Raw genomic sequence first — 94,046 nt, forward strand, 5'->3', positions numbered from 1 at the left:
GTGCTGGCCACCGGCGAGGGCGTCGAGCCCGCCCTGGCCGGCACCCGGGTCGCCGCGCTGGTCAAGGTCGGCGGCTGGGCCAGCCACGTGCTCGTCGACGCCGCGGACGTGGTGCCGGTCCCCGACGGGATCGGCGCGGCGGAGGCGGAGACCCTCGTCGTCAACGGCATCACCGCCTGGCAGATGCTGCACCGCAAGGCCCGCGTCCGCGCCGGGCAGACCATCCTGGTGCACGGCGCGGGCGGCGGCGTCGGCTCGGTCCTGGTCCAACTCGCCCACGCCGCGGGCGTCAAGGTCATCGGCACGGCCTCCGCCCGCCACCACGACGCCCTGCGGGACCAGGACGTCACCCCCATCGACTACCGCACCGGCCACATCGCCGCACGGGTCCGCGAGCTCGCCCCCGGCGGGGTGGACGCCGTCTTCGACCACGTCGGCGGCCCCGGCATCGTCGATTCCTGGCGCCTCCTGGCCCCCGGCGGCACGCTCGTCTCCTACGGCACCGCCTCCACCCGCGACGACGAGGGGTCCAAGCAGTGGCCCGTACTCAAACTACTCGGCCGGGTCTGGCTGTGGCACGCCCTGCCCAACCGGCGACGCGCCTACTTCTTCAACATCTGGGCCGGACGAGCCCTGGCCAAGAACCGGTTCCGGGCCCGGCTGCGTACCGACCTCACCCAGGTCTTCGCCGCCCTCCGGCGTGGGGACATCACCGTCCGGATCGCCGCCCGGCTGCCCCTCACCCGCGCCGCCGACGCCCTGCGGCTGGCCGAATCCGGCACCGTCACCGGAAAGGTCGTGCTGATCCCGTAACGCACGGCGCCACCCACAGCAGCGCCACCCATCCCGAACACCCATCCGGGGCGCCCGAGCGTCCGTTCCCGGCCCCCCAGAACGAAAGCGAGCACCATGTCCGGCAACGGTCCGTCGATCCCACCGGTCAGCGATCCCAGAGCCGCCGCACGCACACCCGAGCCATCCGCCCCCGGACCCGCGCTCGCCTCACCACGCTCACGATCGCGCTCGCCGTCGCCGGCGTCCTCGCGGGCAACATCCCGGCCGCGCAGGCCGCGCCCCGGCCGACCCACGGTGGTCAGCCCCAGTGCCACGGTGAAGGCGTCGACACCACCGCTCGCATCCGCTACCGGTCCGACATCGTGATCAAGGCGCCGCTGAGCGCCATCTTCACCCTGCAGACCGACGTGGAACGCTGGCCGGCCTGGCAGTCCCCCGTCCTCACCGTGAACCGCCTCGACCCCGGCCCCCTCCGCAAGGGCTCGCGGTTCCGGTGGACCACCCCGGCGCCTCCCACTCCCTCGACCCCCGCCACCACCATGAACATCACTTCAACCGTCCGGCAGCTCCAGCGGGACACCTGCATCCTGTGGAGCGGACCCGCGATCGGTGAAGGGGTGCGCATCGACCAGGGCGTACACCTGTGGACCTTCACCAAGGTCAAGGGCGGCGTGCGCGTGCACACCGAGGAAACCTGGACCGGCGCCCAGGCCGAAGCGGACGTTCCCGGCGCCACCAAGATCCTCGGCGAGGGCCTCGAAGCGTGGCTACGCGCTCTGAAGGCCACCGCCGAAGCCCGCACCGGCGACCAGCCGTACGCCCCCTGAGCCCCGGCCGGTGGGACACGAAGACCTCCGTGTGTGGTGGGGAACCTGGCCCCCTCCACCACACCGGAGGTCCTCCTGTTGATCAAGCGGAACTGTCAACAGCGCTCGTGGTCAGTACACCTAGGGACGTCCGTCTTTGACCACGGTGGCGAACCGGGAGGCCACCTCACTCCAGGTGGCCCGCGAGAGCGGGTCGTCGGTCACGGCGGCGGCGTACAGCTCGTCGAGATCGAGACCTTGCCGGCGAATGTTCTCGACGTCCCACTGCTGGATGCGTTCGGGCCTCGCCTCAGGGTGGAACTGCACACCCCAGGCACGGTCGCCCAGCCGGAAGGCCTGGTAGGGGCAACGTTCGGTCTCGGCCAGCCAGACCGCGCCCGGCGGCAGGGCCGTGATGGCGTCGATGTGGTTCTCGATCGCCGGGACAGCGGCGGGCAGCCCGCCGAAGACCACGTCGCCCGCCGTCTCGGCCCTCATGGTGATGGACGTGCTGCCGCGCTCGGGCGCCCCGGCGTCGCCCTGGACCTTCCCGCCGCCGACCGCGGCCAGCATCTGCCCGCCGAGGCAGATGCCGAAGAACGGCACCGACCGGGCGAGGGCCTGATCGACGAGGGCGCGGGTGGCCGGCAGCCAGGGCGCCTTCTCGTCGTCGTCCGGCAGGTATCCGCCGCCGAGCACGATCAGGCCGTCGTGCTCCAGCCGCGACGGGAGGGCGGACCCGTCGAAGGCGGTGACCACGTCGACGGCGACCCCGGCGGCGTCCAGCCATTCCCCGAACCGCCCGGGGCCCCCGTCCGGATCGTTCTGTACAACAAGCACACGCGGCATTTCTGGCATGAGGCCCGACTCTATCGCTCCCGCCCGATCTTCCCCGACGACCGCGACGCCCCTCCACGTCGACTCCGCGCCCGATGCCGCAGGACTTCCATCTGCCGATACCTCCACCTCTGCGGGGGAACAGGCAGGACATGGGCACCGCGTTGCGAGAGGTCCGGCGGCTCGCGGAACAGACGCCGCCGTCGCGGGAGCGGTTCATCGACCTGCTGCGAGCCGTGTCGATCGTCGCCGTGGTCCTCGGGCACTGGCTGGCGACGGTCGTCGGCTACGACGAGCACGGCGAGCTGACCGGCAGGTCGGCGCTGCCGGACCTGCCGTGGGCGCAGCCGCTCACCTGGCTGGTCCAGGTGATGCCCGTGTTCTTCTTCGTGGGCGGGTACGCGAACGCCGTCTCCCTGGCCGCGGAGCGACGCCGCGGAGGGAAGGCCGCCGAGTGGCTGATCAAGCGGAGCGGCCGGCTGCTCCCGCCGACCACGGCCCTGGTGCTGGTGCTGGGGGGCGGCGCGTTGGCAGCCCGCCTGTTCGACGCCGACCCCGCCCGGGTTCGCACGGTGGTCTGGCTCGCCTCGATCCCGTTGTGGTTCCTCGTGGTCTACCTGATCGTGGTCGCGCTCACCCCGCCGATGTACGCCCTCCACCGCCGGTACGGACTCGCCGTCCCACTGGTGCTGGTGGGGCTCGTCGCCGTCGGCGATGTGGCCCGGCTCCTCGGCCATGACTTCTGGGGCGACGGCAACTTCCTGTTCGGCTGGCTGGCGGTCCACCAGATGGGCTTCGCCTGGCGGGACGGGCTGTTGCCGGCCCGCCCTCGCGTCGCCGTGCCGCTGCTGCTCGCCGGGATCGGCACGCTGCTCCTGCTCACCCTCGTCGGCCCCTACCCGATCAGCATGATCAACGTGCCCGGCGAGCGGCTGCACAACATGTCCCCACCCAGCCTGGCTCTGCTGGCGGTCGCCACCGCCCAGCTCGGGGTGGCGCTGCTGCTGCGGGATCGGGCCGAACGATGGTTGCGGCACACCCGGCGGTGGATGGCCGTGGTCGCCGTCAACTCGGTGATCATGACGATCTTCCTCTGGCACATCTCCGCCGCGATCCTGCTCACCGCCGCGCTGGACGTGGCGGGCGTGCTCCCGACTCCGGAGGCCGGATCGGCCGCGTGGCTGGCCTGGAGGATCCCGTTGCTGGTCATGTGCAGCGTCGTCCTCACGCTGCTCGTCGCGATCTTCGGCCCGATCGAGGTACGCGGCGCCCGACGGCCCCGCCGGCTCTCGCTCTCACTCCGGACGCCGGCCAACCTGGCCCGCCTGGCGTCCTGTCCGGCTTTCCGGTTGTGGCTGGCCATGGCGGGGTTCGCCGGAGCCGCCGTCGCCCTGCTCTCCAACAGCCTGTGGCCGAGCACCGCTCCGACCGCGTCCGGAATGCCGGCAGTCACGCTGATCACCTACCTCGTCTGCGCGGCGGTCCTGCGACTGCTGCGTTCAACGCCTCCTGCCACGGAGGCCGAATCGCGCCCCGCCCCGCACGCGAGTCCTCCGTCCCGTCTGGTCTGACCGCGCGAACGCGGGACCTGGGCAGCCCCCGTCATCAAGCGCGCGGAGGTCGTCGAGGCGAAGAGTTCACCATCGCTTTGGCGGCCTTCGTCGTTATTAATACGAGGTGAGCGGTGATCCTGATGGTTGTCGGCCCGTGTCGCATCTCCCGTAAGGAGGCTTCGTGCACACTCCCCAGCGCCGCCGACCTTCCTGGCCGGTCCGGCTCACCATCGTGCTCGCCGCCATCGCGTCCCTGACCGGCGCGGTGGGCATCTCCCCCGCCAACGCGTCGGTCTACGGCTCCTGCACCATCTCCCGATGCTCCGACGCACGTTCGGCCAGCTCGATCTGGGCCGCCAAGGGGTACCCCACCAGCGGCGGGTGGTACTCCTGGCCGGACGGCAAGTACAACTACACTGGCGGGCGCTTCTACAACCGCGAGGGCCAACTCCCCAGCGGCGCCACCTACTACGAGTACGACGTGTACTCCCGGGCGCAGGGCGCCGCGCGCGACGCGTACCGGATCGTCGTCAACCGCAGCACCGGCGCGGTCTGGTTCTCGCCGAACCACTACACCGACTTCTACAGGCTCTAGGACCTCCCATGACAGGCGCACGTCCGCTGCCGCGTTGGCTGACGGTGACCACCGATCCGGCGCCGGCGATCGTCGACGGGCGAGCGTGCCGGACCCGCGCCGCCTTCTTCGAGGAGGTGGCGCGGGCCCTGCGCTTCCCTGAGTACTTCGGCCGCAACTGGGACGCCCTCACCGACTCCCTGCGGGACGCGACGCGCGCGGGGAAGGTCGCCCTGATCGTGGAGTACGCCGAGGAACTGCTCGCCGTCGAGCCTCCCGAGCAGTTCGCCACCTTGCTGGCCGTCCTGGCCGAGGCCGCCGACGCCGGGCTGACCATGACGCTGTGCACCGACCCCGCCCACGAGGCCCTGCTCCGCCGGCGAATCGCTGCCGCCCTGACATGATCCGATCGTTGCCAGGTGGCCGAGGCCATGGACGGGCGGGAGAGCTGATCACTGCCGGGCTGGCGCGGCCGGCGGTCAATGGTGTGTACATCGCCTGGGCGGTCGCGGTGGCCCGGCATACGGCCTGACCTGGGTGGCGGGTCAGGTACCGAGTCGTTCCTGCCACGGGTGCCGGCCGTGCTCGGTCGCCAACGCCTCGCGCAGCCAGGCCGCCTGCTCCCGGGTCAGATGGGGCAGCACCTGCTCGAAGTCCAGTTCGTCCTTGGGGCGTGTGGCCCTGGCCTTGAACAGCAGTTGGATCTCCGGGGTGAGGCGGAGGAAGCCCTGCGTGGAGATGCCGATCGAGGCGAGCGGGCGGCGGATGCGCGCGTCACGCCGATAGACCCACTCGTCGCCGTCGGCCTCGTCGAGCAGCAGCTGGAATCGCCACGGTCCGCCCGGGTGCTCACGCACCCAGATGTCGTGGACATGGGCCGGCAGCGGTTCGCCGACCGGCCACGGCCGCAGCTCTCCCGGCGGATCGGCCGCGTGCACATCCCAGTCGGCCAGCAACGCGCGTACGGCCACCTGGTCACGGCGCAGGACATTGATGTCCACGTCTCCGTGCTCACGATAAGAGCGGCCGACCGCCAGTTCGATCGCGTACCCGCCGCTCACCCACCACGGGGCAGCGAGGTTCTGAAACAGCGCGACGACCGCATCCAGCGGCGCCGCCTCCCATGGCCCCAACGGTGTCTCGGTGCGCGGCATTGACTCATCATCACCCATGAGCACAAGGCGGGCGAAGCGTTTTTATCCAGCAACTCCTCGAGAATCCGGACACCGTCCTGGAGCTGTCTGAAAGCACTACACCGGCATGCCCCGCCAAGGCAGGATCTTTGCGATACGCGATGACGGGAGTGGACATGCCAGGCATCGAGGCGGCGGTGGCGGGTGCGGGTAAGGCGATCGCCGAGCGGGCCGTCCGCGAATGGCTCACCATCAGGGCGGCTGACCGGGACCGCAAGGCCGACCTCACCGAGCTGATCCGGGTCAGCTTCCGGGACCGGGTCGTCCGACGCAAACTCGAGCATCAGATCACCGGGGTGGCGCTGGCCGTCGAGGACCGGCTCGGCGATCTGCTGGAACGGGAGTTCCGCGGGCTCGACACCGACGCGCGCTCGGCCGTTCTGTTCGAGGTGGTCGACGCGCTCCGCGCGGCGGACCTGACCGACACGGCGCTGCTGGCCACCGACGCGGACCCGGCCGCTCTGACTGAGCGGATCACGGCGGCGATGCCCGCGCCGAAGCTCGGTGCGGCCGAGGACCGGCTGTTCGCGATCCTGCTGGCCGAGTGCGTGGAGTGCCTGGTCGGCATGGTGCGGGAGCTGCCGCAGTTCCTGCCGCGGGCCGCGACCGAAAGCCTGACCCGGCTGAGCGGGCTGGCCGAGTCCATGGAGCGGCTGCTGGCCCGGATGCCGGTGCGTTCCCTGGACGCGCCGGAAGGCAGCCAGGACGACGCTGCCTTCGAACACCGCTACCTCGCGTTCGTCAGCCGGACGCTGGATGAGGTGGAGCTCTTCGGCGTGCGGGTGGAGAACTTCCGGCCGCGTACCTCGCTCAGCGTCGCCTACATCAGCCTCAGCGTCTCCACCGGCGAGCGCAGGCCGAGGGGGCAGTCGGGTCCGCTGGAGTTCGCCTCGCTCAGGGAGCACGCCGAGTCCAGGGAACACGCCGAGTCCAGGGACGGTACGCACCGCATCGAGTCGGCACTCGGCCGCTCGCGCCTGACTCTGGTGCGGGGGGACGCCGGCTCCGGGAAGAGCACCCTGCTGCGCTGGCTGGCGGTGACGGCCGCGCGCGGCGGTTTCGCGGGCGACCTGGCCGACTGGAACGGCTGCGTGCCCTTCGTCATCAAGCTGCGCAGCCATTCCGAGGGCAGGTTCCCGCCGCCGGAGTCCTTCCTGGACGACATGGCCCTGGAGGTCGCGGGCCAGATGCCGCGCAACTGGGTCGAACGGGTGCTGGCATCCGGCCGCGGCCTGCTGTTGGTGGACGGCGTGGACGAACTCCTGGTGAAGCACCGCTCCGCCGTACGGCAGTGGCTGACCCGCCTGCTCCTGCTGTACCCGGCGCTGCGCGTGGTGGTCACCTCCCGGCCTACGGCGGCGGAGGCCACCTGGCTGGCAGATGAGGGATTCTCCTCGGCGCTGCTGGAGCCGATGGCGGCCGAGGACCTCCGTGAGCTGGTACGGCAGTGGCACATGGCCATGCGCGGCTGTCCGAGCCTGCCGTGCGAGGCCGACGAACTGGAGGAGTACGAGGGCTCGTTGCTGGCCCGCCTGGAGAGCAACCCGCACCTGCGCATGCTGGCGTCCACTCCGCTGCTGGCCGCGATGCTGTGCGCGCTCAACCTCGACCGGCGCAGGCACCTGCCCCGCAGCCGGATGGGGCTGTACGAGGCGGTGCTGGCGTTGCTGCTGGAGCGGCGGGACGCCGAGCGCGGCATCGAGGACGAGGTGGCGCTCGATCCCGAGCAGAAGGTCTGGATCCTGCGGGACCTGGCCTGGCGGCTGGTGTCGCTGGGACGTTCGGAACTGTCCAAGGCCACCGCCCGGAAGCGGATCGAACAGAAGCTGCGGGCGATGACGCGGATGCCGTACCCGGCCGAGGCCGTGCTGGAACACCTCCTCAGGAGGAGCGGCGTCCTGCGCGAGCCGATACCGGGGCGCGTGGACTTCGCGCACCGAACGGTGCAGGAATACCTGGCCGCAGGACAGCTTGTGGAGGACGAGGACGTCGAGCTCGCGGTCGAGCGGGCGCACCTGGACCAGTGGCGTGAGGTCGTGGTGATGACCGCCGGCCACGCGACCGGCGGGCTGCGCAGGGAGCTGCTGGCCGGCCTGCTGGATCGGGCCGACCAGGGCGGGCGGTACGCCCGCCGGCTGCGGCTGCTGGTGGCCTCGTGTTTGGAGACCATCCAGGAGATCCCGCTCGATTTGGGAGACCGGGTGGAGGCGTGTCTGGAGTCCGTCATCCCGCCCAGGAACGAGGAGGAGGCCAGGCTGTTGGCCGCTGTGGGCGAGGAGGTGCTGAAGCGGCTGCCCGACGACCTTTCGCACCTTTCGGGCAACCAGGCCGCCATGGTGGTCCGCACCACGTGGCTGATCAACGGGACCGGAGCCCTGGACAAGCTTGCCCGCTATGCCGTGGACCGACGTCCGCCCGTCCAGAAGCAGCTCGTCGCCGGCTGGAAGTACTTCGACGCGGTGCGGTACGCCCGCCACGTCCTGGCCGATGCGCCACTGCCCGAGCGGGTCTACCTCGACAGCCCGCGCCTGCTGCGCGGACTGCCGTACCTGCGGCGGGCACGGCATCTGGCGATCGGCCCGGCCTGCCCGGTCCCCGACCTCGCCTTTCTCCATGGCAAGGCCGAGCTACGCAGTCTGGAGATCTACCACGCCGCGTTCCCCCACCTGACGGAGGTGGGGTCGCTGGACAACCTGGAAGAGCTCTATGTCCGGTTCCACGCACCCAAGCTCCTCGAGGTCGCCCCGTTGAAGCGGCTGCGCGAGCTGAAGACCCTCAGACTGAGTGATGTGCTGTCAGCGGACGGCCTGGACTATCTCGATGAGGTTGCCAGGCTGAGCGAATTGACGTTGAGCTTCTCGGAGTGGCCTGACGAACCCGTGGATCTCGGCCCGCTGACCAGGCAGAACGGCTTGAGAACGCTGACGCTCACGGGTGTGGGCCAGCCGATCGACCCCATGATGCTGCCTTCCCTTGTCCGCTTACTAGTCCTGGTCAACGTTGACAGCGTCGTAGGGGGACTTGCCGCCATCGCCGATCAATTCCCCGATCTTTCAGTCCTGTGCGTCATTGATGTCCCAGGCGCGTTCGATCTGGCTGAGCTATCGCCGGTGACCCTGCACACGCTCCAACTGGAGAACCTGACGGACCTCACCGGCTTCGACGCTCTCGCTCGCCAGCGGGAGCTGCGTTTCCTGCATCTCGGGCGGCTCCCGATCTCGGATCTCACGCCTCTTGCCGAACTGCCGAAGGTACGTATTCTCAGCGTCACTGATTGCCCCCGCGTCACCGACCTGAGCCCGCTGGCACGCATGCCTGCCCTGGAAGACGTACGCCTCCACCACACTGGCGACCGTCTCGACCTGGCCCCTTTCGCGCACCGCCACCGCCTCACCATCCAAGTCGCCGCCGACCAGGAGGTGCTGAACGAGCACCGGCTCCACTCGACAACCCAAGTCCGGCGCTCTCCCGCTTGATGCGATTCCGAAGGTGGGGCGGGACTCCGCGGCCGCCGCGCGCCAGTCCGGCTGTGCCGTGCCGTCAGATCAGCTGGATTCGCACAGCCTCTTGAGCTCGGCCATGTCCGTGTTGATATCCGCAATCACCTGGTTGGGATCGTTGAGGACCATGCCAGTCAGCCGGAAGTTCAGCTCCTGGAATTCGGCGGCCATCCGACTGATCGTCGCCTGCACCACTCCTTGCGCGTCGAGGACCGCGCCCATCAGGTCGCTGTATGTCTGGCGAGCCGCGGCCGCCTGGCTGCTGCGGGTGGTCCCGGCGTTCCGGCGGAATGCGGCCAGCGCCGTCGCCGTCTCGTCGCAGCCGCCGGGCCGGCCCGCCAGCAGCAGCGGGGAGGAATCCGCGACCACTCGCGGGGGGCTGGGCACCGGCGGCTCGGGCGTGCTGGATTCAGGCGTGCTCGACTCAGGCGTGGTGGCCTCGGGCGACGGGCTCGGGTCCGGCGGTGGGGACCAGGTGGTGACCGGATCCGGTTCCGGTGACGACGGCTGCCGGGCCGGCGTGGCGGCTGCCGGGTCGGACTGGGTCTGCGGAGGCGGATCCGGCGGCGCCAGGTAGGCGACCAGCGCGACCACGACGGCCGCCGCACCCGCCAGAGCGCTCACTGCCGCCCAGTTCGGACGCAGGCCGGCTCCTCCACTCGCCGTCGGCCGCCGCGCTGATCCGTTCTCCGTCATGCCCTCATCGTGGCCGAGCTGCCAAGCTCGGTCCAGGATGCCTCCTGATGATCTTCCTGAACGGAACTCGCCTATGAGGGCGGGGGCGGTGAAGCGGACCCGCCCGTTCAGGGCAGGCGGGCGACGAGTGTCTTGGGGGCGATCTGCCGGTAGGCGTCGGTCACGATCTCCCCCACCTCGTCCCAGTCGAGGTCGGGAACGTCCAGATAGACGCCGACCCACCCGCGATGCCCCACATACGGCGGCCGGAAGAACCGCTCGGGGTCTTCTCGCAGAAGCTCCTCCTGCGCGCCGGGAGCGGCCGCGCACCAGAACGCCAGCCGGTCGTCATGGTGATGGTCGGCGAGCATCACGAACATCTTCTTGTCCCTGACGAACCACGTCGGCTCGCCGTGGCTGAGCCGTTCCGTGGTCTCCGGCAGGGCCAGACAGAGCTCGCGCAGCCGTTCCAGCGCTTGCACGGCGGGCCTCCTCATCGGGTGAGCGTGAGCGGGTTGACCAGGTCGGCGTAGACCAGCAGGCCCGTCATGACCATCATCACCAGCGCCATCGCGTACGTCAGCGGCAGCACCTTGGCGATGTCGACGTACTTGGGCTCCGGCCGCCGCATGACCTTGGCGTAGGCCCGCTTGAGCCCCTCCCAGAGCCCGCCCGCGACGTGCCCGCCGTCGAGCGGCAGCAGCGGGATCAGGTTGAACATGCCCATCGCCAGGTTGAAGCCGGCCAGCAGGCTGACGAGGGTGGCGATCTTCTCCTCGTTGGACAAGTCGGAGGCCAGGATCTCGCCGCCCATGCGGCCCGCGCCGACCGCGCCCACCGGGCCCTCGGGATCGCGTTCCTCGCCGGAGAAGGCCGCGTGCCAGACGCCGACCATCTTCTCCGGCAGGTTGAAGATCGAGCCCGCCACCCGGGCCGTCAGCCCGCCCATGTAGCCGATCACCTGGCCGACGCTCTGCTGCTCCATTACCTCGGTGGGCCGCACGCCGAGGAAGCCGACGTTCTTGTCGGTCTTCTCGGGGTCGTCGAGGTTGGGCCGGTCTTGGGCGATGAGCGTGACGTCGAACGTCATCGGTTTGCCGTCGCGAACGATGCCGAGCTTGACCGGGCCCGGGCCGTGGGAGCGGATCAGGCGCTTGGCGTCTTCCCAGGAGCCGATTGTGGCGCCGTCGAAGGAGACCATGTGGTCGCCCGGCTTGAGGCCCGCCTGCGCGGCCGGGGTGGGCTGGTCGCCGGGCTTGCAGGCGGCGCGCTGCTCGGAGACGGGGATCACGCACGTTTCGGTGGTGGGCGCGACGATCGGGGCCTCGGCGGGCAGGCCGATGCCGACAAGCAGGATGGCGGAGAAGACGAACGCGAGCACGAAGTTCATCAGCGGCCCGCCGGACATGATGATGACCTTCTGCCACCACTTCTTGCGGTAGAAGACACGGTCGTCGTCGCCGGGCAGCACGTCTTCCTGCGCGGCGTCGCGGACCGTCTCGATCAGGCCCTGGAACGGTCCGGTGGCGTTGCTCCTGAGCTTGGTGGTGTCGTCACCCGGCCGGGGCGGCAGCATGCCGATCATGCGGACGTAGCCGCCGAACGGGATCCACTTGATGCCGTACTCCGTCTCGCCCTTGCGCCGTGACCAGGCGGTCGGACCGAAGCCGACCATGTACTGGGTCACCCGCACGCCGAAGATCTTCGCGGGCACGAGGTGGCCGATCTCGTGCAGCGCGATGGAGAACATCAACCCCAGGAGGAAGACGACGATCCCCACGACATAGAGCCAGTCCATCGAGGCGCGCTCCAAAGCAGACGAAACGGGGACCGAATGGCCCGGCGGCCCCAGAGTAGTAGAGCTGATCTCCGCGCATGGCTACGAATTCTCCGAAAGCACCGGGATTTCCGTCGGGGGTCAGCGTGGGCGCCGAAGCCTCCGCCAAGGTTCTGCGGACACCCCACCAAGGGATGCGGCGCCCCAGCTCGTTCGGGTCTGTCATGCGACGCGCTCCTTCGCGGTCGCGTCGACACGGGTGCTGTCGCCGACGGCGCGCGGCAGCAGCTGGACGAGCCCGGCGATGGCCAGCGCGACGGCGATCAGGTAGATCAGCCCGTGTTGGAACGCCTGGCCCGCCCCGTCCGGCAGGCTGCCGTAGAACACGATCCCGACGATGCCGACGCCGAGCGCCGACCCGACCTGCTGGGTCGTCGTGAGCACGCCGGCCGCCGACCCGGCGTGGTGCGGCGCGACCCTGGCCAGCACGGTACTCATGATCGGCGCGAGCGCCAGCCCCATGCCGAACCCGTCGACGACCAGCGCCGGCACCAGCCATCCGACCGCCGCTTCCGCGGCCACCATGGCGAGCAGCACCGCCAGGCCGGTGGCCCTGACCAGCCCGCCCAGGGCGATCGCCTGGCGGCCGAACCGCGCGACGAACCTGGGCGCGAGCAGGGAGGCCGCCAGGTAGCCCGCGCCGATCGGCGCGAAGAGCAGGCCGGCCTGCAGCGCGTCCAGCCCGACGCCTCCCTGGACGTACAGGGCGAAGATCAGGAAGTAGGCGGCCATGCCCATGGTGAAGGCCAGTTGGGTGAGCAGGCCGGCGGTGAAGGCCCGCTCGCGGAACAGGGTCAGGTCGATCAGGGGCGACTCGTGCCGTCGCCGGCCGTAGGCGGCGAAGAACGCGACGGCGGCGGCCAGCGACAGCCAGGTCCAGAGCGGCCAGCCCTGCTCGCGCCCCTCGATCAGCGGCAGCAGGATCGCGACCAGGGCCAGCGTGACGAGGGTGGTGCCGCCCAGGTCGAGCCGTGCGGACGTGCCGGAACGGTTCTCGGGGATCAGGCGGCCGGTCAGGGCGAGCGCGGTCACCCCGATCGGCACGTTGATCAGGAAGCATGCCCGCCAGCCGAGCCCGAACAGGTCGGCCTGGATCAGCGCGCCCCCGACGAGCTGACCGAAGACGGCGGCCAGTCCCATGGTCATCGCGTACGCGTTGAGGGCCCGGGCCTGGGCGGGGCCGCTGTAGACGGTTCGCAGGATGGCGAGCACCTGTGGCGTGAGCGCCGCCGCGGCCAGGCCCTGCGCCAGGCGGGCGGCGACCAGCGTGCCGGCGTCAGGGGCCAGGCCGCAGGCGATCGAAGCGAGCGTGAACAGGGCCATTCCGAGGGTGAACATGCGACGTCGGCCGAGGAGGTCGCCGAGCCGTCCGCCGAGGACGAGCCCGGACCCGTAGGCCAGGCCGTACCCGGCGACGACCCACTCGGTCGAGGCGGCGCCGGCGTCCAGATCGGCCTGGATGGCGGGGATGGCGACGTTGACGATGAAGAAATCCAGGATCGTGATGAACACGCCGGTCAGCACGAGAGGCAGGGTGCCCGCCCGGGGCATGGCGACTCCAGTAGATAGAACGATCGGTATATGCGGAGCAATTAGATAGAATGGGTGGTCCACTGTCAACCGCCGGCCAGGATCGGATGTGCGATGAGCAGACCGGGACCCCGCGAACGGCTCCTCGAAGCCGCGAGCGATCTGACCTACGAGCAGGGCGTCCATGTCGGAGTGGACGCGATACTCAAGCGGGCCGACGTCGCCCGGCGTTCGCTCTACCAGCACTTCGGCGGCAAGGATGGGTTGATCGCCCAGACGCTGCGGGAGGCCGGCATCGACGCCCGCTACCGCCGGGTGATGGACGACGCCGGCGACAACCCCCGGGAGCGGATCCTGGCCGTCTTCGACGAGCTGGAGAAGGTCACCACGACACCGTCGTTCCACGGCTGCCGCTACACGGCGGCCGAGCTCGCCCTCACCGACCCTGCTCATCCCGCCCATGCCGAGATCCGCACGTACAAGGATGAGCTGCATCGCATGTTCGCGGCCGAGCTGCGCCGTCATGGTCACCCGGCGCCCGATTTCGGCGCCGACCAACTCCTCGTGCTCGTCGACGGGGTGCTCGCGCACGCCGTCACCCGCCCCGACGCCCATCCGGCGCTGGCCGCGCGGGCCATGGCGGAGCACGTGCTCGATCAGCGAACAGACTGAGCGAACGCGTTTCGGACATATTCAAGGCCCCGCGTCCGCGATATCACCCTGTTCAGGGGCATCACCTCCAATAGCGGCCCATGCATACGACCGGCGTCGGCGGAGGTGACGATGGCCCGGCTGAGCGATTTCCTGCAGCGGTTCCGTCCTGCCGTGGTACCGGGCGCGGCGGCGCCGTCGGCGGTTCCGGCCGACTACGCCGCGGACCAGAGCGCCGAGCTCGACATGGTCTTCTCCGCCCTCGCGGAAGTGCGGTCCGCGTGCGCCGCCGAGCGCTCCCGGGCGGAACGGCGCGCCGAGGAGATCCGGGAACAGGCCCGCGCCCAAGCCGCCGCCGTCATCTCGGCGGCCCGGCGGGCGGCCGAGACCGAGAGAGCACGGGCCTCGGCCGCCGCACTGCGAGAGGCCGACGAGGAGAGCCGGGCCGCCACCCGCGCCGCCGAGCGGGCCGCGGGCGATGTCCGCGCGCGGGCCGCGGCCCGGATACCGGACGAGGTGGCACGAATCGTCGCCCAGGTCAAGACGCTGGCCGGTGATCCGTCATGACCGCCGCCTGGGTCGCCGGATCGACGCGGGCCAGAACCCTGGCCCGCCGGGGGGTGGGCCGGGCCGCCGCCCGCCGAGTCGCGGCCTGCCCCTCGGCCGGCGAGGCGGTTTCCATGCTGGCCGGCACCCCCTACGGGCACGACGTACGGCGCGGCCAGAGCCTGGCCGAGGCCCAGTGGGCGGTGCTCGCCACGCTGCTGTGGCATCTGCGCGTGCTCGCCGGCTGGCTTCCCCGGGAGGGCGGGCAGGCGATCCGCGTCCTGGTCCGGTGGTTCGAGATCGCCAACGTGGACGAGCTCATCTGCCGGCTGTCCGGTGTGCCCGCCGACCCCGAGTTCGTCCTCGGCTCGGCGGGTACGGCGTGGCCGCGCCTGCGGCGGTGCGCCTCGCTCGCCGAACTCCGGACGACGCTGGCCGCCTCCGCGTGGGGGGATCCGGGCGGCGCGGGCCGCCGGGAGATCCAGCTCGGCATGCGCGTCGCCTGGGCCGGGCGGGTCGCCGACGCGGTACCCGCCGCCCGCGCGTGGGTCCTGGGCGCGACGGCGCTGCTGGCCGCCCGCGAGCGGCACGCCGAGGCCCGTGACCTGCCGGTCGGGGTCCGGGAGCGCTGCCGGGCGCTGCTCGGCGCCGGGGCCGTCGAGGCGGTCTCACTCCCGGAGATGGCCGAGCGGCTGGCCCCGACCGCCCGCTGGGCGCTGCGCGACATCGACGACCCCCTGCGCCTGTGGGAGGGCGAGGAACGCTGGTGGACGAGGGTCGAGGAGGACGGCCGCGACCTGCTCGCCGGCTCGGGGTTCTCCATGGGCCCTGTCCTGGGCGCCGCCGCCATGCTCGCCGCGGACGCCCGGCGGGTCCGCGCCGCGCTCGAACTCGCCGCGCGAGGTGGTGACCACGATGCCCTCGTCTGACCTGGCCGCACGGCGGGGTTCGCGGGCGAGGCGGCGATCATGAGCTGGCGCGACGCCCTGCGTCCGATACGCATGGAGCGGGTCGCGATCGCGGCCCCCGTGGACTCCTTGCCCGAAGTGCTCGCCGAGGTGGCGGACGCGGGAGCGGTGGAACTCGCCACACCGCCGGACGCGTCCGCGGAGACCGTGGCGAAGGCGGCCGTGGTCCGCGACGGTGTCGCGGCGCTCGCCGGCTGGATGCCCGCCGAGGCGGTCCCCGAACTGTCGAAGCGGCTGGCCCCCGCCGGTGGCGCCGCCGTCGCGATCGCCCGGCCGAGGGGGGTCGAGGCGCCGTCGCTGCTCCGGTCGCGGGGCGTGCGCGGCTCCCTGTCCCCGCTCGTCGCCACGTACGGGACGGTGCCGTACACCGACATCGATCCCACGCCGCTCGCGGCGAGCGCGTACGTCCTGATGTTCGGCATGATGTTCGGCGACGTCGGGCACGGGCTGCTGGTGCTCTGCGCCGCGGCGGGGCTGTACTTCGGTCGTCCGCGATGGTTGGGCCGCTTCCGCCGGGCCTGGCCGTTCGCCGCCGGAGCCGGCCTGGCGAGCGTGCTCTTCGGCCTGCTCTACGGCGAGTTCTTCGGGCCGACGGGCGTCGTACCGGTGCTCTGGCTGGAGCCGCTCGCGCATCCGGTCCCGCTGCTGCTCGCCGCCGTCGGCGCGGGCGCGCTGCTGCTCGGCGCCGCGTACGTGCTGGGCATCGTGAACCGGTGGCGCGAAGGCGGCGTGCGGGTCGCGCTCTACTCCTCCGCCGGGATCGCGGGGGCGGCGGTTTTCCTCGGGTTCGGGCTGGGGTTCGCGGGCTGGTACTCCGGGTTGGGCGATCTCGTGGTGGCCGGCGGCCTGGTCGCGGCCGTGGGTCTCGCGCTGGCGTTCGCCGGTTTCCTGGCCGAGGCCGGCGGTGGCGCCGGCGGGATTCTCCAGGCCGCCATGCAGATCGTCGACGTGGTCGTGCGGCTGGGCGCGAACGTGGCGTCGTTCGCCCGGCTCGCCGCCTTCGGGCTCACCCACGCGGCCATCGGGGCGATCGTCTGGACCGGCGCCACCGCTCTGTGGCCCGGCCACCCCGTCGGGGCCGCGGCGGTGTTCGTCGTGGGAAACGCGCTCGCCCTCACGATCGAGGGGCTCGTGGTGGGCATCCAGGCCCTGCGCCTGGAGTACTACGAGCTGTTCTCCCGGCTTTTCCAGGTCGAGGGGCGCCCGTTCCGCCCCTGGCGTCTTCCGCCGACATCCGGGGAGGCGATGTCATGTCCATCTGGGTCAGACGAGGCCTGCACGCCGTGAACGCCGCCATCGCGCTCGTCGCGTTCACCCTTCTGGTGTGGGCCCTGACCACCTCGGGCGCGCAGGGCTCCGCGTCCGCCGCGCCGGCGGCGTCCGGCGGTTGGGCGGCGCTGCTCGGCGCGGCCATCGCGGTCGCCGGCTCGGGGATCGGCGCCGGCATCGCCGTCGCCTACACGGGAGGCGCGGCCCTGGCCGCGATGAGCGAGCGGCCGGAACTGTTCGGCCGGGCGATCGTCATCGTCGGCCTGGCCGAGGGCATCGCGATCTACGGGTTGGTCATCGGCATCATCCTCGTCGGGCGGGCGTGACCGGCCGTGGCGGCCATCGCGATCATCGGGGAGGCCGTCCGCGTGGCCGGGTACGGCCTGGCCGGGGCGCTCGTCCTGCCCGCCGAGAACGCCGGCGAGGTCCGTACGGCGTGGCAGGGCCTGGGGCCGGATGTGGCCGTGGTGATCCTCACCCCCGCGGCGGCCGCCTCCCTCGGCGACCCAGGCGGCGGGCCGCTGCGGGTGGTGATGCCGGCGTGACCGGGATCACGGACGCGCTGGCGCCCGTGTCCACGGCCCTGCTGCGGCGGGCACGGCTCGACGCGGACGCGCTGCTCGACGCGGCCGGGGACGACGCCGCGCGGACGTTGGCCGCCGCCCGGCGGACGGCGCAGGACATGATCGACGAGGCCCGCGAGAGCGGGACGGCGGAGGCCCGGGCCCGGGCGGACGCCGTACGGGTCCGGGCCGGGCGGCACGCGCGCGGCATCGAGCTGGCCGCCCGGCGGGAGGTCCTGCTGGAGCTGCGCAGGCGCGCGGTGGCGGCGGTTCTGGCGCTCCGGGACGACCCCTGCTATCCCCGCCTGGTCGAGCGCCTTCGCGAGTTGGCTCGCGAGTCGGGCGGCGCGGACCTGATCGTGCGCGAGCATCCCGACGGCGGCGTCGTGGGGGAAGGGCGGGGCCTCCGCGTCGACTGCTCGCTCGGCGCGCTCGCCGGCCGAGCCGTCGACGCGCTCGGAGCGGAGGCGGAACGGCTGTGGGCACGGTGACGCGGGTCAACGGGCCGCTGGTCGAGGTCGACGGTCTCGCCGGAGCGGCGATGTACGAGCTGGTCGACCTCGGACCCCACCGGCTGCCCGGCGAGGTCGTCTCCCTGCGCGGCGGCCGGGCCACCGTCCAGGCCTACGAGTACACCGGCGGGCTGGCTCCCGGTCACCCCGCCGAACGCCGGGGGGCGCCCCTGTCGGCCCTGCTCGGCCCCCACCTGCTCGGCGGGGTGTTCGACGGCCTGCTCCGCCCTCTCAGCGGCGCTGGCCTGTGGCTGGACCCGGCCGCGCCGCGGCCGGTGGGTGCCGGCCGTTCCCGGCGGTTCACCCCGCTGGTCGAGCAGCGGGCACTGACGGGGAGAGGAACGGCCATCGGCCGCGTCGAGAGCGGCACGTCGCCCCCTTATCTGGTGCTGTCGCCGGGCGGCGAGGTCTCCGCGATCCGGGACGCGGGCCCCTGCCCGGCGCGGGCCCCGGTCGCGGTCGTCGGCGGTGTCGAGGTCACCCTGGAGAGTGAGCGGCCGGTACGGCAGGCGCTGCCGTACTCCGCGCGTCTCGACGAGGTGGTCCCCCTCACGACCGGCCAGCGGGTGATCGATCTGCTCCTGCCGGTCTCCCTCGGCGGCACGGTGGCCGTTCCCGGCGGGTTCGGCACCGGCAAGACCGTGCTCCTCCAGCAGATCGCGAAATGGTGCAACGCGGACGTGGTGGTGTACATCGGCTGCGGGGAACGCGGCAACGAGATGGCCGACGTCGTCGCCGAGCTGGCCCGGCTGTCCGACCCGCGGACCGGAGGGCGGCTCGCGGACCGGACCGTGGTGATCGCCAACACGTCCAACATGCCGATGATGGCCCGGGAGTCCAGCGTGTACACCGGCGTCACGGTCGCCGAGCACTTCCGGGACATGGGCTACGACGCGGTGGTCATCGCGGACTCGACGTCCCGGTGGGCCGAGGCCCGGCGTGAGCTCGGCTCCCGCAGCGGAGCGCTGCCCGCCGAGGAGGGGTATCCCGCCGATCTCGCCTCCGCGCTGGCGGCCTTCTACGAGAGGGCGGGCCGTGTCACCACGCTCGGCGGCGGCACCGGCTCGGTGACGATCATCGGCGCCGTCTCGCCGCCCGGAGGCGACATGACGGAGCCGGTCACCACGCTCACCCAGCGGTTCGTACGGTCCCAGTGGACGCTCGATCGCGACCTCGCCTACGCGCGCCACTATCCCGCGGTGTCCTGGAGCGGCTCCTTCGCCCGTGACGCCGACTCCCTGATGGCCGGGACCCCGGAGGGCGCGGCGCGACGGGCGCGGATGGCGGGGCTGCTGGCCGAGGCGGACCGCCTGTCCACGCTGGCCGAGCTGGTCGGGACCGGGACGCTCCCTCCGCACGAACGCGTGGTCCTGCTCGGCGGCCGGCTGGTCCGCGAGGGCTTCCTCCAGCAGAGCGCGCTCAGTCCCGCCGACGCCTTCTGCCGTCCCGAGCGCACCGCCGCGCTCGCCGACGCGCTTCTCGCGGTCGTCGACGGCTGCCAGGCCCTGGTCGGGCGCGGGGTGCCGGTGGCCTCGATCGAGGTCCGCGACTTCTCCCCCGTGCTGCGGGCGAAGGACGCGCCGGAGGAGGAGATTCCCGCGCGGCGCGACACCGTACTGGGCGAGTTGGAGGAGGCGCGATGACGTCCTGGGCTCCGGTGGAGTACACCGACGTGGCGGAGCTGCGCGGCCCGCTGATCGTGGTCCGGGGCGTGCGCGGCGTCGGCTGGGACGAGTACGCGTCGATCGAGCTGGAGACGGGGCAGCGCAGGCACGGCCTGGTGCTGGAGGCCGACCGCGACCTGGCCGTCGTCCAGGTCTTCGAAGGGACCGCGGGGCTGCGGGCCGAGGGCATCCGGGTGGCCTTCGCCGGGTGCCCGCTCCGGATCCCGGTGGGCGCGGGCTGGCTGGGCAGGGTGTGCGACGGGCGCGGCCGGCCGCTGGACGGCGGGCCTCCCGTCTTCGGCACGGCCGACGCCGCGGTGACCGGCTTCCCGCTCAACCCGACCCGGCGCGAGCCTCCTTCCGAGCCCGTGCTCACGGGTGTGTCCGCCATCGACGCCCTCACCACGCTGGTCCGCGGGCAGAAGATCGCCGTGTTCTCCTCCGGCGGCCTTCCCCATCTGGAGCTCGCCGCGCAGATCGCCGCGCAGGCCCACACCGACGGCACGCCGTTCAGCGTGGTCTTCGCCGCCATCGGGTTGACCCATGCCGACGCGGCGACCGTACGGGACACCTTGGAGGAGCGTTCGGCGGCCGGGGAGCTGACGCTGCTGCTCAATCTCGCCGACGACCCGGTGATCGAGCGGGTGCTCACCCCGCGGCTCGCCCTGACCGTCGCCGAGCATCTCGCCTTCGTTCTGGGACGGCACGTCCTCGTGGTGCTGGCCGACATGACGAGCTACTGCGAGGCCCTGCGGGAGGTGTCCTCCGCGCGTGGTGAGATCCCGGCGCGGCGGGCGTACCCCGGCTATCTGTACAGCGATCTCGCCTCCCTGTACGAGCGGTGCGGGCGGGTGCCGGGCCTGCCCGGCTCGGTGACCGTGCTGCCGGTGCTCACCATGCCCGCGGGGGACATCACGCATCCGGTGCCCGACCTCACCGGATACATCACGGAGGGCCAGATCCTGCTGACCCGGGACGTCCCGGTCTATCCGCACATCGACCCGCTCTCCTCGCTGTCGCGGATGATGCGGGCGGGAGTCGGGCCCGGCCGGACCCGGCCCGAGCACATGGATCTGGCCGCCCAGATCCTCGCCGCGCTGGCCCGGGCCCGGCAGGCGGCGGAGCTCGCCGAGATCGTCGGGGAGGGCGCGCTCGGCGACACCGACCGGCGCTATCTCGCCATGGCGGACGCGTTCACGCGGCGGCTGCTGGGCCAGCGGCGGGACGAGGCGCGTTCCCTCGACGAGACCTTCGCGCGGGCCTGGAAGGTCGTCTCCGTGCTGCCCCGGCGGGAGCTCTCCATGCTGTCGCCGGCGGCGCTCGACGCGGGATACCGGGAGGGGCTCGACGCGGGGCACCGGGAGGAGACGTGACGGTCAAGGTTCCGCCCGGACGCGCCGGTCGTCTGTGGCTCCGGCACCGCCTCGCCGCCCTGCGGCACGGGCTGGCCGTCCTCGACCGCAAGCGGCGCGTCCTGCGGCGGGAGCGGGACCGTCTCGTGCGGCTCGCGGCGCGTACCGGCGCGGAATGGGAGGCGGCGTGCCGGGAGGCCGACACCCGGCTGCTGCGCGCCTCGCTGCTGGGCGGCCGCCGGGCGATCCGGCTCGCCGGTGGCGGCCCGCTCGCCGAGGTGCGGGTGGAGTGGATCGACGCCATGGGGACGAGCTATCCGGGGAGGTCCGCCTTCGGCCCGCCCGCGCCGGTCGCGTCGCCTCCGCTCGCGGTCACGGCGGCGCTCGTCCCGGCCAGGGAGGCCTGCCTCGCCGCCCTGCGCGCCGGGGTCGAGCACGCGGTGGCCGCGGAGGCCGCGCGGATCGTCACCGCGGAGGAGGCGATGACCGGCCGGCGGATCCGGGCGCTGCGCGACGTCCTCCTCCCCCGTCTCGAGGAGGCGCTGGCCGCGGTGGAGCTGGCCCTCGACGAGATGGAGCGAGCCGACGGCGCACGGGTCCGCCGTGCCCTGGCCCGCCGCCGAGACTCGTGATCACTCGGGCCCCGCTCGGCCGCACGGTCCCCGGCAGGCGGTGACCCCCTCCCGGGCCGGCGGACACGCTCGCGCCGCCAAGGTCACGAACGACGGCCGAAAGCCTGCACAAACGAGGACTTTTGGCCATATCCAGGAGCATCAGGCCTGAATGGGGATAAAAAGGGATATAAGTCACACTGTCTGGAGTGTGAGGGGGAACGCCGTGATGGACGTCGTGACGCGGTCGCTGGAGCCGCTCATCGCGGCTCTGCGGGCCGCCGGCTACACCGTCGTCGGCCCCACGGTCAAGGACAGGGCGATCCGGCTCACCGAGATCTCCTCCGCCGCGGAACTGCCCGACGGAACGGGTGATGTCCAGGAGCCCGGAAACTACCGGCTGACGGAGCGGGACGACGGCATGGTGTTCGGCTACGCGGCGAGCCCCGACTCCGCCAAGCGCTTCACCCAGCCGCCCCGCCAGACGCTGATCCGGTCGCGCGGCCAAGTGATCGAGGAGGTGGAGCCGGAGGCGCCCCGGATCGCGCTGCTCGGACTGCGCGCCTGCGACCTTGCCGCGATAGCCGTACAGGATCGGGTGTTCCTCGGCGGCAGGCACCCCGATCCGGCCTACCGCCGGCGGCGGGAGGCGCTCTTCCTGATCGCCGTGAACTGCGCGGTGCCCGGCGGCACCTGCTTCTGCGTCTCCATGGGGACCGGGCCGAAGGCGACCGCCGGGTTCGACCTCGCGCTCACCGAGCTGGCGGCGCCGCACCGGTTCCTGATCGAGACGGGGAGCGAGCGCGGTGCGCGGATCGTGGCGGCGATCCCCCATCAGGCGGCCACCGGCGACGATGTCGCGGCGGCCGATGAGGTCTCCCGTACCGCCGCCGGCCGGATGGGGCGCACGGTCGACACCGAGGGCGTTCAGGAGTGGCTGCCCGCCGCCCACGACCACCCGCGCTGGGACGACGTGGCCTCCCGCTGCCTGGCGTGCACGAACTGCACGATGGCCTGCCCCACCTGCTTCTGCAGCACCGTCGAGGACGTGACCGACCTCTCCGGAGACGTCGCGGAACGGTCCGAGCGGTGGGACTCCTGCTTCACGCTGGACTTCTCCGAGGTCGGCGGCTCGCCGGTGCGCGGCTCCCAGCGGGGCCGGTACCGGCAGTGGCTGACCCACAAGTTCGCCACCTGGTACGACCAGTTCGGCACATCCGGCTGCGTGGGCTGCGGCCGGTGCATCACCTGGTGCCCGACCGGCATCGACGTGACCGAGGAGCTGTCGGCCATCCGCTACGGCACCGAGGGGCCGTCATGCATCCGATGACGCCCGTGCCGTACCGGGTGCGATCACGGCGTCCCGACCGAGCCGACACCGTCACCCTGGCGCTGGAGCCGTTGAGCGGGCCGTGCCCGGGCTTCCTGCCTGGCCAGTTCACGATGATCTACGCCCGCGGCGTCGGCGAGATCCCGATGTCGATCAGCGGCCGGGGCCGCACCGGAACGCTGGTACACACGATCCGAGCCGTGGGCGCGGTCAGCCGGGCCCTGTGCCGTAAGCGGCCCGGCGACCTTGTGGGAGTCCGCGGCCCGTACGGCACCGCCTGGGACGTTCCGGGGGCGGCCGGGCTGGACGTGGTCGTGGTGGCGGGCGGGCTCGGCCTCGCGCCGTTGCGCACAGTCGTCCGTGAGCTGATCGCCCACCGGTCGCGGTTCGGCCGGATCAGTGTGATCGCCGGCACGCGAACCCCGATGACCCTGCTCTATCCGCGGGAGCTGGCCCGCTGGCGGGACGCGCACGACATCGACGTCCAGGTCACCGTGGACCATCCTGACCCGGCGTGGAAGGGCCCGGTGGGCCTGGTCACCCGGCTGATCGACCGGATCGTCTTCGAGCCGCGCCGTACCGCGTCGTTCGTGTGCGGGCCGGAGGCGATGATGCGGGCCGTGGCCGACGACCTGCTCCGGCGCGGCGTCCGGCCGGAGCGGGTGGTGCTCTCCCTCGAACGCAACATGAAGTGCGGGGTCGGCCGGTGCGGCCACTGCCAGCTCGGCCCGCTCCTGCTCTGCCTGGACGGCCCCGTGCTGGGGTACGACCGGGCGGCCGGACTCCTCGCGGTGAAGGAGCTGTGATGGACGCGCGGCAGACAGGACGACGCCCTCGGCTGGCGGTGTGGAAGTTCGCCTCCTGCGACGGCTGCCAGCTCACGCTGCTCGACTGCGAGGACGAACTGCTGTCGATCGCGGCCGAGATGGAGATCGCCTACTTCCTGGAGGCGTCCAGCGCCCCCGGACCGGGCCCGTACGACCTGTCCCTGGTGGAGGGGTCGATCACCACACCGGAGGACGCGGAGCGCATCCGGCACGTGCGCCGGGTCTCCAGACGCCTGGTGACGATCGGGGCCTGCGCGACCGCGGGCGGCATCCAGGCCCTGCGCGACTTCGCCGACGTGCGGGAGTTCACCTCCGTGGTGTACGCGCGGCCGGAGTACATCGCCACGCTGGAGCGGTCGACGCCGATCTCGGCCAACGTGCCGGTGGACTTCGAGCTGCGCGGCTGCCCGATCGACAAACGCCAGCTCCTGGAGGTCATCACGGCGTTCCTCGCCGACCGTCGTCCCGTCGTGCCCGGGCACAGCGTGTGCGTCGAGTGCAAGGCCCGGGGCAACGTCTGCGTCCTGGTGGCCCACGGCACGCCCTGCCTCGGCCCGGTCACCCAGGCGGGCTGCGGCGCGCTGTGCCCGGCGTACAACCGGGGCTGCTACGGCTGCTTCGGCCCCGCCGAGACCACGAACTCGGGGGCGTTGAACGCGAAGCTGCGCGCGCTCGGGATGAGCGACCCCGACCTGGTGCGTGTCTACCGCACGTTCAACGCGACCGAGGAACCTTTCCGGCGGGCGTCCGAGGAGGCCGAAGGTGACGCATAAGACGATCAGACTCGGCGGCCTGTCCCGCGTCGAGGGCGAGGGAGCACTGCTGGTACGCGCCCGCGACGGCGTCGTCACCGATCTCCAGCTCAAGATCTACGAGCCGCCCCGCTTCTTCGAGGCGCTGCTGCGCGGGCGCTCGTACGAGGAGCCGCCCGACATCACCGCGCGCATCTGCGGCATCTGCCCTGTGGCGTACCAGATGAGCGCCTGCCAGGCGATCGAATCGGCCTTCGGCGTGGAGGTGACCGGGCCGCTGCGCGATCTACGGCTGCTGCTCTATTACGGCGAATGGATCGAGTCGCACGCGCTGCACATCTTCCTGCTGCACGCGCCCGACTTCCTCGGCTACGAGAGCGGCGTGGCGATGGCCGCCGACCACCGCGACCACCTGGAACGCGGGCTGGCTCTGAAGAAGGCGGGAAACGAGCTGGTGGCGACCCTCGGAGGCCGCGCCATCCACCCGGTCAACGTACGGGTGGGCGGCTTCTACCGGGTGCCCCGGCCCCGCGAGCTCGCCCCGCTCGCCGAGGGGCTGCGCCGGGCCCGCGAGCACGCGCTCGACACGGTGCGCTGGGTCGCCGGGTTCGACTTCCCCGATATCGAACACGACTACCGCTTCCTGGCCCTGCGGCACCCGGGCGAGTACGCCATACTCTCCGGCTCTCCGGCCGTCAGCGACGGCACCGCCTTCCCGGTCACGGACTGGCCCGCCCACGTGGTGGAGGAACAGGTCCCGCGCTCCACCGCGCTCCACGCCCGGCTGGACGGGACCGGCGGCTATCTGACGGGCGCCCTCGCCCGCTACGCGCTCAACTCCGAACGCCTCTCCCCGCTGGCCCGCTCGGCCGCGCGCGAGGCGGGGCTCGGTCCGATCTGCCGCAACCCGTTCCGCAGCATCGTCGTCCGCGCGGTCGAGGTCGTCCACGCCTGCGACGAAGCGCTGCGGATCATCGAGGGTTACACCGAACCCGACGTGCCGGCCGTCCCGGTCGACCCGGTCGCGGGCGTCGGCCACGGCGCGTCGGAGGCGCCGCGCGGCACGCTGTACCACCGGTACCGCGTCGACGAGGCCGGGCTGATCGCCGAGGCCGACATCGTTCCGCCGACCGCGCAGAACCAGGTCCGCATCGAGATGGACCTGCGCGCGCTCATCGAGCCCCACCTCGACCTTCCCCAGGCGGAACTGGCCGCGCTCTGCGAACGCGCGGTGCGCAACCACGATCCGTGCATCTCCTGCTCCGCCCACTTCCTGGAGCTGCGCCTCGATGCGCGGTAGGACCGTGGTGATCGGCCTGGGCGGCGACGCCCGGGGCGACGACGCGGCGGGCCTGGAGGTCGTCCGATCGCTCCGCGGAACGCTCCCCTCCTCCGTCGTCCTCACCGAGAGCTCCGGAGACCCCATGCAGGTGGTCACGGCATGGAGCGGCGCCGACCTGGCGATCGTGATAGACGCGGCCTCCTCGGGCGCGGCGCCGGGCACCGTTCACCGCGACGCCCGGCCCCGGGCCACCGCATGGCGGCGCAGTTCCCACGCCCTCGGGCTGGCGGACGCGATCGCGCTCGGGAAGGCTCTCGACCGGCTCCCAGGCGAGCTGCTCGTCTTCGGGATCGAGGGCGGCGACTTCGGCCTCGACGCCCCCGTCACCCCGCCCGTCCGGGCGGCGATCCGCGAGACGGCCGACGCCATACGGCAGCGGCTCGGCTGAAAGGGCGCCGGCGTCCAGGTTGAGTCGCCGGTTCTTCACTCGGTTTGTCACCGATGCCGTCAGTGGCACCCCATGTCGCCCGCGACCTTGTTCAGAACGGCGCGTTTGATCGCCGCGTACTCGGCGTCGGAACCTGAGGCGAATACGTGCACGAACCTGGCGGCACCGCCGTCGCCGCACACCAGACGTGTCGCGGCGTCGCGGTCGTAGCGGAGGTCCTCGCGCGTCAGCTCCAAGGGCCGGCCAGGCGACACCCGCACGGTGGCGCGAACGCCGTCCGGCGAGAAGGCGTTCAGAATCGCTTCGTCGTGCAGGACGACAGCCGAGAACAGACCCAGGTCGTGCTCGTCGTCGCCATCGCCGAGGGCTGTACACCGGGCGACAGGGCCCTCGCCGAAGACGCCGAGCTGCGCCAGATCACTGTTCTTCTTCCGCACGGTCGCGGGTAGCTCCACCCCGCAGGGTGATTCGCCCGGGGCGAGGTGCACGGCCTCCATCCCGGACCAGTCGAAGGTTCCGGGATCGGGGAACGGCGTGCCGCCGCACTTGGCGATCCTCGCGTTGCCGACGGCGAGCAGGGTCTTCGCGGCGAAGTCCGCGGCGCCGCGCCGCTCCGACGCCGCGCCGGGGACGTTGACGTTCACAAGTTCGTTCCCGCACGGGGGCAGATAGAGCCAGCCGTCGACGCGGTCGCCGCCGGGCTTGATCATCCCTGGCAGGCCGTGGCCCAGCGGGACGATGCCGCGCGTCCACCACAGATGGGTCTTGAGTGGCGTCTTCATCACGGTGGTGCTGAGCCGCCAGTCGCCGGTCTCGACGGTGCACTCCGCGTCACCCCATTGGTCCTCCCCCTCGGTGACCTCCCAGGACGTGTCGCCGGGTGGTGCCGCTTCCGACAGCAGTGACCGGTCTATGGAGTTCCAGCACGACAGGTCCGGCAGCGCGCCGCTCCACGGCCACGCCCGGCTCACCGTCGCCCAGGCCACCGCGAGTAGCGCCACCGTCCCCAGCGTGACCGCGGTCCACAGAGCTTTGGTACGCCGGGTGCTGCGGTCCATGTCTCCCCATTGATCCGATTTGCGGAGATATGTGAACCTAGCCGAAAACCCTGACGTGTCTACCAACCAGGACAACTCACCCGGGCCCACCAGGCGTTCAAGGAGATTCAGCCTGGTGGGCGATCACGGTTCTCGCGTTCGGCCCAGGCGGGCCACAGCCGCCGGGCCACCTCGGGATCGAGCCGGCCGCCCAGGTGCATCGATCTCCACACGCCCCGATAGCCGGGCAGCACTCCCGAGGCAACGAGCACATGTCCGGCGATCAGCGGGGTGACCACGTAGGTCGCCCACCTGTGTACCCGATCGAGGACGGCGAAGACCGGGCCTCCGTGGAGCAGGACGAGCCCGAGCCCGGTGCCGACCAGCACGGCGAGACCCATGACCATCACGACGTTGAGCAGGCGCTGGCCAGGGTCGAAATGGCCGTCGTGATGGGCGAATCGTCCGGTGAACACGGCCCGCGGCCAGCGGGCGAGCCAGCGCGCGTCGCCGGGCCGCCACCTGAGGGACTCCGCGACGAAGGTCCGCACCCCTTTCCTGCCCAGGACGACGCCGATGAGGACGAGCACGGCCAGCGCCCAGCCGACGCCGCGGTGCAGGGTGGTGTCCGGCGTGCCGAAGAGCGTCGCCAGGGGGCTGGGCGTGCCCTCATTCCCGGCGATCAGCCGCCAGCCGGTCGCCAGCAGGACGAGGACGGTGAGGTAGACGGCAGCGTGGAACCACCGAGTCCGGCGATCGTTCCGTTCCACACTCGGCCGAGAGCGCCCGGCCGGGCGCCGCCGCGTGGCCATCCCGCTCAGTATCCTCCGCCGTAGCCGCTGTAACCACCGTCGCTGCCACCGCTGTCGCCGCCGCTCGGCGCGGTGGCGGCACCCGCGCCGCCGGACGCGGTGACGTTGACGGTGATCTGAGCGGACGCGCCCGCCGGTGAGTGATCGGCGTGCTGCAGGGTCACCCCTACCATGTGCTTGCCCGGCGGCAGGTCCTGGATGGTGAAGCTCGGGGAGGTCACCACCGTGTAGTCGGCGGTGTCCTGGTCCGTGAAGACGTGCACGTGTTCGCGGCCGGAGTCGGGCGGCCCGATCGGCACGCTGGTGGTGAACCGCAGCGTGAACGGCATGGACACGTCGGCTCCGTCGGCCGGCGAGGTGATGGTGACCTTGGGTCCGCCGGCCCCTCCGTCCGCCGCGCCGTCCGCCGTACCGTTCGCGCCGCAGGCCGCGAGCAGCATGCTCAGCGCCAGGGCCCCTGCCACGGACACGGGGCGCGCGATCGAACTTTTCATCATGGTGATCTCCTCGCTCGGAAACTCCCGTACGGCAGTAGTACGCAGGAGAACACCGCAAAAGATTCCTCGAATGAGGATGAAACCAAATATGACTCTTTTCCGTATTACAGGCAGTGGGCGCTTTCTGATGAATCCCTGTTAGCCGGTATGGCGTCGGGCGATACCGAGGCCGCGACGGTATTCGTCCGCCGCTATCAGGCACGGGTCTTCGGTCTCGCCCGCACCATCCTCGAAGAGGACACGACGGCCGAGGAGGTGGCCCAGGAGGCGTTCATTCGCGCCTGGCGACACGCCGGGGTCTATGACGCGCGCAAGGGCAGAGTGGCGACCTGGCTGTTCACCATCACCCGCAACCTCGCCATCGACGCGCTGCGCGTACGGCGTGAGCATCCTGTGGACCCGGGACGGCTGTTGGCGGCGCTGACCACCGCGGAACCGGCGGACGATCCGCCGGAGAACGAGGAACTCGCACGACAGGAACTCCGCAACCTCCCGATCGAACAGGCAAGGGCCGTCACCCTCATGGTCTTCTACGGGATGACCGGCAAGGAGATCGCCAAGCTGGAAGGAATCCCGCTGGGAACCGTCAAGACGCGTATTCGCAGGGGCCTCGCCCGGCTGCGCGAGCGACTGGAGTTGAACGATGACTGACGATCGGGAGTGCGAGCAGACGAGGGAGCTCATCCCGGAACTCGCCGCCGACGTCGCCTCCGGTGACGAGCGTGCCGCGACACTGCGGCACGTGGCGGCCTGCCCCGCGTGCCAGCGGCGGCTGGACGACTCGGCCGCCATGGTGGACCGGCTCGTCGCCCTGGCTCCCCCGCACGAGCCTCCCGTGGGTTTCGAGGCCCGCGTGCTCGCCGAGATCGCTCCGCGGCGACCGCGTACGTCACGCCGGCGCTGGACCGCGGTGCGTGCCGCCATCGCTCTGGCGGTGTCCGCGGTGGTGGCCGCGGCGCTGTCCGCCGGCGTCGTATGGCAGGCGACCGCGGGCGACAGGGGGCTCGCCAGGGACTACCGCAACACTCTGACTGTGGCGGACGGCCGCTATCTCACGGCCGCCGTGCTGTATGCCTCGCATGAGCGGGTGGGGCATGTCTTCGGCTACCAGGGTTCCCCGAGCTGGCTGTTCGTGACCGTCGACTCACGCCTCGAATCGGGCACTTACGACGTCTCGCTCGTGACACGCGACGGCCACCAGGTCCGCGTCGGCTCCATGACGATCACGAACGGCCGTGGATCCTGGGGCGTGACGATCGTTCAGCCCATAGCGCAGGTGGCCCGGGTGATGTTCAAGGGAAACGGCACGGCCGAGATGACGGCGAAGTTGCACTAAGCCGAACTCGGCCCGAGGTAGTGCCCGAGGTAGGCCTCCCCTTCGAGCCACAACCGCGGGCTCAGCCGACGGGAGCGCCGAACCACGTGGGCAGCCGGCTGAGCAGATCCTGCTGATCGTCACCGGCCCACGCCACGTGGCCGTCCGGCCGCAGCAGCACCGCGGGTACGTCCAGTTCCTCGCTGGTGTCGACGACGTGGTCGACCCGATCTGCCCACCCCGCCACCGAGAGCCGGCCGGTCTGGTCGAGCAGCAGCCCGCGGCCTCCGCGCATCAGCTCGTAGAGGCGTCCCCGCTTCAACCCCACGTCCCGCATCCGCCGGCCGAGCAGCTCATGTCCCTCGCCGAAGTCGTAGCGGACTCCGATCGCGGTGATCTTCTCGATCAGGTACCGGTTCACCTCCTCGAAGTCCATCAGTTCCCCCAGCAGCCGGCGCACCGCCTGGGGCCCCGGCTCGAGGGACATCAGCTCGGACTGCGCGCGGGTGCTGTTCAGCACGTCGGCGGCCACCGGGCGCCGTTCGGCGTGGTAGCTGTCCAGCAGCCCCTCCGGCGCCCGGCCGCCGACCTCGGCAGCCAGTTTCCACCCCAGGTTGAACGCGTCCTGGACGCCGAGGTTGAGCCCCTGCCCGCCCATCGGCGGGTGGATGTGCGCCGCGTCGCCGGCCAGCAGCACCCGGCCGACCCGGTAGCGCTCGGCCAGCCGGGTGGCGTCGCCGAACCGGGAGAGCCAGCGCGGTGAGTGCGCGCCGAAGTCGGTGCCGGCGAACACCCGCAGCCGCTTCTTGACCTCCTCCAGGGTCGGCGGGACCGTGCGGTCCTCGGCCACCCCCTCGGCGGGCACGACGGCGCGGTACACCCCGTCCCCGATGGGCCCGACGCCGAACCCACGATGGGTCTTGCGGACTTCCGCGACGATGGCGGCGACCGTCGCCGGGTCCTCGGTCACCTGCATCTCGCCCAGCAGCCACTCGGCACTGGCGGGCTCGCCGGGGAAGCCGACACCGAGCAGCTTGCGCACCGTGCTGCGGCCGCCGTCACAACCGACCAGGTAGCGCGAGCGCAGCCGCGTGCCGTCGGCCAGCTCGGCGGTCACCCCGTGGTCGTCCTGGCTCAGCCCGACCAGCTCGCAGCCGCGCCGGATCTCGGCGCCGAGCTCGGCGGCGTGTTCGGCCAGCAGGCGATCGGTGACGGTCTGCGGGATGCCGAGAATGTACGCATGCGCGGTGTCCAGCCTGGCCGGGCTCGGCTTGGCGATACCGGCGAAGTAACCACCGAGCGCATGCTTTTGGCCGTACGCGAGGAATCGCTCCAGCAGGCCGCGCTGGTCCATCACCTCGATGCTGCGTACGTGCAGGCCGAGCGAACGGGCGATTCTGGTCGGCTCCGCGTCCTTCTCCAGCACGAGCACGTCCACACCGTGCAGCCGCAATTCGCCGGCCAGCATCGAGCCGGTCGGTCCGCCACCGGCAATGATCACGTCGAACACGAGAATCCCCCATTCACCAAGGTTGCGTCTCCGAACGGCTGCTCCGCGTGGTTCGGCGACGCACGGCCCGCGAGCACACGTATGTCGCGGATTTCCGTAGGTTCTGGCTCCAGCCGGAGATTCTGCGGCACGACCGGGGGCTTGCCACAAGCCCCCCAGTGCGGCATAAATTGAAAGTGGCAGGGAGTTCGTGAACTCCTTGCCTTTTCCGTCTGCCATGAACGCGGCGGCCGCCGGTGGCCGTGCGGTCACTGTGCGGTGACTGTGCGATGACCGCGCCGGCGCGGGGCTCACCCGCGATTGATCGGCTCGGCCTCTACGGCATGAACCCGGAGCGCCGGGCGACGATCACGGTCTCCATCCGGCTGTGCGTGCCGAGCTTGCGCATGATGGTGCGCAGGTAGCTCTTGACCGTCTCGGGAAGAATGCCGAGGCGGCGGCCCGTCTCGGCGTTGCCGCACCCCACCGCGACCAGGGCCAGCACGTCCAGCTCCCGCGGCGACAGCGGGTTCTCGCGAAGGGGCCGGCCGTTGGAGCCCGCCAGCCGGTCGCAGGCGTCCTGGAGGCGCAGACGGAGTGCGGGGTCGGCGATCTCCTGCGCGATCGACCGCAGCTGGGCGTGCACCTGGCGGACTTCCTCCCACTCCGGGGCGGTCGGCGCCTCACGCGCCGCGCGGGTGATCGCGGCCGTCTCCAGTTCGACCATCCGGCGCTCGACCTCGCGCCGCACGGTCAGCTCGATGCCCATGCGGAGTGCGACCTGCGTCATGGCGTCCAGCACGCGGGTGCTGAGCGACAGCGACTCGCGGATCCCGCCGTACAGGACCCCGAACACCGAGCCGTCGATCGTGACCGGCACGGCCGCGATCGCCCGCATCCCTTCGGCGATCACGGGCCTGTCGTACTCGTGGCTGATCCGCAGGTCGGTGAGGTAGTCGTCGACGCTGCCGGGGCGCGCGGTGACGAGCACCCGGCCGCCGAGTCCGTTGCCGGCGCCGATGACCAGGCCGCGCAGGGCGCCGGTCAGCGTCCCGGTGAACTCCGTGAGCCGTACGTCCCGCCGCCCGGGTGACACCGCACCGCCGAACGCGACGGGGAGTCCCGTGACCCGGCGCATCCTCGCCAGGGCGGTGTGCAGCACCTCGCGTTCGTGTTCCGGGTTGCTGACCGGTGCGTGTGTTACGGCCATACCACCGGAATGTAATGAGGTTTGCCGGTCGGAGCCATCCCCCGAACGGGGGTAGTGGTCCTCGGCGTCCGCGCCGATGCTGCGTCCATGCGCGACTTACTTCTCTCGTACTCCTCCGGCACTTCGGACGTCTCTCTGCTCGGGGAGACGATCGGGGAGAACCTCGAACGCACCGTGGCGCGCTTCGGTGATCGCGAGGCGCTGGTGGACGTGGCGACCGGGCGCCGCTGGACGTACGCCGAGTTCGACACCGCGGTGAACGAGGTCGCGCTCGGGCTGATGGCCCGCGGCATCGCCAAGGGCGACCGGGTCGGCATCTGGGCGCCCAACTGCGCCGAATGGGTGCTCGTCCAGTACGCCACCGCGAAGATCGGCGCGATCCTCGTCAACGTCAACCCGGCGTACCGCAGCCACGAGCTCGCCTACGTGGTGCGTCAGTCCGGCATGCGGCTGCTGGTCAGCGCGGTCGCGTACCGGAGCAGCGACTACCGGGCGATGATCGCCGAGATCGGGTTCGCGGACGTCGTGTTCATCGGCGAGCGCGGATGGGACGACCTGGTCGAGAGCGGCAGGCGGAGCGACCCGGCCGCCCTGCGGGAACGCGCGACGACGCTGACCTTCGACGACCCGATCAACATCCAGTACACCTCGGGCACCACCGGCTTCCCCAAGGGAGCCACGCTGTCGCACCACAACATCCTGAACAACGGCTACTTCGTGGGCGAGCTGGTCGGCTACACCGAGGCCGACCGGGTCTGCCTGCCGGTCCCGCTGTATCACTGCTTCGGGATGGTCATGGGCAACCTGGGCATCACCTCGCACGGCTCGTGCATCGTGCTTCCCGCGCCCGGCTTCGACCCCGAGCTCACGCTGCGCGCCGTCGAGCAGGAGCGCTGCACCTCGCTGTACGGCGTGCCCACCATGTTCATCGCCGAGCTCGGTCACCCGGACTTCGCCGCCTTCGACCTGTCCAGCCTGCGTACCGGGATCATGGCCGGTTCGCCCTGCCCGGTCGAGGTGATGAAGCGCGTCGTCGCCGAGATGAACATGAGCGAGGTGGCGATCTGCTACGGCATGACGGAGACGTCTCCGGTGTCGACGATGACGCGGCGCGACGACGGGCTGGCCCGCCGTACCGAGACGGTCGGCCGTGCCATGCCGCACATCGAGGTCAAGGTCGTCGACCCTGTGTCGGGGCTGACGCTGCCGCGTGGCGAGACCGGGGAGCTGTGCACCCGGGGGTACTCGGTCATGCTCGGATATTGGGAGCAGCCGGACGCCACGGCCGAGGCGATCGACACCGCCCGCTGGATGCACACCGGCGATCTGGCCGTCATGGACGCCGAGGGGTACGTCAACATCGTGGGCCGGATCAAGGACATGGTGATCCGCGGCGGCGAGAACATCTACCCGCGCGAGATCGAGGAGTTCCTCTACACCCATCCCGACATCGCCGACGTCCAGGTGATCGGCGTGCCGGACGAGAAGTACGGTGAGGAGCTCATGGCCTGGATCGTCATGCGGCCGGGAACCTCGCCGCTCACCGGCGCACAGGTCAAGGAGTTCTGCGGGGGGCGGCTCACCCACTACAAGATCCCGCGCTACATCCATGTCGTGGACGCGTTCCCCATGACGGTCACGGGAAAGATCCGCAAGGTGGAGATGCGCGAGGCCGCCGTCGAGATCCTCGACCTGCACGACGCGGCCCGCATCCGCAACGCGTGATCGCTCCGGACGGCTCGGTCACCCGCCACCCAGGCGTTCGGCCCAGTCGGCGGGTACCCGCCCGGCGGGCCCGGGGACGGGCTGGTCGGCGGGGCGGCTCTCCGGCGGCGCCAACGCGGGCCCGGACTTGTAGAACTTCGAGGAGGTGTAGTCCCAGAACCACTCCTCACCCGGTTCGAAACTGCGGATCACCGGGTGTCCCGTCTCCTTGGCGTGCGCCGTGGCGTGCTTGGACGGCGAGTCGTCGCAGCAGCCGATGTGGCCGCAGAGGGCGCAACGCCGCAGGTGCACCCACCATCCGCCGGCCGCGTCGCACTCGACGCAGCCGGTGCCGCTCGGCGGGACGGCGGGGTCGATCGCTTGCTCGGGGCTCATGGCAACTCCTTGTGGGTGTCCGGATCGGAGGGGGACAGCGGGAGGCGGACCTGGAAGCGGGTGTCGCCGGGCACGGACTCGACCCGCAGGTCGCCGCCGTGCCGGCCGACGACGATGCGCCAGGAGATGTCCAGGCCCAGGCCGGTGCCCTCACCGACGGGTTTGGTCGTGAAGAAGGGGTCGAAGATGCGGTCGCGGATCTCGGGCTGCACACCGGGGCCGGTGTCGCCGATCTCGACCAGCAGGCGGTCGCCGGCCCGTGCGGTCCGGACGGTCAGTGTGCCGTCGGCGTCCGCGCCTCCCATGGCGGAGAGCGCGTTGTCGACGAGGTTGGTCCACACCTGGTTGAGCTCGCCGGGGCACGCCGGAATCTCGGGCAGCGTGCGGTCGTAGTCCTTGACGACACTGACGCGCGCCCCGATCTTCTGCGACAGCATGACCAGCGTGCTGTCCAGCAGGTCGTGTACGTCGGTGTGCCGGTATGGCGCGCGGTCGAGTTGCGCGTAGTGCTTCGCCGCGTCGACCAGGGCGGAGATGCGGGTGGTCGAGTCCTCGATCTCGTCGAGGAGGAGCTCGGTCTCGACGGTGCAGTTCAGCCAGCGCACGGCCGCCTCGAGCACGTCCGGGGGCACGGCCGCGGCGATCCGGTCCAGCCAGGAGGTATCGAGACCGGCCTGCACGAACGTCGGCGCGAGCTGCCATCCGTCGGCGATGCCGTGTTCGTCCAGCCAGTCGGTCAGGACGTCCTCCCGGTCCGAAGCCTCCAGCGGGCTGAGAGCGGGGGCCCGTGCGGCGAGTTCGGCGGTGTCTTCCTGAATCCTGGCCAGCACGTCGACACTGTCCCGCCGGATCGGGTCGGCCGCGATGTCGCCGAGCCCGTGGCGCACCCCGGCCACCCGCTCCCGGAGTTCGGCGGTGGCGCGTACCGCGGCGGCGGCCGGGTTGTTGAGCTCGTGCGTGAGCCCGGCCGTCAGCGACCCGAGGGCCAGCAGGCGCTCGCGCTGGCCGATCGCCTGCTGGGTGTTCTTGGTCCCGAAGAACAGCCCCTCCAGCAGATGGACGGCCATCGGGAACCAGTCCCGCATGATCTCCGCGAAGGTCTCCGCGGGCAGGACGAAGAACCGGGAGGGCTCGGTGGCCCGCATCGAATTGTTGTAGACCTGTGGCACCTGGTCGCCCAGGTACGCCTGGAAGGCGCCGGCGTACACGCCGCGCATGGAGGTGCGGTTGACGTCCACGCCTTCGCCGCCGACGCGGCGGGAGAGCACCACCGTGCCCTCGAAGAGGACGTACAGGTACGCGGCCGGGTCGCCCTCCCGGTAGACCGTGCCCGGGTCGAACCACTCCGCCCGGCCGTCCCGGCACAGCCGGGCGAGCTGGTTGTCGGAGAGCTTCTCGAACAGGAACAAAGCCCGCAGCTCTTCCTCGTCGCAGTGCGTCCCGGGTCGGGTCATGACTGCTCCAGGTAGCGGTGCACGAGCATGACGGCCATGGCCCCTTCGCCGACCGCGGAGGCGACCCGTTTGGCGGACTCGGCCCGCACGTCACCCGCCGCGAACACGCCCGGCACGCTGGTCTCCAGGTGGTATGGCGGCCGGTCCAGCGTCCATCCGGCGGGCGGGCGCCCGTCCGGCGACAGGTCGGGGCCGGTCAGGACGAACCCGTACGAGTCCCTGAGCACCGTGCCGTCCAGCCAGTCGGTCAACGGCGCGGCCCCGATGAACACGAACATCCACTGGGTCTCCACGGTCTCGGTCTCGCCGCTGACCGTGTTGCGCAGCGTCAGCTTCTCCAGGTGATCCGTACCGTGGACGGCCTCCACGACGGTGTCGGTGCGCACCGAGATCACCGGGGACTCCATGACCCGCTGGAGAAGGTAGTGCGACATCGAGGCGGCCGGCGATGACCCGCGTATCACCAGGGTGACGGACTTGGCACCCCGGGCGAGGAACATCGCGGCCTGGCCGGCCGAGTTCGCCCCGCCGACGATGTACACGTCCTGCCCCTGGCACGCGGGAGCCTCGGTCAGGGCCGATCCGTAGTACACGCCCCGCCCGGTCAACTCGGTGACGCCCGGCACATCCAGCTGCCGGTACGACACGCCCGTCGCCAGGATCACGCAGTGCGCGGAGACCTCGGAACCGTCCGAGAACCGGAGTGTGCGTGCCGCGCCACGCACCTCCAGTGCGGTGATCTGGCGCGCCGTCAGCAACTCGGCCCCGAACTTCGTCGCCTGACGCCGCGCCCGGTCGGTGAGCTGTGCCCCGGAGACGCCGTCCGGGAAGCCGAGGTAGTTCTCGATGCGCGAGCTCTGACCTGCCTGGCCGCCGGTCGCCTCACGCTCGACCAGGACCGTCCGCAGCCCTTCGGAGGCCCCATACACGGCTGAGCCCAGGCCGGCCGGTCCGCCGCCGACGATGACGAGGTCGTAGAAGTCGGCCGCCGGAGTCGTCGACAGTCCCACCCGGCCGGCCAGTTCACGCTCCTCTGGCTCCACCAGCGCGGTCCCGTCCGGAGCGACCACCAGCGGCAGCCGAAGCCCGTCCTGGCCCGCGGCGTGGAGCAGGCGCCGGCCTTCCGGTTCGTCGGACGAGTACCAGCGGTAGGGAACCTGGTTGCGGGCCAGGAACTCCCGGATCTGCGAGGAGCGCGCCGACCATCGGTGACCGACCATTTTGGTGGTGGGCGTCTCCTTGCCGCTGGTGACCTGCCAGGACTCCAGCAGGTCGTCCACCACCGGATAGAGCTTCTCCTCCGGCGGGGCCCACGGCTTGAGCAGGTAGTGGTCGAGGTCGACGACGTTGATGGCGTCGATCGCGGCGCCGGTGTCGGCGTAGGCGGTGAGCAGCACGCGCCGGGCACCGGGGAACAGGTCGAGGGCCTGCTCCAGGAACTCGACGCCGTTCATCCGCGGCATGCGGTAGTCGGCCAGGAGCACCGCGACATGGCTGCCCCGCAATTTCAGCTCGCGCAGAGCCTCCAGCGCCGACTCACCGGACTCGGCGCGGACCACGCGGTACCGCTCGCCGTAGCGGCGGCGCAGGTCACGGGCGACGGCGCGGGACACCGCCGGGTCGTCGTCCACGGTCAGGATGACCGTACGCGCTGCGTCGACGGCCTCCGCCATGTTTCACCTCCGGGACTTGTCAGCTCGCGGCACGGCCCGCTGCCGCGGACCAGTGGCCGACCACGTTCGGTTGGTGGAGTGCGACAGCCCGCGAGGCGCTGCCGACCCCGACGACGGTCGTACCCACCCACTTCCGCCGGGCACCGCGATCCACTCCCTCGACGCCACCCGACGGCGTCCGCGACGGCGATTCTCGCCACACTACGGCGTGCCGCGATCACACCGTGCCCGGCAGCGCACGACTGCCGGCCCCTGAGCGCACAACAGACTAAGTGTTGGACGCCTTCCTCGGCGCACGGTCCACTGTGGTCACTGGACGTACTCCTCCTGGAGCACGCCCTGCGCCCATTCACCTACATACGCGCCGTCGTCGTCCCCGCGCCCGGCAGCGCGTGGAATTTCTCTCCCGCCAGAACTGTTCCGCAAGTCGAATGTTTAACATTCAACCAAGTTAGGAGGGTGCCATGCCCGCCATCACCGCCAACACACTGACACTGCCCCGCGTGGTCGTGCCCGACCCCGCCGCGACCGTCCAGCGCCCGGTCCGGTCGGTGACCACCGCGCCCAGCGGCTTCGAGGGGGAGGGCTTCCCCGTACGGCGCGCGTTCGCCGGGGTCTCCTTCGCCGACCTGGACCCGTTCATCCACATGGACCAGATGGGCGAGGTGGAGTACGCGCCCGGCGAGCCCAAGGGCACGGCCTGGCACCCGCACCGCGGCTTCGAGACCGTCACCTACATCATCGACGGGATCTTCGACCACCAGGACTCCAACGGCGGCGGCGGCACGATCACCGACGGCGACACCCAGTGGATGACCGCCGGCTCCGGGCTGCTGCACATCGAGAAGCCGCCGGAGCACCTGGTGGTGTCCGGCGGGCTGTTCCACGGGATCCAGCTGTGGGTCAACCTGCCGCGGGCGCACAAGTTCCACCCGCCGCGCTACCAGGACATCCGCGGCGGCGAGGCCACGCTGCTCGCCTCGGCCGACGGCGGCGCGCTGCTGCGGGTGATCGCCGGCGAGCTGGACGGTCACCCGGGGCCCGGGATCACGTTCACGCCGATCACGATGGTGCACGCCACCGTCAGCCCGGGCGCGACGCTGGACGTGCCGTGGAACCCCGCCTTCAACGCGCTGGCCTACGTACTGGCGGGCCAGGGCTCGGTGGGTGCCGGGCACGCGCCGATCCACAAGGGGCAGCTGGCCGTCTTCGGACCCGGCGGGGCGCTCACGCTGGCCGCGGACCCGCGCCAGCCGCAGGCCGAGCCGAACCTGGAGGTGCTGCTGCTCGGCGGGCAGCCGATCCGCGAGCCCGTCGTGCATTACGGGCCCTTCGTGATGAACACCCGCGCCGAGATCCTGCAGGCGATGGAGGACTACCAGGCCGGCCGCCTGGGCGTCGCCCCCGCCGAGCGGATGCCGCACACCGATGGAGAGGAGCGGCCATGACCGCGACCCTGGCCGAGGAGTTCGCCCGCGGCCGGATGTTCTTCGAACTCAAGGACTACGTCGGCGCCGCCCGCATCCTGGCACCGGTGGTCGCCGCCGAGCCGGGCAACGTGGCGGCCCGCCTGCTGCTGGCCCGCGCCTACTACCACTCCGCCCAGCTGCGTGGGGCCGAGGCGGAACTGCGTGCCGTCATCGAGCGTGCCCCCACAGATGAGTACGCCCACCTGCTGCTGGGCCGTACCCTCCAGCGGGCCAACCGGCACGCGGAGGCGGCGACCTACCTTCGGTTGCACGCCGTCATGACCGGGTGATCGATGGTGCCCCTGGCCGGCGCGGCCGGCCAGGGGCGATCGGCAGCGTGCGCGTGGTCATCCGCTATGACGACGCCCTCCCACGCGGGCCCCGAACCGCACCGGTCGCGATCGTGACGGCGACCAACAGCACACAGACAGCCGCGATCGCCGCGACCAAGGCGGCCACACCGATCCAGGGTGTCGCGAGCGGCAGCGACAAGATGACGACGACGCAGGCCAGGACCGCGATGGGATGGGTGATCGGCGCCGCGACGACAAGCGCGTTCACCGCCCAGAGCAAGGTGAGGAACACACCGACCGGGACGGCGACCGCGTAGCCAAGTGCCAACGACGGTACGTGCACCTCGTGCCCGCTCTGCTCCACCGCCACTTCGAGCCCGGCGCCCAAAGCCGCCAAGGCCGCGAAGATGCCGTAGTGGCCGTATCCCCACAGGTACGACCGATGACGGCGGTCGCTGAGACCTCCCCCGGCCTCCGTGAGGAAGTAGAGCCACCAAAGAGCGAACAGCAGAACGAGGCCGGAGACGGCGATGACGACGAAGGGACCGCTGATCCGGCCCGTTTCGAGCGCTCCCGCGACTCCCCTGCTCGCGGCCAGGACACTCTCACCGAGCAGAATGATCGTGAACAGACCGTAGCGTTCGGCGATGTGGTGCGGGTGCCAGTTCGTCCGCCTGACCCGTTCCGCCCACCGTGGCACCGCCAGTTCCAGGACGACCAGGCAGACGAAGGACGGCAGCCCGAAGGACGTGTGCAGGACACCCGTCTCCTGCAGGACGAGGCGAAGCACCCATCCCACCTGCACGAGGCTGATGCCCGCGGCGTACCGCAGCGCGGTGCGGCGGCTCGCCGGATCTTCCAGACCGGCCCGCAGCCATTGGACCACCAGCGCCATCCTCATGATGAGGTAGCCCAGCGTGACGACACCGTAGTCGGACTGACGGGCCGCGGCGGGCACACCGGCGGCCAGGACCAGCACGCCGGCCATCTGCACCATGGTCAGCAGCCGGTAGGCGACATCGTCGGTGTCGTAGGACGAGGCGAACCACGTGAAGTTCATCCACGCCCACCAGATCGCGAAGAACACCTGGAGGAAGGGGACCAGTCCGGTGAGGCCATGGCCGCCGGCGACGGCGTGCGCGAACTGGGCGGTGGCGCTGGCGACCGCGACCACGAAGGTGAGGTCGAACAGGAGCTCGAGCTGGCTGGAGACGCGGTGTGGCTCGTCGGTGGGGCGAGCGCTCATCCGGACTCGGATCCGGATCGTGGTGCCGGTTGGTGGCAAGGTTTCGCTCCTGTCGCTCCGGGAGTCCGGTCCGCGTGAAAAACAGGACAGCAATCTATGCCAGCGCGGCGCGAAAGCCGCTCCGCCGGTCGGGCGGCCTGATCGGTTCCGTGGGGGCCGCAGCATGGTGCGGATTCACGCGCCGATCAGGCCGCCGCCGCTACCCGAGCCGCTCCACGATCATGGCCATGCCCTGTCCGCCGGCCGTGCACATCGTCTGCAGCCCGACCTGGCCATCGTGGAACTCCAGCGAATTCAGGAGCGTCGCCGTCAATCGTGCGCCGCTCATGCCGAACGGGTGCCCCATGGCGATGGCTCCCCCGTTCACGTTCAACCGGTCGTCGGGGATTTCCAGGTCCCGCTGGCAGGCCAGCACCTGCGCCGCGAACGCCTCGTTGATCTCGACCTGATCGATGTCGGCCATCGTCATCCCGGCTCGGCGGAGCACGATGCGTGTCGCCTCGACCGGACCGAGGCCCATGATCTCGGGCGACAACGCGCTGACGGCGGTCGCCACGATGCGCGCCCGCGGCGTGAGTCCCAGCCCGCGGGCCTTGGCGTCGCTCATCACGACAAGCATCGCCGCGCCGTCGTTCAACGGGCAGCTGTTGCCGGCGGTGACCCGGCCGTCCGGCCGGAACACCGGCGGCAGCCCCGAGACCGCCTCGTACGTGACGCCGCGCCGCGGCCCGTCGTCGACGGCGACCAGCCGCCCGTCCGGCAGGCGTACCGGGCAGGTCTCCCGCGCCCAGAATCCGGTGTCGGCCGCCTGCTCCGCGCGGTGCTGGGAGCGTACGGCGAACCGGTCCATGTCCTCCCGCTCGATCCCCTTCAACCAGGCCACGTTCTCGGCGGTCTGGCCCATCGGGATGTGCGCGTCGGGCAGCAGTCCGAGGTCCCGTGGGTCGTCCCAGCCGCGGACCCGGTCGTCGACGCGTCGTGCGGTGCGCTCACCCGGCACGGCGAAGACCGCGTTCCTCGTGTCGGGCCACCCGTCGGCCGTTCCCCGGGCGAACCGGGAGACCGTCTCGACGCCGGCCGAGATGTACGCCTCGCCCTCACCGGCCTTGATCGCGTGGAAGGCCATGCGGGTGGTCTGCATCGACGAGCCGCAGTACCTGTTGACGGTGGTTCCCGGGAGCCCGTCCAACCCCAACTGGATCGCCACGACGCGGGCCATGTTGAAGCCCGACTCCCCCGCGGGCTGCGCGCAGCCCAGCAGCAGGTCCTCGATGTCCGACGGAGCGACCTCCGGCACCAGTTCGAGGCCGTGCCGGATGACCTGGGCGACCAGGTCGTCCGGCCGCATCGACGCCAGCGAGCCCTTCACCGCGCGGCCGATGGGTGAGCGCACCGCCGCGACAATGACCGCCTCCGGCATCTACGCCCCCCTCCGTCGCGACGCCGCCGGGCTGACCGGACGCGCCGCGCGGCGCCGCGCGGCGCGGGCCGGGTCGAACGGCCGCAGTTCCGGGACGTCCCGGCCGTCGACGAGCCGCGCCAGCAGGTGGGCGGTCGAGGGGGCCATCATCACGCCGAGCATGTTGTGACCGGTCGCCAGGAAGATCCGTGACCGGCCGGGCGCGGCCCCGATGAACGGGAGCCCGTCCGGGGTCATCGGGCGCGGCCCCATCCATTCGGCCGTGCGCCGCGACCACTCGACGCCGGTGAAGTACGGCGCCGCCGCGTTGACGACCTCCCGGATCCGGCCGCGGTTGAACCTGTCGTCCCGGGCGTCGAACTCCATCGTCCCCGCGATGCGCACGCCCGCGCCCAGGGGGACGGCGCCGACGTGGGCCTCCTCCAGCTTCAGCACCCGGGTCAGCGGGGCCGCGGGCGCGATGCCGAAGCTGTATCCCTTGCCCGGACGGATGGGGAGATCGAACCCCAGGTCTCCGGTCAGCTCGGCCGAACCGGCGCCGGCCGCGATGACCACGTGCCCCGCGGCGAAGGTGTCGACCGTCGACTCGACGCGTACCTCGCGTCCCGACGACACGACGCGCGTCACCCGGGCGCCCTCATGGATCACGACCCCGCCCGCGCGCAGGGCGTCGGCGAGCGCGTCCACGAACGCGCCGGGGTCGACCCGCGCCTGGCCGGAGAGCACGAACCCGGACCTCGCGCGCTCGCCCAGGCACGGTTCCAGGGCCCGGAGTTCCGGCCCGTCCAGGATCTCGCCGAGGTCGCGGTCGACCGGATAGTGCTCGCGCAGGCACGCCCGCTTCCGTTCGGCCCGCTCTCGCGAGGGGAAGAGGTACAGGTATTCCCCCTTGGCGACCTCGACGCCGACCCCGCCGTCCGACAGTGCGGCGAACCGCTCGTCCGTGTCGGCTCCCAGCATGGCCAGCGCGCGCACCCCGGCGCGGAAGCGCTCGGCGGTGGCGTTCCGCGCCATCCGCAGGAGGAACGTCCCCATGGTCAGCGCCGCGGCCGGGTGAACGTAGAGGGCGCTGTCCTTGCGGTACATGTTCTTCAGCGTGGTGCCGACGATGCCGGGCTGCGACAGCGGACCGACGATCGACGAGCAGATCTCCCCCGCGTTCCCGCGGGACGCGCCGCTGCCGACGCGGTCCCGTTCGAGGACGACGACCTGGTGGCCCCGCCGGGCGAGTTCCCACGCGACGCAGAGACCGACCACGCCGCCGCCGACGACGACCGTCGGCCCCGAAGCCGTTCCGCCCGTGTCCGCGCGCACGGCCGTCATGCCCGGCTCCGCGCCGCGCGGAGGGCGGCCCGCCGCTCGGCGGTCGCCGGTTCGTCGACCTCGCCGGCGTCGGTGAACACGACGCCGTAGCGGTCCCGCGCGGCCTCGACGCTCACCTTGCGGTCGAGCACGTCGACCCGCACCCGGGCCGGATCCCGGTCCAGCGGGTCGCCGTACCCGCCACCGCCGGGCGTGTACAGGGTGACGGTGTCGTCGCGGTCGAGGCTCATCGTCGGGCCGGTCTGGTGCCGCAGCACCTGCTCGGACTCCCCGCCTTCGTTGACGATCCATCGGCTCGGTGCGCCGCTGTGCCCGCCGAACAGGCCCTTCGGCGGGATGGCGGAGTACTGCGATGTGTGCGAGAACCGCGCGGCCTCGCCCTTCACCTGCCAGCTCAGTCTCAGGCCGAGGCCGCCGCGCCATCGGCCGGCCCCGCCGGAGTCGGTGTACAGGGCCTTCGACCGGTACAGCACGGGCGCTTCCCACTCGGAGCTCTCGATGGAGGGGCTGGCCACGTTGGTGATCCACCCCGGCATCGCGCTCAGGCCGTCCCGGCTCGCCCGGGCGCCGAGGCCGCCGGTGCTGGGGCCGGTGCCCATCCGCCACTCCTGGCGGGCCGAGATGTCGCCGCCGTCCGGATGGGTGGTGGTGTTCACCGCGGACCCGCGACCGTAGATGAGACCGCACGAGTTGGCCACCACCGCGTCCGGCAGCACCTCGGCCATGGCCTCGAAGATCATGTCCACGATCTGGTGCGTCACCGCCATCCGCTGGTAGACGGCCGCGGGCGGGGTCGGGTTCACGATGGAGCCCTCGGGCGCGTCGATCGTCACCAGGTTGGCCGGTCCCTGGTTCTTCGGGATGTCCGGCGGCATCATCGCCAGCAACCCGAACAGGCAGGCCGAGATGGTCGCCGACTTCGGGCAGTTGATCGGCCCGGCGATCTGCTCGTCGGAGCCGGTGAAGTCGAAGGTGATCCGGTCATCGGTGACCTTCATGGCGAGCCGCAGCCGGACCGGACCGCCCATGCTGCCGTCTTCGAGCAGCAGCTTCTCCGCCCGGTAGACGCCGTCCGGGATCCGCCGGATGTACTCCGCGGTGCGCCGTTCGGCGTACTGGATCTGCGCGTCGACCGCCCGCAGCACGACGTCGCGGCCGTACCGGTCCAGGAGGCGGCGGAAGCCGTCGGCGCCCACGTGCGCCCCGGACACCTGGGCCAGCAGATCACCGCGCTGCGCGTAGGGCACGCTGGTGTTCGTCAGGATCAGCTTGAGCAGGTCCTCGTCCAGGACGCCGCCGGAGTACAGCTTGACCGGCGGGATCCGCAGGCCCTCCTCGAAGATGCTCGTGTGCCAGTCGTTCGGGTCCAGACCGCCGGCCCCCGCCAGGTGCGCGAAGATCGTGGAGAAGCCGACCAGCTCGCCGTCCCAGAAGACCGGCTCGTAGACGATGAAGTCGGCCGTGTGGTGGGCGCCGACGCTGCCGTCCACGTACGGATCGTTGGTGAGGATGACGTCGCCGGGGACGAGCGTCTCCGGCGGGAAATGGTGCTTCAGCATGCCCTTGAGGCAGGGGCCGAGCGCGTTGAGATGCACCGGCACGTTGGCCCCTTCGGCGACCAGTCGGCCACTCGCGTCGAAGATCGACGACGAGCAGTCCTTCCCCTCCTTCAGCAGCAGGGAGTAGCTCGTCCGCGTCATCGTCTCGGTCATCTGCTCCGCGAGAGACTCCAGCGCGCTCCGGATGACCTCCACGGTCACCACGTCCGGGCCGCGGCCTTCGGCGACGTCTCGCGTATCCGCTGAGTTCACGAACTTCTCTTTCCTGTCTCGGGTCTCGTTCGGAGGGAGGCGCTCAGCGCGCGGTGAGCACGAGCGTGCCGATCGGGCTCACGGAGAGCTTCTGGTCGGGCCACATCACGGTGGTGCTGCCCGGCTCCTCGATGATCGCGGGCCCCTCGATGACATGGCCCGGCCGCAGCAGCGCACGGTCGTAGACGGGGGTGTCCACCCGCTCGCCGAACACGACCTGGCGGCGTTCCTTGAGCGCCTCGTCGGCGCGGGAGGTGGTGGCGTCCGGCAGGCGCGGGAAGGCGGGCTTGGCCGTCGCGGCGACCGCGGACACCCGCAGGCTCACCAGCTGCACCGGGTCCTTCGGGGAGGCGTGGCCGTAGCGCTGCTCGTGCAGCGCGTGGAAGGACGCGGCCAGGTGGTCGAGCGCCTGGTCGCCGTACCCCTTCTCGAAGGGCACGACGAGTTCGAAGCTCTGGCCCCGGTACCGCATCTCCGCGGTCCGCGCGACGGTGATCCGGTCGATCGGGATGCCTTCGGACAGGAGTTCCTTGGCCGCGTCGGCCTCGAGCTGGTCGAACCACTCGTTCAGCGCGCCGACCTCGACCTCGTCCAGCGGGCAGAGCCGCGAGGCGACCGCGTCGCAGCTCTGGTCGGCGAGCAGCAGGCCCATCGCCGAGACGTTGCCGGGGTTCGGCGGGATGACCACGGTGGGGATGCCGAGCTCGCGGGCCGCGTCGCTGACGATCAGGCCGCCCGCTCCGCCGAAGCCGACGATCGCGAAATCACGCGGGTCAAGCCCGCGGGCGATGGACACCCGCCGGATCGCGCGGACGCTGTCGGCCGCGGCGATGGCGATCGCCCCGGCGGCCCAGCGCTCGGGGTCCCAGTCGTCGGTGTCGTTCCTGGACAGCGCGAGCGCGTCGTGCGCGGCCTGCCGGTCGAGCCGCTGGCGCCCCCCGAGGAAGTAGTCGGGGTTGAGCCGCCCGGTGACCACGGCCGCGTCGGTCAGGGTCGGCCGCGTCCCCCCGGCGCCGTAGCAGACCGGCCCCGGGCTGGCGCCCGCGCTGTCCGGTCCGACCCGCAGCGCGCCTCCCTCGTCGATCCAGACGATCGATCCCCCGCCGGACCCGATGGGGGTGATCTCGATGCTCGACATCTGGATCGGGTGGCCGAGCAGTTCGTCGCGCGGCACGACGATGGGGTCCCCGCCGATCGCCACCGCCAGGTCGGTGCTGGTGCCGCCCATGTCGTACGTGATGACGTTGGCGCATCCGACCTCGGCCGCGAAGTGGGCGCCCGCGATGGCGCCGGCCACCGGCCCCGAGTTGGCGACCCGGATCGGCTTCTCCGCGGCCTGCCGGAGGCTGAACGTGCCGCCGCTCCCCTGCATGGTCAGCAGCGTGGCGCCGAAGCCGGCGGCCTCCGTCTGCTCGGCGAAGTCGACGAAGTGCGCGCTCAGCTTCGGCTTGACGTAGGCGTCGAGCGCGGTCGTGCTCGCGCGGTCGTACTCGGAGATGCGCGGGCTCACGACCGAGGAGAGCGACAGCGGGATGTCCGGCGCCTCCTCGGCCAGGATCTGGGCCACCCGCACCTCGTGGGCCGGCTGGGTGTAGCTGTGCAGCAGGCAGATGGCGACGCTTTCCAGGCCCAGTTCCTTGACGGCCGCGGCGATGCCGCGTACCTGCTCCTCGTCGAGCGGCTCCAGCTCGTGTCCGCGGAAGTCGTGGCGCTGGCGCACCTCGAAGCAGTGGCGGCGTTCGATGACCGGCCGGCTGGGCTCCCACTGGACGTCGTAGATGTTGCCGCTCCGGTAGGAGTTCCCGACCTCCAGGACGTCACCGAACCCGGCGGTCGTGATCAGTCCCGCCGAGATGCGCTCTCCCTGGAGGATCATGTTCACCGCGACGGTCGTCCCGTAGACGACCGTGTGCACGTCTCCGGGCGCGGCGCCCGCCTTGTCGAGGATTCGCGCGGCTCCGGACAGCACGGCGTCGACTATTCGCCGGGGGGTCGAAGGAACTTTTTCGACCCAAATATTTCCGGTCTCTTCATCCAGCAATACGAGGTCTGTATGCGTGCCGCCAGTGTCGATTCCCAGTCGGTACATCCGGTTTCCCTGATTCTCCATAAGAAATTCACGCTCGGGGTCGGGGTCGTCCGCCGACTTTCGTCACTTTATGAGCCGGAGTTGTTCGGTCATATATCCAACTGTCCACAACCGCCGGACGGGCCGTGGCCATTTGGAGGCACGGTTCCGGCTCCTTCCGGGCGGGTGCTCATTCCCATGTCCTGAAGAAGCGCGCGCTCGGCGTCCGACCACGGGGCGGCCTCCTGGTCGGCGTCGGTCAGCAGCCGGGCGATCCTCGTGGTCGACCGGATCACGACCGCGCCGCCGGCCGGGTCGACGCCGCTCGAGGTCAGCTCGACCGCGGCCCGGCCCACGCGGGAGCACCGGGAGTGGAGCAGGATCTCCTGCCCGGCCGCCGCCTGTCCCAGGCAGAACGTGGTCCGGGCCACGACCAGACGACCTCGGATGTTGTGCCGCCAGCCGGACAACGCGTCGTGCCGCGCCTCCTGCAGCAGGTCCGCCGCCGCGACGGGCGAAAGGGATCCGCCGCCCGCCCGGTCGCCGGCGCGTACCGGGACGACCAGCGACCACGGCCATCGGCCGGTGCGCGCGGGCGGCTCCGTCCCGGACGCGCGGGGTGTGTCGCGTTCGAGCGCGGTCGGGGCGGGCGGGCCGAGGAACACGTCCGCCGTCACGCACTCCGTCATCCGGCCGTCCGGTCCGGCCGCGCCCACCTCACAGGTGACGAGCAGGCCCTCCGGCCGTTCGACGGGGATGGCGCGGACCGTGATCGGGGTTCCCACCGCCTGGATCGCACGGCGGTAGCGGATGTCCACCCATCGCCACGCGACCGCGCCGGATCCGTCCCCGGCCCTGTCCGATCCTCCCGGCGGCCGCCATGCGGCGACCGCGCGGGACACCCCGACATGGACGAACCTGAGCCAGGCGACGTTGTTGACATGCCCGGCGACGTCCAGATCGGAATATCGCACGGTCAGCTGATCCGGCCCGCGGTCGCCGGGCGCCGTCACCCGGCTTCCCCCGACAGCGCCCGCCGTGGATTCTCGATGAGAATGTGGTCCAGTTCCCCGGCGTCCACTCCGGCCTGCGCCAACCGCTTTGTGAAATGCCGGGAAATATAGTCGAACCCGCCGCCGCCGTACGCGTGCAAATGGTCCCGGCCGCACACGTCATGGCTCAGCAGGATGCTGTCGATGAAGCCGGCGCGGATCAGCGAGACGATGTGCGAGACACGGGTGTTCAACGCGAATTCCGCCCCGGGGCGGATCGTGTCGAACTGGACGTAGCACCCGCTTCGCGCGAGGTCGAGGTGATATTCGGGGATGTTCACCGTGTCGCAATGGCCGATGATGACCCGGCCCGGCGACACCCCCTCCTCCAGCAGCAGGTCGAGCTGCCGGCGGCCCACCGGCCAGCGCGCCGCGTGCGTGCTGATCACCGCGTTGGTGCGGCGGGACGCGCGGGCCGAGGCGCGCAGGTTGCGCTCCTCCCTGGCTGAGATGAACCACTGGTCCGAGCCGACCTCGCCGATGAGTCCGGCCCTGATCCGCGTTCCGGCGAACCCTTCGACCAGGTCGCGGACCAGCAGCTCGGAGATCGCGTCCACGCTCTTGCGGTCGAAGTCGTCGTAGGCCAGGTAGGGATCGCGGTAGTGGCCGGTTCCCAGGACGATGCGCACGCCGGTCGCGACGGACAGCTCGTGCAGCGCGGCGACGTTGTCCGGCGCCCTCGTGTGCTCGGCCGAGGCCGGCGGCCGGGCGCCGTACACGCCGCCCGGGTCGGGGCTCGCGCCCCAGGTCAGCTCCGCGGACGTCACGTCGACCAGGGTCACGCCGCCCGCTTCCCGGTAGCGATCGAGCTCCGACCTCATCAGCGGGAGATCCTGGATCAGCCCGGTGCCGCGGTACTCCCGCAGCAGGTTGATGAAGACGTGTTCGTGCATGAGGGTGGTGCCGAGCCGCGCGCCGTCGACGGCTCCGGTCGCGGTCATGATCTGCGTCATATCGATCAGCCCTTACTCAGGACGCGCTTCAGGCCGAGTGCCCGCTCGATCAGGGCGACGGCCGCGAGGGAGAACACGATGAGGACCACCGACAGCGCGGCGACCTGCGGATCGGTGTTGTTGGAGACGTAGCGGAACACCACCACCGGCAGGGTGGTGGTACCGGTGCCGACCACGAAGAGCGACACCACGGCCTCGTCGAAGGAGATGATGAACGACAGCGCCGCGCCCGCGACCAGGCCGGGCGTGATCAGCGGCAGGGTGATCCGGCGGAACGTCGTGACGGGGCCGGCCCCCAGGGTCCGCGCCGCCTGCTCGCAGGAGGGGTCGACCGCCTCGAGACTCATCATCACGGTGCGGACGACGTACGGAATGGTCAGGCCGAGGTGCGCGACTACCAGACCCGGATACGTGCCGACGAGCCCCACCTGCCCGAGCACGAGCAGCAGGGCCAGGCCCAGCACCACGCTCGGCAGCAGCAACGGCGAAGTGAACAGGCCGATCACCGCGTCCCGACCACGGAAGCGGTGCCGCGTCAGCGCGAGGGCGGCGGTGACGCCGGCGACCAGCGAGACGACCGTCACGATCAGGCCGAGCAGCAGCGACACCCGCAGGCCCTCGAGGAACTCACCGTTGGCGGCCAGGTCGGCGTACCACCGCAGGGTCCAGTCCTTGGGCGGGAACTCCAGGTTGGGGCTGGCGCCGAAGGAGAGGACGAAGACCACGAGGAGCGGCGCCAGCAGGAACAGATAGCTGCAGACGACCACGATCCCGGCGAGGGTCCGGTAGATCAGCTCGGAGAGAGATCGCATTCCACTCACCTTCCTTCAACCATGCGGAAGAGGCGCTGATAGAGGACCAGGAAGACGCCGAAGAGGAGCAACAGGAGCACGGCCAGCGCCGACGCGCGCGGCCAGTCCAGCGTCGTCGTGGCCTGGTCGTAGATCTCGGTGGCGATCACGAATACCCGGCCGCCGCCCATGAGCCGCGGCGTGATGAACGCGGAGACGGTCAGCACGAACACCATCAGCGCCCCGGTGAGCACGCCCGGCAGGCTCAGCGGGAACGTGATCCGGACGAAGCACCGCAGCCGCCCGGCGCCCAGCGATCCGGCCGCGTCCTCCAGGTCCTTGGAGACCCGGCCGAACCCGGCGATCATCGCGAGGATGGCGTACGGCATCATGATCTCGACGAGCGCGATGACCACGCCGGTGACGTTGTTGGTGAGCGTGAGCGGCTCGCCGATGATCCCCAGCGTGCTCAACGCGGAGTTCACGATGCCGTCGTCGGAGAGCAGGATCAGCCAGCCGAAGGTGCGTACGACCGACGACGTCAGCAGCGGCGCGATGGCCAGCGCCATCAGCAGCCCGCGCAGGCGGGAGCGGGTCCGCGCGAGGAAGAGCGCGATGGGGTACGACACCGCGACCGCCAGAACGGTGACCAGGACGCCGAGCCACAACGTGTGCCAGGCGACCTCCCACATGAAACCGTCGGTCAGCACGTCGACGTAGGAGCTCAGGCTCACGTCCGGCTGGAGCTCGGCCGGCCCGACGGTCCGGTTGAGGGACATGCGGGCCAGCCACACCAGCGGCACGACGAAGCTGACTCCGAGCGCCAGCAGCCCGGGGGTGAGCAGGGCGGCCGCCGCCGCCCTGCGCGTGCCGCCTTCGCTACTGCGGGATGACGTAGGCATCCGCGTCACCCCATCCGAGAGCGACCGTGGCGCCGGCCGTCAGCGGCCGGCCGCTGTGCGTCCGTTCCGCCGTGACGCGGGTGCCGTTGACGTCGATCACAACGGACTCGACGTCGCCGAGATAGCTCGACTGCACGACGCGCCCCTTCAACTCGTTCGCCGTCCGCTCGGCGGGATCGATCCGCACCCGGTGCGGCCGGACCATCACCGTCGCGGTCGCCCCGCCGGTCCGCGCGGCGCGTACGGACAGGGTCCCGAGCCCGTCGACCTCCAGCCGCAGCACGCCGTCGCTCTGACCGGCCACCCGACCGTCGAACATGTTGGTCCGGCCGATGAAGTCCGCGACGAACCGGTTCTCCGGGGTCTCGTACACGGCCCACGGCTCGCCCACCTGCTCGACGCGGCCTTCGGACATCACCACGAGCCGGTCGGACATCGCCAGCGCCTCGTCCTGGTCGTGGGTGACGAAAACCGTGGTGATCCCGGTCTCCTGCTGGATCCGCCGGATCTCGACGCGAAGCTCCTCACGCAGCTTCGCGTCGAGGTTGCTCAGCGGCTCGTCCAGCAGCAGCACGGTCGGCTCGACGACCAACGCCCGCGCCAGGGCGATGCGCTGCGCCTGGCCGCCGGAGAGCTGGCTCACCCGGCGGTTCGCGAGGTGCGCCAGGTGAACCATGTCGAGGGCGTCGGCGACTCGACGCCGGCGTTCGCTTTTGGCGACCCGGCGCATCTGCAGCCCGAAGTCGACGTTCTCTCCTACCGACATGTGCGGAAACAACGCGTAGGACTGGAACACCAGGCCCATGTCTCGCTTGTGGACAGGGCGGTTGGTTATGTCGGTCCCGCCGACACGGATGTGGCCGGATGTGGGGGCGATCAGACCTGCGATCATGCGCAGTGTCGTGGTCTTGCCACAACCCGACGGTCCGAGCAGTGAGATGAACTCACCGCGCGCGACGTCGATGTCGACGTCGTGCACGGCCGAGCGGGGCTGGTTCGGATAGGTCTTCGTTAGTTTGCTGAGTGCGAGATACGCGTCTTCCACACTGGACTCCTGATCTGCCCGGAACTACTGCGAGATGACGTCCTTGCGCCAGATCTCGGTCCACTGGGCGCGCTGCTCGGCGAGCCAGCTCCAGTCGACCGCGATCATGGTCTTGAGCTTCTCCGGCGTCATCACGGTCCGCTGGGCGACCTCGTCATCGACCTTGGCCAGCGTGTTGGTCGGCGCGTAGAACATCTCCGCGGCGAACCGGGCCTGCGCGTCGGGGCTCAGCGCGTAGTCGATGAACGTCTGCGCGGCGCTCGCCCGCTTGCCGCCCTTGACCAGGTTGATGGTGTTGACCTGCATGATGCTGCCTTCCTTCGGCAGGACCACGTTCAGCGCGCCGTCGGATTCGTCGTGCTGCAGCTGGCTGCGCGCGTTCCAGGCCAGGGCCAGGTGCACCTTTCCGGACTTGACCAGCGTGTACGTGTCCGGCTGGGGGTTCCAGGTCTGCACGGACGGCGCGAGCTCGCGCAGCCGCTTGATCGCCGGATCGATGGAGGTCTGGTAGTCCCCGCCCAGGTCCTTGCTCAGGATGATGGTCAGCCCGATCCCGTCCAGCTGCGGCGGCGCACTGATCGAGATCTTCCCCTTGTACGCGGGATCCCAGAGGTCGTTCCACGACGTCGGCGCCGTGGTCACGGCCTTGGTGTTGTAGACGAGCGCCAGGTTGTCGAAGGTGACGCCCGGACCGTAGCCGTCGCGGACCTTCGCGTGCTCGCTGAGGTCCTTCATGTTGGGGACCGCCGCGGGGTCCAGCGGCGTGAAGATGCCCTCCTTGTTCGCGCTCTCGGCGACGGAGAGGTCCATGATCGCGAGGTCGACCGTCGGGTTGCTCTTCTGGGTACGCAGCCTGCCGAGCATCTCCGCGGACGAGACGACCGGGTCGTACTCCACCTTGATCTTCGGGTTCGCGGCCTCGAAGGGCTGGACGACCGCCTTGATGTACTTTTCCTTGAATCCACCGGTCGCGTAGGCCATCAGCCGGATAGTCGTCGTGCCGTCGCCGGCCTCATCCGAGGTGCCGCCGGCCGAGCAGGCGGAAAGCGCCGTCACCGGAGCAAGCAGAAGCGGCAGGAACGCTTTCTTCGACATTCTTCGCACCACGGTTATCTCCCGCTCTTGGGTCAGTGCGGCAGCCGGCCACTCGCCCCCTCCGGGCGCCGGCCCGCACGGCTTGTCACGATCCATCGCGGCCACCGCGTTGGATCGGTCGTAAGAGAGTCACACGTCGCCCGAATCACGTCAGCCGACGGATGGACAGTCTGGACGGCGCCTACCTGGCCAAGTGGCCAATGCGGAACGCGGCGATCGGTGCGTCCGGCGCTTCCGGTCCCGCCGCCGACGCGGTCAGGATGGCCATCGGGCCTGACGGGCGTTCTGTCCGGCTTCGCGGCACTTTGGGCAAAAACGGTAAAGTACCGGTTCCGACCAGTGGGCGTCGGCTGCGCGGCACGACCCCGGGCGCGCCATCGCCGGCAGGGAGTTCACAGACCGTGACGGCCCAGGTCGTGACGGGCTCCAGCCGACAGCACAGCACACAGGGAGAGATACGTTTGACGCGCGCCAGCACATCCAGTGTGTTCGACGTGTCCTCGTCCGCGGCGCTGAGCGCGCTCGAACACCCGACCACGTTCATCCGGAAGACCGCCGAGGCGGCGCTCCCGGTGGAGGCCGTCGCCGCGGAGCCGTCGGCCTTCCACGGACGCGGGGAGATCCTGGTCGTGGACGCCGCCGCCCTCCCGGCCGCCCTCGCCAGGATCCGCGAACTGCCCCGCCCCGCCGGGACCCTCGTGGTGGTCGGCATGGAGACGGCCGAGGCCAGATCGGCCCTCACGGCGGACGCCGCGGCCTCCGGGCTCTCCCTGGCGTGCTGCCCCCGCCCCGTCGACGCCGCGACGTACGCGCGGGACCTGCGGCGGCTCGTGGAGAGCCTCCGCCGGGCGAGCCTGACCCGGATCCTGAAACTGCACGATTCGCTCGTCGCCGCGGTCATGGCGGGCGCCGACCTGGAAACGATCCTGAAGCTGACCGCCCGCCAGGTGTCCGGGTTCGACGCGATGTTCGTCGACTACACCGGCGTCGTCGTCTCCTCATGGAGTCACCGCGGCCAGCGCAGCCTGAACGTGCCCGCCGAGCTCGACGCCGTGCTGAGGACGTCTCCCCCCATCGACACCACGCAGGTCGAGCTGAACGACGGCCGCTTCGCGATCCTGGTCGGCGTGGGCCTGCACGACCAGGTCGAAGGTTCCATCGTGTACGTCGGCGGCCGCCGGCTGACCTCCGCCGAGCTCGTCCTGGTCGAGCGCGCCCGCTCGGCCATGCTGCTCCGTTTCGCGCGGGAGAAGTCCCGGCGCGACGCCCAGCGCTCCACGGTCGAGCAACTCCTGCGCGCCGCGGTGGACGGGTCGATGAACCACGGCGAGCTGGCGCTCGCACTGCGCGGGCTCGGGCTCGAACCCGCCGAGGGATATCGGGTCCTCGCGGTGCGGCTCGACCGGGGCACCCCCGAGAGCCGGGCGTTCACCCTGCTTGAGGACGTCGCGGCGGCGAGCACGAGACCCATCGTCGGCGGCCTGCAGGGAAAGATCTTCTGCCTGGTCCAGCCGGTCGACAGCACGGTGCCCGAGGACTTCCTGCAGGCGTGCCGGACCCGCGGGTGGAAGGCGGTCACGATCGGCCGCAGCCGGCCCAAGACCGACGCCGAGAGCCTCGCCCTGGCGATCCGCGAGTCCGCGACGGCCAGCCAGTTCTCCGGGCAGACGGCCGGCCAGATTCACGACGTCACGTCGCTCGGACTGCCCGGCCTGCTCGCGGGACTCGACCCGCAGAACGTGATGAGGCCGTTCGCCGACACCCTGCTCGGCGAGCTGATCAGCCATGACGCCGCCAACAACACGGAGCTGGTCAGCACCCTGACCGCCTTCTTCGACACGGGCTGCCGTCCCGGCCCCACCGCCGAGAAGCTGTGCATCCACCGGCACACCCTCTCCTACCGGCTCGACCGCGTCGCCCAGCTCACCGGGAAGGACCCGCGCAGCCCGGAGTGGATGCTGAGCTTCGGGATCGCGTTGCAGATGCACGCCATCCTGCGAACCGGACTCTGAGCCGGGTCCGAAGAGGCAGCCTGTCCGGCGGGGGCACCGCCGGAGATCAATCGGCCGTACCCGGATTGGGTGACGGGCCACTGGCGAGCAGCGCGGCCGCCACCGCGCGTGCCCGGCCGGCGGAAGCAGGGGTGCGCTCCCGCACCGCGGTGACGATCGCGCCGTCCATGAGCAGGGCGATCGCCCGCGCCGTCTCGTCGGCGTGCGGGTGGCCCGACTCTTCGAGAAGGCGCGCGACGTAGGACACGACCCGCTCCTTGTGCTCTGCGGCGACGAGGTGGGCAGGGCTGTCCGGGTCGGCCGACTCGACCATGGTGTTGATGAACGCGCAGCCGCGGAAGTCGGCGCGGGCGAACCGCTCGGCCAGCGCGTCGAAGACACTGAGCGGATCGCCGCCGAGCGCGCTCACCCGCTCGGCCATCCAGGCCCGCCAGTTCTCGTCGCGCCGTCGCAGGACCGCCACGACCAGGTCGTCCTTGCCGGGGAAGTGGCGATACAAGGAGGCGCGCCCCACACCGGACACCGTGAGGATGCGTTCCACGCCGACGGACTTGATCCCTTCGGCGTAGAAGAGTTCCTCCGCCGTGGCGAGAAGTCGCTCGCGCGCGTTCCTTGGCATCCCCCCATGCTAGGTCGTGTCTGACAAATCAAGCCCTGCTGCGCGCGGCCCAGACGGCGCCTCGCTGCGTTGACGCCCCACCCACGAAAAGTCCTCGCAGGCTCGGACTTTCCGCGGGGCCCGGGATTGTCGGCCGTAGGCTCCGCTACGGCCTCCTCCTCCGCCTTGCGATGCATCCACCTGGATCCGCGCTCGCTACGGGCAGCATTTGTCAGACACTCCTTAGCCCGGCTTGACCAAAACGGAACCGATCAGTACCGTTCGCGAACGGAACCACTCAGTACCGTTTGGAGAAGCGATGTCTCGTCTGCCCCAACTGACCGAAGACGCCGACGGCCTGCTCGAAGAGACACGACGCCAGCTCGGCAAGGTGCCCAACCTCTACGCGGCCCTCGCGAACGGCCCCGCCGCCCTGGCCGGGTACCTGGCCATGCGCGACCACCTGACCCGTGGAGTGCTCCGGGCCCGGCTCCGCGAGAAGATCGCGCTGCTGGTCGCGCAGGAGAACCGGTGCACGTACTGCGTGAGCGCGCACACGATGCGGGGCAAGCGGATGGGCATGACCGATGAGGAGCTGGCCCTGACCCGTGAGGCCGGAGACGCCGACCCCCACGACGACGCGGTGCTGCGCCTCACCCGGGAGATCATCCGTACCGGGGGCCGGGTCGGCGACGTGGAGCTCGCGCGCGCCCGCGCGGAGAACGTGACGGATGCCGAGCTCGCCGAGATCGTCGCCCACGTCGCGCTCAACACGCTGTCCAACTACTTCAACCACCTCGCGCAGCCGGACCTCGACTTCCCCGAGGTCGCCGTATGAACCGGGACTGGAGAAACGGATCGGTCGAGCTGGTCGACGGCTACACGATCACGGATGGAGAGGGTCGCGCGGTCGGCGCCGCGCAGGGAGTCCGCTTCGCCATCGAGGGCGGTTTCGTGAACATCGAGGTGCCCGGCGTCGCCGAGGTCCAGGTCGTCTCGGCGCCGGCCGTCCGGCGCATCGTCTGTCATCGGTGAGGGGGCGATCCGGGAGGAAAGGCGCGGCTACCCCTTCCCTCCGGATGCCGTCGCCTCGCCGCTGAGGGCACGGCCGTACGACCTGCGGCAGGCGGCGGTCTCGCTCTGAACGAAGGACCCCGGGAGATCTCCCGGGATCCTTCGGCGTGCAACGGACGCGGAATGGTTCCGCGGGACACCGGAAACGGCTGGGCTCACCTGGGGAAACGGGCTTCGGTGACGAGGTATCAGCTCGCCGCGACGCCGTTCACCACGATGCCGAAGAGCCGTACATCGCTGAGTCGCGACAACGCGCGTGACACCGCGTCGTCGGCGGCGCCGAGCTTCCGCCGTAGCGCGTCGATCCCGGGGGCGCTGTCGATGAGATCCCGCCGGAAGACCTCCCAGTACAGCGGGGACTCGCTCATGCTCGACGCGGCGAGGTCGACGGCCCGCTCGCTGTAGAACGCGAGAATCCGGTCGTTGAGCAGCGGCACCAGGTGGGGGCGTTTCAGATGCAAAATCGCCGACGCGATCGTGACCCCGAGCCGATGGCGGTAGCGGAAGTGCCGGTACAGCAGGGTCGCGTGGGCGTACGGCGTCCCCGCGCCGCCGTACGGAGTCTCGACGAGGCGGGCGTCCCCGGGAACGGAGGACCACGGCGCCTGCTCCGCCGCCATCAGGCACGAGCGGACGTCGTCCGGTGTCAACGAGACCCCGAGCAACAGCAGGCGGCCGAAGTCCGGCAACTCCACGACGTCACTCGCGCTCGGCGGGTCGTTGAGCAGATCGCCGGCGTAGTCGAATCCGATGAACTCCAGATCCGGTGGCAGCTGGAGAAGCACCCAGGCGTCCGATGCCCGGATCGAGTGGCCGGCGATCTTCAGACGAGGCTCAGGCATCGGCTCGCTCGGTGACCCCGTGCGGAGCAGGCGGCGCCCCCAGCCGGACCTGCTCCCCTGTGGTGCGGTCGTACGCGGTGACCCGCAGGGCACGCAGCTTCTCCTTGGCCACCCGTTGTGACGGGGTCAGCGGCAGCTCGGCCACGAAACTCCAGTACCTCGGGACCTTGAAGGGCGCCAGGTTCGCGCTCGCGTGCGCGATGACGTCCGCCAGGGTGGCCGCCGCCGCCTCCACTGCCTCCGCCGGCTCCCCGCGGGCGACGAGAAACGCGTGGACCTCCTCCCCCCGCACGTCGTCGGCGACCGGGACGCAGGCCGCCTGGCCGACCCGTTCGGACGAGCACAGCACCGCTTCGACCTCGTTCAACGCGATGTTCTCTCCGCTGCGGCGGGCCATGTCCTTCAGCCGGCCCATCAGATACACGCGGCCGCGTTCGTCCATTCGCGCCAGGTCGCCGGTGTGGAACCACCCGTCGCGGAACACCTCGCGGGTCGCCGTCTCGTCCCTGTAGTAGCCGTCCATCATGCCCGCCCCGCGGAGGATCAGCTCCCCTGTGCCGCCCCGAGGTACGGCATGCCCCCGCTCGTCCACGATCCGGGCCTCCCGGTGCGGGTTCGGTCGCCCGACGCACCCGGTGCCGACCAGCTCGTCGTGATCGTCGGGCAGGACCCGGAGGTCACCGCCGGTCTCGGTCATCCCGAAGCCCTCGTACCAGGGCACCCCGAACCGCTTCTCGAGCGCGGCATGGATGTCCTTCGGAATGCCCGAGCAGGCGACGGCGCGGAGCGAGTGCTCCCGGTCGGTGGGCTGCTCCGGCTGGCGCAGAAGCAGGGTCGGCATCATCCCGATGCAGTACAGGTACGTCACCTGGTACGCGCGCACCTTGTCCCAGAAAGAGGTGGGATGGAACCGGTCCAGCACGACGAGCGAGGACCCCACCAGCAGGCAGGCCGCCAGGCTCCACTGCGGATCCAGGTAGTAGAACGGCTGGGCGGTGAGCAGGACGTCGTCGGGACCGAGGTGGGGGAACCCGTCCGCGTACTTGCGCACCATCGCCGTCCAGTAGCCGTGCGACAGCATGCACCCCTTGGGGTGGCCCGTGGTGCCGGAGGTGTACTGGATGTTGGCCAAGGTCTCGGGATAGACCGCCTGGTCCGGCGCGCGGCCCGCGGCGACGCCGTCCATGCCGATCACTCCCGGCCCGCCCTCGGCGTCGGTCACGGCGACGCGACGGCCTCCGGCCGCCGAGCCGAGCACGAGATCGAGGTGGTCGGCGCAGGTGACGACCAGGGCGGGATCAGCGTGGTCCAGGAGCCGGGTCAGCTCCCTGACCGAATATCGCGGGTTCACCGGCACGACCGCCGCACCGATCTTGGCCGCGCCCAGCCACAGCAGCGGATATTCCGGACGGTTGTCAAACACCAGCGCGATCCGGTCGCCGTACCCGATCCCGAGGGCGGCGAGAACGGCTCCGTAGCGGTCCGACAGCTCGTCGAGCTCGGCGAACGTGTAGTCGATGTCGTGTTGATCGAACCTCAGCGCGCGCCGGTGCGGCCAGCGCCTCGCCGCCCGCCGTACCAGCGTGGCCAGATCCTGCACCTTGACAGCGTCGTCGCCGCCGGTCCCCGTCATCACTTGTCTCCCGCCACTCGAAGGCCGCGGCCCGCGGCGAAACTCCGCTGCGCGGTACGGGCCTCACCGGAGTCCTGCGCCCGGAGGGCGAACCCCACCTCCGCGTCGAGCGCACCGTCCAGATCCGCCCAGGTCCCCTGTTCGAGGAGTCGCTTCGCCCCCTCGACGGCCACCCTCGGCCGGCTCAGCACCGTCGCGGCCAGCGAATCCACGACCGCCGGAACCTCACCGCCGGCGGCCACATGGCTGACCAGGCCCATCTCGCATGCCTGCTTCCCGTCGACCCGCTCCCCCAGGATCATCAGCCTCCGGGCCCGAGCCGGGCCGACCAGCCGGGGGAGGATGGCCGAGACGCCGCCGGTCACGCTCAGACCGGCCTCCACCTCGGGGAATCCGAACACCGCGTCCTCCGCGGCGACGACGAAATCGGCGGCGAGCGCGAGTTCGGCGCCCGCCCCCAACGCGTATCCGTGAACCTGGGCGATGACGCAGGCGGCCGACCCGCGCAGCTTCGTGGTGAGCGCCTGGATGCGGCGCAGCCGTTCGACGCGCTCGCCGGCCGGCGGACTTCCGACCACCTCGTGCTTGAGGTCGTAGCCGGAACAGAACGAACGGCCCCGCCCGCTGAGCACGATGACCCGCGCCTCGTCACGATCCGCCCGCTCGATCCCTTCCAGCAGGTCGCGCACCAGCTCCGGGGTGACGGCGTTCAGCCGGCTCGGGCGGTTGAGGGCGATCCGCGCCACCCCGTCCCGGGCCGCGTACTCGATCGTCGATCCCGGCTCTCGATCTTGATGACTCTTCATTCCGCTCCTCGTCCTGAGCCCGTTCAAGAAGTACTGGCGCGTCGCCGCGCCTGTCATCGGACACATGTCGAGAGCGAACGAGTCCGGCACTCCCTTTGTCCATCCGGACTCCGATCCCGGGTACGCCGACCCCCGTCCCGCGACCACGGCGCACTCGGCCCCCTTCAAGATCCCCAGGGAATGACCTTGAAGGGGGCCGAGACGTCGCAGGTCAGACCGCTTACCCGATCAGGGCACCAGAACCGTGACCGTCTCGACCACGCAGGCCGGCTTGTCCGACCCCTCGCGCTCGACAGTGACGCGGGCGACGGCCCGCACGCCCCTCGGACCCGGGGTCAGCGACACCAGCTCGACGCCCGCGCGGACACGAGAGCCGACCGGAACCGGTGCGGGGAACCGAACCCTGTCGCAGCCGTAGTTGATCCCCATCTTCAGGCCCTCGACCCGGTAGACCTGCCCGACCAGCTTCGGCACGAGCGACAGCGTCAGGTAGCCGTGCGCGATCGTGGTGCCGAACGGGCCCTGCGCCGCCTTCTCCGGATCGACGTGGATCCACTGATGGTCACCCGTCGCGTCGGCGAACAGGTCGATCTGATCCTGGCCTAGGGTGTGCCAGTCGCTGTACCCCAGGTGGGTGCCGACCGCCTGCTCGAACTCCTCGATGCCCTGGAAGACCTTCACGGTCACTCCTTTCCTGCGTGACGCGCGCTCAGGCGCGGGGGCCGCCGGCGACGTAGACGACCTGGCCGGAGACGAAGGCCGCCCCTTCGCTGACGAAGAACGACACCGTGTGGGCGATGTCCTCCGGCTTGCCGGTGCGGCCCACCGGAATCTGCGCGGCGGCCGCGGCCTTGAACTCCTCGAACGTGACGCCGACCCGCGCGGCGGTCGCGGCGGTCATCTCGGTCTCGATGAAGCCCGGGGCGATCGCGTTCACGGTGACGCCGAACTTCCCGAGCTCGATGGCCAAGGTCTTCGTGAAGCCCTGGACACCGGCCTTGGCCGCGGAGTAGTTGGCCTGACCGCGGTTTCCCAGCGCGGAGGTGCTGGAGAGGTTGACGATGCGACCCCACTTGTTCGCGGTCATGTAGCGCTGAACGGCACGACTCATGAGGAACGCCCCGCGCAGATGGACGTTCATCACCGAGTCCCAGTCCTCGTCGCTCATCTTGAAGAGCAGGTTGTCGCGGGTGATGCCGGCGTTGTTGACCAGCACGGCCGGGTCACCGAGCTCTTCGGCCACCCGGGTTACCGCGGCATCGACGCTGGCCGCGTCAGACACGTCGACGCCGACCGGGAGCGCGCGACCGCCGGCGGACTCGATCACGTCGACGACCGGCGTGCAGGAAGCCTCGTCGAGGTCGAGCACGGCCACGGCGAGACCGTCCGCGGCGAGTCGCTGCGCGATGGCGGCGCCGATTCCGCGGGCGGCCCCGGTAACGATCGCGATACGGCCGTTGGTGTTGCTCATGTCGTCTCCTTGATTCTGTTTCTCAGGGGAGGTGCTGGGCTTCTCAGCGGAGGTGCGGGGCTTCTCGGGGAGGTGCGGGGCGATCAGCGGCGTAGGGAGCGGCTGGTCCCGGCGACACGGAGGGCACAGGCCGGTTTGCCCGATTCTCAGGCCGACAACAGCTCGCTCAACGTCGCGGCAGCGTTATCGGCGGATGCTCGGCATGCCTCGACAGCCGAAGACCGAGTGCGAGTCGTGAGGGTAGATCGTACATGCCGCGGTCGTCGTGCCCCGGTCGGCCGGTCGAGGGAGTTGATCACCCGGCCGGGTCACGTCCCCGGCCGCGTGGCCCCCTCCCCCACGAGGACAGGAACCCGCCTGACTACACTGCGGCTGCACGTAGGTCGCAGCCCAGCGCGAAGGTGAGCCATAGGAGACGACACTCCACTGGACAGCGCCGCCGATCGTACCCACGCGTTGATCAGCGAACGCCACCGCGCCTGGGAACCCACTTCGGGCGCGACGCTTTGCGAGAACCCCCGGTCACGACCCTCTCGACGGCTGGTCACCGATCGCGTCGGTGTCGGTCGTCTCCAGAACACCGTGGGCTCGAACGGCACGACACGTACACGTACACGTACACGTACACGGCACGACACGACACGACACCGGCGACTGCCGGCACTCACCCACGCACGACACGAAAGGCACGGCACAATGGTCAACCGCGACGCCGTCACGCTCGACGACCCGGTCCGTGAGTCGCTCCGCGGCTTCCACGCGCACCTGGCCCGTCGGCTCGGCCGGGCGGCCGGTTACCTCCCGGAGGTCTCGACCTTCTCCGCGGTATCCGCCGAGCCGGACGCGGCGGAGTGGGCCGACCTCGCGCGAATGCTCGGTCGCGGCGAACTCGCCGATCTGTTCAGCTGCCCGGCGACCCCGCCTGCGGACTGGGAGCCGGTCTTCGCTCTCGGCGGCTTCCAGATGATCTGTCCCGCGGGCAGCCACCCCGGTGACGCCGAAGCCGAGCCCGACTCGGGGATAGTCGAACTGGGCGTCGACGACGTGTCCGAGATGCTTCAGCTCACCGCGCGGACCCAACCGGGACCGTTCTGGCCTCGAACTCACGAACTCGGCACCTATCTGGGTATCCGCGAGAACGGCGCCCTGGTCGCCATGGCGGGCGAACGGCTCCGTCCCCCTGGATGGACCGAGATCAGCGCCGTCTGCACCGCCCCCGAAGCTCGCGGGCGAGGTCATGCCGCCCGCCTGGTGCGCGCCCTGGTCGCACGTATCACGTCTCGGAACGATCAACCGTTCCTCCACGTGGCCGAAGCCAACACCCCCGCGCGCGCACTCTACGAACGGCTCGGCTTCGTGGTCCGAAAGCCCGTGACGTTCCGCGGGTTCCGGACGCCGTAACGGATGTCAGGGTGGGGGATCCCCACCCTCATGGCGCAGCGGTGACGGGCGGCACCCCGCAACTTGGCGGCCGGTACGTGGCAACGGCATGCGTTTCCCCGCATCGGCCACGTCGGACCAGAGTTCGGCGTCCGCCATCCCGCGGATCAGCGCGTGGCGCGCTTCCGGTGGACGACGACGTCGTCTCCGCGTCCCGGGAGTACGGGCAGGCCGCTTCGCCTCGCCCTTGGTGCGGTTCACGAACGCGGTGCGGACCTCTTGCCCTGTCAGCGACTTCATGAGTGGGACCAGTTTGCCTAAAAGAATTAGGCAAATACATAATGGTTGTCGCTAGATGGGAGAAGGGTAATGGTTCGAGTAGGGCTGACCACGGAACGGTTGACCCAGGCGGGTGCGGATCTGGCTGACGAGGTCGGCTTCGAACACGTGACCGTCTCGGCGCTCGCCCGGCGGTTCGATGTCAAGGTCGCGAGTCTGTACTCGCACCTGAAGAGCTCCCAGGACCTCAAGACCAAGATCGCCTTGCTCGCTCTGGAGGAACTCGCCGACCGGGCCGCTGACGCCCTGGCCGGCCGGTCCGGGAAGGACGCCCTGACCGCCTTCGCGAACGTCTACCGCGACTACGCCCGGGAACATCCCGGCCGCTATGCCGCGGCCCGGCTCAAGCTCGACCCCGAGACGGCGGCCGCCAGCGCCGGCGTCAGGCACGCCCAGATGACGCGGGCGATCCTGCGCGGCTACGACCTGACGGAGCCGGACCAGACACACGCGGTCCGGATGCTGGGCAGCGTCTTCCACGGCTACGTCAGCCTGGAACTGGCCGGAGGCTTCAGCCACACCGCCGTCGACTCGCAGGATTCCTGGGCCTGGATCTTGGACTCCCTCGACGCTCTGCTGCGGAACGGAACCACACTCTGACCAGCAGAGGGCCGCACCACCGGAGGCGGTCCGCCGCGCCGCGCGCCGGCGCATCTGAACAATCCAGAAATCTTGATGAACAGGCCGGGGCCGATGAACGCTGAGCACGACTGGATCACCACACCTGTCACCGCAGACCTCCTGCGCGGTTTCCTCGACCTGGAACGCACGGCGCACGGCCTGCTGCCGCATCGGCTGCCCGCGCGGGCTCGCCGCCAGATCCCCGACGACCAACTGGCCATGGCCGAGGCCCAGCCCTCCGGCGTGCGGTTGGCCTTCCGCACCCGGGCCACCGCCATCGAACTGGACACGCTCCCCACCAAGAGGGCCTACCGAGGTCTCCCGGCCCCGGCGGACGGCGTGTACGACCTGCTGGTCGATGGCCGGCTCGCTGCCCAGGCCACGGTGACCGGCGGCAATGTCCGCATGATCGACATGACCGCCCAGTCCGTCGAACTGCGCGAGGGGCCCGCCGGCACCGCCCGATTCACTGATCTGCCGGCGGGTGACAAGGACGTCGAAATCTGGCTTCCGCATACGGAGATCACCGAGCTGATCGCCCTGCGCACCGACGCCCCGGTCGAGCCGGCGCCGGACAGCGGGCGCAGGGTGTGGCTGCACCACGGCAGTTCCATCAGCCACGGCTCGAACGCCGCCCACCCGACCGCCATCTGGCCCGCCCTGGCCGCGGCCCAGGGCGGAGTGGAGCTGGTCAACCTGGGGTTCGGCGGCAGCGCACTGCTCGACCCGTTCACCGCCCGCGCGATGCGGGACACCCCCGCGGACCTGATCAGCCTCAAGATCGGCATCAACGTCGTCAACACCGACGCGATGCGCCTGCGCGCCTTCACCCCTGCGGTCCACGGCTTCCTGGACACCATCCGCGAGGGGCATCCGACCACGCCGCTGCTGGTCGTGTCCCCCATCCTGTGCCCGGTCCAGGAGGACACCCCCGGCCCCCTCGCGCCCGACTTCGACGGCGGGACCTTGCGTTTCAAGGCCACGGGTGATCCAGCCGAACGCGCCGCCGGGCGCCTGACACTCAACATCATCCGCGACGAACTCGCCCGGATCGTCAAACAGCGGGCGGCCGACGACCCGAACCTGCACCACCTCGACGGCCGTGACCTGTACGGCGGGACCGACTACGCCGAACTCCCGCTGCCCGATGAGGTCCACCCTGATTCCGCAGGGCACCGCCACATCGCCGAGAAGTTCGCGCGGCTCGCGTTCGGCGACGGCGGCCCCTTCACCACCAAGACCGGCTGACCAAGCCGTAGTCACGCAGAGGTAGCGCAGCAGCCGCACGGTACGGAATGACGTGGACCGCTACCGGCCCACCGAGACCCGAGGCCGCCGTGCGGTTCCCGTTCGCTGCCCCCACTCGTGATCAGCTTCCAGGCCAGGGACGGGATCCTGGATGGAGGCCTCCTCGCAGCCGCAAAGGATCACTGTCACGTACCCGCTGTGGCCATCACGGTCACGCCGCCCGCCGACGCTCCGGATTGAACTCCAGCAAGGTCGAGGCACCGTTGTGGGCGCCGCCGCTGTGTCCGTACGACCACCGGACGCCGGTGAGCGTGGCGATTGGACCATAGCGCTGGAACGCAGCCGATGCCGGGTCAGTGCTCGGCGACTGGGACGGCGCCGGAGGTTCCGGTGCCCCCTCCTATGACGCTCCTTCCTGTGGTGGTCTCGGCTGTGGCGGCCCCCGTGGCGTCCCCACCCGCGGCGGCCCCTCCCGTGGCTGCCCCACCTGCGGCGGCCTCTGCTGTGGCGGTGGCATGGGCGCCTGCCCGCTGAGCGTCAGCCCGGCGTACGTCGGGTCCAGGGCGGGTGGAGTTCGGGCATGCTGCGGGCCCGGCCCGTGGGGGGCCGGATCGCCGGGTGGCCGCCGCGATCAACCTCGCTGATCACGGCTGGTAGGCCACGGCTCGCCAAGCGCTGTTCGCAGCTCGCAGCTCGCAGCCCGCTGATCACGGTGGCGGGTCACGGGGTCGTTGTTCAGTGATTGTTGGTCACTGTCTGTCGGTCCAGCGTCGGGGGCGGAGCTTGGAATACCGGTGGAACCGCATCGACACGGTCCCGTCCCCCTGATCGATCACCTCTACCCGATCCGGGTGACGGGACTTCCACTTGTTATCCGCCGCACACAACGGCGCCAGGTTGTCCAAGTTCGTGCGGCCGGTCGGGTACCAGGGCTCGATGTGGTCGACCTCGGCCAGGTAAGCGGGGACGTCACACCCTTCACGACAGCAGGTCCGATACATGGCCAGGATCGCCTCCCGCTGATCGGCCGAGGCCAGCCGGCGCGCCCGCCCGAAATCCTTCACGATCCCGTCCGCGTCGCGGAGCACCCGCCTCAGTTCGGCGGTGTAGGCCATCCGGCGGGCGTCCTGCGCGGGGATCGGGGTGCCGTCCTCCAAAAAGGCCGGTTCCTCCGATTGGCCGGTCAGGGCCTGCTCGGTCACCGACACGTGCATCACGGTCCGCCGCCCGCCCTGCGATAGGCGGATGGCGAGGGCGTCGGCCATGCGGCGGGGGCGGCTGCGCAGGTCGGTGCTGTCGGTTTTGGCCGCCAGCGGTTCCAGCCAGGTCTTCAGCTGCATCTTCAGCTCTGGGTCGAGCAGCCCGCTGACGCGGCCCATCCCGTCGGTGGTGTCGGAGATGGTCAGGTGCTGGCGTTCGGTCTTGGCTGCCGCCCGCGCCAGCCTCCCGTCCGGGTCGATGGTCTCGATGATGGTGTGGCCGGCGCGGGCCACGTCCTCCACCGTCGACGCCGACGCCGACGCTTGTGCAAGCTGGACCAGGATCGGTTCGGCCAGTTCGGTTTCGGCGTCGTCCAGATGCCGGGTGGCGGACGCGATCGTCGTCGCATACCCGTATGACAGACGGCCGGAGGCGAACAGGCGGGCGGTGTGGGGCAGGCGAGGGAGTTGCCGCGCCAGTGTGACGCGTTCTCCGGCGCGGGCGGTGCGTGACCCGGTGGCGGATGCCAGCCATGCTCCGATCGACCGCCGCCCGAACAGGTGCTGGCCTTTACCCGCTTCGGCTATCGGGAGGCGGGCGGCGATCGCGGCTTCGGCCAGATCGATCGCGCGGGCCAGGGCGACGATCTCTGCCATCGCCACCTCAACCTCGATCCCAGCGCCGGTCTCGGTACTGGTCCCAGCCCTGGCGCCAGGGCCGGTCTCGGTCTCGGCTCCAGCCCCGGTCTTGGTCTCGCCTGGAACCTTTCCCGCAGCTGCGGCCAGCCGCTCGGCACGGGCGAGCAGGTCGATGACGTCGCGTCCGGCCAGGTTCAGGTCGGGCCAGTCCGCTATCCGGCTATCACCACCAGCAGCATCCGGGCCCGCACCGTTCTGGCCGTCACCGTCAGCGCTGCCTGCACCAGCGTTTCGCCGGCCGGTGGCATCGCCCCGGTCATCAGCGCCCTGGCCATCGGCGGCAGCATCGCCACCGGCCCACCGGTCACCGCCACGCCAATCTGATCCCTGTGCGTCTGTGTCCTGCGGGGCGCGGCCCGGACGCTGCTCGTCCTCGCGAACGCGGCCCACGCCCAGCTGAGCCTCGCTCAAGCGGTGCCGGCCTTGCCCTGTCGGCCCGAGTCGTTCTGCTGCTGATCATCCCGACCGGCCCGCAGGGGACGGTTCACGGACGGCTCGCTGAGGGTGGAGCGGCGGCCTTGCCAGATCCCGTCCCAGGCCGACAGGTCGTCACGGTCGTACCCGGGCCGCGGCTCGCCACCGCCGTTGGCCTCTTCCCTTGGGTCGGCCGTCTTCGCGCGGGACCGGGTGGGCTCTGCGGGCGCGGGCGCGGGCGCGATCGGCGATCGCGCTGGATCTGACCGCCGTCCGCCGCTGTCAGGCTTCTGGTCTTCCGCAGCATCCGGGAGGCCGAGCAGCCGCCGCGCCCAGGACATCGCGGGCGACCTCTGACCCCAGGCCACGCTGCCTGGCCACGACGTCTCGCTCGGCTCGCCGCGTCGCCCACCTCGCCCGTCAGAGCACGCCGTGGCGTCCGGCTGACCGCGTCGCACGGCTCGCTCGTCAGGGTGGGCCGGGTCGTGTGGGGCGGGATCAAGGGCTCCTTCGCGGCCGCCGGAGCTGCGGGCGTGATCGAGGAGCACCGCCCCGTAGGAGTCACCGGAGAAGCGACCGGATCCGATGAACGGCGTATGCCGCCTGGACCCGCGCCGCCGTCGCGGGGACGTGGAAGGCGCGTCAGACGGCCGGGACGGAGGAGCGTCCTCCGGTCGGCGCGACAACAGCACGCCACCCGAAAGCATCATCTCTGCGCACCTCCCCTCCCGGTCTGACGGTCGAGCCTCTGCGAGAATATCGCTCACGCGTTCGATAGACAACTCTAAGTAATCACACTTGCACTATTTGTCAGCACTGTGTACAGCATTCTGTTTGGTGGGCATTCGCCGCCGGAGAGGGCGCGCCAAGGCCAGCGCCTCTGATATCAACGCCTCTGGAGTCGAGGCCCCTCATGTCGGCGTGTCCGGTGTCGGCGTGTCCGGTGTCGGCGTCATCGCTGCCGACTCCACGAGTTGGCGGCGGGCGAGGGTGGGGCGCCTGCGCAGTAGCGGTCAGCGGATGTCTCGGTCTCGCGTGGCGTCGGCAGGATTGCCGGTGTGGCTCAGGACGCCGGGGGCGCCGGTGGTTCACCAGGTCCGCCACCCCGCGCGGGCCAAGTACACGACGAGCAGGACCCAGGCTGCCGCCGCTGCACCCTTTCAGCGCCGCGCCCACCATTCGGGCTCGCACCACCGGCGACAAGCACCAGCACGGTCGACGACTGTCGATCGGATATCGCCGAAGTCGCTCACGCTCTGGCGTGACGGCGCGATCGCAGCGATCGCGGCCACCCCCTTCGACTCGACTGGGCATCTCAGTCTCTGGCACCTGTGGGTCGTTGGTGCCGTGGAGGGTGTGGTGGAGGCGGCGCGCCGGCCGGCCTACTCCAAGACGGTCGCCGCGTTCGCCGGAGAAGAGCGCCCGGCGCGGGCCAATGGGCTGGTCGGCCCGGCCGATTCGCAGGATCCCGCGAAGCGAGAACCCGGCCGGGCCGGAAATTCACCAGCAGGAGGGGGACAGAACGGCGACTGAATTCGTTAACCCCGCAGCGTTATCGAAAAACACGGCAGGCTCCCACCCAGTGCAGATATAGCCCGACCGGGCCAGACCAAAGATAATCGGCCGAGTTCTGCGCTATGGCCAGGCGGGCTCACCCGCCCCCTCGGGGCGCACGACCATCCCGTCGGCTAATATTCGGCCATACCCTCGCAGAACACGACTTGAAGTGTGAACGTTCACACCATTCAGCGGCAATTAACTCGGAGCAAAGAGCATGGCATATGAACAGGCGCGCGATTACCCCGACGTGTTCGAGCATTTTTCCATCACGGAAGGTGACCGACCAGATGAGTCATGCTATCTCTACGCCCCGGTCTTTCCTATTCGAACAGGCGGGATGAAGGCCGTCGTCAAACGGACGACAGGCCCCGTGACCGCTGCCGCCGCGATCTCCCGCTGGCTCCGCGCCCTTGTCGCGCAGGACGTGCACGCGGTGACCCCGCTTCCGCTCTCCATGGAGAACCCGGCGGAGATCGGCGACCGGGTATGGGTGGCCTACCCGTGGGTCGAAGGCCGGCCCTATGACGGATCGACGGCCGACATCACCGCGGCCGGCGATCTCCTCGGTCGTGTTCACTCAGCTCAGGTGCCCGACGAGGACATGCCACGGTTTCCCTGGCCTGACCACGACGCGGCCTCGGTCGAGGAGGATGTGACCGGCCTGCAGCGCGTGCTGGGTAAGTACACGCCTGACCTCCTCGACGTGGTGCTGTCCAGGATGTCCCCATGGCTTGTGTCCTTCATGACCGAGACGCTGCCGCCGGTGCGCGACGCGGACCTTCCCAGAGCCGTGGTCTCCATGGACTTCAAGGCGAACAATCTGGTGTATGCCGAGGACGGGCCCGTCCTGATCGACCCCGACAATGCCGAATACGCTCCGAGGTTGCTGGATCTGGCGCTGTCCGCGCTGCTGTTCCACTATGAATCGACCGGCTCTCCGCCTCGGCTGTTCACCAGGGGTGAATGGGCGGCGTTCCTGACAGCATACCGTCGCCATGTCGAGCTCACCGACAGCGAGATCGCATTGTGGCCTACGGCGCTTCGCTACATGCTCCTCGAATGGGGTACATGGACCCTCATTGACGCCGCCGAGTGCGATGACTGGGACGATCCACACAAGCAGGCGTTCCTCATCGACCTTGCCACGGTTGACATAGCCAAGTTTCCTCTCGAATAGTCCATTAACCGATAGCTCCCTCAAAGCCAATTCTGTCGGGATTGGAGGAGGAAGAGTGCGGTGAGGTTGTTCCGGTTGATCCCGAAGACGAGTGAAGCCCCCGCAGAGCGGGGGCTTCACAACCTCCATTGTCGGCAAGACAGTCGGAAGGCTACGTCCAAGCGCAGGCCTGATCGCTTACCTGAGGAGCGTCGGAGGATATCCGCGATACCGGGCCGTCAGCCACCGATCAATGTCACCATTCGGGAACCGAACCACCGCCTGCGGGATTCTGCGAGCTCACGGAGTTTGGCCGGCCAAGGGCCCATCGCAGGCTATTGCACGATCACGCCCGGGTCAGCGGCACTTGAAGCGGCGCTGGGGGCTGAACTTGTGGGTTCCCACACCATCGACCACATAGCTGCGGTAGGTGAAGGTCGTACCGGCTTTACATCCCTTGCTAAGGGAGAATCCGATGCTGCCGTACCAGGACTTGCTGGCCAGATCCTGCCACCCGTACCACCGTTTACGCTGGAGAACGCCCGTGTAGTGGAAACCCCCCGGGCAACTGGATGACCAGACGCTGGCGTTGACCGTACGACCGCTCAAGTAGGGCGGGTTGGCCCCCCACGAGCAGCGAGCGGCCTCGGCAGAGGCCGCAAGGGACAGAGTCTGGCCGCCCGCGGAGTTCATCGAGGCGTCGACAGCCGCGTTCGGGGCGGTGAAGCTCTGCGCCGCGGCATTCGATGTGCTCACCGGCGTTATCGAGAACACACCTGCCGCTACCGCGACACTGATCTTCATCATCGTCTTCATGTCCTTTTCCTTTCGGTCATGAACGGCTGTTGATCGTGCTCAGAAGAAACACACCGGATTCTGTTCGTGGGCGTATACTTCCCACCGCGAATACGCCCGAGGTGAGTATCGACGTGAGTGTGACGAGGAGTCTCCTCCCAGAGTTCTCGTGGAAAACAGAGCGACGCCATGAAGCCTAGGGAGAGACCCGCACGACGGCGTCAAACCGCGGTTCGAATCGTCTGTACGCTTTTTCGCCGTTTCCGCCTTCACCCCGGGTTGAGCGAATATTCCCGTCTACTGCGGAAGTCACAGAGGGCACCGGCAGCACACACCGGTGGCCTGCCCGGCCTGCCCGCTGTACCGCCCGCCGTATGAGCGGCGACCGGCCAATATGAATGAGCGGGGTCGCCCTCCCGTCACCCCGGAAAGCACCATCGTTCGAGGGGCCCATTCAAAAGGTGGCCGACTGCAACTCCCGTGGTATGTCTCGGGATTGATGCGCCCCGGCCGGTTTCGGAGTTAGCGTGACGGATGCCCCTCAGCGCCGCGCCGGGCCTCCGGCGGCTGTCCTCGCTCAGCCCCCTGGTCCTCGACAGCGCCCTGGCTTCCTCCCTGGTCGTCGTCACCTGGCTGTGGGAGCTTTACGGACCCGACATGGGACGTCCCGTCGACCTGCCGGCCATGATGCTGACCTTGCTCGCGAACGGGCCGCTGGCGCTGCGCAGGCGCGCGCCGCTGTCCGTCCTGGCGATCGTCACGGTCGCGGCGCTCGTTTACCACATGCAGGGCTACCATGCGGGCCTCAACAGCATCGGCATGATGGTGGCCCTCTACACGGTCGCCGTCCACCGCTCCTGGAAGGCCGACCTGGTAGGTGTCGCGTTGGTGGTGCCCGTGTGGACGCACGGATCGTCGCTCCAGGCCACCGTCGCCCTGCTGTCGGCGCTCGGGCAGTCGCTCCTCATGGCGGCCTGTACGGTGGGCGCGGGCCTCAGCGTACGGCTGCTGTCAGAGCGCACCAGGCAGCTCGCCGAGCTCGCCGAGCAGCTCCGCAGAGAGCAGGACGCCGCCGCCAACCGAGCCGTCACCCGGGAACGCCTGCGGATCGCCCGCGAGCTGCACGATGTCGTGGCCCATCACATGTCCGTGATCTCGGTGCAGGCCGGTCTCGGCCGCTTCGTCGCTCTGTCCCATCCCCCCACGGCGCACGCGACGCTGGGAGTCATCGCGGACACCAGCCATGAGGCACTCAACGAGTTACGGCGCCTGCTGTCGATCCTTCGGATCGAGGCGCACGAGGACGACGAGGGGCTGTACGCCGCCGCACCGGGGCTGAGGGACCTCGACGCCCTCGCGGAGCGGCTCCGTGCGGCGGGCCTGTCCGTCGAGATGATCGTCGAGGGCACGGTGCGGCCGTTGCCGCCCGGACTGGAGGTGTGCGCCTACCGGATCGTCCAGGAGTCGCTGACCAACGTGCTCAAGCATGCCGGGCCCGCCCGGGTGGAGGTGGCGATCACGTACGGCTGGTCCACGCTCACCGTACGCGTCACCGATGACGGCTCCGGCGCCGCCTCTGTGTGGCCGGAGCCGGGATCTGGCGGCAACGGCTTGATCGGTATGACCGAGCGTGTCAAGCTCTATCAGGGCACGCTCAAGGCGAGCCCGTTGCCGCAGGGCGGCTTCGAGGTGCTGACGATCTTCCCGCTGCCCCACCCGGCGAGGTCGAGTGAAGCAGGTTCATGATCAGCGTGCTGGTGGTCGACGATCAGGTGCTCATCCGTGCCGGCCTGGCGGCCCTCCTGCGCGCGGCGGGACTGACGGTGGTGGGCGAGGCCGCCGACGGCGAGGAAGCGGTACGGCTCGCCGCCACGCTCCGGCCCGAGGTCGTTCTCATGGACATCCGGATGCCGGGGATGGATGGACTCCATGCCACCGAACGGATCCTGGCCGCCGCCGAGCCGCCCGCGCCCAAGGTCCTCATCCTGACCACCTTCGACCTGGACGAGTACGTCTACAACGCGCTGCGGCTGGGCGCGGGAGGCTTCCTGCTCAAGGACACTCCGCCAGAGCGCCTCATCGCCGCGATTCACACGGTCGCCTCGGGCGACATCCTGCTCGCGCCCACCGCCACCAGACGGTTGATCGAGGCCTTCGTCGACCCGCCCGCCGCCGCCCCTCCCCCGGAGCTCGACCGTCTGACCACCCGTGAGACCGAGGTACTGCGCCTTGTCGGCCACGCGCTGTCCAACAAGGAGATCGCCCAGCGCCTATCGGTCAGCGAGGGCACGGTCAAAACGCACCTCAACCGGCTCATGGCCAAGCTGGGGCTCGCCAGCCGCGCCCAGGCGGTCGTCCTGTCCTACGACTCCGGCCTGGTCAAGCCGGCCGGCTGGTGACGTGACCCCTGCGGGCGAATCCTGACCACCGACGCGCGGCCCTGACTCCGGGGAGTTCACCAAGGCCGCGGGCACCTTTGGCCGGTCAGTAACAGCCGGCTCGTCCACTGCGGCACGGTCTGCTTGGTCGCCTCCGGCTCTTCGGCCGACGCATCGGCCCGTGCAGGGTGGCCCGTAGCCGCTGCGGCCGTCGGCGTAACCCGGTCCGCGATCTCGGCCGAAAACCCGTCCACGTGCTTGCCCAGCGTGTCGTCGAGCCGCAGCTTGGCGCGCTGTTCGATCGGTGACGCTCGCTCTGGGTTGAGCCGGAGGGGAGCGCGCGGGGAGCGAACGAGGAGAACAAGGGGAGCAGGCCGGGATCGCACCGGGAGCATCTGGGCGAATCATGTGCCTCAGCCGATCATCTGTCGGGCCCGATGCGTCAGGCCTGATGCCGGGCCTGATGCCGGGCCTGATTCCGAGGAATGGGACGTTGACATGACCCTGCGAAGCGCGCGGCGACCATGACGCTTCACCAGGAGGTCGCCTCGGGGCCTGACTCCATCGGGGCCACCCCGCCGGTCGTCGAGCTCCAGAGCGTGACGAAGACGTTCGGCACGGTCCGGGCGGTGCGCGGAGTGACTCTGCGGATCGATCCCGGACAGGTCTACGGTCTCCTCGGCCCGAACGGCGCGGGGAAGACGACCCTGATGCGGATCCTGGTCGGTCTCGTCCGGAGCGACGCGGGCACCGTCCAGGTCCTCGGCCGGCCGCCGGGTGACCCGCGGACGCTGCGCAGCATCGGCGCGCTGATCGAGTCGCCGGCGTTCGTGCCGCACCTGTCGGGGCGCGTGAACCTGCAGGTGCTCGCCCGGGCGCGCGGGCTGCCCGACGCGGAGGTCGTCCGGGTGCTGCGGGCCGTGGACCTGGACGGCGCCGCCGACCGCCGCGTCACCGGTTACTCCCTCGGCATGAGGCAGCGCCTGGGTGTCGCGGGCGCGCTGCTCGGCGACCCGTCGCTGCTCATCCTGGACGAGCCGACGAACGGCCTCGACCCCGAGGGCACGGCCTCCATGCGCTCGCTGATCCGCGACCTGGCCGGCTCGGCCACCGTTCTGCTCTCGTCCCACCTGCTCGGCGAGATCCAGCACGTCTGCGACCGCGTCGTGGTGCTGGACAAGGGTGCGGTCGTGGCGGAGGACTCGGTCTCGGCGCTGCTGTCGCGGTCCGGGTCGAGGTCCGTCATCGTCCGGGCCCGGCCGATGGACCTGGCGGAGAAAGTCCTGAAGTCGAACGACGCCTGGTCGAAAGCCGTCCGGGCCGGAGACGCCGGCGATCCGCACGTGCGGCTGGAGCTGGACGGGGACGGCGTCCCCGGGCTGGTCCGGGCGCTGGTGGAGGCGGGAGTCGAGATCCACGAGGTACGGCGTGAGCGCCGGTCGCTCGAGGACGTGTTCTTCGCGCTCACCGGAGACCACTCAGCGGGGAGCGGCACATGAGGAACGCACTGGCCTCCGAGGCGCTTCTGCTGCGCAGGCGCCTGGCGCCGTTCGTGGTGGGCTGCACCTGGATCGTGCTGGTGGTGGGTTTCGGCTTCGGCGTCCCCTACATCGTGTACGCCACGCTCGACCCGGCGAAGACGGCGGACCGGGCCGCGCTGCTGGAGATGCTGCTGCCCTCCGCCGCCCACACCACCGCGGTCGGCAGCTATCCCATGTTCGGCGGGGCGATCATGCTGATTCTCGGTGTGCTCGTCACCGGTGCGGAATACCGCTGGGGGACGTGGCCGGCCCGGTTGTCCCAGGGGCCCGGCAGAGCCCAGGTCGTCATCGCGAAGGTCCTGGTGGGCGCCGCCGCGGTGGTCGTCATCGCGGCCGCGGCGCTCGCGGCGTCGATGGTGACCTCCGTCGTGATCGCGTCGGTCGAGGGGCGGCCGCTCACCTGGCCGGCCGTCTCCGCGGTCGCCGCGTCGCTCGGCGTCGCGGTGTTCATCTCCGTGGCCTGGCTGAGCCTCGGCGCCGCGCTGGGGGTGATCTTCCGGGGCGTCGGCACGGCCCTCGCCGTGGGGCTCGTGTGGACGCTCGGCCTGGAGAACGCGCTGTCCGGCCTCGCCGGGGTCGTTCCGGCGCTGGAACCCGTGCGCGTGATCCTGCTGGGACCCACCAGCGGCTCCCTGGTCGCCGCCCTGGGCGTGCCCTCCCTGAGCGAGGGGGGAGCCGTGGGAGTGGCGGCGTACGTGAGCGGGCCGGTCGCCTGCGCCGTGCTGCTCGCCTACACCGCCGCCGGAATCGCGGTCGCGACCGTCCTGATCCGCCGCCGTGACATCACGTGACGCCGAGTACCTCATCCGGGAGGCCGTCTTGACAACCCAGATCCCCGCAGTCGTCCGTCCGCGGATGCGTACCGACATGGCGTTCCTCGAGACCCGGGACGGTGTGTACGTTCGCGGGCACGGTGACGGCTTCGTCATCAGGGGCGCGGGGGCCTACCGCTACCTGTCGGCGTTGCTGCCGCATCTCGACGGCTCCACGCGGCTGAGCGACCTCCTGGCCGGGCTGCCCCCGGCGCACGCGGACAGCGTCAGGTCGCTGATCGTCACGCTGGCCTCCCGCGGGGTCATCACCGACGTGCCCGAGGGCGGCGCCGACGTGGATCCCGAGCTCCGGGCCCGGTTCTCCGGTCAGATCGCCCTGCTCGAACACCACGGCGACGACGGCACGGGCTTCCTCCGCGCCGCGACCGCGCGGGTTCTGGTGGTCTGCGAGGATCCGGCCCACGCGACGGCGCTGGCGGACGCGTTGACCGCCAACGGTGTCGGCAGCGCCCCCGGGGGCGCGGTCCTGACCGACACGGCCGGCGACGTCTCCGCCGTGGCCCCGAGCGGCGCCGACGTCGTGTGCCTGATCGCCGCGGATCGACCGTCGTCCGCGCTCTTCGGCCTGGCCGACCGCGCCCGCGCGACGGGGGCGGCGTTCGTCCCTCTGGTACGCGTCGGAGACCGCCTGGTCCTCGGTCCGTGGCAGCGCGGGGACCGCGAAGGCGCGTGCGTCTATTCGGCCGTGCTGCGCATGAGCGACAACGCGATTCCGGGCAGCGCGGACGTGTGGCAGGCGGCGGTGGCGGGCGCCGCCGCGGCCGCCCCGCCGGCGGCGCTCCCCGGCGCCGCGGTGTCCATCGCCGTCAGCATCGCCGGTTTCGAGGTGTTCAAGGCGCTCACCGAAAGCATCGCCTCCGACATCGCCGACGCCGTCGTGGTCGTCGATCCCGATCGCCTGACCGTCGGGATCGAGCACGTCGTCGCCCATCCCGCCTCGCCTCAGGCGCCGGCGGCCCGGGTTCCCCGCGACGAGCCGGACGGCGCCGACGTGTCCCCGGTCGAGCGCGCCTACCAGCGTTTCGCGCACGTGGTCGCCGACACGGTCGGCATCATGCGCGGGTTCGACGACGACGCCCTCTCCCAGGTCCCCGTCAAGGTCTCCGCGCTGGTCGCGCCGGCCGCCGACCCCGCGCCGATCGTCGCGTTCGGTTCGGAGACTCTGCTCGAGGCCAGGGTGGCGGCCCTCGAAGAGGCGGCGCTGCGGTACGCCGTCAACGCGCAGCGCCGATGCGGCGGCCTCCTCGCTCCGGCCCGGCCGGACGCCGAGGTCGTCGAGGCCGGCCGGTTGCAGAGCTGGCTGGGCGGCGCCCCGCTCCCCCGCGACCCTCTGGTGGCGGCGACGGACCTGGCCGGCTCGGGTTCGCTCGCCGTTCCCCGTGCCGCCGTTCTCGCGGGCCCCTGGGATCGCAAGGACGCCCGGTTCGAGCCTGATCTCGTCGGAGTGGCGGCCGGGAGCACCCCGGAGACGGCCCTGTCCAGGGCGCTGCTCGGGGCGGTGGGCGCGTACACGATCGCGGCGGTCGCGAGAGACGACATCCGGGCCGTCCCGGTGGACGACCTGTCGGCGGTCGACGGCGATCCGCAGCAGCTCAAGCGCCTGGCCATGCTCGCGCGGGCGGTGCGCGAGGACGGCCGCTCGGTCGCGTTCCACCTGGCTCGCGGTGTCGTGCCGGTCGCGATCGTGGTTGTGCGGGACGGCGCGGGCACGGAACTCGTCGCCCGGGCGGGCCGCACGTGGCTCGACGCGGCGGAGCACGCGTTGCTCGCCGTCGCGGGCGCACGCCAGATCGCCGGGTCCCCGACGGGCTGGACGACCGGCCCGTGCCTGCCCGCGGCTCCCGCTCTCGACGGTTTCACCCTGTCGGGACGGCGGGACGGCGGGGACGACCCGTCCGCGCTGTCCGAAGCCGTCGATCACGACACTGTCGTCGCCCGGCTGCGCGCCGCGGGCATGCGGGCCGCCGCCGTCGACCTCACCCCGCCCGACCTGGCCGGGGTCACGACTGTCACCAGAGTCCTGCTGTTCAGGCAGCGCTCGCCGCAGTGAGGAGGGTTCCATGTCCGAGCTGGCCCGAGAGCTGGTCGCTCTCGAAACCGTCACGTTCGAGGTCGAGGACATCCCCGACCTCGGCCGCGACGCCGTCGATTGGTGCAGTTCCAGCACCAGCACGTCCAGTTGCTCGTCGTGCAGCACCTCGAGTTGCTGCAGTTGCACGAGCAGCAGCTGCGGCAGCACCAGCTGACTGGACGGCCTGAGACGGAATCCATGGAAAGGAGGTGAATGACCATGGCTCTCCGAGATGAACTGCTCGCCCTTGAGACCGCGACGTTCGAGATCGCCGACATCGGCGATGTCGGGCAGGACGCCGCCGGTTGGTGCAGCTCGTCGTGCAGCTGCTCCAGCTGCTGCTCGTGCAGCACGTCCAGCTGCTGCTCGACCAGCACCAGCACGGGATGCGGCGGCGGCTAGACCCCGCATTCGTCCAGTCGGCATCAGATCAGGAAGGCACAGGATGAGCAAGACGCTCGGCCTCGAGCTGCTCGAGCTCGAGGCGGCCACCTTCGAGGTGGTCGACAACATCGACCCGTCGATGGACATGGCTGCCACCAGCTCGTCGTGCAGCTGTTCCAGCTGCTGCTCGTGCAGCACGTCCAGCTGCTGCTCGACCAGCACCAGCACGTCCAGCTGCGGCTGATCCACAACTGAACCCTGCGGGCCAAGGGCCCTGGCCCGCAGCAGTCACTCAGCCCCGTAGCCAGCCCGCACGGAAGGTCCGCGTTCCTTGACGAGATTGACAGAGGAGACCACCGCCCCGCCGACGGCGACGCCCGCGCGACCGGCCGCCGCCGTGCTCGGGGAACGGATCGCGTCGGTCCTCTCCGGGTCGGCGGCCGGCCGCCGCGGCGCGGTGGACGTCGCCACGCTCGGGGTTCCCGGCGACACCGATCACTTCACGATCGCGGGGCACGCGCGGGACCGCGCGCCCTCGGTCAGCGTCCGGCGCCACGACGGGACGATCATCGTGGCCGCCACGCCGGGAGGCGGCGGCCCGTGTCCTCAATGCCTCGACCGGCGCTGGACGGGGTGCAGACCCATGCTGGAGCGGCGGATCCTCGACGAGCCGCACGGCGTCGTCCGCTCGGAGGTCACCCCACCGTCCCCGCATGTGATCTCGATCGTGGCCGCGCTGGTCGAGACGGCCGCGCGGCACGCCGACGACGACGCGCCGACCCAGCCCGTGTGGGAGATCGACACGCTCACCGCCCGGATCGACCGCTTCAGCCTGATCAAGGACTCGTCCTGCGAGTGCTCGGCGCCCGAGCCGGACACCGCGGAGAAGGCGCGGATCCGGCTCGCCCCCACACCGGCCGCGCGTCCCGGCGCGACGCGATCACGGGCGCCCGAGGACCTCCGCCTGCCGATGGACGCCCTCGCCAATCCGGTGTGCGGGATGCTGGGCCGGCCGCCGCTGCGCGTCTATCACGCCACCGCCACCGCTCCCGTCACCGGCCGGTTCCTGGCCCGCAGCAAGTACGGCCTGCACGAGATGTACTGGAGCGGGCACGCGGAGAGTTACGGCCGCAGCGAGCTGCTCGGCGTGCTGGAGGGACTCGAACGCGACGCGGGCCAGCGCGCCCGCGGCGTCGAGGTGGCACGGTGGGCCGCGGTGACCGAGCTCGACGTCCCGTACGTCTCCATGGAGCAGTGCGGACTCTACGACCCGGCCTTCTACCGGACCCACACCGACAAGTACGTGCCATGGCAGGAGAACCCTTCCGTGCCCTGGGTCTGGGGGTGGTCGCTGCGTGACGACCGGGCCGTCCTGGTGCCCGAACAGCTCGTGTACTACCTGGACCACCGCGCCGGCCACCGGAACACCGTCCAGGAGTGCTCCAACGGCTGCGCGTCGGGAAGCTCGGTCACCGAGGCGGTGCTGCACGGCCTGCTCGAGCTCATCGAACGCGACGCCTTCCTGATCAGCTGGTACTCGGGGATCACGCCTCCGGAGATCGACCTCGACACGGTGGACCACCCCCTGGTCCAGCAGATGCGCGCGCACGTCGACCTGCAAGGCTATGACCTGCGCTGCTTCGACGTCCGCGTCGACGTGCCCGTGCCGGCCGTGGGAGCGGTCGCCGTACGGCGGGACGGCGGGCTGGGGAGCCTGTGCTTCGCGGGCGGCGCGTCGCCCGACCCGGCCGACGCCGTACGGGCCGCCGTGTGCGAGGTGGCGTCCTACGTGACCGGGTTCCCCGACCGGGTGGCGGCGTCCCGCGAACACGTCGAGCTCATGGTCACCGACTATGACCACGTCGGCGAGCTGGAGCACCACGCGCAGCTGTTCGGGATGCCGGAGATGGTGCGGCACGCCGAACACTGGCTGCGCCAGACCCGCCGCACCCCCCTCGACGACGCCTTCGCCGACTGGACCGCCGGGCGCGGGCCGGTCACCGATCTCGCCCGGACCGCCGGGGAGATCGTCGGCGTGCTCGCCGAGGCCGGGTTCGACACCGTGGCGGTCGACCAGACCACGCCGGAACAGCGGTCGATGGGGCTGCACACCGTCGCCGCGCTCGTTCCCGGGCTCGTCCCGATCGACTTCGGGTGGCGCAGGCAGCGTGTGTTGTCGATGCCCCGGACCCTGTGGGCGCCCTATCGGGCCGGGCTGACGCCTCACCCCCTGCGGCCGGAACAGCTGCATCTCGTCCCGCACCCCTTCCCGTAGGAGTTGAGCCCTGGTGAGTACGCCGCCCCGCCTTCGCGATCAGGGGCCGCAGAGCGGCGCGGAGATCGCATTGGACTACGCGCGACGCATGTTCGAGCGGCAGCACCTGCCGCTGCCGCCTCTGGGGTTCCAGGTGGATTGGGCCGACCAGCCGTCCCGGCACAAGCTGTACACGGACACCGTCAAGACGCCGCTGCCTGAGCCGTTCCGTTCGATGCCGCCGGTGGGGGTCGGCGCCGCCCTGCGGGCCGCGAGGTCGCCGCGGGCGGACGCCCCGGGCGTGCCGGACCTCGGCGTCCTCGCCTCGATGCTGGGCTGCTACGGGGTGACCGGCCGCCGGACCACACCCAACTGGAACGACGACAGCCACGCCAAGATCCGGTCGGACCAGGCGGTCTGGGCGCGGCCCACGGCGTCCGGCGGCGGCATGTACCCGGCCGAGAGCTATCTGGTGGCCGGCCGCTCCGGGCCGCTCCCGCCGGGGGTGTACCACTACGACACCGCGCACCACAGCCTCGACCGGCTCTCGACCGGTGACCGGTGCGGCGCGATCGCGGCCGCCACCGGAGTGCGGGCGGAGCTGTACGCGGTGGTGACGCTGCGCTTCTGGAAGAACGCCTTCAAGTACAACTCGTTCAGCTATCACGTGGTCACGCAGGACGTGGGCGCGCTGCTGGCCTCGTGGCGGCTGGTGCTGGCCGCCCACGACACGCCGCTCGAACCGGTCCTGTGGTTCGACGAGGCGGCCGTCGGCGGCGTGCTGGACGTGGACGGGCACGACGAGGCGCCGTTCGTCGTCGTCCCGCTCGGCCGCACGACCGCGAACCTGTCCGCGAACCCGACCTCGGGGGCGGGTGAGGCGGCCCGGGTCGACGCCGGAGCGGCGCACCGCGTGTGGGAGCAGTCCAGCCGGGTGCGCTCGTTCGAACTGGTCAGCCGGGTCCACGCGGCGGCCCTCGTGGGCGACCGGCCACGCCCGGGCCCTGAGGCGGCGCGGGCCGGGGCGGTGGCTCTGCCGGAGATCGCGTCGGGAGACGCTCTGCTGACGCTTCCCGGTCCCGCGCCGGAGGCCGCCGATCTCGACGTCGGGAACAGCCTGCGCAGCCGGCGGACGAGCTTCGGCCTGTTCAGCGCCCGGCCGCCGCTCGACGCCCGCGACCTGGGCTGGGTGCTGTCGTCGGTCGCCGAGGCGGGCCGCACCGGGACGGACGTCGCGCCCGCCCCCCGCGAGCACGCGTGGACCGGGCAGTGGGTCCTGTCCAACAGCGTCGCGGGACTGGAACGCCGGGTCTACAGATATGACGCCGCGCGGGGCGGCCTGATCGCCGGCGCCACGCTGGACGTCGGCCGGCTGCAGCAGCTCTACGCGCTCACCAACTACAGCCTCCAGGAGGTCGCCGCGGTCGTCGTCGTCACCGGGCGGCTGGACGCGCTGGTGGAGGCGTACGGCGCGCCCGGTTACCGGATGCTCAGCATCGAGGTGGGCCAGGCGGCCCAGACGGCCTACCTCGCGGCCACCGCGCGCGGTCTCGGCGTCGGCGCGGTGCTCGGGCTCGACAACATCGGAGTCGACGAGCTGCTGGGCATCGAGGGATCCGGCGAGAGAAGCATGATCTTCATGCTTCTCGGCCACGAGCGCGCCCCGCGGCTCGGCTACGACCACAGCCTGTACCGATTCGACGGCCACGGGAAACCAGGCGCGGCGGGAGAAGGGAGCATGCGATGACGGACCTCCTCGTCCATCCGGCGGCGGGATTCGGCGCCGGGGAGGACGCGGGCCGCTGGCGGCTCGGCGAGGCCTTCCTGCTCAGGGTCGCCGGCCGGCCCGCCGACGTCGTCACCACGCTGCGTACGGGCGGCGCCGTGGAGTGGACCCGGCGCGTCTTCGAGCGGGAGGCGGCCAGGGACGCGGCCGGGGCGAGGCTCCGGGAGGAGATCGAGAAGGCCGTCGCCGCACTCGGCGGCGGCGACCCGAGCCGGGTCGCTCTGATCAACCTGCGCCGGGACGTGTTCAACGCCCGGCGCCCCCGCCCGGCCACGCTGGCCAAGGCGGATCCCGCGCTCACGCCGTCCGCCGCCGCACTGCTCGCGGACTGGCGCCGGGCCATGGCATCGCTCGACGGCGTGGTGGCCGAGGGCGGGGAGATCCTCGCCGCGGACATCGCCGCCGCCCGCGTCCGGGCCCGGACCGTACTGTCCGACGACGCGCTGCGCTGCGCGGTGCTGCTGCAGTCGGAGGTCCTCGAACGGAGCATGGACCGCTACCTGGATCCGGCCAGGAAGCTGGACAAGGACGGGCGGCAGATCGAGGGGACACTCCTCGAACTCCTCTACCGCGCCGCGCTGAAGACGAGCCCCTTCAGCACGCTCACCTCGGTCGGCCTCGGGCGGTTCACTCCGGACTCGCCCCGTCCGGCGCCCGAGCCCGCGTCGCTTCGGCAGCGTTCCACCGTGCGGCTCAACGTCGCGGTGCTCGCCCGGCTGTCGGCCGTCATCCTCGCGGATCCTCTGGTGCGTTCCGAGATCACGGTCACGCTCGCGCCCGGCGCCAGCATCGACGACGAGACCGCGCGTTACGTCCGGCGCAGGACCACCGCCGGAACCGATCCGGACGCGGTCGTCACGATCGACGGCGTCCACGAGGATCTGTTCTTCCTGCCGAGCGGGCCGGCGCTGAACGACGTCGTCACGATCGCCAGGCACGCCCGGCTCACCCTGCGCGAACTCTCGGAACGCGTGGCCTCGGCGGCGGAGGACCGGACCGTCGAGGCGGCCGACCGGCTGCTCGGGCATCTGCTCCGGCTCGGACTGCTGCTCGCGCCGGACCTCCAGATCGACCTGCGGTCACACGACCCCGCGGCCGCGTTCGCCACCGGTCTCGCCGCCCAGTCCCACCCGACGCTGCGCCGGGTCGCCGCGGTGCTGACGCAGGCAGGTGAGCTCGTCGCCCGCTACCCCGCGACTCCGGCACGCGGGCGGGCCGTACTGCTGGCCGAGATCCGCGAGCGGGTCCGGGACGCCTTCGCCCTGGTCGGCGCGCCGGAGCGGCTGGTTCCGCGTACGTTGATCTACGAGGACACGACGATCACCGGCGACGGCATGGCCACCGACCGCGGCGCGTGGGAGAGCAGGGCGCTGCCGTCCCTGGCCGCGCTCGCCGACATCCTGCCCGCGTTCGACATGAGCCTTCCGCGCCGGCTGACCGCCGCCGGGTTCTTCCGGGCGCGATACGGATCCGGCGGCCGATGCGACGACGTGGAGCGGTTCTGCCACGAGTTCCAGCGCGACTTCTTCTCCCCCTACGCCCAGCGCGCCATGCGCCGGCGCGCCTTCGACGAGGGCAACAACTACGTCCCGCAGGAGAACTGGTTCAAGATCTCCGAACTCACCGCGCTGGACCGGGCCCGCGAGGCGGCGTCGCGGCACCTGCGCGGCCTCCAGCCGGACGCCGGCCGGACGGACGAGATCCGGCTGGGCCCCGCGTTCGTGGACGAGGTGCGGCGGCATCTGCCGGCCGACCGCAGGTTCGACCAGCCGTGGTCGTTCTTCGTCCAGCTCGCGTCCGCGTCCGGCCGGCCGGACGAGGGCAGGCTGGTGCTCAACCAGGCGTACTCGGGGCTGACGTTGATGTTCTCCCGGTTCGCGCACGGCCTGGACTCCGGCGGGGCGGGCGCGCGGGAGCTGCTCGCGGAGACCCTCCGCCGCTACACGCCTCCGGGAGCCGTGCTGGCCGAGCTGCGGGGCGGCTACGAGACGACGAACCTCAACATCCATCCGAGCGTCACCGACTACGAGATCGTCTGCCCCGGCGACATCAGCGCCCGGCCGGTCGACGAGCAGATCCTCCTCGACGACATCGTCATGGTGCACGACGAGCGGGCCGACCGGGTACGGCTGATGTCCAGGCGGCTCGACCGCGAGGTGATCCCCCTCTACCTGGGCTTCCTGCTGCCGATGGCGCTGCCGGAGGTCCAGCAGGTCCTGATGTGCTTCGCGCCGGGCGGGATGGCGCAGATCGACCTGTGGGCCGGCACCGGGCAGCCGGTCCCCGCCGAGGGCATCACGATGTACCCGCGCCTGGTGCTCGGCGACCTCGTGCTCCAGCGCCGGATGTGGAAACTGAACACGAGCGCGTTCCCGTTCAGGGATCCGCGGCACAGCGACGCGGAGCACCTGTTGAAGGTCCAGCGGTGGCGGCGGGAGCACGGGCTTCCCGACCGGGTGTTCGCCCAGGTCGACACCTCCGAGCGCAGGAGCGGCCCCGACCAGGACGCCGAGGCGGCCCGCCCCGGCAACGACCGCAAGACGTCGCGCAAGCCGCTGCCGGTCGACTTCGACAGTTGGATGTCCCTGCGGCTGTTCGAGCAGTTGGCGCTGGGCGCGTCGTCGCGCATCGTGCTGACCGAGTGCGGCCCCGACCTCGACGAGCTCTGGCTCCGCGACGAGCACGGGCGCCCTCACGTCGGCGAATTCCTCATCGAGCTCTACGACACGGCAAGGGGTCAGCATGGGTGACAGCACCGGTGACGAATGGGTGGCGCTGCACGTCTTCTACGCCAGCGACGCCAATCCGATCGTGGTCGAGGCCGTTCGCCCCCTTGTCGAGGGCCTCCGGAAGGACGGCCTCATCAGCGGCTGGTTCTTCATCAAGTACTGGCAGGAGGGGCCGCACCTGCGGGTCCGGTTCAAACCGGCGTCGCCGTCGGTCCGTGAGGAGGTCACGCGCCGGGCCGTCGGCGCCGTGGAGGAGTTCCTCGGACGCCGGCCCGCGCTCTACGAGAACGACGCCGAGGGCCTGGCCGACCTCTACAAGAAGATGTACCTGGCTGAGTACGGCGAGGCGCGGTGGAACGAGGAGTACGGCGCGGGCGGCCGGATGCCGTTCCGGCCGAACAACAGCGTCGCGGTGCTGCCGTACGAGCCCGAGTACGACCGCTACGGCGGCGCGGCCGGCATCCGGATCGCCGAGTGGCATTTCGAGCATTCCAGCGACATGGTCGCCTACCTGCTCGCCACGTCGAACACGCACGTGCGGCCGGTGCTGCTCGGGCTGGCCACGCAGCTGAGCCTGATGACCGCGTACACGTTCCTCGGCGACGACGACGCCGTACGCCGGTTCTTCCGGCGGTACCGGGACTTCTGGGAGACGTCGTACCAGGAGCCCTCGGACGGCTACCACGACTCCTTCGACAAGAGCCTGGAGCTGACCCGCGACACGTTGTCGGCGCGGGTCGCCAGGATCCGGTCGCTCGCCGGCACCGGCGATATTTCTGAGTCGTCCGGCATCGAGCGGACCTGGCTGTCCCACTGCCGGGAACTGCGCGACCGCGTGCGGGCGGCCGCGGGCAGGGGCGAACTGCTGTTCCCCTCGCGCGACGGCGGCGCGCCGGCGCCGCTGCCCGACGGGGAGGATCTGGCCGCGATCCTGCTGAGCTCGTACGTGCACATGACCAACAACCGCATCGGCGCGGCCATCCTGGACGAGATCTACCTCTCCTATCTCATCGAGCGGGTGCTGGAGCCGGAGGCACACCTTGCGAGGTCCGCGTGACGATCGCGGAAGACGGCACGCATCTTCCCCCGGCGGGAGAGAACCCCGCATGGCTCGATGACGCCCGCCCCCGGCTCAGGCACACCGTTCGGGTGGGGCCCGCCCTGACCAAGGGGACCGCCACCGTCCACTTCGTGGCCGACGGCGAGACGCAGGCCTACCTCCAGGTGGGCCCGCGTGAGGCGTTCCTCATGGCCTGCCTCGACGGCGAGCGCAGCCTCGCCGAGATCGGCGTCGAGTACGCCACGCGGTTCGGCCGGCGGCTCGGCGACGAGCACTGGCGGCAGCTGCTCGGCCTGCTGGCCTCTCGCGGCCTTCTCGACCCCGCGGACCCGGGCCTGCTGGATCGCATCAGGGAGAAGGCGGCGCTCGCGCGCAGGTCCGAGGGCCGCTCCCCCTTGCTGTGGCGCATGCCGATCCCCGGCGCGCACGACCTCGTGCCCCCGGTCGCGCGCCGCCTCGGCTGGCTCCTCCGGCCGATCATCGCGGTACCCCTCGCCCTGTCCGGTCTGGTGGTCTGCGCGCTCGTCGCCCTGAACTGGCCGGCGCTCTACGCCTCCCTGCGGGAGGCGCGGTCGCCGTGGTGGGTGACGGCGCTCGGCATCCTCATCTCGTGGGCCATGATCGGCCTCCACGAGTTCGGTCACGGGGTGGCCTGTCACCGCTACGGAGGCCGGCCCACGCAGATCGGCCTCATGTGGCGCTTTCCGCTCATCGCGCCCTACTGCAAGGTCGACGACGTCGTCACGTTCCGCGGGACGAGCCACCGGGTCGCGACGTCCTTCGCCGGGATCTACGTCAACCTCGTCGCCCTGCTGCCCTTCGGCGCGCTGTGGCTGTGGGGCCCTGACTCCGGCTGGCCGCACAACCTGGCCGCCACGCTCCTGCTCTTCGGAACCGTCACCGTCCTCGTCAACCTGTTGCCGGTGCTCCAGCTCGACGGCTACCACATGCTCGAACACGCCACATCGACGCTCGGTCTCCAGTCGGAGTCCTTCCGCTTCGCGGCGGCGTTCGTGCGCCGCGGGCCCGCCGGGGTGCGCGACTATCCGTCCCGGGCGAGATGGATCTACGCCGCCTACACGGGGCTGTCGGCGGCGATCCTCGGCCCCGCGCTCGTCCTGCTCGTGACGGTGTGGTTCGGTACCCTCGCCGACCTGTGGGGCCCGACGGCCGCCGCGCTCGTTCTCGCCGCGGAGGGGATACTCGTCGTCGCCTTCCTGACCTGGGCCCTGCGCAGGCGGCGGTCGAAGGGCTAGCAGCCGTTCTCGCCTCCGGGGGCGTCGACGACGACCGTGCCGGCGAGGAGGTCCGCGTAGGTCCGGCCGGACGCCGTGCAGATCATCGCCGCCTGCGCGGCCACCGCGGCGTACGCGCACGCCGCCAGCACGGCGCCCCTGCGCTGCGTCTGGGACGTCCCGCGAAAATCCCACACCGCCTGATGCCCGATCTCCCAGGGGATCGCCGTCTTCAGCACGGTTCTGAGCAGCGCGGCGGAGTACGGCACCGGCGAGTCCGTGTCGCGCGTACGCACCTGGAGCCGGAGCAGGCGTTTGCCGGGCGAGCCGCCCGTCGCCTCGGTCGCCGCGAGCCCGCAGGCGAGCGGCGTGGTCACCGCGACCGCCACGAGAAGGCGGGCCCGCGCGCCGCCGGGCCCGCCTTCTCGTGGCGACGGGCGGGGGGTGCGGACGCGCCGTGACTGAAGGAGGCCGATGAGCGCGAGTGGCGCGCAGACGACCGCGTAATCGACGGCGGTCGCCCCGGCCCGCCGGGCGAGGCGGGCGAGCCGGCCACCCCGCGGGGGCGTCATGCCGTCGCCCCCGGCGCGTCGAGCGGATATCCGGCGCCGAGGGCTCCGTGGCGCAGGGGCGGCTGGACTGAGGACGTATGCCACAGGCTCCGGTCGCCCCGGAGAATCGCCTGTTCCAGGTCCTTCAGGAGGGGGCTCGGCTCAAGACCCAGCTCGTCGATGTACAGCCGCCGCGTCTGGCGGTAGGTCGCCAGCGCCTCCGCCGTCCGTCCCGACCGGTGCAGCGCGAGCATCAACTGGGCGCGCGGCCGTTCCCGGTAGGGCTGCTCGGCGATCAGGCGGTAGAGCTCGGCGGTCACCTCGGCGCTCCTGCCGAGCGCGATCTCCAGATCGATCCAGTCCTCCTGCGCGGACAGCCTCCGCTCGGTCAGCTGGACCGCCTCCCGCTGCATGATCCGGCCGGGAACCCCCGACAGCGGGGGCCCCTGCCACAGCGACAGCGCCGACCGCAGCCGGGCGGCGGCCAGCGTCACCTGCCCCATCGCGGCGAGTCCGCGCGCCTCGCCGAGCCGCCGTTCGAAGACAGCGGCGTCGAGGCGCCACTCGCTGAGGTGGATGGCGTACCCCGCCGGGTATCCGGTGATCTCGGCTTCCGCCACGCCGATGTCCCGCAGGCGGCGCCTGAGCATCCAGACGCAGTTGTGGATCTGATGGCGCGCCCCGTCCGGGGGGTGGTCGTCCCACACGGCCGTGATCAGCGACTCGACCGGCACCATGCGGTTCGCGCTCAGTAGGAGCGCGGCGAGCACGACCTGCTGCCGCGAGCTCCTGAGGTGCACCCGCCGGCCCTCGTCACCGAGTTGGAGTGGCCCCAGAACGCAAAACTCGATCTTCGGCATCGGACCTCCGCCTACTGCTGTGTGATCGTCCATTACCTGACCAGAAAGCGGTATATCGCCGGTCCACCGCCGGTCCACGACGGCACTCGTCCCTTCTCCGGGCCGCCAGGTGGCCTGGTAGCCCTTGGCAACTCCTGATCACGCGGACCCGGGAAGACTGTCAGAGTTCATCCTGATTTTTAGCGATCAACCCTTTACGAGCGCGCACATGAGATCGAATATTGGGGCATTGATCACGCTCTTTACTGCTCGTAGGACCGACTTGACTGAACTCCCCGCCTGGTCAGCGCTACTCCGGAGCACAAGCGACATGGAATTCGGCTTGCTGGGACCCCTTGTCGTCAAGGCGGCCACCGGGCGGGAGCTCTGCCTGAAGCGTCCGAAACACCGCCAGCTCCTGGCCGCGCTCCTCCTCCGCCCCAACACCACGGTCGCCTCGGGGCTCCTCATCGACTACATCTGGGGCGAGCGGGCGCCGAAATCCGCCCGCGGCAACCTGAAGACGTACATCTGGCAGCTGAGAGGGATGATCGCGGCGCTCGACCACCGCGGAGCGCGCATCGAGACGGCCGGCAACGGCTACCAGATCACCGTACGACCCGACGAGCTCGACATCCTCTTCTTCCACCGGCTCAGCCGGCAGGGCAGCGAGGCTCTGCGCCGCGGCGACATCGCCGCGGCCGAGGCCGCCTTCAGCCAGGCGCTGGACCTGTGGCGCGGAGAGGTGTTGCAGGGACTCACCCTCTCCGAACCTCTGAACGCCTGGGCGGGGATCCTGGCGGAAGACCGCCTCCGGGTGATGGAGGACCTCATGGAGGTCCGGATCGCGCTGGGACGCCATTCGGAGACGATCGGCCCGCTGCGCCGCGCGCTCCACGAGAACCCGCTCAGGGAACGGCTGTGGGGCCAGCTCATGCTCGCGCTCTACCGGGACGGCAGGACCAGCGACGCCCTCCTGGCGTACCAGGACCTCCGCCTCCACCTCATCGCCGAGATCGGTACCGAGCCGGGGCCGGCCGTCCGCCACCTTCACCAGCGCATCCTCGCCGCGGATCCCGGACTCGACGCCGGGCGGGACCGCCGGCCCACGGCCCTCGCGCCGGCCGGCGAGGACCCGCCGGGTAGAGCGGCGACGAGCGCTCCCTCTCCGGCCGACGCGCCGGCGCAACTGCCGTCGGACGCCGGACCCTTCATCGGCAGAGGCGGTGAGCTCGCCCGGCTGGGCGCCCTCCTGTCCGCCCCGGGAGCCGGCCGCGGGCTGGTCGTCGCCATCGACGGCCCGTGCGGAGCCGGCAAGTCGCGGCTGGCCGTCCACGCCGCGCACGCCGTCGCCTCGGCGTATCCCGACGGGCAGCTCTACGCGGACCTCCACGGCACGACCCCGGGCCTCGCCCCGCTGACCCCGGACGAGGTGCTCGCCAGATTTCTCCGGTCCCTCAACGTGCCCGAGACCGGCTGCCACCTCGATGAGGCCGCCGCGCTGTTCCGGACCCACACGGCCGGCAGGCGAATGCTCATCGTGCTCGACAACGCCGTCGACGCCTCCCAGGTACGGCCGCTGCTGCCGGGCGGGTCGACGTCGGCCGTCCTCGTGACCAGCCGTTCCAGGCTCACGACCCTGGACGCGACCATGCGTCTCCATCTGGACCGGCTGAGCGAACGCGAGGCGACGGACCTGCTCGCCGCCTGCGCCGGCCACGAACGGGTGCGGGCCGAACCTCAGGCGGCGGCGCGGACGGTGGAGTTGTGCGACCGCCTGCCACTCGCCGTCCGGGTCGCGGGCGCCCGCCTGGCCGACAACCCCCACTGGCCGGTGGCCCGACTGGCCGCGCGACTCGCCGACGCCGGTACCAGGCTGGACGAGCTGAGCCACGGCGACCTGTCCGTCCGGGAGAGCCTGGCCGCGGGCCACGAACTCGACCACCACCCGGAAGCCGGCGAACTCTTCACGCTGCTCGGCCGGCTCGACATCGCGGAAGTGACCGCCTCCCTCGTCGCCGCGCTCGCGGACCGGGATGCCGACGACGTCCAAGCCTCCCTTGACACCCTGGTCCGCGCCCGGCTTCTGGAGAGCGGCGCACCCGACCGCTATCGCATGCACGAGCTGATCAGGCTTTTCGCACGGGCGCACGCCGTCCGGCCCGAGGGCGGCTGGGAGTGCGCCGGCCGGGCCGCCCACTGCTACCTTCTCGGCGTCGGGGCGCCCTTGCTGCTCAACCTCATCGGCGCCTGACGCGCTCCCTGGCCTCGGCCGAAGGCAGCGCCGAAGGTCGGAGCACCGCGGATGAATCCGATAGCCGAATCCGGTAGCCGATGCCGGCCCTCCGCCGCGCCGGGCGGGAACCCTGGCGCTGCCGGGCAGCGGGTGGAGCCGGGCGGCGGGTGGAGCCGACGACTCGCCCTGACCGTCGCCGAGCACCTCGCCTTCGTTCTGGGACGGTACGTCCTCGTGATTGCCGGTCGACAGGCGCACGCCACGCGGACCGCCTGGCCCGCGACGCCGACGTGGAGGTGGAAGCCCGCCGCCTCTGCGCGCTCCTCGACGGCCTTTCCCTCCAGGCCGTGCTCCATCCCGCAAGCCTCAACGCCGACAGCATGCTCGCCATCCTCCACCGCCACCTGACGGCCCTCATCTCAGAGGGCTCCGGCTGACCCGAGGCGGCATCCGAGCAGTTCCTCACGGCAGGGTGACGTTCAGAACCGCCCTGTCGACAGCGGAAACGTGATCCGCCGGATGGCCGACCGGGATCTGCGCCGGTTCCGCACTTCGCCACATCACCGCATCGGAAAGGCCACTTCCTGATCGTGGGAAGCGGCCTCCGCCATGTGGCGGAACCCAGGAGATCGAACTCCTGGCATCCTGCCGGCGAACACGTAAGCCGATCATGCTCATGATGCCGACGGCGCCGCGCTCCCCCGGTTGGCATCCGTCGCGGCCTGCACGAACTCGCGCACCCGCTCAGTCGTGTTGCCCGCCGGCCAGACCAATCCTCGTTCGATCGGCGGCGCGTCGCTGATCGGCACGTACGCGACATCCGGGCGGGGGTAGTACCGCCTGCTGTGCTCGCCCACCGGGAGGACGCCCTTGCCCATCGCGACGAGGGACAGCATCTCGGAGAACGTGTTGCCCGCCGGCCCTTTCGGGACGGGTCTGCCCGAGGGGGTGTGGTCGGGCGTGCGGTCGCGCTTGAAGTCCGCCGACGTGATCGACGGGTACTGCACGACGGGGTGTTCGGCGAGAACTTCGAGAGACACCGACTTCTCTCGGGCCAACGGGTGCCTGGCGGCGACGGCCAGTACGCGGCCCTCCGTCAGCAGGGCCGGGCCGCAGGCCATGCCGTCGAAAGGAAACGAGGCGAGGAGGATGTCGACGGAGCCGTCGAGCAGGCTCGATCGCGAGTTGAACAGCTGCACTTCGTGAACGTCGACCTCGCAGTCCGGGTGGCGCTCGGTGAACAGGCTGACCGCCCCGAGCAGCACCGGCGCGGTCCACTCGCCGAGGAACGCGACCCGCAGCCGTCCGACCACGCCGCGGCCGGCGTCGACGGCCCTGCGGATCGCCTCGTCCATCTGGGCCGCCAACGGCGCCAGGTCATCGGCCAGCTGCCGCCCGATCGAGGTGAGACGCACGACGCGGCTGGTGCGTTCGAACAACGGAGCCCCGATACGGCGTTCCAGCTTCTTGATCACATGGCTGATCCGTCCGGTCGTGACCCGCAGACGCTCGGCAGTACGGCCGAAATGAAGCTCCTCAGCGAGCGTCAAGAAGGTCTCGATCTCGTGCCGTTCCAGCATGGGCCGCTCCACCGTTGAATCTGAGTAAACGATCGTAGCCCGATCGTGGCTTGGTGGCCGCCGACGGATGGCGCATTGTTGAGAGCGGCATCCGGTCCGCGGGAGAAACCCGAAAACCGGCCCGACCACAACGCACGGAGTCACCCCTATGTTCAGCACCACCGGGCCCCTGGCCACCTCGGCCACCGGTGTGGTCCGCCTGCGCTACCAGCCGGGCGTCCGCCAGATGGCCTCCGTGCAGCTCCATACCGTCGACGACATCGACGCGGCCCTTTTCACCGACTGGCTGCGTCAGGCCTACGAACTGGAAGTGAAGTGAAGTGAAGACCATGCGCGTGAAAGCCTTCGATCACCTGGTGCTCAACGTCCGAGACGTCGAGCGTTCGCTTGAGTTCTACTGTGGGCTCCTCGGCCTGGAGCCGGTACGCGTCGCCGAGTGGCGCGCCGGCGACGTCGGATTCCCCTCTGCGAGGGTCACCCCGGAAACCATCATCGACCTGGTCCACCACCCCCGGGGCGAGTCGAACGTCGACCATATCTGCTTGGTCGTGGAACCGCTGGATTGGCAAGAGGTCATTGAATCGGGCGTCTTCACCGTCCTTGAGGGGCCTGTGGGCCGGTTCGGCGCACGGGGTAGCGCGACCTCGATCTATGTGCAGGACCCGGACGGCAACACCGTCGAACTGCGCTGGTATCCACAGGACGCCGAAGAGTCGTCCGGCCGGCGATCGTCCATGTAGGAGGGGTCGCCACGGCGGCTGATCCTGGTCAACTCCTGACGGCCCTGCCGGGCAGGCGGCGCCGCCATAGGGAAGGGGAGCGTGCTCGGCGGCAAGCCGAAGAACCCGATGGTCCGCATAGCGGCTGAGGCCGCCGGTAGGAATGATCGCGGGCGGCGGCGTGGCATGGCCGGCGAGTGCGGTCGGGCAGGGCGGGTCCCCGTAACACTCTGATGGGCGAGGTCGACACCGCGTCCCACTCCTCTCGGAAGCGGGACCGGCCCGTGGGAGGGGCCGGGTTACCAGGTGGCCTCCGCGATCAACCTCGCCGATCACGGCTGGTAGGTCACGGCTCACCCGATCGCCGTTCGCCGTTCGCAAGTCGCCGTTCGCGGGTCGCCGTTCGCGGGTCGCCGTTCGCGGGTCGCGGGATGGCTGTTCAGTGGTGGTTGGTTACTGTCTGTCGGTCCAGCGTCGGGGGCGGAGCTTGGAGTACCGGTGGAACCGCATTGAGACGGTCCCGTCCCCTTGATCGATCACCTCTACCCGGTCGGGGTGGCGGGACTTCCACTTGTTGTCCGCCGCACACAACGGCGCCAGGTTGTCCAAGTTCGTGCGGCCGGTCGGGTACCAGGGTTCGATGTGGTCGATCTCGGCCAGATAGGCGGGGACGTCGCAGCCTTCGCGGCAGCAGGTCCGGTACATGGCCAGGATCGCTTCCCGCTGATCGGCCGAGGCCAGCCGGCGCGCCCGCCCGAAGTCCCGCATGATCCCGTCCGCGTCGCGGAGCACCCGCCTCAGTTCGGCGGTGTAGGCCATCCTGCGCGCGTCCTGCGCGGGGATCGGGGTGCCGTCCTCCAGAAAGGCCGGCTC

The 94,046-nt window shown here is 70.9% G+C and carries 86 protein-coding genes (1 of these 86 running past the window's edge); 49 read left to right on the top strand and 37 right to left on the bottom strand.

Annotation, left to right across the window (positions count from 1 at the left end; all coding sequences use genetic code 11):
- Both AWQ71_RS29320 and AWQ71_RS29325 read left to right on the top strand, forming a co-directional pair.
- Nucleotides 1–813, top strand: the 3' portion of a protein-coding gene (locus AWQ71_RS29320) for a medium chain dehydrogenase/reductase family protein (RefSeq protein WP_245658553.1). 267 nt of this gene lie to the left of the window's left edge; the window shows 813 of its 1,080 coding nt (coding positions 268–1,080); its start codon lies off the left edge, out of view; its stop codon occupies nucleotides 811–813.
- A 323-nt stretch (nucleotides 814–1,136) separates the two neighbouring features.
- The gene (locus tag AWQ71_RS29325) at nucleotides 1,137–1,622 is read left to right on the top strand and encodes an SRPBCC family protein (RefSeq protein ID WP_369407224.1); all 486 of its coding nucleotides are present in this window, start codon (nucleotides 1,137–1,139) and stop codon (nucleotides 1,620–1,622) included.
- Nucleotides 1,623–1,742: 120 nt separating this feature from the next.
- On the opposite strand, the gene AWQ71_RS29330 is transcribed toward AWQ71_RS29325, so the two are convergent.
- Complete coding sequence (locus tag AWQ71_RS29330; protein ID WP_067138812.1) at nucleotides 1,743–2,450, bottom strand: type 1 glutamine amidotransferase; 708 nt, start codon at nucleotides 2,448–2,450, stop codon at nucleotides 1,743–1,745.
- A gap of 140 nt (nucleotides 2,451–2,590) precedes the next feature.
- Between AWQ71_RS29330 and AWQ71_RS29335 the strand changes: the two genes are divergently transcribed.
- The 3 genes from AWQ71_RS29335 (at nucleotide 2,591) to AWQ71_RS29345 (ending at nucleotide 4,969) form a co-directional block, all read left to right on the top strand.
- The gene (locus tag AWQ71_RS29335) at nucleotides 2,591–4,009 is read left to right on the top strand and encodes an acyltransferase family protein (protein ID WP_067138814.1); all 1,419 of its coding nucleotides are present in this window, start codon (nucleotides 2,591–2,593) and stop codon (nucleotides 4,007–4,009) included.
- Between the two features lie 163 nt (nucleotides 4,010–4,172).
- Nucleotides 4,173–4,586: a ribonuclease domain-containing protein gene (locus AWQ71_RS29340; RefSeq protein ID WP_067138816.1), complete on the top strand. Its 414-nt coding sequence runs from the start codon at nucleotides 4,173–4,175 to the stop codon at nucleotides 4,584–4,586.
- Nucleotides 4,587–4,594: 8 nt separating this feature from the next.
- Nucleotides 4,595–4,969, top strand: coding sequence for a barstar family protein (locus AWQ71_RS29345; protein ID WP_067138819.1), 375 nt, complete (start codon nucleotides 4,595–4,597; stop codon nucleotides 4,967–4,969).
- Nucleotides 4,970–5,110: 141 nt separating this feature from the next.
- Here the strand turns inward: AWQ71_RS29345 and AWQ71_RS29350 are convergent, their stop codons facing one another.
- Complete coding sequence (locus AWQ71_RS29350; RefSeq protein ID WP_067138821.1) at nucleotides 5,111–5,719, bottom strand: nucleotidyltransferase domain-containing protein; 609 nt, start codon at nucleotides 5,717–5,719, stop codon at nucleotides 5,111–5,113.
- A 155-nt stretch (nucleotides 5,720–5,874) separates the two neighbouring features.
- On the opposite strand from AWQ71_RS29350, the gene AWQ71_RS29355 reads away from it, so the two are divergent.
- Complete coding sequence (locus tag AWQ71_RS29355) at nucleotides 5,875–9,234, top strand: NACHT domain-containing protein (RefSeq protein ID WP_157570644.1); 3,360 nt, start codon at nucleotides 5,875–5,877, stop codon at nucleotides 9,232–9,234.
- A 69-nt stretch (nucleotides 9,235–9,303) separates the two neighbouring features.
- Here the strand turns inward: AWQ71_RS29355 and AWQ71_RS29360 are convergent, their stop codons facing one another.
- From AWQ71_RS29360 to AWQ71_RS29375, 4 genes are all read right to left on the bottom strand, one after another.
- On the bottom strand, nucleotides 9,304–9,954 hold the full coding sequence (locus tag AWQ71_RS29360; RefSeq protein ID WP_157570645.1) for a hypothetical protein: 651 nt from the start codon (nucleotides 9,952–9,954) through the stop codon (nucleotides 9,304–9,306).
- 107 nt (nucleotides 9,955–10,061) lie between these two features.
- Nucleotides 10,062–10,415, bottom strand: coding sequence for an MmcQ/YjbR family DNA-binding protein (locus tag AWQ71_RS29365; RefSeq protein ID WP_067138827.1), 354 nt, complete (start codon nucleotides 10,413–10,415; stop codon nucleotides 10,062–10,064).
- An 11-nt stretch (nucleotides 10,416–10,426) separates the two neighbouring features.
- On the bottom strand, nucleotides 10,427–11,731 hold the full coding sequence (locus AWQ71_RS29370; protein ID WP_067138829.1) for a M50 family metallopeptidase: 1,305 nt from the start codon (nucleotides 11,729–11,731) through the stop codon (nucleotides 10,427–10,429).
- A gap of 201 nt (nucleotides 11,732–11,932) precedes the next feature.
- The gene (locus tag AWQ71_RS29375) at nucleotides 11,933–13,321 is read right to left on the bottom strand and encodes an MFS transporter (RefSeq protein ID WP_067138831.1); all 1,389 of its coding nucleotides are present in this window, start codon (nucleotides 13,319–13,321) and stop codon (nucleotides 11,933–11,935) included.
- Between the two features lie 93 nt (nucleotides 13,322–13,414).
- On the opposite strand from AWQ71_RS29375, the gene AWQ71_RS29380 reads away from it, so the two are divergent.
- The 15 genes from AWQ71_RS29380 (at nucleotide 13,415) to AWQ71_RS29450 (ending at nucleotide 26,075) form a co-directional block, all read left to right on the top strand.
- Nucleotides 13,415–13,972, top strand: coding sequence for a TetR/AcrR family transcriptional regulator (locus AWQ71_RS29380; RefSeq protein ID WP_067138833.1), 558 nt, complete (start codon nucleotides 13,415–13,417; stop codon nucleotides 13,970–13,972).
- Between the two features lie 111 nt (nucleotides 13,973–14,083).
- Nucleotides 14,084–14,518, top strand: a complete 435-nt coding sequence (locus AWQ71_RS29385) for a hypothetical protein (RefSeq protein WP_067138834.1) — start codon at nucleotides 14,084–14,086, stop codon at nucleotides 14,516–14,518.
- Nucleotides 14,515–15,426, top strand: a complete 912-nt coding sequence (locus AWQ71_RS29390) for a hypothetical protein (RefSeq protein ID WP_067138835.1) — start codon at nucleotides 14,515–14,517, stop codon at nucleotides 15,424–15,426. Before AWQ71_RS29385 ends, AWQ71_RS29390 begins: the two co-directional genes overlap by 4 nt.
- Nucleotides 15,427–15,465: 39 nt before the next feature.
- Entirely contained in the window at nucleotides 15,466–16,752 is a 1,287-nt protein-coding gene (locus tag AWQ71_RS29395) for a V-type ATPase 116kDa subunit family protein (protein WP_067138836.1), read from the top strand.
- Entirely contained in the window at nucleotides 16,716–17,060 is a 345-nt protein-coding gene (locus AWQ71_RS40710) for an ATP synthase subunit C (protein WP_084259418.1), read from the top strand. Before AWQ71_RS29395 ends, AWQ71_RS40710 begins: the two co-directional genes overlap by 37 nt.
- 6 nt (nucleotides 17,061–17,066) lie before the next feature.
- On the top strand, nucleotides 17,067–17,279 hold the full coding sequence (locus tag AWQ71_RS42040; protein WP_067138837.1) for a hypothetical protein: 213 nt from the start codon (nucleotides 17,067–17,069) through the stop codon (nucleotides 17,277–17,279).
- Complete coding sequence (locus AWQ71_RS29410; protein WP_067138838.1) at nucleotides 17,276–17,788, top strand: hypothetical protein; 513 nt, start codon at nucleotides 17,276–17,278, stop codon at nucleotides 17,786–17,788. Before AWQ71_RS42040 ends, AWQ71_RS29410 begins: the two co-directional genes overlap by 4 nt.
- Nucleotides 17,776–19,452, top strand: coding sequence for a V-type ATP synthase subunit A (locus tag AWQ71_RS29415; protein WP_067138839.1), 1,677 nt, complete (start codon nucleotides 17,776–17,778; stop codon nucleotides 19,450–19,452). The genes AWQ71_RS29410 and AWQ71_RS29415 overlap by 13 nt, the downstream gene beginning before the upstream one ends.
- Nucleotides 19,449–20,846, top strand: coding sequence for a V-type ATP synthase subunit B (locus tag AWQ71_RS29420; protein WP_067138840.1), 1,398 nt, complete (start codon nucleotides 19,449–19,451; stop codon nucleotides 20,844–20,846). Before AWQ71_RS29415 ends, AWQ71_RS29420 begins: the two co-directional genes overlap by 4 nt.
- Nucleotides 20,843–21,457, top strand: coding sequence for a V-type ATP synthase subunit D (locus tag AWQ71_RS40715; RefSeq protein WP_169806660.1), 615 nt, complete (start codon nucleotides 20,843–20,845; stop codon nucleotides 21,455–21,457). Before AWQ71_RS29420 ends, AWQ71_RS40715 begins: the two co-directional genes overlap by 4 nt.
- Before the next feature lie 208 nt (nucleotides 21,458–21,665).
- Nucleotides 21,666–22,766: a 4Fe-4S dicluster domain-containing protein gene (locus tag AWQ71_RS29430; RefSeq protein WP_067138842.1), complete on the top strand. Its 1,101-nt coding sequence runs from the start codon at nucleotides 21,666–21,668 to the stop codon at nucleotides 22,764–22,766.
- Nucleotides 22,754–23,572 carry an FAD/NAD(P)-binding protein gene (locus AWQ71_RS29435; RefSeq protein WP_218002011.1) on the top strand — a complete coding sequence of 273 codons (819 nt, stop codon included), beginning with the start codon at nucleotides 22,754–22,756 and terminating at the stop codon, nucleotides 23,570–23,572. Before AWQ71_RS29430 ends, AWQ71_RS29435 begins: the two co-directional genes overlap by 13 nt.
- Entirely contained in the window at nucleotides 23,572–24,366 is a 795-nt protein-coding gene (locus AWQ71_RS29440) for an NADH-quinone oxidoreductase subunit B family protein (protein ID WP_067138844.1), read from the top strand. Before AWQ71_RS29435 ends, AWQ71_RS29440 begins: the two co-directional genes overlap by 1 nt.
- Nucleotides 24,356–25,645 carry a Ni/Fe hydrogenase subunit alpha gene (locus AWQ71_RS29445; protein ID WP_067138846.1) on the top strand — a complete coding sequence of 430 codons (1,290 nt, stop codon included), beginning with the start codon at nucleotides 24,356–24,358 and terminating at the stop codon, nucleotides 25,643–25,645. The genes AWQ71_RS29440 and AWQ71_RS29445 overlap by 11 nt, the downstream gene beginning before the upstream one ends.
- Nucleotides 25,635–26,075, top strand: coding sequence for a hydrogenase maturation protease (locus tag AWQ71_RS29450; RefSeq protein WP_067138848.1), 441 nt, complete (start codon nucleotides 25,635–25,637; stop codon nucleotides 26,073–26,075). Before AWQ71_RS29445 ends, AWQ71_RS29450 begins: the two co-directional genes overlap by 11 nt.
- 59 nt (nucleotides 26,076–26,134) lie before the next feature.
- Here AWQ71_RS29450 and AWQ71_RS29455 read toward each other — a convergent pair whose 3' ends face one another.
- From AWQ71_RS29455 to AWQ71_RS29465, 3 genes are all read right to left on the bottom strand, one after another.
- Entirely contained in the window at nucleotides 26,135–27,133 is a 999-nt protein-coding gene (locus AWQ71_RS29455; protein WP_067138850.1) for a hypothetical protein, read from the bottom strand.
- Nucleotides 27,134–27,240: 107 nt separating this feature from the next.
- On the bottom strand, nucleotides 27,241–27,882 hold the full coding sequence (locus tag AWQ71_RS29460; protein WP_218002012.1) for a cytochrome b/b6 domain-containing protein: 642 nt from the start codon (nucleotides 27,880–27,882) through the stop codon (nucleotides 27,241–27,243).
- Between the two features lie 47 nt (nucleotides 27,883–27,929).
- Nucleotides 27,930–28,421 carry a hypothetical protein gene (locus tag AWQ71_RS29465; protein ID WP_067138854.1) on the bottom strand — a complete coding sequence of 164 codons (492 nt, stop codon included), beginning with the start codon at nucleotides 28,419–28,421 and terminating at the stop codon, nucleotides 27,930–27,932.
- 147 nt (nucleotides 28,422–28,568) lie between these two features.
- Between AWQ71_RS29465 and AWQ71_RS29470 the strand changes: the two genes are divergently transcribed.
- Both AWQ71_RS29470 and AWQ71_RS29475 read left to right on the top strand, forming a co-directional pair.
- Nucleotides 28,569–29,072, top strand: a complete 504-nt coding sequence (locus tag AWQ71_RS29470) for an RNA polymerase sigma factor (protein ID WP_067138856.1) — start codon at nucleotides 28,569–28,571, stop codon at nucleotides 29,070–29,072.
- Nucleotides 29,065–29,757: an anti-sigma factor family protein gene (locus AWQ71_RS29475; RefSeq protein WP_067138858.1), complete on the top strand. Its 693-nt coding sequence runs from the start codon at nucleotides 29,065–29,067 to the stop codon at nucleotides 29,755–29,757. The genes AWQ71_RS29470 and AWQ71_RS29475 overlap by 8 nt, the downstream gene beginning before the upstream one ends.
- A 61-nt stretch (nucleotides 29,758–29,818) precedes the next feature.
- Here the strand turns inward: AWQ71_RS29475 and rox are convergent, their stop codons facing one another.
- A complete protein-coding gene (gene rox / locus AWQ71_RS29480; protein ID WP_067138860.1) occupies nucleotides 29,819–31,246 on the bottom strand; it encodes a rifampin monooxygenase in 1,428 nt (475 codons plus the stop codon).
- Nucleotides 31,247–31,562: 316 nt separating this feature from the next.
- Nucleotides 31,563–32,435 carry a LuxR C-terminal-related transcriptional regulator gene (locus tag AWQ71_RS29485; RefSeq protein WP_067138862.1) on the bottom strand — a complete coding sequence of 291 codons (873 nt, stop codon included), beginning with the start codon at nucleotides 32,433–32,435 and terminating at the stop codon, nucleotides 31,563–31,565.
- A gap of 87 nt (nucleotides 32,436–32,522) precedes the next feature.
- Between AWQ71_RS29485 and AWQ71_RS29490 the strand changes: the two genes are divergently transcribed.
- Nucleotides 32,523–34,160, top strand: a complete 1,638-nt coding sequence (locus AWQ71_RS29490) for an AMP-binding protein (protein WP_067139051.1) — start codon at nucleotides 32,523–32,525, stop codon at nucleotides 34,158–34,160.
- A gap of 18 nt (nucleotides 34,161–34,178) precedes the next feature.
- On the opposite strand, the gene AWQ71_RS29495 is transcribed toward AWQ71_RS29490, so the two are convergent.
- Genes AWQ71_RS29495 through AWQ71_RS29505 form a run of 3 tightly spaced genes read right to left on the bottom strand, consistent with a single transcriptional unit; the run spans nucleotide 34,179 to nucleotide 37,662 of the window.
- Nucleotides 34,179–34,535, bottom strand: a complete 357-nt coding sequence (locus AWQ71_RS29495; protein ID WP_067138864.1) for a UBP-type zinc finger domain-containing protein — start codon at nucleotides 34,533–34,535, stop codon at nucleotides 34,179–34,181.
- On the bottom strand, nucleotides 34,532–35,989 hold the full coding sequence (locus AWQ71_RS29500) for an ATP-binding protein (RefSeq protein ID WP_067138866.1): 1,458 nt from the start codon (nucleotides 35,987–35,989) through the stop codon (nucleotides 34,532–34,534). Before AWQ71_RS29500 ends, AWQ71_RS29495 begins: the two co-directional genes overlap by 4 nt.
- The gene (locus tag AWQ71_RS29505; RefSeq protein ID WP_067138868.1) at nucleotides 35,986–37,662 is read right to left on the bottom strand and encodes an NAD(P)/FAD-dependent oxidoreductase; all 1,677 of its coding nucleotides are present in this window, start codon (nucleotides 37,660–37,662) and stop codon (nucleotides 35,986–35,988) included. The genes AWQ71_RS29500 and AWQ71_RS29505 overlap by 4 nt, the downstream gene beginning before the upstream one ends.
- A 464-nt stretch (nucleotides 37,663–38,126) precedes the next feature.
- On the opposite strand from AWQ71_RS29505, the gene AWQ71_RS29510 reads away from it, so the two are divergent.
- Together AWQ71_RS29510 and AWQ71_RS29515 are read left to right on the top strand one after the other, a co-directional pair.
- Entirely contained in the window at nucleotides 38,127–39,110 is a 984-nt protein-coding gene (locus AWQ71_RS29510) for a pirin family protein (protein ID WP_067138870.1), read from the top strand.
- Nucleotides 39,107–39,421, top strand: coding sequence for a tetratricopeptide repeat protein (locus tag AWQ71_RS29515; RefSeq protein ID WP_067138872.1), 315 nt, complete (start codon nucleotides 39,107–39,109; stop codon nucleotides 39,419–39,421). The genes AWQ71_RS29510 and AWQ71_RS29515 overlap by 4 nt, the downstream gene beginning before the upstream one ends.
- Before the next feature lie 64 nt (nucleotides 39,422–39,485).
- Here AWQ71_RS29515 and AWQ71_RS29520 read toward each other — a convergent pair whose 3' ends face one another.
- The 11 genes from AWQ71_RS29520 to AWQ71_RS29570 all read right to left on the bottom strand — a co-directional run bounded on the left by AWQ71_RS29520 (nucleotide 39,486) and on the right by AWQ71_RS29570 (nucleotide 53,130).
- Nucleotides 39,486–40,670 (bottom strand): low temperature requirement protein A, encoded by a 1,185-nt coding sequence (locus tag AWQ71_RS29520; RefSeq protein WP_067138874.1) that lies wholly within the window; start codon nucleotides 40,668–40,670, stop codon nucleotides 39,486–39,488.
- A gap of 199 nt (nucleotides 40,671–40,869) precedes the next feature.
- On the bottom strand, nucleotides 40,870–42,090 hold the full coding sequence (locus AWQ71_RS29525) for an acetyl-CoA C-acetyltransferase (protein WP_067138876.1): 1,221 nt from the start codon (nucleotides 42,088–42,090) through the stop codon (nucleotides 40,870–40,872).
- Nucleotides 42,091–43,413 carry an NAD(P)/FAD-dependent oxidoreductase gene (locus AWQ71_RS29530; protein ID WP_067138878.1) on the bottom strand — a complete coding sequence of 441 codons (1,323 nt, stop codon included), beginning with the start codon at nucleotides 43,411–43,413 and terminating at the stop codon, nucleotides 42,091–42,093.
- The gene (locus tag AWQ71_RS29535; RefSeq protein ID WP_067138880.1) at nucleotides 43,410–45,224 is read right to left on the bottom strand and encodes a hydantoinase B/oxoprolinase family protein; all 1,815 of its coding nucleotides are present in this window, start codon (nucleotides 45,222–45,224) and stop codon (nucleotides 43,410–43,412) included. The genes AWQ71_RS29530 and AWQ71_RS29535 overlap by 4 nt, the downstream gene beginning before the upstream one ends.
- Nucleotides 45,225–45,267: 43 nt before the next feature.
- A complete protein-coding gene (locus AWQ71_RS29540; protein ID WP_084259421.1) occupies nucleotides 45,268–47,334 on the bottom strand; it encodes a hydantoinase/oxoprolinase family protein in 2,067 nt (688 codons plus the stop codon).
- Between the two features lie 68 nt (nucleotides 47,335–47,402).
- A complete protein-coding gene (locus AWQ71_RS29545) occupies nucleotides 47,403–48,305 on the bottom strand; it encodes a hotdog family protein (protein WP_067138883.1) in 903 nt (300 codons plus the stop codon).
- Complete coding sequence (locus AWQ71_RS29550) at nucleotides 48,302–49,285, bottom strand: phosphotriesterase family protein (RefSeq protein ID WP_169806662.1); 984 nt, start codon at nucleotides 49,283–49,285, stop codon at nucleotides 48,302–48,304. Before AWQ71_RS29550 ends, AWQ71_RS29545 begins: the two co-directional genes overlap by 4 nt.
- Before the next feature lie 17 nt (nucleotides 49,286–49,302).
- Nucleotides 49,303–50,109 carry an ABC transporter permease gene (locus tag AWQ71_RS29555; protein ID WP_067138887.1) on the bottom strand — a complete coding sequence of 269 codons (807 nt, stop codon included), beginning with the start codon at nucleotides 50,107–50,109 and terminating at the stop codon, nucleotides 49,303–49,305.
- A 5-nt stretch (nucleotides 50,110–50,114) separates the two neighbouring features.
- Complete coding sequence (locus tag AWQ71_RS29560; RefSeq protein ID WP_067139054.1) at nucleotides 50,115–50,990, bottom strand: ABC transporter permease; 876 nt, start codon at nucleotides 50,988–50,990, stop codon at nucleotides 50,115–50,117.
- The gene (locus tag AWQ71_RS29565; protein WP_067138889.1) at nucleotides 50,968–52,035 is read right to left on the bottom strand and encodes an ABC transporter ATP-binding protein; all 1,068 of its coding nucleotides are present in this window, start codon (nucleotides 52,033–52,035) and stop codon (nucleotides 50,968–50,970) included. Before AWQ71_RS29565 ends, AWQ71_RS29560 begins: the two co-directional genes overlap by 23 nt.
- 24 nt (nucleotides 52,036–52,059) lie before the next feature.
- Nucleotides 52,060–53,130 (bottom strand): ABC transporter substrate-binding protein, encoded by a 1,071-nt coding sequence (locus AWQ71_RS29570; RefSeq protein WP_067138891.1) that lies wholly within the window; start codon nucleotides 53,128–53,130, stop codon nucleotides 52,060–52,062.
- Between the two features lie 494 nt (nucleotides 53,131–53,624).
- Between AWQ71_RS29570 and AWQ71_RS29575 the strand changes: the two genes are divergently transcribed.
- Complete coding sequence (locus AWQ71_RS29575; protein WP_169806663.1) at nucleotides 53,625–55,142, top strand: PucR family transcriptional regulator; 1,518 nt, start codon at nucleotides 53,625–53,627, stop codon at nucleotides 55,140–55,142.
- A 46-nt stretch (nucleotides 55,143–55,188) separates the two neighbouring features.
- Here AWQ71_RS29575 and AWQ71_RS29580 read toward each other — a convergent pair whose 3' ends face one another.
- A complete protein-coding gene (locus AWQ71_RS29580) occupies nucleotides 55,189–55,761 on the bottom strand; it encodes a TetR/AcrR family transcriptional regulator (protein WP_067138895.1) in 573 nt (190 codons plus the stop codon).
- Between the two features lie 298 nt (nucleotides 55,762–56,059).
- Here AWQ71_RS29580 and AWQ71_RS29585 point away from each other — a divergent pair, with 298 nt between their 5' ends.
- Nucleotides 56,060–56,578, top strand: coding sequence for a carboxymuconolactone decarboxylase family protein (locus AWQ71_RS29585; protein WP_067138897.1), 519 nt, complete (start codon nucleotides 56,060–56,062; stop codon nucleotides 56,576–56,578).
- Nucleotides 56,575–56,775 (top strand): hypothetical protein, encoded by a 201-nt coding sequence (locus tag AWQ71_RS29590; RefSeq protein WP_067138899.1) that lies wholly within the window; start codon nucleotides 56,575–56,577, stop codon nucleotides 56,773–56,775. Before AWQ71_RS29585 ends, AWQ71_RS29590 begins: the two co-directional genes overlap by 4 nt.
- Before the next feature lie 227 nt (nucleotides 56,776–57,002).
- On the opposite strand, the gene AWQ71_RS29595 is transcribed toward AWQ71_RS29590, so the two are convergent.
- The 5 genes from AWQ71_RS29595 to fabG form a co-directional block, all read right to left on the bottom strand.
- Entirely contained in the window at nucleotides 57,003–57,656 is a 654-nt protein-coding gene (locus tag AWQ71_RS29595; protein WP_067138901.1) for a DUF6308 family protein, read from the bottom strand.
- Complete coding sequence (locus AWQ71_RS29600) at nucleotides 57,649–59,289, bottom strand: AMP-binding protein (protein ID WP_067138903.1); 1,641 nt, start codon at nucleotides 59,287–59,289, stop codon at nucleotides 57,649–57,651. Before AWQ71_RS29600 ends, AWQ71_RS29595 begins: the two co-directional genes overlap by 8 nt.
- Entirely contained in the window at nucleotides 59,289–60,095 is an 807-nt protein-coding gene (locus AWQ71_RS29605; RefSeq protein ID WP_067138905.1) for an enoyl-CoA hydratase/isomerase family protein, read from the bottom strand. The genes AWQ71_RS29600 and AWQ71_RS29605 overlap by 1 nt, the downstream gene beginning before the upstream one ends.
- A gap of 228 nt (nucleotides 60,096–60,323) precedes the next feature.
- Nucleotides 60,324–60,776, bottom strand: coding sequence for a MaoC family dehydratase (locus AWQ71_RS29610; protein ID WP_067139057.1), 453 nt, complete (start codon nucleotides 60,774–60,776; stop codon nucleotides 60,324–60,326).
- Between the two features lie 28 nt (nucleotides 60,777–60,804).
- On the bottom strand, nucleotides 60,805–61,566 hold the full coding sequence (fabG, locus tag AWQ71_RS29615) for a 3-oxoacyl-ACP reductase FabG (protein WP_067138907.1): 762 nt from the start codon (nucleotides 61,564–61,566) through the stop codon (nucleotides 60,805–60,807).
- A gap of 696 nt (nucleotides 61,567–62,262) precedes the next feature.
- Between fabG and AWQ71_RS29620 the strand changes: the two genes are divergently transcribed.
- From AWQ71_RS29620 to AWQ71_RS29630, 3 genes are all read left to right on the top strand, one after another.
- The gene (locus AWQ71_RS29620) at nucleotides 62,263–62,967 is read left to right on the top strand and encodes a GNAT family N-acetyltransferase (protein WP_067138910.1); all 705 of its coding nucleotides are present in this window, start codon (nucleotides 62,263–62,265) and stop codon (nucleotides 62,965–62,967) included.
- 348 nt (nucleotides 62,968–63,315) lie between these two features.
- A complete protein-coding gene (locus AWQ71_RS29625; protein WP_067138913.1) occupies nucleotides 63,316–63,885 on the top strand; it encodes a TetR/AcrR family transcriptional regulator in 570 nt (189 codons plus the stop codon).
- 93 nt (nucleotides 63,886–63,978) lie between these two features.
- Complete coding sequence (locus AWQ71_RS29630; protein WP_067138917.1) at nucleotides 63,979–65,154, top strand: GDSL-type esterase/lipase family protein; 1,176 nt, start codon at nucleotides 63,979–63,981, stop codon at nucleotides 65,152–65,154.
- Between the two features lie 749 nt (nucleotides 65,155–65,903).
- On the opposite strand, the gene AWQ71_RS29635 is transcribed toward AWQ71_RS29630, so the two are convergent.
- The gene (locus AWQ71_RS29635; RefSeq protein WP_157570648.1) at nucleotides 65,904–67,463 is read right to left on the bottom strand and encodes an HNH endonuclease signature motif containing protein; all 1,560 of its coding nucleotides are present in this window, start codon (nucleotides 67,461–67,463) and stop codon (nucleotides 65,904–65,906) included.
- Nucleotides 67,464–69,240: 1,777 nt separating this feature from the next.
- Here AWQ71_RS29635 and AWQ71_RS29640 point away from each other — a divergent pair.
- Nucleotides 69,241–70,203 (top strand): phosphotransferase, encoded by a 963-nt coding sequence (locus tag AWQ71_RS29640; RefSeq protein ID WP_084259423.1) that lies wholly within the window; start codon nucleotides 69,241–69,243, stop codon nucleotides 70,201–70,203.
- A gap of 336 nt (nucleotides 70,204–70,539) precedes the next feature.
- On the opposite strand, the gene AWQ71_RS29645 is transcribed toward AWQ71_RS29640, so the two are convergent.
- Nucleotides 70,540–70,998, bottom strand: coding sequence for a hypothetical protein (locus AWQ71_RS29645; RefSeq protein WP_067138926.1), 459 nt, complete (start codon nucleotides 70,996–70,998; stop codon nucleotides 70,540–70,542).
- Between the two features lie 513 nt (nucleotides 70,999–71,511).
- Between AWQ71_RS29645 and AWQ71_RS29650 the strand changes: the two genes are divergently transcribed.
- From AWQ71_RS29650 to AWQ71_RS29695, 12 genes are all read left to right on the top strand, one after another.
- Entirely contained in the window at nucleotides 71,512–72,723 is a 1,212-nt protein-coding gene (locus AWQ71_RS29650) for a sensor histidine kinase (RefSeq protein ID WP_067138929.1), read from the top strand.
- On the top strand, nucleotides 72,720–73,376 hold the full coding sequence (locus tag AWQ71_RS29655; RefSeq protein WP_067138932.1) for a response regulator: 657 nt from the start codon (nucleotides 72,720–72,722) through the stop codon (nucleotides 73,374–73,376). Before AWQ71_RS29650 ends, AWQ71_RS29655 begins: the two co-directional genes overlap by 4 nt.
- A 503-nt stretch (nucleotides 73,377–73,879) precedes the next feature.
- Entirely contained in the window at nucleotides 73,880–74,854 is a 975-nt protein-coding gene (locus tag AWQ71_RS29660; RefSeq protein WP_067138935.1) for an ABC transporter ATP-binding protein, read from the top strand.
- Complete coding sequence (locus AWQ71_RS29665; RefSeq protein ID WP_067138938.1) at nucleotides 74,851–75,687, top strand: ABC transporter permease subunit; 837 nt, start codon at nucleotides 74,851–74,853, stop codon at nucleotides 75,685–75,687. The genes AWQ71_RS29660 and AWQ71_RS29665 overlap by 4 nt, the downstream gene beginning before the upstream one ends.
- A gap of 28 nt (nucleotides 75,688–75,715) precedes the next feature.
- Entirely contained in the window at nucleotides 75,716–77,779 is a 2,064-nt protein-coding gene (locus AWQ71_RS29670; protein WP_157570649.1) for a YcaO-like family protein, read from the top strand.
- Nucleotides 77,780–77,789: 10 nt separating this feature from the next.
- Nucleotides 77,790–77,975, top strand: coding sequence for a thiazolylpeptide-type bacteriocin (locus tag AWQ71_RS40725; protein WP_084259424.1), 186 nt, complete (start codon nucleotides 77,790–77,792; stop codon nucleotides 77,973–77,975).
- A 44-nt stretch (nucleotides 77,976–78,019) separates the two neighbouring features.
- Nucleotides 78,020–78,202: a hypothetical protein gene (locus AWQ71_RS40730; RefSeq protein ID WP_084259434.1), complete on the top strand. Its 183-nt coding sequence runs from the start codon at nucleotides 78,020–78,022 to the stop codon at nucleotides 78,200–78,202.
- Nucleotides 78,203–78,515: 313 nt separating this feature from the next.
- Nucleotides 78,516–80,459 (top strand): TOMM precursor leader peptide-binding protein, encoded by a 1,944-nt coding sequence (locus AWQ71_RS29675; RefSeq protein ID WP_067138943.1) that lies wholly within the window; start codon nucleotides 78,516–78,518, stop codon nucleotides 80,457–80,459.
- A 13-nt stretch (nucleotides 80,460–80,472) separates the two neighbouring features.
- Nucleotides 80,473–82,185, top strand: a complete 1,713-nt coding sequence (locus AWQ71_RS29680; protein WP_157570650.1) for a SagB family peptide dehydrogenase — start codon at nucleotides 80,473–80,475, stop codon at nucleotides 82,183–82,185.
- On the top strand, nucleotides 82,182–84,974 hold the full coding sequence (locus AWQ71_RS29685; protein WP_067138949.1) for a lantibiotic dehydratase: 2,793 nt from the start codon (nucleotides 82,182–82,184) through the stop codon (nucleotides 84,972–84,974). The genes AWQ71_RS29680 and AWQ71_RS29685 overlap by 4 nt, the downstream gene beginning before the upstream one ends.
- Complete coding sequence (locus AWQ71_RS29690) at nucleotides 84,967–86,010, top strand: lantibiotic dehydratase C-terminal domain-containing protein (RefSeq protein ID WP_067138951.1); 1,044 nt, start codon at nucleotides 84,967–84,969, stop codon at nucleotides 86,008–86,010. Before AWQ71_RS29685 ends, AWQ71_RS29690 begins: the two co-directional genes overlap by 8 nt.
- Nucleotides 86,007–87,269 carry a M50 family metallopeptidase gene (locus AWQ71_RS29695; RefSeq protein ID WP_067138954.1) on the top strand — a complete coding sequence of 421 codons (1,263 nt, stop codon included), beginning with the start codon at nucleotides 86,007–86,009 and terminating at the stop codon, nucleotides 87,267–87,269. Before AWQ71_RS29690 ends, AWQ71_RS29695 begins: the two co-directional genes overlap by 4 nt.
- On the opposite strand, the gene AWQ71_RS29700 is transcribed toward AWQ71_RS29695, so the two are convergent.
- Entirely contained in the window at nucleotides 87,266–87,820 is a 555-nt protein-coding gene (locus tag AWQ71_RS29700) for an RDD family protein (RefSeq protein ID WP_067138957.1), read from the bottom strand. The two genes, AWQ71_RS29695 and AWQ71_RS29700, sit on opposite strands and share 4 nt — an antisense overlap.
- Nucleotides 87,817–88,659, bottom strand: a complete 843-nt coding sequence (locus AWQ71_RS29705; protein ID WP_067138961.1) for an AfsR/SARP family transcriptional regulator — start codon at nucleotides 88,657–88,659, stop codon at nucleotides 87,817–87,819. Before AWQ71_RS29705 ends, AWQ71_RS29700 begins: the two co-directional genes overlap by 4 nt.
- A gap of 322 nt (nucleotides 88,660–88,981) precedes the next feature.
- Between AWQ71_RS29705 and AWQ71_RS29710 the strand changes: the two genes are divergently transcribed.
- Together AWQ71_RS29710 and AWQ71_RS44485 are read left to right on the top strand one after the other, a co-directional pair.
- The gene (locus AWQ71_RS29710) at nucleotides 88,982–90,892 is read left to right on the top strand and encodes an AfsR/SARP family transcriptional regulator (RefSeq protein WP_169806665.1); all 1,911 of its coding nucleotides are present in this window, start codon (nucleotides 88,982–88,984) and stop codon (nucleotides 90,890–90,892) included.
- Between the two features lie 80 nt (nucleotides 90,893–90,972).
- On the top strand, nucleotides 90,973–91,311 hold the full coding sequence (locus AWQ71_RS44485) for a TetR family transcriptional regulator C-terminal domain-containing protein (protein WP_084259428.1): 339 nt from the start codon (nucleotides 90,973–90,975) through the stop codon (nucleotides 91,309–91,311).
- Between the two features lie 237 nt (nucleotides 91,312–91,548).
- On the opposite strand, the gene AWQ71_RS29715 is transcribed toward AWQ71_RS44485, so the two are convergent.
- Entirely contained in the window at nucleotides 91,549–92,454 is a 906-nt protein-coding gene (locus AWQ71_RS29715) for a LysR family transcriptional regulator (RefSeq protein WP_067138966.1), read from the bottom strand.
- 148 nt (nucleotides 92,455–92,602) lie between these two features.
- Between AWQ71_RS29715 and AWQ71_RS43425 the strand changes: the two genes are divergently transcribed.
- Both AWQ71_RS43425 and AWQ71_RS29720 read left to right on the top strand, forming a co-directional pair.
- On the top strand, nucleotides 92,603–92,773 hold the full coding sequence (locus AWQ71_RS43425) for a DUF1801 domain-containing protein (RefSeq protein ID WP_218002013.1): 171 nt from the start codon (nucleotides 92,603–92,605) through the stop codon (nucleotides 92,771–92,773).
- Between the two features lie 10 nt (nucleotides 92,774–92,783).
- Complete coding sequence (locus AWQ71_RS29720) at nucleotides 92,784–93,194, top strand: VOC family protein (protein ID WP_067139060.1); 411 nt, start codon at nucleotides 92,784–92,786, stop codon at nucleotides 93,192–93,194.
- A gap of 432 nt (nucleotides 93,195–93,626) precedes the next feature.
- Here the strand turns inward: AWQ71_RS29720 and AWQ71_RS29725 are convergent.
- Nucleotides 93,627–94,046, bottom strand: a 420-nt coding sequence (locus AWQ71_RS29725) for an HNH endonuclease signature motif containing protein (protein ID WP_157570651.1), incomplete at its 5' end; no start/stop codon positions are given.

The organism is Microtetraspora malaysiensis, assembly GCF_001528665.1.
Classification (GTDB): Bacteria; Actinomycetota; Actinomycetes; order Streptosporangiales; family Streptosporangiaceae; genus Microtetraspora_A; species Microtetraspora_A malaysiensis.

Excerpts from the sequence above, each read along its gene's own strand:
- AWQ71_RS29570 (WP_067138891.1), bottom strand. The coding sequence starts at position 53,130 with ATGTCGAAGAAAGCGTTCCTGCCGCTTCTGCTTGCTCCGGTGACGGCG.
- AWQ71_RS29345 (WP_067138819.1), top strand. The coding sequence starts at position 4,595 with ATGACAGGCGCACGTCCGCTGCCGCGTTGGCTGACGGTGACCACCGAT.
- AWQ71_RS29690 (WP_067138951.1), top strand. The coding sequence starts at position 84,967 with ATGGGTGACAGCACCGGTGACGAATGGGTGGCGCTGCACGTCTTCTAC.
- AWQ71_RS29655 (WP_067138932.1), top strand. The coding sequence starts at position 72,720 with ATGATCAGCGTGCTGGTGGTCGACGATCAGGTGCTCATCCGTGCCGGC.
- AWQ71_RS29350 (WP_067138821.1), bottom strand. The coding sequence starts at position 5,719 with ATGCCGCGCACCGAGACACCGTTGGGGCCATGGGAGGCGGCGCCGCTG.
- AWQ71_RS29370 (WP_067138829.1), bottom strand. The coding sequence starts at position 11,731 with ATGGACTGGCTCTATGTCGTGGGGATCGTCGTCTTCCTCCTGGGGTTG.
- AWQ71_RS29390 (WP_067138835.1), top strand. The coding sequence starts at position 14,515 with ATGACCGCCGCCTGGGTCGCCGGATCGACGCGGGCCAGAACCCTGGCC.
- AWQ71_RS29530 (WP_067138878.1), bottom strand. The coding sequence starts at position 43,413 with ATGACGGCCGTGCGCGCGGACACGGGCGGAACGGCTTCGGGGCCGACG.
- AWQ71_RS29555 (WP_067138887.1), bottom strand. The coding sequence starts at position 50,109 with ATGCGATCTCTCTCCGAGCTGATCTACCGGACCCTCGCCGGGATCGTG.
- AWQ71_RS29380 (WP_067138833.1), top strand. The coding sequence starts at position 13,415 with ATGAGCAGACCGGGACCCCGCGAACGGCTCCTCGAAGCCGCGAGCGAT.
- AWQ71_RS29715 (WP_067138966.1), bottom strand. The coding sequence starts at position 92,454 with ATGCTGGAACGGCACGAGATCGAGACCTTCTTGACGCTCGCTGAGGAG.
- AWQ71_RS29385 (WP_067138834.1), top strand. The coding sequence starts at position 14,084 with ATGGCCCGGCTGAGCGATTTCCTGCAGCGGTTCCGTCCTGCCGTGGTA.
- AWQ71_RS29420 (WP_067138840.1), top strand. The coding sequence starts at position 19,449 with ATGACGTCCTGGGCTCCGGTGGAGTACACCGACGTGGCGGAGCTGCGC.
- AWQ71_RS29660 (WP_067138935.1), top strand. The coding sequence starts at position 73,880 with ATGACGCTTCACCAGGAGGTCGCCTCGGGGCCTGACTCCATCGGGGCC.
- AWQ71_RS29510 (WP_067138870.1), top strand. The coding sequence starts at position 38,127 with ATGCCCGCCATCACCGCCAACACACTGACACTGCCCCGCGTGGTCGTG.
- AWQ71_RS29650 (WP_067138929.1), top strand. The coding sequence starts at position 71,512 with ATGCCCCTCAGCGCCGCGCCGGGCCTCCGGCGGCTGTCCTCGCTCAGC.
- AWQ71_RS29540 (WP_084259421.1), bottom strand. The coding sequence starts at position 47,334 with ATGGAGAATCAGGGAAACCGGATGTACCGACTGGGAATCGACACTGGC.
- AWQ71_RS29505 (WP_067138868.1), bottom strand. The coding sequence starts at position 37,662 with ATGGCGGAGGCCGTCGACGCAGCGCGTACGGTCATCCTGACCGTGGAC.
- AWQ71_RS44485 (WP_084259428.1), top strand. The coding sequence starts at position 90,973 with ATGCCGGCCCTCCGCCGCGCCGGGCGGGAACCCTGGCGCTGCCGGGCA.
- AWQ71_RS29490 (WP_067139051.1), top strand. The coding sequence starts at position 32,523 with ATGCGCGACTTACTTCTCTCGTACTCCTCCGGCACTTCGGACGTCTCT.
- AWQ71_RS29450 (WP_067138848.1), top strand. The coding sequence starts at position 25,635 with ATGCGCGGTAGGACCGTGGTGATCGGCCTGGGCGGCGACGCCCGGGGC.
- AWQ71_RS29645 (WP_067138926.1), bottom strand. The coding sequence starts at position 70,998 with ATGAAGACGATGATGAAGATCAGTGTCGCGGTAGCGGCAGGTGTGTTC.
- AWQ71_RS29580 (WP_067138895.1), bottom strand. The coding sequence starts at position 55,761 with ATGCCAAGGAACGCGCGCGAGCGACTTCTCGCCACGGCGGAGGAACTC.
- AWQ71_RS29705 (WP_067138961.1), bottom strand. The coding sequence starts at position 88,659 with ATGCCGAAGATCGAGTTTTGCGTTCTGGGGCCACTCCAACTCGGTGAC.
- AWQ71_RS29590 (WP_067138899.1), top strand. The coding sequence starts at position 56,575 with ATGAACCGGGACTGGAGAAACGGATCGGTCGAGCTGGTCGACGGCTAC.
- AWQ71_RS29665 (WP_067138938.1), top strand. The coding sequence starts at position 74,851 with ATGAGGAACGCACTGGCCTCCGAGGCGCTTCTGCTGCGCAGGCGCCTG.
- AWQ71_RS40710 (WP_084259418.1), top strand. The coding sequence starts at position 16,716 with ATGTCCATCTGGGTCAGACGAGGCCTGCACGCCGTGAACGCCGCCATC.
- AWQ71_RS29455 (WP_067138850.1), bottom strand. The coding sequence starts at position 27,133 with ATGGACCGCAGCACCCGGCGTACCAAAGCTCTGTGGACCGCGGTCACG.
- AWQ71_RS29600 (WP_067138903.1), bottom strand. The coding sequence starts at position 59,289 with ATGACGGGGACCGGCGGCGACGACGCTGTCAAGGTGCAGGATCTGGCC.
- AWQ71_RS29430 (WP_067138842.1), top strand. The coding sequence starts at position 21,666 with ATGGACGTCGTGACGCGGTCGCTGGAGCCGCTCATCGCGGCTCTGCGG.
- AWQ71_RS29470 (WP_067138856.1), top strand. The coding sequence starts at position 28,569 with ATGGCGTCGGGCGATACCGAGGCCGCGACGGTATTCGTCCGCCGCTAT.
- AWQ71_RS29620 (WP_067138910.1), top strand. The coding sequence starts at position 62,263 with ATGGTCAACCGCGACGCCGTCACGCTCGACGACCCGGTCCGTGAGTCG.
- AWQ71_RS29700 (WP_067138957.1), bottom strand. The coding sequence starts at position 87,820 with ATGACGCCCCCGCGGGGTGGCCGGCTCGCCCGCCTCGCCCGGCGGGCC.
- AWQ71_RS40730 (WP_084259434.1), top strand. The coding sequence starts at position 78,020 with ATGGCTCTCCGAGATGAACTGCTCGCCCTTGAGACCGCGACGTTCGAG.
- AWQ71_RS29720 (WP_067139060.1), top strand. The coding sequence starts at position 92,784 with ATGCGCGTGAAAGCCTTCGATCACCTGGTGCTCAACGTCCGAGACGTC.
- AWQ71_RS29375 (WP_067138831.1), bottom strand. The coding sequence starts at position 13,321 with ATGCCCCGGGCGGGCACCCTGCCTCTCGTGCTGACCGGCGTGTTCATC.
- AWQ71_RS29440 (WP_067138844.1), top strand. The coding sequence starts at position 23,572 with ATGGACGCGCGGCAGACAGGACGACGCCCTCGGCTGGCGGTGTGGAAG.
- AWQ71_RS29520 (WP_067138874.1), bottom strand. The coding sequence starts at position 40,670 with ATGAGCGCTCGCCCCACCGACGAGCCACACCGCGTCTCCAGCCAGCTC.
- AWQ71_RS29495 (WP_067138864.1), bottom strand. The coding sequence starts at position 34,535 with ATGAGCCCCGAGCAAGCGATCGACCCCGCCGTCCCGCCGAGCGGCACC.
- fabG (WP_067138907.1), bottom strand. The coding sequence starts at position 61,566 with ATGAGCAACACCAACGGCCGTATCGCGATCGTTACCGGGGCCGCCCGC.
- AWQ71_RS29560 (WP_067139054.1), bottom strand. The coding sequence starts at position 50,990 with ATGCCTACGTCATCCCGCAGTAGCGAAGGCGGCACGCGCAGGGCGGCG.
- AWQ71_RS29355 (WP_157570644.1), top strand. The coding sequence starts at position 5,875 with ATGCCAGGCATCGAGGCGGCGGTGGCGGGTGCGGGTAAGGCGATCGCC.
- AWQ71_RS29500 (WP_067138866.1), bottom strand. The coding sequence starts at position 35,989 with ATGACCCGACCCGGGACGCACTGCGACGAGGAAGAGCTGCGGGCTTTG.
- AWQ71_RS29475 (WP_067138858.1), top strand. The coding sequence starts at position 29,065 with ATGACTGACGATCGGGAGTGCGAGCAGACGAGGGAGCTCATCCCGGAA.
- AWQ71_RS29360 (WP_157570645.1), bottom strand. The coding sequence starts at position 9,954 with ATGACGGAGAACGGATCAGCGCGGCGGCCGACGGCGAGTGGAGGAGCC.
- AWQ71_RS29625 (WP_067138913.1), top strand. The coding sequence starts at position 63,316 with ATGGTTCGAGTAGGGCTGACCACGGAACGGTTGACCCAGGCGGGTGCG.
- AWQ71_RS29330 (WP_067138812.1), bottom strand. The coding sequence starts at position 2,450 with ATGCCGCGTGTGCTTGTTGTACAGAACGATCCGGACGGGGGCCCCGGG.
- AWQ71_RS29395 (WP_067138836.1), top strand. The coding sequence starts at position 15,466 with ATGAGCTGGCGCGACGCCCTGCGTCCGATACGCATGGAGCGGGTCGCG.
- AWQ71_RS29335 (WP_067138814.1), top strand. The coding sequence starts at position 2,591 with ATGGGCACCGCGTTGCGAGAGGTCCGGCGGCTCGCGGAACAGACGCCG.
- AWQ71_RS29630 (WP_067138917.1), top strand. The coding sequence starts at position 63,979 with ATGAACGCTGAGCACGACTGGATCACCACACCTGTCACCGCAGACCTC.
- AWQ71_RS29525 (WP_067138876.1), bottom strand. The coding sequence starts at position 42,090 with ATGCCGGAGGCGGTCATTGTCGCGGCGGTGCGCTCACCCATCGGCCGC.
- AWQ71_RS29585 (WP_067138897.1), top strand. The coding sequence starts at position 56,060 with ATGTCTCGTCTGCCCCAACTGACCGAAGACGCCGACGGCCTGCTCGAA.
- AWQ71_RS29595 (WP_067138901.1), bottom strand. The coding sequence starts at position 57,656 with ATGCCTGAGCCTCGTCTGAAGATCGCCGGCCACTCGATCCGGGCATCG.
- AWQ71_RS29550 (WP_169806662.1), bottom strand. The coding sequence starts at position 49,285 with ATGACCGCGACCGGAGCCGTCGACGGCGCGCGGCTCGGCACCACCCTC.
- AWQ71_RS29685 (WP_067138949.1), top strand. The coding sequence starts at position 82,182 with ATGACGGACCTCCTCGTCCATCCGGCGGCGGGATTCGGCGCCGGGGAG.
- AWQ71_RS43425 (WP_218002013.1), top strand. The coding sequence starts at position 92,603 with ATGTTCAGCACCACCGGGCCCCTGGCCACCTCGGCCACCGGTGTGGTC.
- AWQ71_RS29435 (WP_218002011.1), top strand. The coding sequence starts at position 22,754 with ATGCATCCGATGACGCCCGTGCCGTACCGGGTGCGATCACGGCGTCCC.
- AWQ71_RS40725 (WP_084259424.1), top strand. The coding sequence starts at position 77,790 with ATGTCCGAGCTGGCCCGAGAGCTGGTCGCTCTCGAAACCGTCACGTTC.
- AWQ71_RS29485 (WP_067138862.1), bottom strand. The coding sequence starts at position 32,435 with ATGGCCGTAACACACGCACCGGTCAGCAACCCGGAACACGAACGCGAG.
- AWQ71_RS29465 (WP_067138854.1), bottom strand. The coding sequence starts at position 28,421 with ATGATGAAAAGTTCGATCGCGCGCCCCGTGTCCGTGGCAGGGGCCCTG.
- AWQ71_RS29515 (WP_067138872.1), top strand. The coding sequence starts at position 39,107 with ATGACCGCGACCCTGGCCGAGGAGTTCGCCCGCGGCCGGATGTTCTTC.
- AWQ71_RS29640 (WP_084259423.1), top strand. The coding sequence starts at position 69,241 with ATGGCATATGAACAGGCGCGCGATTACCCCGACGTGTTCGAGCATTTT.
- AWQ71_RS29605 (WP_067138905.1), bottom strand. The coding sequence starts at position 60,095 with ATGAAGAGTCATCAAGATCGAGAGCCGGGATCGACGATCGAGTACGCG.